The 110,971-nt window shown below is 71.6% G+C and carries 100 protein-coding genes (2 of these 100 only partly in view); 52 read left to right on the top strand and 48 right to left on the bottom strand.

Annotation, left to right across the window (positions count from 1 at the left end; all coding sequences use genetic code 11):
* The 7 genes from purH to MWM08_RS26205 form a co-directional block, all read left to right on the top strand.
* Window positions 1-1,477, top strand: the 3' portion of a protein-coding gene (purH, locus tag MWM08_RS26235; protein WP_244457412.1) for a bifunctional phosphoribosylaminoimidazolecarboxamide formyltransferase/IMP cyclohydrolase. 101 nt of this gene lie to the left of the window's left edge; the window shows 1,477 of its 1,578 coding nt (coding positions 102-1,578); its start codon lies beyond the left edge, outside the window; its stop codon occupies window positions 1,475-1,477.
* A 165-nt stretch (window positions 1,478-1,642) separates the two neighbouring features.
* Window positions 1,643-2,251 carry a carbonic anhydrase gene (locus MWM08_RS26230; protein WP_244457411.1) on the top strand — a complete coding sequence of 203 codons (609 nt, stop codon included), beginning with the start codon at window positions 1,643-1,645 and terminating at the stop codon, window positions 2,249-2,251.
* A 61-nt stretch (window positions 2,252-2,312) separates the two neighbouring features.
* Entirely contained in the window at window positions 2,313-3,836 is a 1,524-nt protein-coding gene (locus MWM08_RS26225) for a DNA recombination protein RmuC (RefSeq protein WP_244457410.1), read from the top strand.
* Entirely contained in the window at window positions 3,833-5,083 is a 1,251-nt protein-coding gene (locus MWM08_RS26220) for a NupC/NupG family nucleoside CNT transporter (RefSeq protein ID WP_244457409.1), read from the top strand. Before MWM08_RS26225 ends, MWM08_RS26220 begins: the two co-directional genes overlap by 4 nt.
* 55 nt (window positions 5,084-5,138) lie before the next feature.
* Window positions 5,139-5,720 carry a hypothetical protein gene (locus tag MWM08_RS26215; protein ID WP_244457408.1) on the top strand — a complete coding sequence of 194 codons (582 nt, stop codon included), beginning with the start codon at window positions 5,139-5,141 and terminating at the stop codon, window positions 5,718-5,720.
* A 14-nt stretch (window positions 5,721-5,734) separates the two neighbouring features.
* A complete protein-coding gene (locus MWM08_RS26210) occupies window positions 5,735-7,066 on the top strand; it encodes an aspartate aminotransferase family protein (RefSeq protein WP_244457407.1) in 1,332 nt (443 codons plus the stop codon).
* 77 nt (window positions 7,067-7,143) lie between these two features.
* The gene (locus MWM08_RS26205) at window positions 7,144-8,313 is read left to right on the top strand and encodes a M20 aminoacylase family protein (protein WP_244457406.1); all 1,170 of its coding nucleotides are present in this window, start codon (window positions 7,144-7,146) and stop codon (window positions 8,311-8,313) included.
* Between the two features lie 114 nt (window positions 8,314-8,427).
* On the opposite strand, the gene addA is transcribed toward MWM08_RS26205, so the two are convergent.
* Genes addA through tsaE form a run of 5 tightly spaced genes read right to left on the bottom strand, consistent with a single transcriptional unit; the run spans window position 8,428 to window position 17,104 of the window.
* A complete protein-coding gene (gene addA / locus MWM08_RS26200; protein WP_244457405.1) occupies window positions 8,428-11,898 on the bottom strand; it encodes a double-strand break repair helicase AddA in 3,471 nt (1,156 codons plus the stop codon).
* Window positions 11,895-14,924 (bottom strand): double-strand break repair protein AddB, encoded by a 3,030-nt coding sequence (gene addB, locus MWM08_RS26195; protein WP_244457404.1) that lies wholly within the window; start codon window positions 14,922-14,924, stop codon window positions 11,895-11,897. The genes addA and addB overlap by 4 nt, the downstream gene beginning before the upstream one ends.
* Window positions 14,925-14,934: 10 nt before the next feature.
* A complete protein-coding gene (locus MWM08_RS26190; protein WP_244457403.1) occupies window positions 14,935-15,663 on the bottom strand; it encodes a nucleotidyltransferase family protein in 729 nt (242 codons plus the stop codon).
* Window positions 15,660-16,649 carry an aminoglycoside phosphotransferase family protein gene (locus tag MWM08_RS26185; protein ID WP_244457402.1) on the bottom strand — a complete coding sequence of 330 codons (990 nt, stop codon included), beginning with the start codon at window positions 16,647-16,649 and terminating at the stop codon, window positions 15,660-15,662. Before MWM08_RS26185 ends, MWM08_RS26190 begins: the two co-directional genes overlap by 4 nt.
* Complete coding sequence (tsaE, locus tag MWM08_RS26180; RefSeq protein WP_244457401.1) at window positions 16,646-17,104, bottom strand: tRNA (adenosine(37)-N6)-threonylcarbamoyltransferase complex ATPase subunit type 1 TsaE; 459 nt, start codon at window positions 17,102-17,104, stop codon at window positions 16,646-16,648. The genes MWM08_RS26185 and tsaE overlap by 4 nt, the downstream gene beginning before the upstream one ends.
* Window positions 17,105-17,183: 79 nt before the next feature.
* On the opposite strand from tsaE, the gene MWM08_RS26175 reads away from it, so the two are divergent.
* Window positions 17,184-18,200 (top strand): NAD(P)/FAD-dependent oxidoreductase, encoded by a 1,017-nt coding sequence (locus MWM08_RS26175; protein ID WP_244457400.1) that lies wholly within the window; start codon window positions 17,184-17,186, stop codon window positions 18,198-18,200.
* A 57-nt stretch (window positions 18,201-18,257) separates the two neighbouring features.
* On the opposite strand, the gene MWM08_RS26170 is transcribed toward MWM08_RS26175, so the two are convergent.
* Window positions 18,258-19,202: a tripartite tricarboxylate transporter substrate binding protein gene (locus tag MWM08_RS26170; RefSeq protein WP_244457399.1), complete on the bottom strand. Its 945-nt coding sequence runs from the start codon at window positions 19,200-19,202 to the stop codon at window positions 18,258-18,260.
* Window positions 19,203-19,429: 227 nt separating this feature from the next.
* The gene (locus MWM08_RS26165) at window positions 19,430-19,993 is read right to left on the bottom strand and encodes a hypothetical protein (RefSeq protein WP_244457398.1); all 564 of its coding nucleotides are present in this window, start codon (window positions 19,991-19,993) and stop codon (window positions 19,430-19,432) included.
* Window positions 19,994-20,199: 206 nt separating this feature from the next.
* Between MWM08_RS26165 and MWM08_RS26160 the strand changes: the two genes are divergently transcribed.
* Window positions 20,200-21,156 carry a Bug family tripartite tricarboxylate transporter substrate binding protein gene (locus MWM08_RS26160; RefSeq protein WP_244457397.1) on the top strand — a complete coding sequence of 319 codons (957 nt, stop codon included), beginning with the start codon at window positions 20,200-20,202 and terminating at the stop codon, window positions 21,154-21,156.
* A 100-nt stretch (window positions 21,157-21,256) separates the two neighbouring features.
* On the opposite strand, the gene MWM08_RS26155 is transcribed toward MWM08_RS26160, so the two are convergent.
* From MWM08_RS26155 to MWM08_RS26145, 3 genes are all read right to left on the bottom strand, one after another.
* The gene (locus MWM08_RS26155; protein WP_244457396.1) at window positions 21,257-22,492 is read right to left on the bottom strand and encodes an argininosuccinate synthase; all 1,236 of its coding nucleotides are present in this window, start codon (window positions 22,490-22,492) and stop codon (window positions 21,257-21,259) included.
* Between the two features lie 70 nt (window positions 22,493-22,562).
* Window positions 22,563-23,288, bottom strand: coding sequence for a superoxide dismutase (locus tag MWM08_RS26150; RefSeq protein ID WP_423816002.1), 726 nt, complete (start codon window positions 23,286-23,288; stop codon window positions 22,563-22,565).
* A gap of 241 nt (window positions 23,289-23,529) precedes the next feature.
* Window positions 23,530-23,856, bottom strand: a complete 327-nt coding sequence (locus MWM08_RS26145) for a TIGR02300 family protein (RefSeq protein ID WP_244457395.1) — start codon at window positions 23,854-23,856, stop codon at window positions 23,530-23,532.
* Between the two features lie 108 nt (window positions 23,857-23,964).
* Between MWM08_RS26145 and aroA the strand changes: the two genes are divergently transcribed.
* Genes aroA through cmk form a run of 3 tightly spaced genes read left to right on the top strand, consistent with a single transcriptional unit; the run spans window position 23,965 to window position 26,136 of the window.
* Complete coding sequence (aroA, locus tag MWM08_RS26140; RefSeq protein ID WP_244457394.1) at window positions 23,965-25,311, top strand: 3-phosphoshikimate 1-carboxyvinyltransferase; 1,347 nt, start codon at window positions 23,965-23,967, stop codon at window positions 25,309-25,311.
* Between the two features lie 4 nt (window positions 25,312-25,315).
* Window positions 25,316-25,510, top strand: a complete 195-nt coding sequence (locus MWM08_RS26135) for a hypothetical protein (protein ID WP_244457393.1) — start codon at window positions 25,316-25,318, stop codon at window positions 25,508-25,510.
* The gene (gene cmk, locus MWM08_RS26130; RefSeq protein ID WP_423816001.1) at window positions 25,501-26,136 is read left to right on the top strand and encodes a (d)CMP kinase; all 636 of its coding nucleotides are present in this window, start codon (window positions 25,501-25,503) and stop codon (window positions 26,134-26,136) included. The genes MWM08_RS26135 and cmk overlap by 10 nt, the downstream gene beginning before the upstream one ends.
* Before the next feature lie 3 nt (window positions 26,137-26,139).
* Here the strand turns inward: cmk and MWM08_RS26125 are convergent, their stop codons facing one another.
* Window positions 26,140-26,700, bottom strand: a complete 561-nt coding sequence (locus tag MWM08_RS26125; protein ID WP_244457392.1) for an NADPH-dependent FMN reductase — start codon at window positions 26,698-26,700, stop codon at window positions 26,140-26,142.
* A gap of 206 nt (window positions 26,701-26,906) precedes the next feature.
* Complete coding sequence (locus tag MWM08_RS26120; RefSeq protein ID WP_244457391.1) at window positions 26,907-28,145, bottom strand: class I SAM-dependent methyltransferase; 1,239 nt, start codon at window positions 28,143-28,145, stop codon at window positions 26,907-26,909.
* Window positions 28,146-28,229: 84 nt separating this feature from the next.
* Here MWM08_RS26120 and MWM08_RS26115 point away from each other — a divergent pair, with 84 nt between their 5' ends.
* On the top strand, window positions 28,230-28,754 hold the full coding sequence (locus MWM08_RS26115) for an invasion associated locus B family protein (RefSeq protein WP_244457390.1): 525 nt from the start codon (window positions 28,230-28,232) through the stop codon (window positions 28,752-28,754).
* 23 nt (window positions 28,755-28,777) lie between these two features.
* Window positions 28,778-29,962 (top strand): dual-specificity RNA methyltransferase RlmN, encoded by a 1,185-nt coding sequence (gene rlmN / locus MWM08_RS26110; RefSeq protein WP_244460033.1) that lies wholly within the window; start codon window positions 28,778-28,780, stop codon window positions 29,960-29,962.
* Window positions 29,963-29,971: 9 nt separating this feature from the next.
* Here rlmN and MWM08_RS26105 read toward each other — a convergent pair whose 3' ends face one another.
* From MWM08_RS26105 to MWM08_RS26085, 5 genes are all read right to left on the bottom strand, one after another.
* Window positions 29,972-30,310 carry a hypothetical protein gene (locus MWM08_RS26105; RefSeq protein ID WP_244457389.1) on the bottom strand — a complete coding sequence of 113 codons (339 nt, stop codon included), beginning with the start codon at window positions 30,308-30,310 and terminating at the stop codon, window positions 29,972-29,974.
* A 63-nt stretch (window positions 30,311-30,373) separates the two neighbouring features.
* Window positions 30,374-30,754 (bottom strand): rhodanese-like domain-containing protein, encoded by a 381-nt coding sequence (locus MWM08_RS26100; RefSeq protein ID WP_244457388.1) that lies wholly within the window; start codon window positions 30,752-30,754, stop codon window positions 30,374-30,376.
* A gap of 110 nt (window positions 30,755-30,864) precedes the next feature.
* Window positions 30,865-31,251 (bottom strand): MAPEG family protein, encoded by a 387-nt coding sequence (locus tag MWM08_RS26095; RefSeq protein ID WP_244457387.1) that lies wholly within the window; start codon window positions 31,249-31,251, stop codon window positions 30,865-30,867.
* Window positions 31,251-31,724: a YbaK/EbsC family protein gene (locus MWM08_RS26090; protein WP_244457386.1), complete on the bottom strand. Its 474-nt coding sequence runs from the start codon at window positions 31,722-31,724 to the stop codon at window positions 31,251-31,253. Before MWM08_RS26090 ends, MWM08_RS26095 begins: the two co-directional genes overlap by 1 nt.
* Complete coding sequence (locus tag MWM08_RS26085) at window positions 31,721-32,113, bottom strand: MAPEG family protein (protein WP_244457385.1); 393 nt, start codon at window positions 32,111-32,113, stop codon at window positions 31,721-31,723. The genes MWM08_RS26090 and MWM08_RS26085 overlap by 4 nt, the downstream gene beginning before the upstream one ends.
* A 185-nt stretch (window positions 32,114-32,298) precedes the next feature.
* Between MWM08_RS26085 and MWM08_RS26080 the strand changes: the two genes are divergently transcribed.
* The 4 genes from MWM08_RS26080 (at window position 32,299) to hemW (ending at window position 34,773) form a co-directional block, all read left to right on the top strand.
* The gene (locus MWM08_RS26080) at window positions 32,299-32,736 is read left to right on the top strand and encodes a hypothetical protein (protein ID WP_244457384.1); all 438 of its coding nucleotides are present in this window, start codon (window positions 32,299-32,301) and stop codon (window positions 32,734-32,736) included.
* Between the two features lie 271 nt (window positions 32,737-33,007).
* Window positions 33,008-33,145: a hypothetical protein gene (locus tag MWM08_RS26075; protein ID WP_244457383.1), complete on the top strand. Its 138-nt coding sequence runs from the start codon at window positions 33,008-33,010 to the stop codon at window positions 33,143-33,145.
* On the top strand, window positions 33,139-33,570 hold the full coding sequence (locus MWM08_RS26070; RefSeq protein WP_341482874.1) for a calcium-binding protein: 432 nt from the start codon (window positions 33,139-33,141) through the stop codon (window positions 33,568-33,570). Before MWM08_RS26075 ends, MWM08_RS26070 begins: the two co-directional genes overlap by 7 nt.
* Before the next feature lie 39 nt (window positions 33,571-33,609).
* The gene (gene hemW, locus MWM08_RS26065; RefSeq protein WP_244457381.1) at window positions 33,610-34,773 is read left to right on the top strand and encodes a radical SAM family heme chaperone HemW; all 1,164 of its coding nucleotides are present in this window, start codon (window positions 33,610-33,612) and stop codon (window positions 34,771-34,773) included.
* Window positions 34,774-34,794: 21 nt separating this feature from the next.
* Here hemW and MWM08_RS26060 read toward each other — a convergent pair whose 3' ends face one another.
* Window positions 34,795-35,403, bottom strand: coding sequence for a hypothetical protein (locus tag MWM08_RS26060; RefSeq protein WP_244457380.1), 609 nt, complete (start codon window positions 35,401-35,403; stop codon window positions 34,795-34,797).
* 263 nt (window positions 35,404-35,666) lie between these two features.
* Between MWM08_RS26060 and MWM08_RS26055 the strand changes: the two genes are divergently transcribed.
* The 3 genes from MWM08_RS26055 (at window position 35,667) to MWM08_RS26045 (ending at window position 38,423) form a co-directional block, all read left to right on the top strand.
* Window positions 35,667-36,518 carry a SirB1 family protein gene (locus MWM08_RS26055; protein WP_244457379.1) on the top strand — a complete coding sequence of 284 codons (852 nt, stop codon included), beginning with the start codon at window positions 35,667-35,669 and terminating at the stop codon, window positions 36,516-36,518.
* Window positions 36,519-36,793: 275 nt separating this feature from the next.
* Complete coding sequence (locus tag MWM08_RS26050; protein ID WP_244457378.1) at window positions 36,794-37,690, top strand: (Fe-S)-binding protein; 897 nt, start codon at window positions 36,794-36,796, stop codon at window positions 37,688-37,690.
* A gap of 4 nt (window positions 37,691-37,694) precedes the next feature.
* Window positions 37,695-38,423 carry a 2OG-Fe dioxygenase family protein gene (locus tag MWM08_RS26045; RefSeq protein ID WP_244457377.1) on the top strand — a complete coding sequence of 243 codons (729 nt, stop codon included), beginning with the start codon at window positions 37,695-37,697 and terminating at the stop codon, window positions 38,421-38,423.
* A gap of 118 nt (window positions 38,424-38,541) precedes the next feature.
* On the opposite strand, the gene MWM08_RS26040 is transcribed toward MWM08_RS26045, so the two are convergent.
* Window positions 38,542-39,051, bottom strand: coding sequence for a fasciclin domain-containing protein (locus MWM08_RS26040; RefSeq protein WP_244457376.1), 510 nt, complete (start codon window positions 39,049-39,051; stop codon window positions 38,542-38,544).
* A gap of 154 nt (window positions 39,052-39,205) precedes the next feature.
* Here MWM08_RS26040 and MWM08_RS26035 point away from each other — a divergent pair, with 154 nt between their 5' ends.
* The 6 genes from MWM08_RS26035 to MWM08_RS26010 are packed head-to-tail and all read left to right on the top strand — an operon-like array spanning window position 39,206 to window position 44,038.
* Complete coding sequence (locus tag MWM08_RS26035; protein WP_244457375.1) at window positions 39,206-40,630, top strand: LutB/LldF family L-lactate oxidation iron-sulfur protein; 1,425 nt, start codon at window positions 39,206-39,208, stop codon at window positions 40,628-40,630.
* Window positions 40,631-40,634: 4 nt separating this feature from the next.
* Complete coding sequence (locus tag MWM08_RS26030) at window positions 40,635-41,444, top strand: LutC/YkgG family protein (protein WP_244457374.1); 810 nt, start codon at window positions 40,635-40,637, stop codon at window positions 41,442-41,444.
* Complete coding sequence (locus tag MWM08_RS26025) at window positions 41,441-41,968, top strand: Smr/MutS family protein (protein ID WP_244457373.1); 528 nt, start codon at window positions 41,441-41,443, stop codon at window positions 41,966-41,968. The genes MWM08_RS26030 and MWM08_RS26025 overlap by 4 nt, the downstream gene beginning before the upstream one ends.
* Window positions 41,965-42,333 carry a helix-turn-helix domain-containing protein gene (locus MWM08_RS26020; RefSeq protein ID WP_244457372.1) on the top strand — a complete coding sequence of 123 codons (369 nt, stop codon included), beginning with the start codon at window positions 41,965-41,967 and terminating at the stop codon, window positions 42,331-42,333. The genes MWM08_RS26025 and MWM08_RS26020 overlap by 4 nt, the downstream gene beginning before the upstream one ends.
* Window positions 42,333-43,466: a benzoate/H(+) symporter BenE family transporter gene (locus tag MWM08_RS26015; RefSeq protein WP_244457371.1), complete on the top strand. Its 1,134-nt coding sequence runs from the start codon at window positions 42,333-42,335 to the stop codon at window positions 43,464-43,466. Before MWM08_RS26020 ends, MWM08_RS26015 begins: the two co-directional genes overlap by 1 nt.
* Window positions 43,463-44,038, top strand: a complete 576-nt coding sequence (locus MWM08_RS26010) for a DUF2585 family protein (protein WP_244457370.1) — start codon at window positions 43,463-43,465, stop codon at window positions 44,036-44,038. The genes MWM08_RS26015 and MWM08_RS26010 overlap by 4 nt, the downstream gene beginning before the upstream one ends.
* A 279-nt stretch (window positions 44,039-44,317) precedes the next feature.
* Here MWM08_RS26010 and MWM08_RS26005 read toward each other — a convergent pair whose 3' ends face one another.
* Window positions 44,318-45,277 (bottom strand): tripartite tricarboxylate transporter substrate binding protein, encoded by a 960-nt coding sequence (locus MWM08_RS26005; protein WP_244457369.1) that lies wholly within the window; start codon window positions 45,275-45,277, stop codon window positions 44,318-44,320.
* A gap of 175 nt (window positions 45,278-45,452) precedes the next feature.
* Here MWM08_RS26005 and MWM08_RS26000 point away from each other — a divergent pair, with 175 nt between their 5' ends.
* Both MWM08_RS26000 and MWM08_RS25995 read left to right on the top strand, forming a co-directional pair.
* Window positions 45,453-46,454 carry an NAD(P)-dependent oxidoreductase gene (locus MWM08_RS26000; RefSeq protein ID WP_244457368.1) on the top strand — a complete coding sequence of 334 codons (1,002 nt, stop codon included), beginning with the start codon at window positions 45,453-45,455 and terminating at the stop codon, window positions 46,452-46,454.
* Window positions 46,455-46,459: 5 nt separating this feature from the next.
* Window positions 46,460-47,470 carry a Gfo/Idh/MocA family protein gene (locus tag MWM08_RS25995; protein ID WP_244457367.1) on the top strand — a complete coding sequence of 337 codons (1,011 nt, stop codon included), beginning with the start codon at window positions 46,460-46,462 and terminating at the stop codon, window positions 47,468-47,470.
* A 3-nt stretch (window positions 47,471-47,473) separates the two neighbouring features.
* On the opposite strand, the gene MWM08_RS25990 is transcribed toward MWM08_RS25995, so the two are convergent.
* From MWM08_RS25990 to MWM08_RS25970, 5 genes are all read right to left on the bottom strand, one after another.
* The gene (locus MWM08_RS25990; protein ID WP_244457366.1) at window positions 47,474-48,442 is read right to left on the bottom strand and encodes a Bug family tripartite tricarboxylate transporter substrate binding protein; all 969 of its coding nucleotides are present in this window, start codon (window positions 48,440-48,442) and stop codon (window positions 47,474-47,476) included.
* A gap of 50 nt (window positions 48,443-48,492) precedes the next feature.
* Window positions 48,493-49,989 (bottom strand): tripartite tricarboxylate transporter permease, encoded by a 1,497-nt coding sequence (locus MWM08_RS25985; RefSeq protein ID WP_244457365.1) that lies wholly within the window; start codon window positions 49,987-49,989, stop codon window positions 48,493-48,495.
* Window positions 49,986-50,522: a tripartite tricarboxylate transporter TctB family protein gene (locus MWM08_RS25980; RefSeq protein WP_244457364.1), complete on the bottom strand. Its 537-nt coding sequence runs from the start codon at window positions 50,520-50,522 to the stop codon at window positions 49,986-49,988. Before MWM08_RS25980 ends, MWM08_RS25985 begins: the two co-directional genes overlap by 4 nt.
* The gene (locus MWM08_RS25975) at window positions 50,519-51,538 is read right to left on the bottom strand and encodes a Bug family tripartite tricarboxylate transporter substrate binding protein (RefSeq protein ID WP_244457363.1); all 1,020 of its coding nucleotides are present in this window, start codon (window positions 51,536-51,538) and stop codon (window positions 50,519-50,521) included. Before MWM08_RS25975 ends, MWM08_RS25980 begins: the two co-directional genes overlap by 4 nt.
* Window positions 51,539-51,673: 135 nt before the next feature.
* Window positions 51,674-52,477, bottom strand: coding sequence for a GNAT family N-acetyltransferase (locus tag MWM08_RS25970; RefSeq protein WP_244457362.1), 804 nt, complete (start codon window positions 52,475-52,477; stop codon window positions 51,674-51,676).
* 119 nt (window positions 52,478-52,596) lie between these two features.
* Here MWM08_RS25970 and MWM08_RS25965 point away from each other — a divergent pair, with 119 nt between their 5' ends.
* From MWM08_RS25965 to MWM08_RS25955, 3 genes are read left to right on the top strand one after another with little or no spacing between them, the layout of a single operon-like run.
* Window positions 52,597-53,607 (top strand): Gfo/Idh/MocA family protein, encoded by a 1,011-nt coding sequence (locus MWM08_RS25965; RefSeq protein ID WP_244457361.1) that lies wholly within the window; start codon window positions 52,597-52,599, stop codon window positions 53,605-53,607.
* Window positions 53,607-54,428 carry a sugar phosphate isomerase/epimerase family protein gene (locus tag MWM08_RS25960; protein WP_244457360.1) on the top strand — a complete coding sequence of 274 codons (822 nt, stop codon included), beginning with the start codon at window positions 53,607-53,609 and terminating at the stop codon, window positions 54,426-54,428. Before MWM08_RS25965 ends, MWM08_RS25960 begins: the two co-directional genes overlap by 1 nt.
* A complete protein-coding gene (locus tag MWM08_RS25955; protein ID WP_244457359.1) occupies window positions 54,425-55,852 on the top strand; it encodes an enolase-like domain-containing protein in 1,428 nt (475 codons plus the stop codon). Before MWM08_RS25960 ends, MWM08_RS25955 begins: the two co-directional genes overlap by 4 nt.
* A 169-nt stretch (window positions 55,853-56,021) precedes the next feature.
* Here the strand turns inward: MWM08_RS25955 and lpxK are convergent, their stop codons facing one another.
* Genes lpxK through MWM08_RS25940 form a run of 3 tightly spaced genes read right to left on the bottom strand, consistent with a single transcriptional unit; the run spans window position 56,022 to window position 59,136 of the window.
* Window positions 56,022-57,014, bottom strand: coding sequence for a tetraacyldisaccharide 4'-kinase (lpxK, locus tag MWM08_RS25950; protein WP_244457358.1), 993 nt, complete (start codon window positions 57,012-57,014; stop codon window positions 56,022-56,024).
* Window positions 57,014-58,408, bottom strand: coding sequence for a 3-deoxy-D-manno-octulosonic acid transferase (locus MWM08_RS25945; RefSeq protein ID WP_244457357.1), 1,395 nt, complete (start codon window positions 58,406-58,408; stop codon window positions 57,014-57,016). Before MWM08_RS25945 ends, lpxK begins: the two co-directional genes overlap by 1 nt.
* Window positions 58,409-58,458: 50 nt before the next feature.
* Window positions 58,459-59,136: a lysophospholipid acyltransferase family protein gene (locus MWM08_RS25940; RefSeq protein ID WP_244457356.1), complete on the bottom strand. Its 678-nt coding sequence runs from the start codon at window positions 59,134-59,136 to the stop codon at window positions 58,459-58,461.
* Between the two features lie 143 nt (window positions 59,137-59,279).
* Between MWM08_RS25940 and MWM08_RS25935 the strand changes: the two genes are divergently transcribed.
* From MWM08_RS25935 to trxA, 3 genes are all read left to right on the top strand, one after another.
* Window positions 59,280-60,467, top strand: coding sequence for an efflux RND transporter periplasmic adaptor subunit (locus tag MWM08_RS25935; RefSeq protein WP_244457355.1), 1,188 nt, complete (start codon window positions 59,280-59,282; stop codon window positions 60,465-60,467).
* 4 nt (window positions 60,468-60,471) lie between these two features.
* Window positions 60,472-63,621, top strand: a complete 3,150-nt coding sequence (locus MWM08_RS25930) for an efflux RND transporter permease subunit (protein WP_244457354.1) — start codon at window positions 60,472-60,474, stop codon at window positions 63,619-63,621.
* Window positions 63,622-63,695: 74 nt separating this feature from the next.
* Complete coding sequence (trxA, locus tag MWM08_RS25925) at window positions 63,696-64,028, top strand: thioredoxin TrxA (RefSeq protein WP_198372240.1); 333 nt, start codon at window positions 63,696-63,698, stop codon at window positions 64,026-64,028.
* A gap of 47 nt (window positions 64,029-64,075) precedes the next feature.
* On the opposite strand, the gene MWM08_RS25920 is transcribed toward trxA, so the two are convergent.
* Together MWM08_RS25920 and MWM08_RS25915 are read right to left on the bottom strand one after the other, a co-directional pair.
* On the bottom strand, window positions 64,076-65,143 hold the full coding sequence (locus MWM08_RS25920; RefSeq protein WP_244457353.1) for a glycosyltransferase family 4 protein: 1,068 nt from the start codon (window positions 65,141-65,143) through the stop codon (window positions 64,076-64,078).
* Window positions 65,144-65,149: 6 nt separating this feature from the next.
* On the bottom strand, window positions 65,150-65,959 hold the full coding sequence (locus tag MWM08_RS25915; protein ID WP_244457352.1) for a UDP-2,3-diacylglucosamine diphosphatase: 810 nt from the start codon (window positions 65,957-65,959) through the stop codon (window positions 65,150-65,152).
* A gap of 122 nt (window positions 65,960-66,081) precedes the next feature.
* On the opposite strand from MWM08_RS25915, the gene MWM08_RS25910 reads away from it, so the two are divergent.
* From MWM08_RS25910 to MWM08_RS25900, 3 genes are all read left to right on the top strand, one after another.
* Window positions 66,082-67,056 (top strand): diacylglycerol/lipid kinase family protein, encoded by a 975-nt coding sequence (locus MWM08_RS25910; RefSeq protein ID WP_244457351.1) that lies wholly within the window; start codon window positions 66,082-66,084, stop codon window positions 67,054-67,056.
* 71 nt (window positions 67,057-67,127) lie between these two features.
* The gene (locus MWM08_RS25905; protein WP_244457350.1) at window positions 67,128-67,802 is read left to right on the top strand and encodes an RraA family protein; all 675 of its coding nucleotides are present in this window, start codon (window positions 67,128-67,130) and stop codon (window positions 67,800-67,802) included.
* A 17-nt stretch (window positions 67,803-67,819) separates the two neighbouring features.
* Window positions 67,820-68,737: an alpha/beta fold hydrolase gene (locus MWM08_RS25900; RefSeq protein ID WP_244457349.1), complete on the top strand. Its 918-nt coding sequence runs from the start codon at window positions 67,820-67,822 to the stop codon at window positions 68,735-68,737.
* A gap of 191 nt (window positions 68,738-68,928) precedes the next feature.
* On the opposite strand, the gene MWM08_RS25895 is transcribed toward MWM08_RS25900, so the two are convergent.
* Entirely contained in the window at window positions 68,929-69,888 is a 960-nt protein-coding gene (locus tag MWM08_RS25895; RefSeq protein WP_244457348.1) for a Tim44 domain-containing protein, read from the bottom strand.
* 156 nt (window positions 69,889-70,044) lie between these two features.
* Here MWM08_RS25895 and MWM08_RS25890 point away from each other — a divergent pair, with 156 nt between their 5' ends.
* Window positions 70,045-71,271, top strand: a complete 1,227-nt coding sequence (locus MWM08_RS25890) for a hypothetical protein (RefSeq protein ID WP_244457347.1) — start codon at window positions 70,045-70,047, stop codon at window positions 71,269-71,271.
* A complete protein-coding gene (locus MWM08_RS25885; protein ID WP_244457346.1) occupies window positions 71,268-72,449 on the top strand; it encodes a hypothetical protein in 1,182 nt (393 codons plus the stop codon). Before MWM08_RS25890 ends, MWM08_RS25885 begins: the two co-directional genes overlap by 4 nt.
* A 279-nt stretch (window positions 72,450-72,728) precedes the next feature.
* Here MWM08_RS25885 and MWM08_RS25880 read toward each other — a convergent pair whose 3' ends face one another.
* Entirely contained in the window at window positions 72,729-73,286 is a 558-nt protein-coding gene (locus MWM08_RS25880; protein ID WP_244457345.1) for a histidine phosphatase family protein, read from the bottom strand.
* A 174-nt stretch (window positions 73,287-73,460) separates the two neighbouring features.
* Between MWM08_RS25880 and MWM08_RS25875 the strand changes: the two genes are divergently transcribed.
* From MWM08_RS25875 to MWM08_RS25860, 4 genes are all read left to right on the top strand, one after another.
* A complete protein-coding gene (locus tag MWM08_RS25875; protein ID WP_244457344.1) occupies window positions 73,461-74,114 on the top strand; it encodes a Tim44/TimA family putative adaptor protein in 654 nt (217 codons plus the stop codon).
* An 80-nt stretch (window positions 74,115-74,194) separates the two neighbouring features.
* Window positions 74,195-75,514, top strand: coding sequence for a murein transglycosylase A (mltA, locus tag MWM08_RS25870; RefSeq protein ID WP_244457343.1), 1,320 nt, complete (start codon window positions 74,195-74,197; stop codon window positions 75,512-75,514).
* A gap of 81 nt (window positions 75,515-75,595) precedes the next feature.
* A complete protein-coding gene (locus tag MWM08_RS25865; RefSeq protein WP_244457342.1) occupies window positions 75,596-76,621 on the top strand; it encodes an NAD-dependent epimerase/dehydratase family protein in 1,026 nt (341 codons plus the stop codon).
* Window positions 76,621-77,265 (top strand): TetR family transcriptional regulator, encoded by a 645-nt coding sequence (locus MWM08_RS25860; protein WP_244457341.1) that lies wholly within the window; start codon window positions 76,621-76,623, stop codon window positions 77,263-77,265. The genes MWM08_RS25865 and MWM08_RS25860 overlap by 1 nt, the downstream gene beginning before the upstream one ends.
* A gap of 160 nt (window positions 77,266-77,425) precedes the next feature.
* Here MWM08_RS25860 and MWM08_RS25855 read toward each other — a convergent pair whose 3' ends face one another.
* Together MWM08_RS25855 and MWM08_RS25850 are read right to left on the bottom strand one after the other, a co-directional pair.
* Window positions 77,426-78,400: a Bug family tripartite tricarboxylate transporter substrate binding protein gene (locus MWM08_RS25855; protein WP_244457340.1), complete on the bottom strand. Its 975-nt coding sequence runs from the start codon at window positions 78,398-78,400 to the stop codon at window positions 77,426-77,428.
* Window positions 78,401-78,593: 193 nt separating this feature from the next.
* Window positions 78,594-79,178, bottom strand: a complete 585-nt coding sequence (locus tag MWM08_RS25850; RefSeq protein WP_244457339.1) for a helix-turn-helix domain-containing protein — start codon at window positions 79,176-79,178, stop codon at window positions 78,594-78,596.
* 27 nt (window positions 79,179-79,205) lie between these two features.
* Between MWM08_RS25850 and MWM08_RS25845 the strand changes: the two genes are divergently transcribed.
* Both MWM08_RS25845 and MWM08_RS25840 read left to right on the top strand, forming a co-directional pair.
* Window positions 79,206-79,427, top strand: coding sequence for a hypothetical protein (locus tag MWM08_RS25845; RefSeq protein WP_244457338.1), 222 nt, complete (start codon window positions 79,206-79,208; stop codon window positions 79,425-79,427).
* A complete protein-coding gene (locus MWM08_RS25840; protein WP_244457337.1) occupies window positions 79,424-79,879 on the top strand; it encodes a GNAT family N-acetyltransferase in 456 nt (151 codons plus the stop codon). The genes MWM08_RS25845 and MWM08_RS25840 overlap by 4 nt, the downstream gene beginning before the upstream one ends.
* Here MWM08_RS25840 and MWM08_RS25835 read toward each other — a convergent pair.
* From MWM08_RS25835 to MWM08_RS25825, 3 genes are read right to left on the bottom strand one after another with little or no spacing between them, the layout of a single operon-like run.
* The gene (locus MWM08_RS25835; RefSeq protein WP_244457336.1) at window positions 79,870-80,283 is read right to left on the bottom strand and encodes an STY0301 family protein; all 414 of its coding nucleotides are present in this window, start codon (window positions 80,281-80,283) and stop codon (window positions 79,870-79,872) included. The two genes, MWM08_RS25840 and MWM08_RS25835, sit on opposite strands and share 10 nt — an antisense overlap.
* Window positions 80,283-80,990 (bottom strand): ribonuclease activity regulator RraA, encoded by a 708-nt coding sequence (locus tag MWM08_RS25830; RefSeq protein WP_244457335.1) that lies wholly within the window; start codon window positions 80,988-80,990, stop codon window positions 80,283-80,285. The genes MWM08_RS25835 and MWM08_RS25830 overlap by 1 nt, the downstream gene beginning before the upstream one ends.
* 7 nt (window positions 80,991-80,997) lie before the next feature.
* Complete coding sequence (locus tag MWM08_RS25825; RefSeq protein ID WP_244457334.1) at window positions 80,998-82,581, bottom strand: ABC transporter substrate-binding protein; 1,584 nt, start codon at window positions 82,579-82,581, stop codon at window positions 80,998-81,000.
* A gap of 108 nt (window positions 82,582-82,689) precedes the next feature.
* Between MWM08_RS25825 and MWM08_RS25820 the strand changes: the two genes are divergently transcribed.
* Window positions 82,690-83,580 carry an LOG family protein gene (locus tag MWM08_RS25820; RefSeq protein WP_244457333.1) on the top strand — a complete coding sequence of 297 codons (891 nt, stop codon included), beginning with the start codon at window positions 82,690-82,692 and terminating at the stop codon, window positions 83,578-83,580.
* Here the strand turns inward: MWM08_RS25820 and MWM08_RS25815 are convergent.
* Both MWM08_RS25815 and rph read right to left on the bottom strand, forming a co-directional pair.
* The gene (locus MWM08_RS25815; protein ID WP_244457332.1) at window positions 83,577-84,194 is read right to left on the bottom strand and encodes a non-canonical purine NTP pyrophosphatase; all 618 of its coding nucleotides are present in this window, start codon (window positions 84,192-84,194) and stop codon (window positions 83,577-83,579) included. The genes MWM08_RS25820 and MWM08_RS25815 overlap by 4 nt on opposite strands.
* Window positions 84,191-84,907: a ribonuclease PH gene (rph, locus tag MWM08_RS25810; protein WP_244457331.1), complete on the bottom strand. Its 717-nt coding sequence runs from the start codon at window positions 84,905-84,907 to the stop codon at window positions 84,191-84,193. Before rph ends, MWM08_RS25815 begins: the two co-directional genes overlap by 4 nt.
* A 129-nt stretch (window positions 84,908-85,036) precedes the next feature.
* Here rph and hrcA point away from each other — a divergent pair, with 129 nt between their 5' ends.
* Window positions 85,037-86,110 (top strand): heat-inducible transcriptional repressor HrcA, encoded by a 1,074-nt coding sequence (hrcA, locus tag MWM08_RS25805; protein ID WP_244457330.1) that lies wholly within the window; start codon window positions 85,037-85,039, stop codon window positions 86,108-86,110.
* Window positions 86,111-86,200: 90 nt separating this feature from the next.
* Here hrcA and MWM08_RS25800 read toward each other — a convergent pair whose 3' ends face one another.
* Window positions 86,201-89,002: a [protein-PII] uridylyltransferase gene (locus MWM08_RS25800; RefSeq protein WP_423816000.1), complete on the bottom strand. Its 2,802-nt coding sequence runs from the start codon at window positions 89,000-89,002 to the stop codon at window positions 86,201-86,203.
* Window positions 89,003-89,017: 15 nt separating this feature from the next.
* Window positions 89,018-91,747 carry a DNA mismatch repair protein MutS gene (mutS, locus tag MWM08_RS25795; protein WP_244457329.1) on the bottom strand — a complete coding sequence of 910 codons (2,730 nt, stop codon included), beginning with the start codon at window positions 91,745-91,747 and terminating at the stop codon, window positions 89,018-89,020.
* A gap of 42 nt (window positions 91,748-91,789) precedes the next feature.
* Here mutS and MWM08_RS25790 point away from each other — a divergent pair, with 42 nt between their 5' ends.
* Both MWM08_RS25790 and MWM08_RS25785 read left to right on the top strand, forming a co-directional pair.
* On the top strand, window positions 91,790-92,185 hold the full coding sequence (locus tag MWM08_RS25790) for a VOC family protein (protein WP_244457328.1): 396 nt from the start codon (window positions 91,790-91,792) through the stop codon (window positions 92,183-92,185).
* Between the two features lie 188 nt (window positions 92,186-92,373).
* Window positions 92,374-93,948, top strand: a complete 1,575-nt coding sequence (locus MWM08_RS25785; protein ID WP_244457327.1) for an ABC transporter substrate-binding protein — start codon at window positions 92,374-92,376, stop codon at window positions 93,946-93,948.
* Here the strand turns inward: MWM08_RS25785 and MWM08_RS25780 are convergent, their stop codons facing one another.
* On the bottom strand, window positions 93,949-95,481 hold the full coding sequence (locus MWM08_RS25780) for a hypothetical protein (protein WP_244457326.1): 1,533 nt from the start codon (window positions 95,479-95,481) through the stop codon (window positions 93,949-93,951).
* 175 nt (window positions 95,482-95,656) lie between these two features.
* Here MWM08_RS25780 and MWM08_RS25775 point away from each other — a divergent pair, with 175 nt between their 5' ends.
* Window positions 95,657-97,954: an NADP-dependent malic enzyme gene (locus MWM08_RS25775; RefSeq protein ID WP_244457325.1), complete on the top strand. Its 2,298-nt coding sequence runs from the start codon at window positions 95,657-95,659 to the stop codon at window positions 97,952-97,954.
* A gap of 2 nt (window positions 97,955-97,956) precedes the next feature.
* A complete protein-coding gene (locus MWM08_RS25770) occupies window positions 97,957-98,409 on the top strand; it encodes a DUF488 domain-containing protein (protein WP_244457324.1) in 453 nt (150 codons plus the stop codon).
* Here MWM08_RS25770 and MWM08_RS25765 read toward each other — a convergent pair.
* From MWM08_RS25765 to MWM08_RS25740, 6 genes are all read right to left on the bottom strand, one after another.
* Complete coding sequence (locus MWM08_RS25765; protein ID WP_244457323.1) at window positions 98,390-100,132, bottom strand: O-linked N-acetylglucosamine transferase, SPINDLY family protein; 1,743 nt, start codon at window positions 100,130-100,132, stop codon at window positions 98,390-98,392. The two genes, MWM08_RS25770 and MWM08_RS25765, sit on opposite strands and share 20 nt — an antisense overlap.
* A 5-nt stretch (window positions 100,133-100,137) precedes the next feature.
* On the bottom strand, window positions 100,138-102,117 hold the full coding sequence (locus tag MWM08_RS25760; RefSeq protein WP_244457322.1) for an O-linked N-acetylglucosamine transferase, SPINDLY family protein: 1,980 nt from the start codon (window positions 102,115-102,117) through the stop codon (window positions 100,138-100,140).
* 24 nt (window positions 102,118-102,141) lie between these two features.
* The gene (locus MWM08_RS25755; RefSeq protein WP_244457321.1) at window positions 102,142-106,491 is read right to left on the bottom strand and encodes a beta strand repeat-containing protein; all 4,350 of its coding nucleotides are present in this window, start codon (window positions 106,489-106,491) and stop codon (window positions 102,142-102,144) included.
* Between the two features lie 150 nt (window positions 106,492-106,641).
* Complete coding sequence (locus MWM08_RS25750) at window positions 106,642-107,988, bottom strand: HlyD family type I secretion periplasmic adaptor subunit (RefSeq protein ID WP_244457320.1); 1,347 nt, start codon at window positions 107,986-107,988, stop codon at window positions 106,642-106,644.
* Entirely contained in the window at window positions 107,985-110,123 is a 2,139-nt protein-coding gene (locus MWM08_RS25745; protein ID WP_244457319.1) for a peptidase domain-containing ABC transporter, read from the bottom strand. Before MWM08_RS25745 ends, MWM08_RS25750 begins: the two co-directional genes overlap by 4 nt.
* 54 nt (window positions 110,124-110,177) lie before the next feature.
* Window positions 110,178-110,971: the 3' portion of an alpha/beta fold hydrolase gene (locus tag MWM08_RS25740; protein WP_244457318.1), read on the bottom strand. It continues 208 nt past the right edge of the window; only the last 794 of its 1,002 coding nucleotides appear in the window; its start codon lies beyond the right edge, outside the window; it ends in the stop codon at window positions 110,178-110,180.

Genomic DNA, 110,971 nt, shown 5'->3' with positions numbered 1-110,971 from the left:
CCTGTCCACTGGCGGCACCGCCCGCGCGCTGCGCGAGGCCGGGGTGCCGGTAAAGGACGTGTCCGAGCACACCGGCTTCCCGGAGATCCTGGACGGGCGGGTCAAGACCCTCGTGCCGCAGGTGCATGGCGGCATCCTCGGCCGACGCGACCTGGCCGAGCACCTGGCGCAGATGGCGAGCCACGGCATCGCGCCGATCGACCTGGTGGCGGTGAACCTCTATCCCTTCGAGGCGACGGTCGCGGCCGGCGCATCCTTCGACGACTGCATCGAGAACATCGATATTGGCGGCCCGGCGATGATCCGTTCCGCCGCCAAGAACCACGCGGGCGTGGCGGTGCTGACCGAACCCGCACATTTCGACGATGTGCGCGCCGAGATTGAGGCGCAGGGCGGCACCACGCTTGCCACACGCCGGCGCCTCGCGGCCGCGGCCTATGCGCGCACGGCGGCCTATGACGCGGCGATCTCGGGCTGGTTCGCGCGCCAGGAAGGCCAGGATTTCCCACCGCGCCTCGCACTGCCGGGCGTGCTGCGCCAAGGCCTGCGCTATGGCGAGAACCCGCACCAGAACGCTGCCTTCTATGTCGATGGCAGCAATCGCCCCGGCATCGCCACCGCGCGCCAGGTGCAGGGCAAGGAACTGTCCTACAACAACCTGAACGACACCGACGCCGCCTTCGAATGCGTGGCGGAATTCGACCGCCCGGCGATCGTCATCGTGAAGCACGCGAACCCCTGCGGCGTGGCGATCGCCGGCAACCTGGCGGCGGCCTGGGACAGCGCGCTGCTATGCGATCCGGTCTCGGCCTTTGGCGGGATCGTGGCGGCGAACAGCACGCTGGATGCCGCGGCGGCGGAGAAGATCACCGCGATCTTCACCGAGGTGGTGATCGCGCCCGACGCGGACGATGCGGCGCAGGCGGTCTTCGCGCGCAAGAAGAACCTGCGCCTGCTGCTGACCGGCGGGATGCCGGATGCGACGGCACCGGGGCTTGCCTTCAAGTCGGTGGCGGGCGGGTTCCTCGCGCAGTCGCGCGATGCGGGGCGCGTGGACGAAGCGGCGTTGAAGGTAGTGACGCAGCGCGCGCCGTCGCGCTCCGAAATGGCCGACCTGATCTTCGCCTTCCGCGTGTGCAAACACGTGAAGTCGAACGCCATCGTCTATGCGAAGGGGCTGGCGACGGTGGGCATCGGCGCGGGGCAGATGAACCGCGTCGAGAGCAGCCGCATTGCCGCGTGGAAATCTGAGGCGGCGGCGAAGGCCGCGGGCATCGAGCGCCCCTTGGCGGAAGGCTCGGTCGTGGCGTCCGATGCCTTCTTTCCCTTCGCCGACGGGCTTGAGACGGCGGCGGCGGCGGGTGCGACGGCGGTGATCCAGCCCGGCGGGTCGATCCGCGATGCGGAGGTGATCGCGGCGGCGGACAAGGCAGGGCTCGCGATGGTGTTCACCGGCATGCGGCATTTCCGGCACTGACTGGATTGCCCCCAAGCGCCGGGCACCGCCTCCGGCGGCTTGGTTTTTGCGCCGTGCGCTGCCGTATCGGGCGCCGTCGCGGCCAGCGCGATCCGATCGGTTCTGCCGGATCGCGCGCTTCGTGCCTCAGTCGCCGCACCCCAGCCCCCACCAGGATGACCTGCCATGGATGAGCTGATCGCCGGCTACCGTCGCTTCCGCGCCGAGACCTGGCCGCAGCAGCGAGCGCGCTTCGAGGAACTGGCCTCGGCGGGCCAGCGCCCGCACACGATGGTCGTGGCCTGCTCGGACAGCCGCGTCGATCCGCAGATGATCTTCTCCGCCGCGCCAGGTGAGCTGTTCGTGGTGCGCAACGTGGCGAATCTGGTGCCGCCCTACCTGCCCGACGCCCTGTTCCACGGGACCAGCGCAGCGGTGGAATTCGCCGTCCGCGTGCTGCAGGTGGACCGCATCGTCGTGATGGGCCATGCGCTGTGCGGCGGCATCGGCGCGCTGCTGCGCGGCGCCCCGCCCGAGGCCCGCGACTTCGTGGCGGGCTGGATGAGCATCGCGCAGCGCGCGCGCGACGTGGCGATGCGCTGCGACGTGCCTGACCAGCGCCAGGACGTGGCGGAACACGAAGCGGTGCGCATCTCGCTCGAGAACCTGATGACCTTTCCCTGGGTCGCGGAGGCCGTCGCGGCCAGGCGGCTTTCCCTGCACGGCGCGCATTTCGGCGTGGCGACCGGGCGGCTCGTTCTGGTGCCCGCGCAAGGCCCGGCCCGCCCGGCGTAAGCGGCCTCGCGCCGCCAGGCGCGGGATGCGAGACTCCCGTGGTCGAATCGGGGGACCACGCATGACAGCCGAGAACCTCGCGATCCTGGTCGGGCTGGCGGTGGTGGCCGTGCTCGTTCTCATGGTGTTGCTGCGCCGCCCATCCCCCGACCCGGTGCTCGCGCAGCGGCTGACCGACCTGCAATCGGCGCTGGATCGGCAGGGCGAGCGCATTGCGGCCCTGCCGGCGGAATTCGAGCGCGGCCTGGCGCGCGAGGCGCAGGCGATCGGCGAGCGCGTCGGTGCCGGCGCGATCGACCAGACGCGTGCGCTGGGCGAGGGCATCGGCCGCATCGCCGACAGACTCTCGACGCAGGAGAAGGCGGTGCTCGACCGCTTGGCCGCCGATGCCGCGCAGCTGGCCGACAAGCTGTCGCAGGACGCGAAGGCAACGCGCGACGCGATCGCCGACCAGCGCGCCCAGGTGGTCAAGGCACTGACCGACCACAAGGACGACACGGCACTGCTGCGCCGCGACGTGACGCAAGGCGTGGGCGAGATCCGCGTCGCGCTGGCCGAGGGCCTGGCAAAGCTGCAGGAGACCATGGTCGCGGAGAACGCCCGCGCGCGCGACCTGCTCGACGCCAGGCTGAAGGAACTGCGCGAGGGCAACGAGGCCAAGCTCGCCGAAATCCAGAAGACCGTGAACGAGCAGCTGCAGACCGCCGTCGAGAAGCAGATGAGCGAGAGCTTCGCCCGTGTCAGCGACCAGTTCACCCAGGTGCTGAAGGCCATGACCGACGTGCAGGCCGTGACCACGCAGATCGTGGACATCAAGCGCCTGTTCTCCAACGTGAAGACGCGCGGCGGCTGGGGTGAGGCGCAGGTGCGCGCCCTGCTAGACGACATCCTGCCGCCCGGATCCTACGAGACAAACAAGAAGCTGTCCGAGGACAGCAGCGAGCTGGTGGAATTCGCCATCCGCATGCCCAACGAGGGCGGACGCGACGTCTTCCTCGCCGTCGATGCGAAATTCCCGACCGAGGACTGGGACCGCCTGGTCATGGCCTCGGAAGCCGGCGACATGGACGCCGAGAAGGCCGCGCGCCGTGCTTTGGAGCTCCGCGTGCGCGCCGAGGCGGCGAAGATCGCGTCGAAATACATCCGCCCGCCGATCACCGTGGAATTCGCGGTACTCTATCTGCCGACCGAGGGGCTCTATGCCGAGATCGCGCGCATTCCTGGCGCGATCGAGGATATCGGCCGCGCCAGTCGCGTCCTGGTGCTGGGGCCATCGCTGCTGCCAGCCATGCTGCGCACCATCCAGATGGGGCACGTGACCATCGCGCTCGGCGAGAAGGCCGACATGGTCCGGGAATTGCTGGGTGCGACCAAAGCCGAGATGGGCAAGATGGACGAGGTGTTGGGCAGGTTGCGCAAGCAGGTCGCCGCCGTGGGCAATACCATCGATGCGGCGCAGGTCCGTACCCGCGCCGTGGCGCGCAAGCTGCGCGGCGTGGATGCGGTGGACGGGTCGCGCGCCGCGGCGCTGCTCGATATTGAATCTGCGGCAGATGACGCGCCGGGTGAGGGCGACGAGGCATGAGCATACTGCAACTGCAATCCGCCGGCGGCCTGCTGCTGCTGGCGGCACTCGCCTGGGCGCTGGGCGGGTTCCGGCGCGGCGTGTCCTGGCGCGTGGTGGTGGCGGGGCTGGCGCTGCAGTTGCTGCTCGCGGCCATGCTGCTGAATGTCCCGCTGGCGCGCGCGGCCTTCGCGCTGATCGGCGATGGCGTGAATGCGCTGGCCACCGCGACCAAGGCCGGCACGTCGCTGGTCTTCGGCTACCTCGGCGGCGGGCCGCTGCCCTTCCCGGAGCCCTTCCCCGGCGCGTCCTTCATCCTGTTCTTCCAGGCGCTGCCGTTGGTGTTGGTGGTCGGTGCGCTGTCGTCGGTGCTGTACCATTGGGGCGTGCTACCCGCGATCGTGCGCGTCATGGCGCGCGCGCTGGGCTGGCTGTTCGGCCTGGGTGGCGCGGCGGGCTTCGGCGTGGCCGCCAACGTCTTCGTCGGCATGGTCGAGGCGCCGCTGATGATCCGCGCCTGGCTGGCACGACTGACCCGGTCAGAGATGTTCGTGGTGATGACGGCGGGGCTCGCCACCATCAGCGGCAATACGCTCGTGGTCTACGCGCTGATCATCGCGCCCGTGGTGCCGGATGCGGCGGGGCAGCTATTGACCGCCTCGCTGGTCTCGGCCCCCGCCGCGATCCTGGTCGCGCTGCTGATGATGCCGCCGGCCCCTGGCGAGATCGCGACCGCGGGCGACGAAGGTATCCCGGAGAAGCTCTACGACAGCAGCATGGATGCGCTGGTGCGCGGCACGCAGGATGGGCTGAACCTGCTGCTCGGCATCATGGCGTCGCTGATCGTCTTCGTGGCGATCGTGGCGCTGATCAACCTGGCGGTGGAACCGCTGACCGGCTTCACGCTGCAACGCGCGATGGGTTGGGTGCTCTGGCCGGTCGCATGGGCGATGGGCGTGCCGGTGTCGGAAGCGGCGACGGTCGGCGCGTCGCTGGGCACGAAGATGATCGTGAACGAGTTCGTCTCCTACCTGGAACTGGCGCAGTCCGGCGGGGCGGGACTGTCCGAACGTTCTCGGCTGATCCTGACCTACGCGCTGTGCGGCTTCACCAACCTGGGTGCGGTGGGGATCATGGTGGGCGGCATGTCCGCGATGTGTCCGGAGCGGCGGAAGGACATCGTGAAGCTAGGGCTGCCGTCGCTGGTCTCGGGCACGATCGCGTGCTGCATGACCGGGGCGGTGGTGGGCGTGCTGACGGCGCCCTGACGCGATGCCGCGAACCACGGACCGCGACGTGCAGGCCGTTGGCGCCATACAGACCATGCTCGCACCCGGTGAACGGCTCGTCTGGCACGGGCGGCCCGAGATGTCGCGGCCACTGGCCGCGGCGCAACGCTCGACGGCCACGGTCGCGACCATTCTCGGCGCTGTGTTGCTGCTGCTGGCTTTCCTTCACCCGGACGACGCCGGCAGATTGCGGTACGCTTTGCTTGCGCCCGCCCTCGTGGCGGTCGCAACCGCCGGTATCCTGGCCGCGCTCGGCAGCAGTTGGGTGTCCAGTGTGCTGCGCGACAACGCCTACGCTGTCACCGACAGGCGCGCCATCGTGGTACGCTGCGGACGAAGCGGCCCTCGGATCACGGAATTCGGACCCGCGCATATCGCCTACGTGCATGTGTATCCGATCGCCGAGGGCGTTGCGGACGTGATCTTTCGCGAAGGGCCGAACCTCGGCGGAATGCCCGATCCGAAGCGGCGGCAGGGCCGCGAGCTCAACCCCATCGGCTTCAAGCGGATCCGAGACGCCGAAGCTGCCGCAGCGGCTCTGTGGGCGCTGCGGGAAGGCGGAACGCTTGCGAGCAGGACGTCTGCGTGGGAGCCTTCAAGCGACGGCAATTCCTGATCGGACCCGCCCCCATGACCCACATCGTCCACCGCAACCTCCGTGAGGCCCCGCCCGTCGCTGTCTCCGGCCGCGGCATCTGGCTGCGCGACGCCTCGGGCCATGAGGTCATCGACGGTTCCGGCGGTGCGGCCGTCGCCTGTCTCGGCCACGGCCACCCGCATGTCATCCAGGCCATGAAGGACCAGATCGACCGGCTCTGCTACGCGCACACCGCGCTGTTCACCGCCGGGAGTGCCGAACAGCTCGCGGACATGCTGGTCGGCCACGCGCCAGGTGGCCTGACCCACGCCTACTTCGTCTCCTCCGGCTCCGAAGGCATGGAGGCCGCGCTCAAGATCGCCCGGCAATGGGCTTTGGAATCAGGTCAGCCGCAACGGACGAAATTCATTGCGCGGCGGCAGTCGTATCACGGCAATACCCTCGGCGCGCTGGCCGCCGGCGGCAACGCCATGCGCCGCGCGCCCTATGCGCCGATCCTGTCGGACGCCTTCAGCCATGTCTCGCCCTGCTTCGCCTATCGCGACCGGCGCGACAGCGAGACCGACGCCGACTACGTGGCGCGCCTCGCCGCCGAACTCGAAGCCGAATTCCAGCGCCTCGGCCCGCAGAACGTCATCGCCTTCTGCGCCGAGACCGTGGTCGGCGCGACGCTCGGCTGCGCCACCGCGCTGCCCGGCTACTTCCCCGCCATGAAGGCGGTCTGCGAACGCCACGGCGCGCTGCTGATCCTCGATGAAGTCATGTCGGGCATGGGCCGCACCGGCACGCTGCACGCGTGGGAACAGGAGGGTGTGTCCCCGGACATCCAGGTCATCGCCAAGGGCCTCGGTGGCGGCTACCAACCTATCGGCGGCATCCTGGTGCATGGCCACGTGATCGAGGCGCTGACGCAGGGCTCCGGCACCTTCAAGCACGGCCACACTTACCAGGCGCATCCGGTCGCCTGCGCCGCCGCGCTCGCGGTGCAGGAAGTGATCCGCGACGAGAACCTGCTGGACAACGTGCAGGCGATGGGCGCGCTGCTGGAACAGGGGCTGCACGACCGCCTCGGCAACCATGCGCGCGTCGGCGACATCCGCGGCCGCGGCCTGTTCTGGGCGATCGAGCTGGTCACCGACCGTGCCGCCAAATCCACATTCGAACCTGCGCTGGCGGTGAATGAACGCGTGAAGAAGGAAGCCTTCGCCCGCGGTCTCGCCTGTTACCCGATGGGCGGCACCATCGATGGCAAGCATGGCGACCATGTCATCCTGGCCCCGCCCTACGTCACGAACGCCAACGAGATCGCCATGATCGTCGAACGCTTCGGCGATGCGGTGGATGCCGCCGTCGCGGGGCTGTGACGCGCCGCACGTAACCGCACTGGAACCATGCCGCGCGGCGGGCTACGCCACGCGCCACCATCACGGAAACACCGACCTTGCCCATCTACAACCGCATCGCCGACTTCCACCCCGAGCTCACCGCGACGCGCCGCGATATCCACGCGCATCCCGAGATGGGCTTCCAGGAACACCGCACCTCCGCGCTGGTGGCGCAGCAGCTCGAATCCTGGGGGATCGAGGTGCATCGCGGCATCGCCGGCACCGGCCTGGTCGGCGTGCTGCGCAACGGCACATCGAAGCGCAGCATCGGATTGCGTGCCGACATGGACTGCCTGCCCATGCAGGAGACCAACGATATGCCGCATCGCTCGACGGTGCCGGGCCAGATGCACGCCTGCGGCCACGATGGCCACACCACCATGCTGCTCGGCGCGGCGCGCTACCTGGCCGAGACGCGCAACTTCGACGGCACCGTCCACTTCATCTTCCAGCCGGCGGAAGAAGGCGGCGGCGGCGGCCGCGTGATGGTCGAGGAAGGCCTGTTCGACCGCTTCCCCACCGACCAGGTCTACGCCCTGCACAACGACCCCGAACTCCCGCTGGGCGAGGCGCGCATAACCCCCGGCCCGGTGCTGGCCGCGGCCGACCGCATCACCATCACCGTGCATGGCAAGGGTGGCCACGCCTCCCGTCCGCAGATCTGCATCGACCCGGTGCTGGTCGGCGCGCAGATCGTGGTGGCCGCGCAAACCATCGTCTCGCGCTCGATGGACCCGATTGACACCGCGGTGGTCAGCCTGTGCCAGTTCCATGCCGGGTCCGCCGGCAACGTGATCCCCGAAATCGCCGAGCTCAACGGCACCGTGCGCACCTTCAGGACCGAGGTGCAGGACATGGTGGAAGCGCGCCTCGGCGCCATCGTGAAGTCGATTGCGGAAGCGCATGGCGCGCGCGCGGAACTCGCCTTCACTCGCGGCTACCCGCCCACCATCAACCACGAGGCCGAGACGTTGCGGGCGCAGGCTGCCGCGGCCGCGGTGCTGGGCGACAACCGCATTCATCGCAACGCCCCGCCGCGCATGGGCGCGGAGGATTTCTCCTACATGCTGCAGAAATGCCCGGGCGCCTTCATCGGCATCGGGCAGGGCGATGGAGGGCGGCATACGGTTGGCCTGCACAACCCGCGCTTCGACTTCAACGATGATCTGATCCCGCTGGGCTCATCGGTCTTCGCCCGGCTCGTCGAGCAGGAGCTGAAGCGCTGATGTTGTTTCCCTGAGACGGCGGGGCCGGCCATCCGGCCGGCTTGCCTGCGCGCCGCGCCTTGGCGCACCCGGCGCTGCTGATGGTTTCGGCGCGATCCGCGGAGAAGCTCCGGCTCACGCGCCCGGAGCGTGCCGATCCAGCAGCGCATCCGGCAGCGCCATGACCCGTGCGCCATAGGTCCAGACCAGCGCGCATTCGACCCGCCGGCCCGGAAAGGCCGCGCGCAGCAGCGCGCGATATGCGGCCATCTGCCGCAGGTACAGCGGAGCCACCGCCGCGACATCCATCGGCGGCGGCCGGTTGGTCTTGTAGTCCAACACCAGCACGCGGTCGGCCTCCACCAGCAGCCGGTCCACCTGCCCGGCGATCAGCCGCCCACCGATGCGCCCGGCAAGGGGCGCCTCCGCCAGGCTGCCCGGCCCGAGCGCGGCCGCCACCAGCGGTGCCTCCATCAGCGCCAGCACCTCGTCCAGCACCGCCTCCTGCTCGGCTTCATCCAGCCCATGCCCCGGCCGCGAAAGAAAGCGACGTGCGACATCCGCGCGCGCGGCCGGCGCATGGTCCGGCAGGTGCTGCAGCAGCGCATGCACCAGGCGGCCGCGGCGGAAGCGCAGCCCGCGCGGATCGTCGCTCGGTCGTGGTGGCGCAGCCGGCGTCTCCTCCTCGCCCGGCAGTGCCGACGGCGCAACGGCGCCCTCCGGCGCCTCCTGCACTGCCGGAACGCGCGCCCAGGCGGGCAGGTCGGTCATCGCGGCGGGTGCGCGCGGCGGGTCCTCGATGCGCGGCGGTGCTGATTGCGCGGCCTCCAGCCGATGCACGACGGCGCCGGGCGGGAAGGCGTCCGCCGGCCCTTCGAAGGGCTGTGCGACGGCGCCGTCCAGCCGCGCGAAACCCTCCTCCACCAGCCGGTACCAGCACTGCGCCGGCACGTCCTTCTTCCCCTGCCAGCCGCACACGATCAGACGGTCCTCGGCGCGCGTCAGAGCGACATAGAGAAGGCGATGCTGCTCGCGTGCCTCGGCATCCTTGTCGGCCTGGCGCTGGTCCGAGAGCGCCGTCGCAGCGAAGCCCTCCTGCTTCGGCGCCCAGGCCGGCAGGTCGTCGTCCAGCCAGCGCAGCGCCGCGCGGTCGGGCGGCGCGCCGGTGGTGTCCGGCAGGATCACGATCGGCGCCTGCAAGCCCTTCGCACCATGGACCGTCATGATGCGCACGGCATCGCCGGCGCCTTCGGCTTCGCGCTTCACCTCCGCACCACCCTGGCGCAGCCGGTGCACGAAGCCCTGCAGGGAAGGCGGATGCCCCCGTTCGTGCTCGAGCGCGGCATTGAGGAATTCATCCATTGGGTCCGCAGCATCAGGGCCAAGCCGTGCCAGCATCCGCGCCCGCCCAGCACGCGCATCGAGCGGCCCCCGCCCGCCCAGCACATCGGCGAACAGAGCATGCGGCGTGGCGTAGTCCGCCCGCGCCATCATGCCCGCGATCCAGTCCGCCACGCGCCCGAACCGCGTCTCCGCGCCGCGATGCGCCGCCAGCGCACCCCAGAGCGATCCCGTGCGCGGCTGCGCCAGCGCGAGCACTTCGTCCTCCAGCAGCCCGACCAGCGGCGACTTCAGCAGCGCCGCCAGCGTCAGGTCGTCCTCCGGCAGCAGCAGCACGTCGGCCAGCGCCAGCAGATCCTGCACCGCGACCTGTTCGGCCAGCACCATGCGGTCCACGCCGCCCACCGGGATGCGCAAATCCTTCAGCGCGCGCACCAGCGCGGCCAGGAAACCGCCCCGCGCGCGCGACCGCAGCAGCACCAGGATATCTCCCGGGCGCACCGGTCGGCCTTCCTGTTGGTCGGCACCGCGCTCGACGCGCGCGGGGAGCGTCTCGTGGTCCAGCATGAATCGGATGCGCGCCGCGATCAGCGCGGCCAGGCGCGGTGCCGCGCCCTCGCCATCCACGGGCGCGTCCGGCGGCGCCCAGGCCGGCGGCGCCTCGGCGGCATCCACCTGCAGCAGCGGCCACAACTCAACGCTGCCCGCCTGCCCGGCGCGATCGGCGTAGTGGCGCAGCACGGCATCGCCCTCGACGACGCCCTCGCGCGCCTCGCCGCCGGCGAAGACCGCATCCACAAGCGCCAGCACCGGCGCGGTCGATCGGAACGACACGTCGAGCGGCACCGGGCGGAACTCCAGCCCCGCGCGCGTCACGACCTGCCCGTAATGCGTCCGCTCGCGCGCAAAGCCCTCGGCATCCGCGCCCTGGAAGCCGTAGATCGACTGCTTCACGTCGCCCACCGCGAAGATGGTGCGACCCTGCTCGCGCGCGCCCTCGCCGGCGAAGAACTCGCCGGTCAGCGCGCGCACGATGCCCCATTGGTCGGGGTTGGAATCCTGCGCCTCGTCCAGCAGCACGTGATCCAGGCCGCCATCCAGCTTGAACAGCACCCAGGCACTGCCCGGGTCCTGCAGCAGGCGTTCGGCACCGCGGATGAGGTCGTCGTAGTCGAGCATGCCCGCGCGCGCCTTTGCGGCTTCGTAGCGCCGCAGCACCGGCGTGCCGATCGCGAGCAGCGCCATGGTCGCGGCCAGCACGCGCGCCGCGGCGCGGGCCTGCTCGGCCCCCTGCACGCGCTCAGCCTCGGCGGTCAGCGCGTCCTGGATGAAGGGGACATCCGCGCCGGCCTTCTGCGTCGCGAAGCGTTTGCGCGGCTCGTTGTCCTTGGTCAGCAGCAGCGCGCGCCAATCCTCCCAATGCGCGGCGCGCAACGTCTCGTCCTGCGCGAGCCATGCCGCGATACTTGCACCGCGCACGCGATCGTTGTCGTTACCGCTGACGCGCAGCAAGGCGCCGGCGCGCGCCACCTCCGGAAGCACGCCGGCGCAGGCCGCGCGCAGCACCGCATCCTCGTTGGTCTCCCCGGGCGCCAGGCCCAGCGCGCGCGACAGCGCCCCCTCGAAGCCCGTCAACCCCTGGCGCGCATCGATGGCACGCAGCAGCCGCCCGCGCGTGGCAGCGAGCGTGCCGACCACCTCGGCGAAGCGCGTCGGCGGCACCAGGCGCGCCAGGCGCTCCATCGCCGCGCGGTCGGGACTGCCGGCCAGCACCGCCTCGCGCTCGCGCGCCAGCATCGCGCGCGCATCCTGGTCCTCGACCACCGCGAATTGCGGCGCGAGCCCCGCTTCCAGCGGAAACGCCCGCAGCAGTGACTGGGCGAAGGCATGGATGGTGGAAATGCGCATCCCGCCCGGCTGTTCCAGCACGCGCACGAACAGCGCGCGCGCCGCGCGGCGTTCCGCATCATCGGGGGCGCGCCCGGTCAGTGCGGCCAGCGTCGCCGCAAGCGCCGCATCCTCCGCCGTCGCCCAGCCGCCCAGCGCGCGCGCCAGGCGCGTCGCCATCTCCGCCGCCGCCGCCTTGGTGAAGGTCAGGCACAGGATGCGTCCCGGCTCAACGCCCGCCAGCAACAGCCGCAGGACGCGGTCGGTCAGCAGCTTGGTCTTGCCAGACCCGGCCGAAGCCTCCACCCAGGCCGAGGCAGCCGGGTCCGACGCACGGGACTGCGCATGTTCGGCCCGTTCGCGCGGAGACTGGCTCATGGCTCGGCCTCGCCGGCCGACCATTCCTCGATCCGCGCGAGGTGGTCGTAGTCGCCCCCCGGCGCGCTGCGCGAGGGATGCGGGCGCGACGCGAAGGGCGCATCGCCCAGCAGCCAGCGCGCCGCGAGATTCTCCAGCCGCTCCTGCGCGATCGCCGCATAGTCCTGCGCGGTCGCGTCGATGGTCTTGACCTCGCCCGGCTGCTCGCCGCCGGTCAGGCGCCAATACACCAGGGCCGTCGCGGTGCCGGGTGTGCCGCCGAAGGCGCCCTCGCTGAGCAGCCAGGCCTCGATCGGCAGTTGCGGCGCGTCGCCGGCGACCAGCGCGGCTTCCTTCGGCACCGTGCCGGTCTTGTAGTCCACCACGCGCCAGCCGCCGGCCGAGAGGTGATCCAGCCGATCGGCGCGCGCTTCGATCTCGACGTCGCCGCCCTGCAGCGGCAGCACAACCTTGCCCTTCGTCTCGACCAGGCAGGAGACCAGTCCGCCATCGCGGCGCAGAGCGGCTTCCTCGGCGATCACGAAGTCGCCGATATTTGCCAGCCGTGGCGCCCAGAACGCCAGGATGCCCGGCCGGTCCGCATGCGCGGCGAGGGCCTTCTCGCTGGCTCGTGCCCAGGCCGCGCGCGCCGCTTGCTCGCCCGGCCAGTTCATCGGAAGTGCGCGCAGGAACCCCGCCATCGCATCATGCACCAGCGTGCCGTATTCGATCGCGCCGACATCTTCCTCCAGCGCCTTGAGCGGTTGCAGCCGCAGCACGCGCTTCGCATAGAAGGCGTAGGGATCCGCAATCAGCAGCGCGGCGTCGGACACGGTCAGCCGCCGCGGCCTCAGTACTGCAGGCGGCGTGGGGGCCGGCCGTGCGCAGGGCTGCACCACCGCGGGCGCGTCCAGCGCCGCCGCCCATCCAGCGGCGGGCGAAGCCGCCAGCGCCAACCCGCCCTGGCCCGCCAGGAAGGTGTCGACGCGCACCATCCAGCGCGCCGGCACACGCGGCGCCCCGCCACGCCGCACCGCGGAGGAGAACACCGCCTCCGGCGCCGCCGCCGCCGCGTACAGGAAATCCGCCGCGACGCGACCGATGCGTGCTTCCGCCTCCGGCAGCCCGAACGCCGCGCGCATGGGCCGGCTCATCCACGGGCCTGGTTCCGTCGCCTGCGGCCAGACGCTTTCCTCGAGCGCACCCAGCACCACGCGGTCGAAGCATTGCAGCCGCGCTTCCAGCAGGCCGAGGATGGCGATGCGCGGATGCGCCGCCGCCGCGCGCCCGCGTGTCGCACGCAGGGACGGCGCGACAGGCCCGGCGAGCGCGCCCTCGAACAGGTCTGGCCAGTCGGCGGGCGAGATCGGCGGAAGATGGGGCAGCGCCGAGGCCAGCGCATCGAGGTGCCGCGCCAGCGGCTCGCCCTCCTCGCCCGCGTACAGGCGCAGCCCGCCAGGCAATTCGGGCGTGGCGGCCAGTGCCTCGGCCGCCGCCATGTGCGCGGCCAGCAGGTCGGCCGGCGGTCGTGCCGGCGCATCGGGCAGCGCGTCGAAGCCGGCCAATGCGCCCTCCAGCGCATCGAGCAGCGCAACCACCGAATCGGGCGCGTCTCCCGCCGCCGTGACCGATGCCCGCAACCCGGCCAGCCCCGCGGCCGGGCGCGGCCCGCGCAGCGCGATGCGTTCCAGCGTGCGTGCCGCCGCCAGCCATGCGTCGCGCGCCATGCCGCCGCTGCACAACGGATGCTTCAGCACGGACAGCAGCGGCACCGGCGCGAAGCCGTCGGCAAGCATGCGCGCGACCAGGCGCAGGAAGGCGGCGGCGGGTGTTTCCGCCAGCGGTTCGCCGGCGCTGTCGTCGGCCGTGATGCCGTGGCGCGCGAGTTCGGCACTCACGCGCCGCGCCAGGTCGCGATCGGGCGTGACCAGTGCAGCGCGATGGCCAGGCGTCTCCATCGCCTCGCGCAGCAGCAACGCGATGGCGGCGGCTTCCTGCTGCGCATCGGCGGCAACCAGGCGCGTCAGGCCTTTGCGCGCCGCATCCCAGCGCGGCGTGTCGCGCTGTGTCCAGGCCTCGAGCCCCTCCGCGGGTGCCAGCGCACGGCCGAGCAGCACGGCACGGTCCGCCGCCGCGCCGCGTGGCGCGGGGTCGTGCCAGGGCCGCAGGTCGGCCGATTGCGCATCCATCGCCGCCAGCAGGCGCGCATGACCGGCCAGGGGATGCGTCGGCGCCTTCCGCACCGCCTCCCACACCGCGGCGTCCATCGGTTCCGGGAGGCCCTGCAGCACCACCGCCCCCTGCGGCGCGCGCGCCAGGATCCCCAGCAGCGCGGCGGCGGCCGGGATGGTGCCACCCGCGCCGATACCGGCCGCGACGGTCGGATGCTCAGGCGGCGCGTCGCGCCACGCCGCCGCTTGCGCCGCCAGCGCCTTCACGCGCCGCACACCGATGTCGAGCAGCCCGCGATCCGCCAGCCAGTCGTTCCAGTCGGTCGCTGCGGCGCGCAGGATGGCAGTTGTGATCTCCCAGTGCCGCGCGTGCCGGTCGGGCACCAGCGCATCGAGCCGCGCGAGCCAGGCCTGCGCGAACTCCGCCGGCGGGCGCGATTCCAGCATCGCGAGGTCGGGTTCCTCGAGCGCGATCTCGTCGAACAACCGCGCCATTTCGCCAGCCAGCAGCCAAGCCTGTTCGGGCGTTGCGGGGCCGCCGGCGCGGCGCGGGATGCGCGTGGCCATCTCGGCCAGTACGGCCTGGCGCGTCAGCGGATCGACGGCAGGCGGCAGGTCGAGCAGGTCAGGCAGGGCGAGCTCGTCCGCATCCTCGGTCGACAGGCCGGCCAGGGCGCGCATGCGCGGCAGCAGCAGCGCGCGCCCGCCGGCTTCGCGCAGGAAGGCCTCTCGCAACGCACGTGCGGCGCGGCGCGTGGGCAGCAGGATGGTGGTGCGCGCCAGCGCATCCGGCGCGCCGTCGGGCAGGCGCGCCAGCACACCGGCCGCGAGCGTGTCGAGGAACGGCGCCGCGGGCGGGATGGCGTAAAGGTTCACGCCGGCGCCATCAGAACAGCGCCCTCACGAGCCCTGCGCGCAGCGTGTCCTCCGCATAGCGCAGGTCCTCGGGCGTCGAGAGGTGAAACCACACCCCGTCATGCACCAGGCCGAACAGGCGGCCGGCTTCGATCGCGCGGTCGTACAGGCGGTTCAGGCTGAAGGCGCCGGCGGGCGCGCCCTCGAACAACGCTGGCGAGAGGATCTGTACGCCGGCATAGAGGTACGGCGCGATCTCGCGTTCCTTCGGCCGGCGCATCCGCCCGAGTGGATCGAGCAGGAAATCGCCGGTCCCCACCGCGCCCTCGACCTGCGTGGTGCGCACCATCAGCAGCAGCGCGTCCATCTCCGCGGCGTCGAAGGCCGCTGCCAGGCGGTTCAGCGCCGGCGTCGGCCCGTCCAGCCAGAAGGCATCGCCGTTCACCACCGCAAAGGCCCCGCCGCCCAGCAGCGGCAGCGCGCGCGTCACGCCGCCGCCGGTCTCCAGCAAATCCTCCTCACGCTGCAGCACGACACAAGGGTGTTCGCGCAGCGCCATCGCTTCTGCGATGCGGTCCGCATGCCAATGCGCATTGACCACCGCCTGCGTGACACCCGCCGCCGCCAGCCGGTCCAGCGCATGGTCCAGCAGCGACCGCCCCGCCAGCGGCAGCATCGGCTTGGGCAATTCATCCGTCAGCGGCCGCATCCGCGTGCCGAGCCCGGCAGCGAGCACCATGGCATGGGTCAGGTTGATCATGCGGGCTCCGTCAGGGCGATGGGATTGTGGCGCAGCGCGGCGGGCACGCGTGCATCGAGGAATTCGCGCAGCGGGCGCGTCGCGGGGTGGTCGAGCGCGGCCTGCAGCAGCCGCCAGCAGCGCGGGCCGTGCACCAGGTAGCGCGGCTTGGCGTCGCGCCGTGCCAGCCGTACCCACAGGGCGGCCACGCGCAGATGCCGCTGCGCCGCGCAGGCGGCCATGGCGGCATGGAAGCGGTCGCGATCCACGCCGCCGCGCGCCTCCAGGTACCGTGCGATGGCGGCGTCGCGGATGTCGGGCGCCACGTCGCGCCGCGCATCCTCGACCAGCGAGACCAGGTCGTAGGCCGCGGATCCGTGCGCCGCGTCCTGGAAATCCAGCAGCCCGGTGCGGCGCGCCCCGTCGCGGCCGGGCAGGCGCATCAGGTTGGCCGGGAAGAAGTCGCGATGCACGAAGCCGCCATCCTGCGTGAAAGGCGCGACCATGGCGGTGATCGCCGAGTCCAGCGCGGCGCGCGTGTCAGCATCGGGCTCCGCTCGCATCGCAGCGGGCCACCACCAGTCGAGGAAGGTCGCCGCCGTTGCACGCGCCATCTCGGCGGCACCCCAGGCGGGCAGCGTCGCCGGCGGCGGCGCGGCATGCAGCGCCGCAAGCGCCTCGGCCGCCTCAAGGTAGCAGGGCAGCGCCTCCGCCCCGGCATCGAGCAGCGCGGCATGGGTCGCGTCGCCGAAATCCTCGATCAGCAGGAAGCCAGCGGCCTCGTCGGCGGCGATGATCTCGGGCGCGGACAGCCCGATGCCCGCGATGTGGCGCGCGACGGCCAGGAAGGGGCGCACATCCTCGGGCGGCGGCGCGTCCATGAGCAGTGCGGCGCGCGGGCCACCCTGCAGCCGCGCATAGCGGCGGTGCGAGGCATCGCCCGGCAGCCAGTCGACCCGCGCCGCGCCGTAGCCCGCGCCGCGCAGGAAGGATGCGGGGTCCCTCATGCGAGCAGCGCCATCAGCCGACCGTCCCAGCCCGACAGCCGCGCCCGCCGCGCGTGCTCGTCGGGCAGCGGCGCCAGCGTGATGCGCAGCGCCTCGGCCGGCGCGAAGGCGCCCAGCCGTTCCGGCCATTCGACCAGCACGATCCCCTCGCGCGCCTCGTCCCAGCCCAGCTCGTCCAGCCCCGCTGGCCCGTCCAGCCGATAGAGGTCGAAATGATGCGCCTGACCCGCCGGCAGGTCGTAGGACTGCACCAGGGTGAAGGTCGGGCTCGGCACTTCCAGCGCCGGGTCGCCGGAGGCCGCGCGCAGCACGGCGCGGGCGAATTCGCTTTTCCCCGCACCCAGCGGGCCTTCCAGCAGCACCGCGTCGCCCGCACGCAACAGGCCGGCCAGCCGCGCCGCGAGGGCATGGGTGGCGGAAAGGTCGGGCAGGTCCAATGTGACGGTCGGGGGCATGGCGGCCTGCCGGGCAGCGCCGGCTATGAACCTCGGGGCGTCCCGTCTATCACGCGGGCCAGGATTCGGGGGAGTGGCCATGTCGGCCGTGATCGAGACGGATGTCGCCATCATCGGCGCGGGGCCCGTGGGCCTTTTCGCGGTTTTCGAATGCGGCATGCTGCGCATGCGGACCGTGGTGGTCGATGCGCTGGATGCGCTGGGCGGGCAATGCACCGCGCTGTATCCGGAAAAGCCGATCTACGACATTCCCGCACATCCCGCGATCGCGGGGGCGGATTTGATCGCGCGGCTCGAGGAACAGGCGGCACCGTTCGCGGCCGCCTACCTGCTCGGCCGGCGCGTCGAACGCCTGGCGCGGGAGGGCGATGCGATCCTGCTTGGCACCTCGGCCGGCGACACCATCCGCTGCAAGGCGGTGATCATCGCCGCCGGCGCAGGCGCCTTCGGGCCGAACCGCCCGCCGCTCGATGGCCTGCCGGGCTACGAGGCGTCAGGTGCGGTGCGCTACCTGGTGGCGCGGCGCGAGGAATTCCGCGGCAAGCGCGTGGTGATCGCCGGCGGCGGCGACAGTGCGGTGGACTGGGCGCTGTCGCTCAAGGACATCGCGGCGAAGGTCACGGTGGTGCATCGCCGCCCGAAATTCCGCGCCGCCCCCGAGACCGCCGCGCAGCTCGACGCCGCCGCTGCGCGGGGCGAGGTGGAACTCGCCATCCCCTACCAGCTGCATGGGCTGAAGGGCGACGGCGGAACGCTGGAGACGGTGACGCTGGCCACGCTAAAGGGCGAGGAGCGCGACATCCCCGCCGACCACCTGCTGGCCTTCTTCGGCCTGTCGATGGAACTCGGCCCGATCGCGGATTGGGGCCTCGGCCTCGATCGCCATCACATCGCGGTCGCGCCCGCGACCTGCGCGACGAACATCGACGGCGTTTTCGCCATCGGCGATATCGCGACCTATCCGGGCAAGCTCAAGTTGATCCTGCAGGGCTTCAGCGAGGCCGCGATGGCCGCGCACGCCATTCACCCCCGGGTGTTCCCGGGGGAGGCGCTGCATTTCGAATACTCGACGACCAAGGGCGTGCCGGTGGGCTAGAGCCGGTTTCGTAAGCGCCTCACCCGATCGGATGAGTTCCTCTGATCGGGATCTGCTCTAGCGCCTGACACTTGCCCGCAGCCCGTCCAGCACGGCATCCATCGCCCCCTGGTAGCCAGGACCGTCGAGGTAGCCCTCGAAGGTGCCCGTGCGTTCGAGGAAGCCGGTCCAGGCCGGTTCCCCCAGGGCGCGGCGGAAGCGGTCGTGCAGGGACGTATAGATCTCGTCCGGCAGGCCGGCGGGAGCGTTCAGGCCCTTCATGTTCTCGACCACCACGTCGAAGCCGGATTCGCGCAGCGTGGGCACGTTGGGCAGGATCGGGATTCGTTCGGCCGAGCACACCGCAAGTGCGCGGATCTCGCCCGACTGCACCATGCCGCCGGTTTCCTCCGGTGCCAGCACGGCCAGGTCCACCGTGCCGGACAGCAGCGCCTGCAACGACGGCGCGCCGCCGCTGAAGGGCACGTGCAGCATCTCAATCCCGGCCTTGGCCGTGAACAGCACGAAGACCGCGTGGTAGATCGACCCGATGCCGGACGAGGCATGCGTGACGCGCCCCGGTTCCGCCTTCGCGGCGGCCACCACGGCGGCCATGCTGTCGAAGCGCCCGCCACGCTTGGCCACGATCAGCAGCGGCTGGCGGGTGATGCGCAGGATGGCGCGGAAGGATCGCTTTGGATCGTAGGGCAGGTCGCGGAAGGCGGCGAGCGAGGTGCTCTCGCTCCCGCCGCCGACCAGCAGGTTCAGCCCGTCCGGCGCCATGCCCGCCACCTGCTGCGCCGCGATCGCGCCACCGGCGCCAGGGCGGTTCATGACGACGATGGGGGTCGGGAAGAACCGCGACGCGGCCTCGGCCAGGGCGCGCGCCTGGAGATCGGTGCCACCGCCGGGCGGAAAGCCCACGATCAGTTGGATCGGGCGCGCCGGTTCCCAGGCGCGCGCGAGGCGGGGGGCGGCAGGCAACGCGACGGCGGCGGCCAGCAGCGTGCGGCGGTTGAGCATGACGTTGTTCTCCCTGGCGTTGGCGGGAGGCTAGGGGCTGGCGGGCCAGTGGGCCAGCCCCCCGGGGCCCCCAGCTGGGAGGCAAATGCCTCCCAGACCCTGGGTCAGATGGCAGGCTTGGGGGAGGGGCACGGCGTGCCCCTCCCCCAAGCCTGCCATTTGGTCTCCGCGGGTCCGGGGGCACGTATGCCCCCGGCGGGAGGGTTCGGGAGGGCAGAGCCCTCCCGTCAGAACCCGCGCCCCGCCGCAGCCTGCCCGATCAGCGGCGCCACCGCGTCAGCCAGGTGCGCGAACAGCGCCGCGTCGTCGGTGCCGTGGCGTTCGCAGGTGATGACCGCGGTCCAGACCACGCGGTTCTGCGCGCGGTCGCGCAGTTCCACCACGCCGCTCACGCGCAGGACCGGCACGCGGCGCCCACCGGCGCGCGGCACGTTCTGCGCCCAGGACAGGTCGTCGCTGTCGCGGAAACTGCGGCCCTGCATGGTGTCGCCGAAGCCTCCGAAGTTATCGCCCTCGGCGCTCACACCGCCGCGCCAGGACAGGATGAAGGGCGCGTCGGGAGCCACCCGCCGGCCGTTGCGCTGCAGGGCCGCCAGAACGGCCTCGCGCAGGCGCATTTCGTTCGGCGATCCGCCCCGCCGGTCGGGTACCGCGATGGCGGCGTCGCGCGGCACGGGGGCGAAGGCGTTGGCGGAAATACGCCCCGGGCAGACCGACTGCGCCAGCGCCGGCGTGGCGGCCAGCAGCAGCAGCGCCGCAAGCGCGAGCGGGAGGCGGGCTATGGCAGTCATGGCGAGTCCTCGCGGTAAAGGCCGCAGGCTACTACCACGCTGCGGAAAATCCGACCCGCGACGCGCGCACCTGTTCCCGGCATCCAAGGGCAGGGGGCGGCGAAACCAACCCACGCCCGCCATCGCGCGGGCGCGCCGCGACCCCGGTCGTTGACCCGGAGCCCTTGCTTTGGCGACGCTGCGGCAAACCGACGGAGGAACCCGCCATGCCCCAGCGTCGCCACCTGGCCGCCGTGATCGTTGCCGCACTGGCTGCCCCGAGGATTGCCGCAGCGCAGGCGCGCCCGGTGCGCGTCATCGTCCCCTTCGCCCCGGGCGGCCAGTCCGACACGGTGATGCGCCTGCTGCAGCCGAAGATGAGCGAGCACCTGGGCGTGCCCGTGGTGGTCGAGAACCGGCCGGGCGCCGGCGGCGCGGTCGGCGCGGGCGTGGTCGCGGCCGCAGCGCCCGACGGCACCACGCTGTTCTTCGACAGCTTCGGCTTCGTGGTGCAGCCCTTGGTCCAGCGCGGCCTGCCCTTCGACTACGCGACGGCCTTCGCGCCAGTCGCGCAGGTGGTGGCCGCGCCCTACGTGCTGGTGGTGAAGCGCGACTTCCCCGCCACCGACCTGGCCGGCTTCATCAACGCCGCGAAGCAGCGCCAGGGCGTGCCCTTCGGCAGCCCGGGCATCGGCACCGTGGGTCACCTGGCCGGCGCGCTGCTGGCGCATCGCGCGGGCATCACGCTGGAGCACGTGGCCTATCGTGGCGGGGCGGATGCGGCGCGCGACATCGCAGCGGGGAACCTCGATGCGGCGATCAGTACGGCGAACAGCCTGCGGCCGCTCACGCTGGAAGGCCGCGCGCGAGGCATAGCGCTCACCAGCGCGGAACGTCGTGGCACCATGGCGGATCTGCCGACGATTGCGGAGAGCGGCTTCCCGGGCTTCGACCTGACGTCGTGGAACGGGATTTTCGCACCGTCCGCCACGCCGCCCGCTGTTGTCGCGCGGCTGGAGGCGGCAGCGCACCACGCCATTGGGGACGAGACGGTGCGCCAGCGACTCACGGCGTCCGGCAACGACCCCATCGCGGGCACCTCGGCGGCCTTTGCAGAGTTGATCCGCCGCGACGGCGCGATGGTGCGGCAACTGGTGGCTGACACGGGCATGCGCCTGGACTGACGCACCGGAGGGGCGCTGCCCCTCCGGAAATCCCCGCGACATGCGTTGCAAGGCAAGGTGGATGGAGCGCGCGCCGCCCGCCCCCCTTGGACCGCGGAGGCTAGAGCGCGCCCCCGCGGCGGCCGGCCATCGCACCCAGCCGCAGCCGCAGCGCGTTGAGCTTGATGAAGCCCTGAGCGTCGAACTGGTCGTAGGCCCCCTGGTCGTCCTCGAAGGTGACGTGCTTCATCGAATACAGGCTGTGCGGCGACTGCCGGCCGGTGACGATCGTGTTGCCCTTGTACAGCTTCAGCCGGACGGTGCCGGTGACGCTCGCCTGGCTCTCGTCGATCAGCGCCTGCAGCATCCGGCGCTCGGGGGCGAACCAGAAGCCGTTGTAGATGACCTCCGCGTAGCGCGGCATCAGGCTGTCCTTCAGGTGACAGGCCTCGCGGTCCAGCGTGATCGACTCCATCGCGCGATGCGCCACGTACAGGATGGTACCGCCCGGCGTCTCGTAGCAGCCGCGGGACTTCATGCCGACGAAGCGGTTCTCCACCAGGTCGAGCCGCCCGATGCCGTTCTCGCGCCCGAGCGCGTTCAGCTTTGTGAGCAGCGTGGCGGGCGACATGCGCTCGCCATTGATGCCCACCGCGTCGCCCCGCTCGAACTCGATGGTGATCTCGGTGACCTCGTCCTTCGCATCCATGGGCGAGATCGTGCGCTGCCAGACCATCTCGTCCGGGCTGTCCCAAGGTTCCTCGAGGATCTTCCCCTCGCTCGACGAATGCAGCAGGTTCGCGTCCACGCTGAACGGCGCCTCGCCGCGCTTGTCCTTGGCGATCGGGATCTGGTGTTCCTCGGCGAACTGGATCAGGCGCGTGCGCGACGTCAGTTCCCATTCGCGCCAGGGGGCGATGATCTTGATGTCCGGCTTCAGCGCGTAATAGGACAGCTCGAAGCGGACCTGGTCGTTGCCCTTGCCGGTCGCACCATGCGCTACGGCGTCGGCACCAACCTGCTCGGCGATCTCGATCTGCCGCTGCGCGATCAGCGGCCGCGCGATCGACGTGCCCAGCAGGTACATGCCTTCGTACAGCGCGTTCGCCCGGAACATCGGGAACACGAAGTCCTTCACGAAGGTCTCGCGCAGGTCGTCCATGAAGATGTTCTCAGGCTTGATGCCCAGAAGCAGCGCCTTGTCGCGCGCCGGGCCCAGCTCCTCGCCCTGGCCGAGGTCGGCGGTGAAGGTCACCACCTCGCAGCCATAGGTGGTCTGCAGCCACTTCAGGATCACGCTGGTGTCGAGCCCGCCGGAATAGGCGAGCACGACCTTCTTCACGTCCTTCACGCGCATCGGGCGCTCCCAGTTCTCAAGACCGGGCGCGGTATGGCGCCCCGCACCCGGACAGGCAAGGGCGGGCCGGTCAGACCCTGAGCGTGCCGTCGCGCGCCGCCGCGTAGCGGGCCGCGATCTTCTCCCAGTTCAGCACGTTCCACCACGACGCCAGGTAGTCCGCGCGGCGGTTCTGGTAGCGCAGGTAATAGGCGTGTTCCCACACGTCGTTGCCGATCAGCACGCGCTGCCCGTCCATCAGCGGCGTGTCCTGCCCGGGCTTCGTCGTGATGGCCAGGGTGCCCGCCGGCGTGACCGTCACGAAGACCCAGCCGGAGCCGAACACGCGCATCCCGGCCGCGTTGAAGTCGGTGCGGAACTTGTCCATCCCGCCCAGGTCGCGGTCGATCGCCGCCTTCACGTCGCCGGTCGGCTCGCCGCCCGGGCCGCCCATGATGTCCCAGAACATCGAATGGTTGGCATGGCCGCCGCCGTTGTTGCGCACGGCGGTACGGATGTTCTCCGGCACCTGGGACAGGCGCATGAGCAGGTCATCGAGCTGCATTGCGGCGAGTTGCGGCTGGCCCTGCACGGCGGTGTTCAGCCCGGCCACCTGCCCGCCGTGGTGGCGCGCGTGGTGGATCTCCATGGTCATGGCATCGATCGCGGCCTCGTTGGCATTGGGCGCATAGGGCAGCGGGGGCAGGGTGAAGGGGCCGGCGGGCGCCTGGGCATAGGCGGGGCGGCGGGCCAGCAGCATGCCCGTGGCAAGCCCCGCGGCACCGAGGATGACGCCGCGGCGATGGATGGTGGTCATGGGTTTCTCCCTTTAGGTGCTGGGAGAATGTGCGCCCGCGCGGTGTCGCGGCAATGGGCGTCTTGCGCCGGCGCACGGACGGATCGCCCGCACCCTTGGCCAAAGGAAACGGATCGCGCAGTGATCCGGGAGCACACGGCGCGACCGCGCCCGGACCGTCAGCCGCGCCGGGTGCGCCAGGACGTGGCGCGCAAGCCAAGCCGGCGAACGCCGGCGCCCGGCGCCTGCGGGCAAAAAAGCCTTAGGTTTCCTCGTCCCGCTCGGTCTCGACCTCGATCGCCTCGTCGATGCCGTCCGCCTCGTCCTCAAGCTCCTCGGCGTCCTCGATCGCCTCGTCGCCCTCGACGTCCTCCACTTCCAGCTCCTCGCCCTCCGCCTCCGCGGTGGCGACGCGCTTCTTCAGCTTCTCATCCGCCACGGCCGAGGCCGCCGCGCGGCGCAGGCGCGGCTGCTCCGCCGGCTGCTCTGTGCCGCATTTCGGGCAGACGGCCGGGCTGCGCGCCAGGTCGTAGAATCGCGTGCCGCAGGAGACGCAGCTGCGCTTCAGGCCGAGTTCGGGCTTCGCCATGGATCACATCCGTCTCGCGCGACAGGGCCGGGCCGGCGCCCCGTCGCGGCTTTTCAAAGGGTCGGGCGCATTGCCACGCGATGCCGGGGCATGTCAAACGCGCAGGCCATGTCCCATTCCGCGCCCAGACCGCTCCGCGCCGCCGCCCCCGCCGCCCCGCTCGCCGGGCGGCTCGGCGTGCCGGGCGACAAGTCGATCAGCCACCGCGCCCTGATGTTCGGCGCCCTGGCCGTCGGAACCACCGAGATCAGCGGCCTGCTGGAGGGCGAGGACGTGCTGCGCACCGCCGCCGCCATGCGCGCCCTGGGCGCCGAGGTGACGCAGACCGGCCCCGGTTCCTGGCGCGTGGCCGGGCGTGGCGTGGGCGGCCTGGTGGAACCGGCCGACGTGCTCGACATGGGCAATTCCGGCACCGCGGCGCGGCTGCTGCTGGGGCTGCTGTCGGGGCATCCGATCTTCGCGGTGATGACCGGCGATGCCTCCCTGCGCCGCCGCCCGATGAAGCGCGTGACCGACCCGCTCTCGGCCACCGGCGCGACGTTCTGGACGCGCGAGGGCGGCCGCCTGCCGCTGGCCGTGCGCGGCGCGGCCGACCCGCTGCCGATCGACTACGTGCTGCCGGTCGCCTCCGCGCAGGTGAAGTCGGCCTGCCTCCTGGCGGGCCTGTGCGCGCCCGGCACCACCCGCGTGGTCGAACCCGAACCGACGCGCGACCACACCGAGAACATGCTGCGCCATTTCGGCGCGACGGTGTCGGTGACCGACACGCCCGATGGCCGCGTCGTCACGCTGGAAGGCCAGCCGGAACTGGTGGCGGCGCCGGTGGTGGTGCCCGGCGACCCGTCCTCCGCCGCCTTCCCGATCGTGGCCGCGCTGCTGGTGCCGGGGTCGCGCGTGGTGATCGAGAATGTCGGGCTGAACCCGCTGCGCACAGGCCTGATCGCGACTCTGCGCGAAATGGGCGCGGCGCTGCGCATCGAGAACGAACGCATCGCCGGCGGCGAGCCGGTCGGCGATATCGTGGCGGAATACACGGAGCTGTCCGGCGTGACCGTCCCGCCGCGCCGCGCGCCGTCCATGATCGACGAATACCCCGTGCTCGCGGTGGCCGCCGCCGCCGCGCGGGGTGTCACGCGCATGCAGGGCCTCGCGGAACTGCGGGTGAAGGAAAGCGACCGCCTGGCCGCCACCGCCGCGCTGCTCGCGGCCAATGGCGTGCAGGCGATGATCGAGGGAGACGACCTGGTGGTGCAGGGCACCGGCGGCGCCATCCCCGGTGGGGGGGTGGTGGAAACCCACATGGACCATCGCATCGCGATGTCGGCGCTGGTGATGGGCCTCGCCGCGCGCTCGCCCGTCGCGGTGGATGACGCCGCCTTCATCGACACCTCCTTCCCCGGCTTCGCGACGCTGATGAACGGGCTGGCCGGCGGCGCGCCGATCGGACCGGCCTGACGCCATGGCGGCCGCGCGCTTCACGCCTGCCCGTGCGGTGCTGGCGGCCGCCTGGCGCGCGCCGCTGGCCTTCGCGCGCGGTGCAGTCGTCGCGCGCACGCCCTGCGGGATCGAAACCACAGCCATCCTTGGCCTGGCCGCGGTGGCGCCGATCGGGCGCACCGTCGCGAGGCTGACGGGACCCGCGCTGTGGCGCTGAAGCCAATCGTCATCGCGGTGGATGGCCCCGCCGCGGCGGGCAAGGGCACGCTGGCGCGCCGGCTCGCGACCGTGCTCGGCCTGCCCTACCTGGATACCGGGCTGCTGTACCGTGCGGTTGGCCGGCGCGTTCTGGATGCCGGCGCCGACCCGCGCGACGCTGCCCACGCCGAGGCCGCCGCCCGCGCGCTGCAGCCTGCCGACCTCGACCGTGCTGACCTGCGCGGTCCGATGGCCGACATGGCGGCAAGCGCGGTCGCCGCGATCCCGGCCGTGCGCGCCGCGCTGCTCGACTTCCAGCGCGATTTCGGCCGCGCCCACGGTGCGGTGCTGGACGGGCGGGACATCGGGACGGTGGTCTTCCCCGACGCCGCGGTGAAGCTGTTCGTCACCGCAAGTGTCGCCGAACGCGCGCGGCGGCGCTTCCTGGAACTGACCGCGCGCGGCGTGGCAGCCGATGCGGCGCAGGTGGAATCGGAAATCCGCGACCGCGACGCGCAGGACGCCAATCGCCCCGTGGCCCCGCTGCGCCCGGCCCAGGATGCGCTGGCGCTCGATACCAGCGCGATGGATGCGGATGCCGCCTTCGCCGCCGCACTGGCGCTGGTGCGCGAAAGGCTGGGCTGACCCTCAGCCCCGCCGCGCCTCCACGAAGGCCACGAAGCCCTCCAGGTAGCCGCGCAACTGCTTTTCGACCGCCGCATCGGCCAGCGTTCCGTCCGGTCCGAACACGCCGCCCGCGCGCGACACCATCAGCCGCCCGCCGGTCCAGAGCTGCGCCCCCAGCGTGCGCAGCACGGGCAGCCAGGCATCCTGCGCCAGGATGGTGCCGAAGCCGCCTGGCGATGCGCCGACCAGCCCGACCGGCCGCCCGCCGAACACAAGTGCAATGTCCGAGGACGGCCGCGAGAGCCAGTCGATCGCGTTCTTGAACACGCCGGGCATCGAGTTGTTGTACTCCGGCGTGACCAACAGCAGACCGTCCGCCGCGGCGATCGCGTCCTTCAGCGCGGCGACGGCGGTCGGAATGCCCTCGGCGGCTTCGAGGTCGCCGTCATAGAGCGGGATGCCGTGCAGCGAATGCGGCACCAGCCGGGCCTGTGCCGGCATCAGCCCCGCCGCGGCGCGCAGCAGCGCGGTGTTGAGCGACCCGCCCCGCAGGCTGCCGGACAGGCCGATGATGTCGATCATGCGTGGGTCCCTTCGCGTGCCAGGGGCGCATCCTCGCCCGAAGCCGCGGCGCGAGGCCACAGCGCGCCGTCGCCTCGCCGCCCGCCGTCTCGCCGTGATCGTGTCGCGACCGGGGCGCCGGCGCCGCTCGCCCGGCCCTCGGAAATGCCCTGGGGACTGCCAAACTGGCCCATCGCGACCGGGCCAGGTGAGAGCAAGCCGGCGCCCTACACCGCCGCCAGCAGCAACCGGTTCACCCGCTCCAGCGCCCGGGCAAGCGCGGCGAAGTCGCGCGCGAAGGCCTCCCGCGACACCCCGTTCGCCGCCAGCGCGTCGCCGATATCCCCCACGCTGCGCCGCCCATCCACCCGCGCAATGATCGCGGCCGCCAGGCGCGGCAGCGCCACCGGCACCACCAGCCCATCCGCCGCCACGCGCAGGATGCCGTCGCCCGGAATACCGGCGGCGAACTTTTGCGAGTCCAGTTCCCGAAGCACCGGCACCGCCGCCGGATCGGACCAATCCGGCGCCACCGCCTCGCCGCGCCGGACGCAATAGGCGATGTGGATACCCATGTTGCCGGCCGCCGCCTCGGCCAGGGCGGCGCGCTGCACGGCATCCAGCCGCGCGGTGCGCTCGCGCAGCCGCGGGTCGGTGAGGAAGCAATCCGGGTCGTAGCGGAAGGGTTCCACCAGGCAGCGGATCTCGAGCCCCGCGGCATCGACCAGCGCGGTCAGGGCCGGCACGCTGAAGGCCACGTCGCGCGGGTTCAGCAGCAGGTCATAGATGCCGGCATCGCCGCCCTTCAGGTGGTCGGTGATCCAGGGGTTGCGGCGCAGCCAGGCGGTCTCGGGGGCCTGCTTCCACAGGCGCTTCGCGATGTCCACGCGCGTGGCCGGCGGCTCGTCGGCCGGCGCCACCAGCCGCAGCGCATCCTGCAGCATGTACACGCCGGTGCGCCCGTGCGGCGCATAGACCATCAGCCCGATGCCACCGCCGGGGGCCAGCACGGCCACCAGCGCCCGCAACCCCGCCAGCGGGTCGGGCAGGTGGTGCAGCACCCCGCAGCAATCGATGTAGTCGAAGGGGCCGAGCCCGCTGGTGGGCAGGTCCAGGATCGACCCTTCCGCGAACGCCACGTTGTCCAGCCCCCGCGCCGCCACCCGCGCGCCGGCCACCTTGCGCGCGGCGGCGGAACGGTCGAGCCAGGTCACCCGCCCCGCGCGCCCCGCCCAGGCCATCTGTTGCGCCAGCATCACGGTCGCATCGCCCGACCCGCCGCCGGCGACGAGCGCATGCAGCGGCACGGCGGCCGGCCGGCGGGCGCCGAAGACCCAGTGGTCGACCTCGCGCAGGTGTGACGGGCTGCCCACCACCAGGCGCCTGGCCTCCTCCCGCGGGTCGCGCTGCGGGTAGGGAAAGGCCTCGTATTGCGCGGCAAGGGCGGTGTCGGCGGCGTCGGTCATGGCGGCCTGTTACGCCGGGACGGCGCCAGGGGCCAGCGGTCCGCGCGGTTGCCCCGGGGGCGCGGTCTGACTAGAACACCGCCCATGCGTGCCGCCATCCTCGCCATCGCCCTGTCCGCCCTGGTCATCGTCCCGGCCATCGCGCAGCAGCGCGCGCCCGCGCCCGCCGGCCAGCAGCAGGGGCCGCGGCGCCTCGGCGACTTCCAGGACTGGATCGCCGCCGTCCATACCGAGGCCGGGCAGAAGGTCTGCTACGCCTTCACCCGCGCGCAGCGGTCAGACCCGGCGCGGGAGGGCGTGATCCTGACGGTGACGCACCGCACCGCATCGCGCGACCAGGTGGCGCTGTCGGCCGGATATGCCTATCCGCGCAACGCGTCGGTCACGGTCGCGGTAGGATCGCGCGAACTCGCCTTCTATACCGGTGGCAATTCCGCTTTCGCGCGGGACGGCCGGGCGGCGGTCGCGGCGTTCCGCGGCGGTGCAAACGCCGTCGCGCGCGGCCCGCGTGCCGGCGGCCGCGGCACTGCCACGGACACCTTCAGCCTGTCCGGCTTCTCGGCGGCCTACGACGCGATCAGCCAGGAATGCCCGGCGGCGCGCAGGTGACCAGCGCCGACGGTGCGGCAACGGTGAGCGCGGCCAGCGCCACCACCGACGGCCTGCTGGACGCCGAGCGCGCCCGCATCCTGGCCAAGGCCGCGATCTTCGCCCCGCCGCCTGCGACGCTGGCCGATGGCCGGCGCGACCTGGTCGGCCTGTCGCGCGAGGAGCTGACGGCCGAGATGGCCGCGATCGGCGAGAAGCCCTTCCGCGCCAAGCAGGTCTGGCACTGGATCTACCACCAGGGCGCCACCGATTTCGCGCGCATGACCACCATCGCGAAGCCGATGCAGGCGAAGCTGGCCGAACGCTTCGTGGTCGGCCGGCCCGAGGTGGCCACGCAGCAGGACAGCAACGACGGCACGCGCAAATGGGTCTTCGCCTTCCGCGACACGCAGCGGATCGAGACCGTCTACATCCCCTCGGCGGATGAAGACCGCGGCGCGGTGTGCATCAGCACGCAGGTGGGCTGCACGCTGTCCTGCACCTTCTGCCACACCGGCACGCAGAAGCTGGTGCGCAACCTGGGCGCGGCCGAGATCGTCGGCCAGTTCATGGCGGCGCGCGATTCCTACGGCGAATGGCCATCCCCGAAGGATGGCACGGCGCGGCACCTGTCCAACATCGTCGTGATGGGCATGGGCGAGCCGCTCTATAACTACGAAAACGTGGCCAAGGCGCTGCGTATCGTGATGGACCACGAGGGCATCGGCCTGTCGCGGCGGCGCATCACGCTGAGCACCTCCGGTGTCGTGCCGATGATGGATCGCTGCGGGGCGGAACTCGGCGTCGGCCTGGCGGTCTCGCTGCACGCAGTGACCAACGAACTGCGCGACGAGATCGTGCCGCTGAACCGCAAGTACCCGATCGAGGAATTGCTGGCCGCCTGCCGCCGGTACCCCGGTGCCTCGAATGCACGGCGCATCACCTTCGAATACGTCATGCTGCGCGGAGTCAATGATTCCGAGGCCGAGGCGCGCGAACTGGTGCGCCTGCTGCGCGGCATGCCCGCCAAGGTGAACCTGATCCCGTTCAACCCCTGGCCCGGCAGCGCCTACAAGACCAGCACCAGCGAGGCGATCCAGCGCTTCGCCGCCATCCTGAACGATGCGGGCTATTCAAGCCCGATCCGCCGCCCGCGCGGCCGTGACATCCTGGCCGCCTGCGGGCAGTTGAAGACCGAAAGCGAGCGCAGGAAGCGCCCGGCGGCGTGAGCCGCATCGCTATCCGTAGTTTCCTTCGAAGCCATACAGCACGAAGCGTTCCTGGTTGCGCAGCACGGCAAGGACCGGCGCGTCCTTGAGCATGTCAAGCGCGCGCGGGGCGAAGTCGGGGTCATTGTGGTTGAATGCCGTGCGGTCCTGACGATCAGCCTGAAGCCGTCCGGCGTGTCGTGCAGCTAGGCCTTGGCCCTGGTACTGGATCCCATCCAGTCCACCTTGATCATGGCGAAGTACGGCAGCTTCCACGCCAGGTCGACAGCCGCCTGGTCGCCCCTTTTCCAAGGATACGGTGCGGTGGACGTCGTGGAATCCCCTGGGCGGCGCGACGAGATTGAGCATCGCGTGGCCGGTCTTCGAGATTTTCTCGTACTTCCGCTGCGACGTGCCGGCCTCCGTCGTGTCTCAGGCCTTCTCCACCGCCCCGCCCGCATCCAGCCAGTTCTTGAACCCGCCGAGGTTGCGGACGTTGGCGTAGCCCATGTCGTGCAGCGTCTTGAGCACCAGCGCCGACCGACCGCCCGAGGCGCAATAGGCCACGATGGTCTTGGCCCGGTCGAAATTCGCGTCATGCAGGGCCGAAGCCGGGTCGGCGCGGAATTCCACCAGCCCGCGCGGGATCGCCAGCGCCCCCGGCACCTTGCCCGAGGCCGCCACTTCGTTCGGTTCCCGCACATCGAGAAACACCACGTCCTCGCGCCCGACCAGTCCCTTGGCGTCCTCGGCCGAGATCCGCGGCACCACCGCTTCCGCCGCCGCCAGCATCTGCTGCACCGTGAGTGTCATCGCGCTTCTCCCGTTCTTGCCCTGCCACGGTAGGCACCTCGTACCGGCAGGTCCAGGAGGCACTGCCTCCTGGCGGGGAGCCCGACGGGCTAGCCCCTCGGTCGCGCGCCTCAGGTCAATGCAGCGACCATCGCCGCCACCGCCGCGCAGCCGATCACCGTGAAGGTCGCCATCATGCCCCCCACGCGAAACCGGAAATCCTCGCGCTCCCGCGTGATGCCCCAGCCATGCGCGATGCGACCCGCCAGCAGCGCCGCCCCCAGCGGATGGATGATCCACACCGGTGTCCCGCCTGCTTCCGCCAGCGCCATCAGCACCAGCGCGAACGGGACGTATTCCGCAAAGTTTGCCTGCGCGCGCATCGCCCGTTCCAGCGCCGACTGCCCGCCAGTGCCGATCGCCACGCGCAGGCGCCGCCTCAGCCCGATCACGCGCATCGACAGCCACAGGCACACGGGCGCCAGCAGCGCAGCCCAGATTGCCGTCGCGTGCAGCACTATGGCGCCTCCCGCACATCCGCCACCGTCGCGCCGGTGATCCGCAGCAGATCGGCCGGGGTGGTGCGGAACACATGTTGGGGCGACCCCGCCGCTGCCCAGACCGCATCCAGCGCCATCAGGTCGGCATCGAGCAGCAGGACAGGCGGCGCGAGGTGCCCGACGGGCGATACCCCGCCGATGGCAAACCCCGTGGTGTCGCGCACCCAGGCGCCATCCGCGCGCTTCACCGGCTGGCCGATGGCGGCCGCGACCTTGCCCATGTCCACGCGGTTGGCACCGGAGGCGATCACCAGCACCGCCCGCGCGCCCGCCCGGAACACGATGGACTTGGCGATCTGCGCGACATCGCAGCCCACCGCCGCGGCGGCATCGGCCGCGCTGCGCGTGCCCTCGGGGAAGGCCCCGATGGTGTCCGGGTGGCCGGCGGCCATCAGGGCCGCGCGGACGCGTTCGATGGACGACCCGCTCATGACAGCCCCACCGCGCCCAGCAGCGCGAGCGCCGCCGCACCCGCCAGCGCCGCGAGCGTCAGCAGCATCCCGCCCGAGCGCAGCGCCACGATGTCCGGCTCCCGCGCCATGCCTGCCGCGTGCATCGCGCGCCCGGCCAGCATGGCGATGCCGGCCGCATGAACCGCCCAGGGGGCCGCGCCGCACAGCTCGGCCGCCAGCAGCGCCGCCAGGAAGACCGGAACGAACTCCCCAAAATTCGCATGCACCCGCACCGCGCGTTCCAGCAGCCGGTCCCCGCCCGTGCCCAGCACGACGCGCGTGCGGTACCGCTGCGCGAAGACACGGACGGTCAGCAGCAGAAACAGCAGGATCAGAAGCGCGGCGTAGAGCGCGGTGATGCGGGGCATGGCGATCCCTCGGGCGGCCGGCGGCTCATAGCGCCCGGTGCGCCGCGATGGAAATGTATCTGCCACCGGGAACCCCGGCTGCGGGCTGCCGGCGGAGGGTGGCCGCATCCCGGCCCGTCCGCGGCGCGACGCCGCCAGTCGCCGCCCCCTGGCCGGCGCGCCACCACCACCCCAGATGCGCCGCCATGAGCGATGCCTGGATCTCCACCCTCGCGGCGTTGGGCGGCACCTTCGTCGGCGCCTTCAGCACCTTCGCCTCGACGACGCTGACGCAGATCGTGCAGGGCCGCCAGGCGCGCGGCGTGGCCGAACACGCGGCACGGCGCGAGCTGTACGGCAAGTTCCTCGAGGAACTGGCCCAGGTGATCGGCTCCGCCATGGCGGCCGAGAAGATGGACTATGGGCGCATCGCCTCGCTCTTCGCGCTCGAGGGCCGCATCTGCCTGATCGGCCCGCCCGACGTGGTGGCCGCCGCCGACGGCGCCATCCGCTTCGCCATGGAGCTCTATGACAGTCCCGCCGTACCGCCGGCACAGGCGCGCGCCATGATGGACATGCCCGACAAGGACTGGATCAAGGTCTTCGCCCACGCCGCGCGCGCCGATCTCGACCGGCTGGCCTGAGACACCGTTTGAGAATGCCGGCACCGGCCGGCACGGCGCGCGACCGACCTTGCGCAACCGACAGGGCCCGGCCGCCAGGCCGGCGCCGCCACCACGACGGAAGGGAGTCTTGCGATGGCCTATGTCACGGGAACCGCCGCGGCGAACCGCCTCATCGGTACCGCCGGCAACGACGTGACCTAATCCTCGAAGTCCCGGACAACCGCGCGCGGGGCAGGACCGGGTAATCTCCGCGGTCAACGGGTTCGACATGGGCGGCCAGGCGGCGTTCGTGGAACGCATCGACCTGATCGGCGCGGCGCTCGCCGCGACAGGCAATGCGCTGGCCAACGTTATGCGCGGGAACATCGGGGCGAATTCGCTGTCCGGCAACGACCAGTTGTTCGGTTTCGGCGGCAACGAATCCTAGTCGGCGGGCCGGACACGATCGGCGACGCTGAGCGCGACGCCGACCGGCTGGAGGGCGGGGCCGGCGCCGACACCATGAGCGGCGGCGCGGGCAACGATGTATTCGACTTCAACGACATCCTCGACAGCGGTGTCAGTTCCGCGCTGCGGGACGTGATCCTGGACTTCACCACCGGCGCCGTCGGCTTCGTGGACCGCATCGACCTGCGCGACATCGACGCAGTGGCCAGCACCTTGACCGTCAACGAGGCCTTCGTCTTTCGCGACACGGGGGCCTTCACCGGGGCCGGCCAGGTGCGTGTCGTGCAGTCGGGCGCGGATGTGATCGTGGAGCTCAGCACCGATCTGGACATCCCGCCCGAGATGACGATCCGCCTGCTCAACCAGACCGCTACCGCGATCGAGTCGCTGGACTTCCTGTTGTAGGCCGCGGCGGGGTTCGACAGCGCCGCCCCGGCGCGCCATATGCGCGGCGTGACCGAACCCCTCGCGCTGTATCTCCACTGGCCCTTCTGCGCGGCGAAGTGCCCGTATTGCGACTTCAATTCCCACGTGCGCGAGCGCGTGGACGAAGCGCGCTTCGCGGCCGCCCTGGGCCGCGAACTGGCGCATGAGGCCGCGCGCGTCGGCCGCCGCCCGCTGTCCAGCATCTTCTTCGGCGGCGGCACGCCATCGCTGATGTCGCCCGATACCGTCGCCACCCTCATCGCCGATGCCCGCGCGCTGTTCGATGCCGCGCCCGACCTCGAGGTCACGCTGGAAGCCAACCCGACCAGCGTCGAGATCGGCCGGCTGCGCGCCTTCCGCGATGCCGGCGTCAACCGCGCGAGCCTGGGCGTGCAGTCGCTGGAGGAGGATGCACTGCGCTTCCTCGGCCGCAAGCACGATGCGCGCGAGGCGATCGCGGCACTCGAAGCCGCGCGCGCCATCTTTCCGCGCCTGTCCTTCGACCTGATCTACGCCCGCCCCGGCCAGGCCGAGGCCGCCTGGCGCGCCGAGCTGAAGCGCGCGCTGGCGCTGGCCGCCGACCATCTCTCGCTCTACCAGCTCACCATCGAGCCCGGCACGCAGTTCGCGACCCTGTATGCGCGCGGCGACTTCGCGCTGCCCGAAGGCGACGACGCTGCCCGCCTGTACCACGCCACCGCCGAGGAAGCCGCGCGCTTCGGCCTGCTGCCCTACGAGGTCAGCAACTACGCGAAGCCTGGTGCGGAGAGCCGTCACAACCTGGCCTATTGGCGCTATGGCGACTACCTCGGCATCGGCCCCGGCGCGCACCAGCGGCTGCTGCTGGACGGCACGATAGTCGCGACGCGCCGACACCGCGCGCCAGAGGAATGGGCCGCGCGGGTCGAGCGGGACGGACATGCCGCGACCGGGCAGGAGACGCTCTCCCCGCAGGACCGCGCGCGGGAGGCGCTGCTGATGGGCCTGCGCCTGGCCGAGGGCGTGGATCCCGCCCGCATCACCGCGCGCGCCGGCCTGCCGTTCGACCAGGCGATCGACCCCGCCATGTTGATGGCCCTGCTGGACGAGGATTACCTCGCCTGGACGCCCGACGGCCGGCTGCGCGCCACGGCCGAGGGGATTGTCAGGCTCGACGCGATTCTGCCCCTGCTGGTGCGGTAGCGCGGCGCGCCGCCAGGCGGATCAACGCTGCCGGCGGGGCGGTGCGGCCGCCTCCGGCTCGGGCTGCGGCGCGGCAACGCTGGCCAGGGCCTGCTGCTGCCGCAGCGCCGCCAGGTCGGCCTCCAGGTAGCCCTGCAGCACCTGCGCCGTGTCGATCGTGGCGTTGGGCGCGCGCTGGGCGCGGGCGATGGCGGCCGTGGCGGTGGCGAGCAGCGCTGCCTCGCGCTGCGCGAACCAGGCGTCGCGCGCCTCGGCCGAGGGGAAGCTTTGCGGCGGCAGCAGCACCGTCGTGTCGTTATAGCGGCGGGTACTGCCGGTGCGCACCACCACCGCGTTCTGGACGGCGCCGGTGCCGATCGGCTGGGGATGGTGGATGCCGTCGGCGAAGTCGCGCACCGGGCGCAGCGCGATGGTGGTCGCGAGATGCCCCGGCGCGGTGCAGGCAGCCTCGATGATCGCGGTGCTGCGTGGCAGCGTCACCTGGGCAGGGGTGATCACCTCGGCCACACGGCTGCCGTCGGCGGTATTGGTCAGCACGCAGCGCGCCCCGGCCGGGTCGGAGCCGAGCGTGATCCGGCCGGAATAGGGCGCGGGTCGTGCCTCGTTGCCCAGCGCTGATCCGTCAGACATGGCGCTGCCGCACCCCGCGAGTGCGAGTGCGCCGCACAGAGCGACGGCCGGCCAAGCCGCGCGGGGCTGGGTGGGCCTGGAGAGACGAATGCGACCGATCGACATGGATGTCACCCTTGGCGGCGGTGCCGGGTTCCTGAGGGGTGGCCCGTCGCGAGGCAGAGGTTAATCAATCGTGAAGCTCTCGAAAAGAGAGAATTTCCCGTGAAACGAGACATTACCAGCGCCTTGAAGTCGCCGCCCGGCCCCGCGACACTCCGCCCATGTCAAGTCTTCCCGGGGCCGAGGCCCGCGCCGCCATCGACGCCGCCGGCCAATTGCCCGATGCCGAAATCGACCTTGCCGGCACCGCGCTGCAATTCGCCCGCCTCGACGCGCCCGAGGCCGACTGGCGCGCGGCGGCCACGACCCTGACCGGCATCGCGCGCGCCGCCGTTGCCGCGGCCTCCGCCGACCCGGTGGCCGATGCCGGCGACCCCGAGGCCCGGCGCGCCTGCCTGGCCGGCGTGCTGCACCGCCTGTTTGCGCTGGCCGGCGACACCGAGACCTATGACGACCCTGCCAATGCCAACCTGATCCGGGTGCTGGACCGCCGCCGCGGCCTGCCCGTGGCGCTCGGCATCCTGTGGCTGCATGCGGCCGAGGCGGCAGGCTGGGCCGCGCATGGCGTCGATTTCCCCGGGCATTTTCTGGTCGCGCTGGAGGGACCGCGCGGCCAGGCGCTGGTCGATGTCTTCGCCGGCGGCGCGGCGCTGGAGGCCCCGGCGCTGCGCACGCTGCTGAAGCGCGTGGAAGGGGAGGCGGCGGAACTGCGCCCCGGCTTGCTGCGCCCGATGGGCAAGCGCGACGTGCTGCTGCGCCTGCAGAACAACATCAAGCTGCGCCGCCTGCGCGCCGGCACGCTGGAGACGGCGCTCGCCTGCACCGAGGACATGCTGCGGCTGGCGCCCGACGCTGCCGCGTTGTGGCGGGAGGCGGGGCTGATGAACCAGCGGCTCGACCGGATCGGCGCCGCGCTTGGCTGCCTCGACCGCTTTCTCGACCTGGTGCCGGAGGGCGAGGCGGCATCGCGCATCCGCGCCCTGACGGTCGAGCTGCGCCAGCGGTTGAATTAGAGCCCATCGCGCCGTCAGGCGCCGGGCTTGGCTTGCGCGCCCCGCACTGGTGCTTTGGTGGCAGCGGGCGGGTTGGGCGCGGTCACGCCGCGCGCTCCCGGATCGCTGCGTGATCCGACTCCTGAGGTGCCCTCAGGCGCCGGGCGCACCCCGATCGGGGCCAGGCCTGATGCGCGTGCCGGGCGGCCCGGCGGCGGGTGCGGAATGGCAGGGTGGTGCGCGGCGCACGCGGCGGGGGCTGTGCGCCCGGCGGGGGCAACCCTATTCTCCGCCACATGCCCGTGAGCAAGCCGCGCGTCGCCCTTCTCGTCACCTGCCTAGTCGACCTGTACCGGCCGAGCGTCGGCTTCGCCGCGATCCGCCTGCTGGAGGCGGCAGGCTGCGTGGTCGAGGTCCCGCCCACGCAGACCTGCTGCGGCCAACCGGCCTTCAACTCCGGCGACCGCGCAACGGCGCGCGACCTGGCGCGCAGCATCGTCGACGCCTTCGCAGGCTATGACTACGTGGTCGTACCGTCCGGATCGTGCAGCGGCATGGTGGCGCACCACCTGCCCACCCTGTTCGAGGACGACCCGCAGTACCGTGCGCGCGCCGAGGCCATCGCCGCGCGGACGCACGAACTCGTTTCCTTCCTGCGCGACGTGCGGGGGATGGCGCAGGTCGATGCGCGCTTCGACGGCGTCGTGACCTACCATGATTCCTGTGCCGGCCTGCGCGAGATGGGCGTGAAGGCGCAGCCGCGCGCGCTGCTGGCCGGCGTCGCCGGGCTCACGCTGACCGAAATGGCGGACCCCGAGATCTGCTGCGGCTTCGGCGGCACCTTCTGCGTGAAGTATCCCGACATCTCGACCCGCATGGTGACGGACAAGTGCCGCGACATCGCCGCCACGGGGGCGGGCACGCTGCTGGCCGGCGACATGGGCTGCCTGCTGAACATGGCCGGGCGGCTGCAGCGCGAAGGCAGCTCCGTGCAGGTGCGCCACGTCGCCGAGGTACTGGCCGGCATGACGCGCGATGTCGCGCCCATTGGCGCGCGGGACAACGCGACGCCCACCGGCGCGCGGCACGGCGCCGCGCCTGTCGGCGCCCGGCACGGCGCCGCGCCTGTCGGCGCGAGGGACCACACCACGCCTTCCGGCGCGAGGGACCAATCTTCACCGATCGGGGAATGATGCCGTGACACTGCCTGCCGGACCGCTGGCTGACCTCGCCGCGCGCGGCTTCGCCCGCGTGCCCGGCGCGCAGATGGCCGCACGCATGGGTGCGGGCGGCCTCACCGAGGCATTGACGCCGTTCTTCGACTCCTGGAACCGGCTCGAAACCGATGCATTCATGCGCGATGGTGGGCGCTACCGCCGCCGACGAATCGCGAACTTCGCGGCCGAACCCGGCGTGCCGGGCCATGTCCGCGGCCCGCACCGCCCGCATTTCCAGGCGGTGGTGCACAACACGCTGAACGGCGGCGTGGACCGCTGGTTCTCGCCGATGGAGGACGCGGTGGCCGCCGGCGCGCCGCTGCACGCGATGCTCGACCTGGGGCGCGCCATGGCGGATGCGCTCCACGGCGCCAACCCCTGGTTCGTGGAAGCGCACCAGTTCCGCATCGAGGCCGCCGCCGGCGCGCCGGGCTTCCCCACGCCCGAGGGCGTCCACCATGACGGAGTGGACGTGGTGCTGATCGCGATGATCGCGCGGACCAACCTCACGGGCGGCGAGACGGTGATCGAGGACGACGACGGTCGCCGCCTGGCGCAATTCGTGCTGCGCGACCCGCTCGACACCGCGATGCTCGACGATCCACGGGTGCGCCACGGCGTCACGCCGGTGGCACCCGAGGATGCCGCCCTACCGTCCTGCCGCGACGTGCTGGTGCTGACCTGGAAGCGCGGCGGCCCGCCTGGCTGAGCGCCAGGATGGCCAGACACCCGGGTGCGCGAAGCCAAGCGCGGTGGGAGGCCAGCCGCCCGCCGGTTGACGGAGGAAAACGCCCCGATCTCGGCTTTGCCGCGATCGGAAGCCGGGATCAGGCCGGGATCAGCACGCCACCGATGACGTGGATAAACCCGTTGCTGCACAGGATGTTCGGCCGGACGACCGAGGCCGAGGCCCCCGACGGTGCCGCACCCGCGCGCGCAGCCTGGATGCGCGGTTCGGTCGGCGTGCCGCCGACCACGCGGATGTCGATGCCGCTCAGCATCCGCACCCGCCCGCCGCGCGCCTGGATGTCACGCAGGCCCAGGCGTCCGCCGGCGATCAGGTTGCGCAGCGATGCCGCCCCGCCGTCCCGGAAGCTGGCCGGGGCGCCGCCCCAAGCCAGGTTGGTCGGCGCGAAGACCGTGAAGGGGCCAGGGCTGTTCAGCAGGTCGGCCAGGTCGGCGCGGCGCAGGGCGGACCGGAAATCCGACACCTCCGGCACGATCCCGAGCACGTCCATGATCGGAAAGCGGCCATCGGCCGTCACCTGCGCGGTCTCGCAGCCGGCCAGGGCCAGGGCCGAGCCGCCGGCGACGAAAAGGGAACGACGCGTGATCACCGGCGCATCTCCATGACTGGGCGCGAATCGGCCCCTCGCATGGGGCCGCGGCCTTTTCGCGCCGCGGGAGGCATAGGGCAAGCCCCGAGACGGCCCGGCCTGTCCGAACCGCGCTTTCGCGCTACATTGCGGCGCACACGCAGGATGCCCCGCCTTGGTCCAGGTCACCTCCCCCGCCTTCAAGCAGAACGCCGCGCGCGCGCTGGCCGATACCGGGCTGCAGAAGGCGCTCGGCAAGGCCAAGGGCGCCTTCCTGCAGCGCCGGGCCGAGGCCGTCTCCCGACTGCCGGAATTCGAGGCGCTGCGCGACATCGGCCGCGACATCAAGAACCACACCCTGGCGAACCTGGATTTCTACCTGGAAACCTATGCCGCGAACGTCGAACGCGCGGGTGGCACGGTGCATTGGTGCTCGACCGCCGAGGATGCCCGCGCGGCCGTGCTGCGCATCTGCCAGGCGGCCGGCGCGCGCACCGTCACCAAGGGCAAGTCGATGATCTCCGAGGAAATCGGGGTCAACGACCACCTCGAGGCGAACGGCATCGTGCCGGTCGAGACCGACCTCGGCGAATACATCATCCAACTGCGGCGTGAGCACCCGTCGCACATCATCGCCCCCGCCTTCCACCTGAACCGTGAGGATTGGGAAGCCGACTTCCGGCGGATGCACACCGACCTCGACCCCAACCGCGTGTTCAACGAACGCCGCGACATCCTGACCGAGGCGCGTACCAGGCTGCGCGACCGCTTCCTCGCCGCCGATGTCGGCATCACCGGCGCGAACTTCCTGATCGCGGAGACAGGCTCGTCGGTGATCGTGACGAACGAGGGCAATGGCGACCTGACGCAGACGCTGCCGCGCGTGCACATCGCGCTCGCGTCGATCGAGAAGGTGGTGCCCACGCTGGAGGACGCGACGTCGCTGCTGCGGCTGCTCGCGCGCTCCGCCACGGGCCAGGATTTCTCCGTCTACACTACCTTCAGCACCGGCGGGCGGCGGCCCGGCGACCTCGATGGCCCCGAGGAATACCACGTGGTGCTGATCGACAATGGCCGGTCGAACATGATCGGCAGCGAGTTCCAGGACATGCTGCGCTGCATCCGCTGCGCGGCCTGCATGAACCACTGCCCGGTCTATGGCGCGACGGGCGGGCATGCCTATGGCTGGGTCTATCCGGGACCGATGGGGTCGGTGCTGACGCCGTCGCTGGTCGGCGTGGACAAGGCGGGGCATCTGCCCAACGCCTCCACCTTCTGCGGCAAATGCGAGAGCGTCTGTCCCGTAAAGATCCCGCTGCCGAACCTGATGCGTCACTGGCGCGAACGGGAATTCGAACGGCACCTCACACCCGGCGCGATGCGGCGCGGGCTGGGGCTGTGGGCTTGGTTCGCCAAGCGGCCGCAGGCATATCGCATCGCCACGCGCACGGCGATCGGCGCGCTGAAGCTGCTCGGTCGTGGCAAGGGCGCGTTCCGCTCGCTGCCGCTGGCCGGCGGCTGGACCGCGGGGCGAGACCTGCCGGTGCCCGAGGGCGGCACCTTCATGGCGCGATACGCGCAGCAGCAGCGGAAGCGTTGATCGCATGACCAAGGACGCCATCCTCGGCGCCATCCGCCGCGGCCTGAAGCGCGGCCCGCTGCCGGCCGACCAGCGCGCCATGCTGGATGGACGGCTCGCGACCCATCCGCGCCACCTGATCCCGGCACGTTCGCGCGTGCCGCGGCCCGAACAGCTCGCGCTGTTCGTCCGCAACGTTGAGAAGGAATTCGGCACCGTCGCGCGCGTGACCGATGCCGCGGAGATTCCCGCCGCCATCGCCGATTACCTCGCGCAGCAGAACCTGGAGCCGCGCTTCGTGCTGGCACCGCATCCGGACCTGGCTGCACTCCCGTGGTCCGACCGCCCGCTGCTGCGCTTCGAGGCGCGCCGCGCCGATCCGTCCGACGCCGTCTCGGTGCAGCACGGCTACGCCGCCATCGCAGAGACCGGCACGCTGATGCTGCCCTCCGACGCCACGCGGCCCACCACGCTGAACCTGCTGGCGGAGACCGAGATCGTCGTGCTGCGCGCCAGCCGCGTGGTCGGCGCCTACGAGGAAGCCTGGGACATCCTGCGCCGCGAACGCACCGACACCACCACGGGCGGATTCATGCCGCGCAACGTCATGCTGGTGACCGGCCCGTCGCGCAGCGCGGATATCGAGCAGACGCTGGAGCTCGGCGCCCATGGCCCACGCCGGCTGCACATCGTGCTGCTGGATGACGAAGCGCAGGCGCCCGAGGGGTCGCCGCCGGAAGCGCCGGCCGAGACCCACGACGGCGCCGCAGCGAAGCCCGCCCGGCCGCGGCGCGCGAGGGGCGGTGCCGGCTCCACGACCCCGCCGGAGGCATGACCCGCCGCCGCCTCCGCGGCCTGACCGAGGCCGACCGCGCCCTCTGGCGCGCCTATGCCGCCGAGGTTGCGCCGCTGCCTGGCCGCGAACTCCCGCCCGCGCCGCCGGCCCCGCCCGTGCCGGTTGCGGTCAACCCACCGCCGCCGGCCGCGCCTACGCCCGCGCCGCGCTGGTCACCGCCCGACATCGCCGTGAACACGCCGCCCTCCGGCCTCGACGACCGCCGCTGGCGCGACCTGCGGCGCGGGCGCATCCGGCCCGAGCGCAGCATCGACCTGCACGGCCGCCGCGCGCAGGACGCGCATGCCGCCGTCCACGCCTTCCTCGCCGATGCCTACGCCGATGGTCTGCGCTGCGTGGCCGTCATCACCGGCCGCGGTTCCTCGCCCGAGGGCGGCGTGCTGCGCCGCGAATTGCCGCATTGGCTGAACGCGCCCGACCTGCGGCGCATCCTGCTGGGGGCAGCGCATCCGCACAGCGCCAACACCGGGGCGGTGCACCTGCTGCTGCGCCGGCGCAAATGACGCCCTTCGGCGCCCGCCTGCGCGAACTCCGCACCCAGCGCGGCGTCACGCTGAAGGACCTGGCGGCGGCGCTGCAGGTCTCCGCCGCCTATCTCTCGGCGCTGGAGCACGGCCGCCGCGGGCGACCCTCGGCCGGGCTGGTGCATCAGGTGAACGAGTATTTCGGCCTGATCTGGGACGATGCCGAGGACCTCAACCGCCTCGCGCGCGAATCCCACCCGCGCGCCGTGCTCGACACCGCAGGCCTGGCGCCGGAGGTCACGGAACTCGCGAACCGCCTGGCGCGCGAGATCCGCCACGTGACACCGGCCGCCGCCGCGCAGATCGCCGCCGTGCTCGACCGGCTGCCAAAGGCCAGGCGCTGATGCAGGCGGTCTCGGCCGGATTGCTCGCGGGCTTCGTGGGCTTCGCCTCCTCCTTCGCGGTGGTGCTGCAGGGGCTGGTGGCGGTGGGCGCGAACCCGTCGCAGGCGGCGTCGGGACTGATGGCGCTGTCGGTCGCGATGGGCCTCGCGGGCATGGTGTTGTCTCTAAGGCTGCGGCTGCCCATCAGCGTCGCCTGGTCCACACCGGGCGCGGCGCTGCTGGCGGCCACCGCGGCACCCGCGGGCGGCTTCTCGGAGGCGGTCGGCGCGTTCATGGTCTGTGGCGTGCTGCTGACGGTGGCGGGGCTATGGAAGCCGCTTGGGCGCGCAGTGGCAGCGATCCCGGCTCCGCTCGCGAACGCCATGCTGGCGGGCATCCTGTTCGTGCTGTGCCTGGCCCCGGTGCGCGCGGTGGCGGAACAGCCGGTGGCGGGCCTTGCGATCGTGCTGGCCTGGGCGGTCGTGGCGCGGATCAACCGGCTGCTGGCGGTCCCGGCGGCGGTGGCGGTCGCGGTCGGCGTGATCGCGGCCACCGCGCCCCTGCCCACGACGGGCTGGCTGCCGCAGCCGGAGTTCGTGCTGCCCACGCTGACCTTCAGCGCCATCACCGGCATCGCGCTGCCGCTGTTCATCGTGACCATGGCGTCGCAGAACATACCGGGCCTGGCGGTGCTATCGGCGAATGGCTACCGGCCGGAGGCCGGCCCCCTGTTCACCACCACCGGGCTGTTCAGCCTGGCCGCCGCGCCGTTCGGCAGCCATGCGGTGAACCTGGCGGCGATCACCGCCGCCTTGTGCGCCGGCGAGGGCGCCGGGCCGGACCCCGCGCGGCGCTGGGTCGCGGCGGTGGTGGCGGGCGCCGTTTATGTGGTGTTCGGCCTGCTGGCGGGTGCGGTGACGGCCTTCGTGGCCGCCGCGCCGCCGGTGCTGATCCAGGCGGTGGCGGGGCTTGCGTTGCTGGGGCCCTTCGGGGGCGCGATGCTCGGCGCTGTGCAGGCGCCGCAGGCCCGCGAGGCAGCGCTGGTATGCTTCGTAGTCAGCGCGTCCGGCGTAGCGTTCCTCGGCATCGGTGGCGCGTTCTGGGGCCTGTTGGCAGGGGGGGCGATGATGGCGCTGGCGCGGTGGCGGGCATGAGCGCGCGATGGGTGCCCTGGGCGGCGATGGCGGCGATCCTGGCCGCGGTGGCGCTGATCCAGCATGCCATCGGGCGGATCTGGATCTGCTCCTGCGGCTATGTCTCGCTGTGGCATGGCGATGTGTGGTCATCGGGAAATTCGCAGCACCTGACGGACTGGTACACACTGTCGCACATCGCGCACGGTTTCATTTTCTACGCCGCGCTGCGCTTCGTGGCGCCGCGCTGGAGTGTCGCCTGGCGCGCCGTGGCGGCGTTGCTACTGGAAGGCGCGTGGGAGGTGGTGGAGAACACGTCCCTCATCATCGACCGGTATCGCGAGGTGACGGCGTCGCTTGACTACCACGGCGACAGTATCGTGAATTCCTTCGGCGATGGCGTTTCGATGCTGGTGGGGTTCTTCCTGGCCGCGCGCCTGCCGGTGCTGGCCTCGGTGCTGATCGTGCTGGGCATGGAGGCGCTGGCGGCTTGGATGATCCGCGACAACCTGCTGATGAACGTGATCATGCTGGTCTGGCCGCTGGAGGCGCTGCGCGAGTGGCAGATGCAGGGCGCGCCGAGCGGACGATGACGCCCATCGGATCGCGGCGGGCCGCGATCCGGTAGCGCACGGCGCGACCGCACCCGGCACGTCAGTCGCGCCGGGCGCGCCATTGCACGGCGCGCAAGCCAAGCCGGCGCATGCCGGCGACCATCGTTAGAAGGCGAAAACTGCGGATCGCGGCCCCGCCGCGATCCGGGAGCGCAAGGCTCGACCGCGCCCAGACCCTCAGTCGCGCCCGGCGCACCAGTGCGTGGCGCGAAGCCAAGCCGGCGGATGCCGGCGCCCGGCGTTCGAGGGCGAAAAAAGCTACGCCCGCCAGGGCGTGCGCCGCCACAGGTCGGCGTAGGTGCCCTGCACGCGGCGCATCCGCCCTTCCCAAACCGGGCCGGGTTCGTAGTTCGGCTCGATGAACTGCGCCTCGAAAGTCGCGCGCGTCGCCGGGTCAGCGGCCGCCTCGCGCGCGGCCTCACGCATCCGTTCCAGGATGGCCGGTGGCGTGCTGGCGGGCATCACGATGCCGCGCTCGGAATACATCTCGATCTCGAGGCCCATCGATTTCATGGTCGGGGTCTCGGGCGCGAAGCGGCTGCGCTCGGCGCCGCCATGGGCGATGAAGCGCATGCCGTCCGGCGCCGGCGCGTATTCGCCGATCGACACGGTGTTCGCCTGCACCTGACCACCCATCAGCGCGGTGCGCTGCTGCGGCGCGCCGTTGAAATGCACCAGCGTGAAGCGCGCGCCGGTCTGCTGTTCCAGCATCACCATCAGCAGGTGGTCGTCGGTGCCGATGCCGGAGGTCGAGACCACGATCTGCTCGGGCCGCTCGCGACCGGCGCGGACCAGGTCCTCGAGGCTGCGGAACGGACCGTCGGCCTTCACCATCAGCCCGGTCGCGTCGGTCATGATGTTACCGACGAAGGCGAAGGAATCGAGCGTGTACTGCGCGCGGCGCTCGACCGGCACGGTCACGAAGGACGGCATGTTGGTCAGGCCGATAACATGCCCGTCCGGCCGCGCGCGCGACACATAGGTCAGCGCGATCTCCGACGACGCCCCCGGGCGGTTCACCACCGTGACCGGCTGGCCGAGCCGCGGTTCCAGGTGCCGCGCGAACAGCCGCGCCACGATGTCCGTGCCGCCGCCGGCCGCGAAACCCACCACGAATTCGACCGGCCGGTCCGGTCGCCACGGCGTCGCGATCGCCGGCGCGGCGAAGGGGGTGGCGGCCAGGGCGCCGAGCGCGGCGCGACGGGTCAGCAGCGTCATGCGGTCCTCCTCAGGAACGGGCCGCTCACATGCCGATGAATGCGCTGTTGCGGCAGGGGTAAACACGCGCGGCGCGCGTGAAGGCGTAAAGCCTTCAACCGGCGCGTGCGCGGTTCTGCAAAGACTTTACGAACACACCACGATAGGCTCCCGCGAAATCGGGGAGGACGCGACCATGCTCAAGGTGTTCCTGGCGCATACGCCGGAGATGTTCGCCGGCTACTACGGCGAACGCGCGCTCGCGGCCTTGCGCCAGCACGCGGAGGTGGTGCGCAACCCGGGCGATGCAGTGCTGTCCGGCGCCGCGCTGGCGGAGGCGGCGCGCGGCTGCCAGGCGATCGTGGCGGACCGCGCCACGCCCGGCACGGACCAGACCTTTGGCGCCGCCCCGGACCTGGTCGCCTTCCTGCGCGTCGCGGTCGACATCAGCACGATCGATGTGCCGGCCGCCAGCGCCGCCGGCGTGCTGATCACCCGTGCCACGCCAGGCTTCGTGGACAGCGTGACCGAGGTCGGGCTCGGCTTCATGGTGGACCTGGCGCGCGACCTGTCGGGCTATGCCGCCGCCTATCGGCGGGGCGAGGAACCGCAGGGTCGGATGGGCCTGCAACTCTCGGCCTCCACGCTCGGCATCGTCGGATACGGCCGCATCGGGCGGCGCCTTGCCGAGGTGGCGCTCGCACTCGGCATGCGCGTGCTGGTGAGCGACCCGCATGCGGCTGTCGAGGATCCGCGCATCACGAAGCTCGATTTCGCGGCGCTGCTGGCCGCGTCGGACATCGTCGTCTGCCTGGCCATTTCCATCCCCGAGACGCGCGACCTGTTCGACGCCACGGCTTTCGCGCGCATGAAGCGCGGCGCGCGCTTCATCAACCTCTCGCGCGGGGAGCTGGTGGACGAACGCGCGCTGGAAGCAGCCCTCGACAGTGGGCAGCTCGCCGGCGCCGCGATGGACGTAGGTCGCGCCCAGGACCAGCGGCCCTCGGCCTTCCTCGCACGCCGGCCGGACGTGCTGGCGGCGCCGCATATCGCCGGCCAAACGCCGGAGGCCATGGAGCACCAGGCAATGGACACGGTGCGCCAGGTGGCGGCGCTCGCGCGCGGCGAATTGCCCGACAACGCGGTGAACGCCGCCGCCGCCCATCGCCTCGCACGCATCGGCGTGCCCACGACATGATCGGCGTGGGCATCGTTGGCCTCGGCCTGGCGGTGAAGCCGCATGCGCTGGCGCTGCGCGACCTGGAGGCCGCGGGCCGCCTGCGTGTGGTCGGCGGCTTCGCGCCCTCGGGCGATCGCCGTGCCGCCTTCGCCGCCGCCTGGGGCTGGCCGGTCTTCGGGCGGGTCGACGCACTTCTCGCCGCGCCGGGGCTCGACCTCGTGCTGGTGCTCACCCCGCCGCGCACGCACCTGCCGCTGGCCGAACAGGCCTTCGCCGCAGGTGCCGACGTCCTGGTGGAGAAGCCTGTCGAATGGGATGCCGCGCGCGCGCAGGCGCTGGTGGAGGCCGCCGCGCGTGCCGGCCGCCGCGCCGCCGTCGTGTTCCAGCACCGCTTCCGCCCCGCCGCGCAACGCCTGAAGGCAGCGCTGGACGATGGCGCGCTGGGCGAGATCCTCTCGGCCTCCGCGTCGATCCGCTGGTGGCGCGACGATGCCTATTTCGCGACACCTGGCCGCGGCATGCTGGCGCGCGACGGCGGCGGCGTGCTGCTGACGCAAGCCATCCACAGCATCGACCTGCTGCTGCACCTGGCCGGGCCCGTCGCCAGTGTGACCGGCTTCGCGCGCACATCGGGCCTGCGCGCCATCGACACCGAGGACATCGCCGCCGCCGCGCTGCGCTTCGCGAATGGCGCGATCGGTGCGATCGACGCCACCACCGTCGCGCGCCCCGGCTTCCCGGAGCGCATCGAGATCGCAGGCACGCGCGGCAGCGCTGTGCTCGCGGCCGAACGGCTCGACCTGCACATCGTGGGTCGCGCACCGGAAGTGATCGACCACGGCAGCGCCGGCGGCGGTGGCGCCGACCCCATGGCCTTCGACCATGGCCCGCACCGCGCCATGATCGCCGAGGTGATCGACGCCATCGCGCAGCGCCGCGTGCCGGTGAACGACGCCGCCACCGGCCTGCCGGTGCAGCGGCTGATCGAGGCCTGGCTGCGCAGCGCGCAGACCGGCGTGCCGCAGTCGCCCTGACGCCTACCCCGCCGCCAGCCCCGCACGGCTGACCACGTCGCGCCAGCGCGCCGTCTCGCCCTCGATCGTCGCGGTCAGCTCGGCGCGGCTACCGGCCTCCACCGCGAAGCCCGTGGCCCCCAGGCGCTGGGCAACCTCCGGCGTGCGCAGCGCCGCCGTCACCTCGGCATGGATGCGCTCGGCCAGCGGGTCCGCCATGCCGCGCGGGGCCACGATGCTGTGCCACGACCCGGAGGTGAAATCCGCCACACCGGCCTCCATCACCGTGGGTACCTCCGGCAGCAGCGGATGCCGCGCGCGCCCGCCGATCGCGATGGCGCGCAGCCGCCCCGCCTGCACCTGCGGCAGCACCGTCGCCATGTTGAGCAGCGCCATCTGCAGCGTGCCGCCCACCAGGTCCGTCACCGCCGCACCGCCGCCCTGGTAGGGCACATGCGTCGCGCGCGTATTGGTGCGCTGGGTGAACAGCTCCATGCCCAGGTGCTCCGACGACCCGATGCCCGAACTGCCATACGACGCTCGATCGGGATTGGCGCGCAGCCAGGCGATCAATTCGGGCAGAGTGCTCGCCGGGACCGAGGGGTTCACCACCAGCAGGTTCGACGCGCTGATGGCGATGGTGACCGGCGTGAAGTCGCGCAGCGAATCATAGCCGATGCGCGGCATCATCAGCGGGTTGATGGTCAGGATGCCGCTGGCAGCCACGAACAGCGTCGCACCGTCCGGTGCCTGGCGTGCCACGTATTGTGCAGCCACCGCACCATTCGCCCCGGTGCGGTTTTCCACCACGAAGGGCTGCCCAAGCCGCGCCTGCAGTTGCTGCGCCAGCGTGCGCGCCAGGATGTCGGATGGGCCGCCGGGCACATAGGGCACGACGATGGTGGTGGGCCGCGACGGCCAGGCTTCCTGCGCGGAAGCGCGCGATGCGGCGGCGATGGCGGCGGTGGCGATCAGCAACGCGCGACGATGCATGAGGGTCTCTCCCGATATTCCGGCGGGAGGCTTTGCAATCGCCGTGCCTGTCAGGCCGCGCGCCGCCGCCGCAACAGCCCCGCCACCCCCGGGATCGACCAGGCCGCCGCCGCCAGCGTCAGCACGCACAGCCCCATGCTGATCGGTCGCGTGAAGAAGGGCGTCACATCGCCCCCGGACAGCACCAGCCCGCGCAGGAGGTTCTTGTCCAGCAGGTCGCCCAGCACGATGCCGAGCACCAGCGGCGCCATCGGGAAGCGCAATTCCCGCAGGATGAAGCCCACCAGCCCGGCGCCGAGCATGACCCAGATGTCGAAAAGGCGGGAGGTGATGGCGAAGGCACCCACCGTGCACAGCACGAAGACCACCGGCATCAGCCGCGCACGCGGGATCAGCAGGATCCACAGCAGCGGGCGCACCAGGATCAGCCCGTAGAACAGCTTCACCATGTCGGCCACCACCAGCATCGCGACGATCTGATAGATGAATTCCGGCGAGGTGATCGCGAGCATGGGCCCGGGATTCAGCCCGTGGATCATCATTGCCGCCATCAGCACCGCGGCGGGCGCGGAACCGGGCACCGCCAGCGTCAGCACCGGGATGATGGCGCCCGGCACGCAGGCGCTCTCGCCGGTCTCCGCGGCCATCAGCCCCTCGATGCTGCCGCGGCCGAATTTCTCGCGCTCCGCACTCGCGCGCTTGGCCGCGGCGTAGGAGGTCCAAGCGGCGATGTCCTCGCCCAACCCGGGCATGGCGCCGATGAAGGTGCCAAGCGCACCCGATCGCAGCACGGTCTTCCAGTACTTCGTGACGTCGCCGATGCGCGGGATGACGCTGTCGATCTTCGACGACACCGCCTTCACCGCCGGCCCGCGCATGGCCGACAGGACCTCCGCCACGCCGAACACGCCGACCAGCACCGGCAGCAACCCCAGCCCGCCGGCCAGATCGCCATTGCCATAAGCGAAGCGCGCATAGGCGTGGTTGGTCTCCTGCCCGATCGTCGCGACGAACAGGCCGAGAAAGCCCGCGATGTACCCCTTCAGCGGATCGCCGCCGGACAGCGACCCGGCGATGACGATGCCGAACATCGCCACCCAGAACATCTCGTAGGATCCGAACTGCAATGCGAATTCGCCGAAGGACGGCGCAAACAGCGCGAGGATCACCGTGCCGAACAGCGTGCCGACCCAGGACCCCGCGGTGGAGATCCCCATCGCACGCCCCGCCAGGCCCTGCCGCGCCAACGGAAAGCCATCGAGCGTGGAGGCCGCGCTCGCCGGCGTACCGGGAATGTTCAGCAGGATGGCGCTGCGCGACCCGCCATAGATCGCGCCCACATACACGCAGACCAGAACCAGCATCGCCACATTCGGCCCCATGCCGAAGGTCAGCGTGGTCAACAGCGCGACGCCCATGGTCGCGGTCAGCCCCGGCAGCGCGCCAATGACGATGCCGATCAGCACCGCCCATAGCGCATGCCAAACCGCGCCGCCGCCCAGCACGTGCGCGAAGCCGCCCAGCAGCATGTCGAAGGGGTTGGTCACGGCAGGCGCAGCAGGAACAGCTTTTCGAACACCATGGTCACCGCGACGCCGGTGCCCAGCCCGATCAGCGCGGCTTCGACCACGCGCCGCAGCCGGCGCTCCGGCCCCTGGTCCCATTCGAAGGCGGTGGTGAAGGCGAAGACGAATAGCGCCGAGGCCATCCAGAACGGCACGCGCCCGACCAGCACGCCGGCATACATCACGCCCAGCACCGCGGCCGTGAGCAGGCGCCGCCCGTCATCGGTGGCCTTGGCACGCGCCGCGCGCACCGCCCAGCCGCCGCGTCGCATGGCACGCAGGCCCAGCACGCCGGCCAGCAGCGACAGCATCGCGCCGTAGAAGCCCGGCACGATGCCCGGCGCCGTCAGCCCCGTGCCCGATTGCTCGACGAAGCGCGGCATGTTCCAGGCCTGCTGCACGATGGCGATGCCGAGCGCGAACAGCACCGCTGCCGTGACCAGGTCGGCGCGGGGCGAGGCCGGCGCCTTCTCCCCGTCGAAGGGGGACTCGGCCTCCTGCGCCGCCTCGCTCAAAGTCGCGCGATGCCCAGCGTCTCGGGACTGACCTGCGCCTTGCCGCCGTCGAAATACAGCCAGGCGGTCTGGCGCACCATCTTCCACGCCTCATCATGCGCGGCCTGGCCGGACAGCGGCGTGAACAGCGCCGCGCGGGAATTGGCGTAGTCCTTCAGGCGCTGCGAATTGGCGATGGTGTTCGTCCACAGCGTCGTCATGGTCTGCACCACATTGGCCGGCACGCCCTTGGGCGACCAGATGCCGAAGTAGTTGAGCGGCGCGGGGATGTTCGGCAGCCAGCGCCGCACGGACGGGATCTCGATCGCTGCCACATTGCCCTGCGCGGCGAGCGTGACCGGGTTCTCGGCCTGGACCGCGAGCGGCACCAGGCGCCGCGCGCGGATCATCTCGGCCGCTTCCACCAGCAGCACCGCACCCAGCTGCGTCTCGCCGGACACGGTCGCGATCATCGCGGGGTTGCCGCCATCATAGGTCGCGTGGCGGTACTGCAGCTGGGTGGCCGCGCGCAGCGCCTCCATCATGTTGTGCCCGGCCGAGGACACACCCGCGGTCGCGATGCCGATGCCCTGGCCGCGGGTCTTCAGCGCTTCCAGCGCGGCGCCGAAGTCACGGAAGCCGGATTGCGGGTTCGCCACCAGCACGTTCACATTGGCCACGGCGAAGAACAGGTTCCAATCCGCCAGCTGCGTATCCAGCAGGCCGAGCACCTTGTAGCAGCCCACATCCACCGCCGCGCCGGCGGCCCAGGTCAGGCCATCCTTCGGCGCCTCGAGCGCATTGCGCGTGCCGATCGAACCGGATGCCCCCGGCTGGTTCACCACCACCACGCGCTGGCCGAGCGGGGCTTCCAGCTCGGCCGCCACGATGCGTGCCATCTGGTCGGTAGACCCACCGGCGGCCCAGGGCACAATGAGGGTCACCGGACGCTCGGGGCGCCAGGCGGGCTGCGCGCGCAGCGCGGCGGGCACGGCGAGACCGGCGGCCGTGGCAGCGATCAGTTGCCTGCGAAGCATGTCCTGAACCCCTTCCCTTGTGCTGCGGCGCGGCATCGTGCCGGAGTAACCTTGTGGTTACCGCGATGGTGCGGCGGCGTTCGGCGCGCCGTCAAGGCGGTGCCACCAAGCCCGGCCACGACGTACCTTCGCGCGTCAGCCGAATTCCGGCCCGGCGACGGCGGCCAACAGCGTCGCGTCCCCTGGCGTCGCCGCACCCAGCGCCATGCGCGTGAAGGGCCGCTGCAGCGTGCCGCCATGCGTCGCGATCCAATCCGCGAGGCCGGCGCGCGCATCGGGCAGGTCGATCACCGCCGCTCCCGGCAATGCGGCGCGCGCGGCCGCGACCAGCGCGCACGCCGCGGCGCCGTCGCGCGCCACCACGGGACCGACCTGCGGCCCGCGGGCACCGTCGCGTGTCAGCACGAAGCCGGCCCCGCCTTCGAGTACGAAGGCCGGCGACCGCGCTGCGAAGTCGCGCAGCAGCGCCGCGCGCGGTGCACCGAAGGCGGCCGCATCCAGCGCCAGCACGGCCGGCCAATCGGCATCGCGCAGCAGGCGTGGGCCGGGTGCGAGGGGCAGCGCCGCCGGCAGCGACCAGCGCGCGAAACCCCACAGGTCCCGGAAGCCGAGCCTCGCGTAGACCTCGCGCCCCGCCGGCGTCGCGTCCAGCGCGGCGCAGCGCACACCGTCCAGGGCGCCCGTCGCCCACCGCATCAGCGCCGTGGCGTGGCCCTGGCGTCGCAGGTCGGGGCGCACCAGCACCATGGAAATCCAGGCCAGCGAGTCCCCGTAGCGGATCACCGCCGCGGTGGCGCCGAGCGCATCCCGCCCGTCATCCACCGTGCACCCCGCGCCCTCCTGCAGGAACAGCGCCCAGTCGCGCTCGACCTGGTTCCAGCCCACCAGGCGCGACAGCGCGGCAGCGCGAGGCAGGTCATCCGGTGTCAGCGTTCGCATGGCGCAATGCCACGCCGGGGGTTGCGCGCCGTCAAGCGCCCGGCGTGCGCCGTCGCGTCCCCCAAGCCCGCTTGACGCGCCGGCGCGCAACCCGCCCACTCGGCGGCATGGACCGTGCGATGCCCCGCCTCCTGCTGCTCGGCTGCGGTGCCTTCGGGCGCGTGCACGTCGCGGCGCTGCGCAGCCTGGGCGTGGCACCGACGGTGTTCGACCCCGACGTTGCCGCGGCCCGCGCCACCGGCTGCACGGTGGCCGATAGCATCGAGGCCGGCATCGCCGTCAGCGACGCCGTCATCATCGCCACGCCGGTGCCGACGCACGTGCCGCTCGCGACCGCCGTGCTGCGCGCGGGTCGCGACCTGTTCCTGGAAAAGCCCGCGACCGAGACCGCCGCCGAGTCCGCCGCACTGGCCGCGCTGGCCGAACGCGAAGGCCGCATCGCGCAGGTCGGCCTGTATTTCCGCTTCCATCCGAAGGCGCAGGCGCTGCGACGCATGGTCGCGGCGGGCGAGTTCGGCGCGCTGCATCACCTCGCAGCGCGCTTCTCCGGCGTGAAACGCGCGCGCGGCGATTCCGGCGCGCTGCTCAACGACGCAGTGCATTTCGCCGATCTGCTGCCCTGGATCGCCGGCGAAACCCCCGCGCGGGTCTTCGCGACACTGTCCGACCCGCTCGGCCGTGGGCGCGAGGACCTGGCGGTGATCCAGCTGATCTTCCCCTCCGGCCTCACGGCGCTGATCGAAGCGGGTTGCGTGCTGCCCGGCCGCTGGCCCGACGCCGTGGTGCCCGGGGCGGAGACCCGCAAGGAGGTTATCGTCGCCGGCCGCGCCGCACTGGCGGAAGTCGACTTCGCCGCCGAGACCTTCGCGCTGCGCCGCGGGTCCCACGAAGCCGCGCCGAACGGGGCTTGGCTGCCGCGCCACGCCACGCGCGAGGAATGCGCGATCCCCGCTGCCGACCCGGTGCAGGTGGTCGCCGCCGAACTCGCCGCCTTTCTCGAGGCGGTGCGCAGCCGCCGCGGACCCGAGGCCAACCTGCGCGATGGCGCGCTGGCCCCTGCGCGCATCCTGGACGCGGCGCGGCGTTCCGCGGCAGAAGCGCGCGTCGTGTCGCTCACGGAGATCGCCTGATGCGCATCAGCCTGTGCAACGAGGTCGTGCGCGACATGCCCTTCGCCGCGCAATGCGACCTGGCGGCCGCGCTCGGCTATGACGGGCTGGAAGTGGCCCCCTTCACGCTGGATGCGGAGGCGCCGCACCTGCTGCCCGCGTCGCGCCGCGCCGAGTTGCGGCGCGCGGCCAGTGACGCTGGCACGACCATCACCTCCCTGCATTGGCTGCTGGTCGCCCCTGCCGGCCTGTCCATCACGACGGCCGATTCCGCCACCCGCGCGCGCACGCTGGATGTGATGGAACGCCTGGTCGCGCTGGCAGCGGATCTCGGCGCAACGCTGCTGGTACATGGCTCTCCCGGCGCGCGCCGCGTCGCTGGCGAGGGCGATGCGGCGCGCGCGGACGACGCCATCGCCCGCGCCGGAGACTGGGCCGCGCAGCATCGCGTGACCTATTGCCTGGAACCGCTCGATGCCGGGCAAACCAACTGGTGCACCACGGTCGCGGAAGCCGCCGCCATCGTGAACCGCATCGGCAATCCCGCGCTGCGCACCATGCTCGACACCTGCTCCGCCGGGAACGGGGAGGCCGAGTCGGTCCCTGCGCTGCTCGACCACTGGATGCCCACCGGCCTGATCGCGCATATCCACCTGAACGACCGCAACAAGCGCGGCCCGGGCCAGGGCGCCGACCGCTTCGGCCCCGTCCTGCAAGCGCTGCGCGCCACGGGCTACGCCGGCTTCGCGGCGGTCGAACCCTTCGACTACATTCCCGACGGGCCGACCAGCGCCGCGCGCGCGATCGGCTACCTCCGCGCGCTGCAGGAACAACCCGCATGACCGCCCCCCGCTTCCGCCTGCTGGAGACGCAGCGCTTCGAATGGCCGTTCAAGCTGCGCATGCCCTTCCGCTTCGGCGTCATCACCGTCACCCACGGCCGCCAGGCAGTGATCCGCGCGCGGATTGCGCTGGAGGACGGCAGCGAACACTGGGGCGTGGCGGCCGAGACGCTCGCGGCCAAGTGGTTCGACAAGGATCCGCGCTGGTCCGATGCGCAGAACGAGCACCAGCTCCGCCGCGCGCTGGAACTGGCGGAACAGGCCACGCTGGCGGCCGGCGCGAACACCGCCTTCGGCCACTACGCCGATGCCTATGCCGCGCATGTCGCGGCCTGCGCGGTGGAATCGCTGAACCCGCTGGTCGCGTCCTATGGCCGCGCGCTGCTCGACCGCGCGATGCTCGATGCGCTGCTGAAGGCCAAGGGCGTATCCTTCGCGCAGGGCCTGCGCGCCAATATCGGCGGCATGACGCCGCACGGCGTGCTGCCCGACCTGCCAGGCTTCGATTTCGGCGCGATGCTCGGCTCGCTCACGCCCGCGCGGCGGATGCATGCGCGCCACACGGTCGGCCTGGTGGACCCGATTACGGCCGCCGACCAGGACAGCCGCGTCGATGACGGCCTGCCCGAGACGGTCGAGGAGGTTGCCGCCACTTATCGCCATACCTGGTGGAAGCTGAAGGTCGGCGGCAATGTCGCGGCCGATGTGGACCGGCTGTGCCGCATCGCCTCCGTGCTGGATCGCCTGCACGGCTACCAGGTCAGCCTCGATGGCAATGAACAGTACGAGGATGCCGCGGGCGTGCTCGCGCTGTGGCGCGCCATGCAGGCGGAACCGCGCCTGGCGCGGCTGAACGCGTCGATCGCCTTCATCGAGCAGCCGGTGAAGCGTGCCAAGGCGCTCGAGGGCCCAATGGCAGCGCTGGCGGCGGCGCGCCCGGTGATCGTGGACGAAAGCGACGGGCCTCTCGATGCCTTCGTGCAGGCGAAGGCGCTGGGCTACACGGGCATTTCATCGAAGGCGTGCAAGGGCGTTTGGCGGTCGTTGGTGAATCTTGCGCGCTGCCGCGCCTGGAACGCCGCCGAACCTGAACCGCGCTTCTTCATGAGTGCCGAGGACCTGACCACGCTGGCCGGTGTATGCGTGCAGCAGGACCTGGCGTTGGTCGCCGCGATGGGCATGGTGCATGTGGAGCGCAACGGCCATCACTTCGTGGATGGTTTCTCGGGCCAGTCCAGGGCCGATGCGGTGCGCTTCATGGAGGCGCATGCGGACCTCTATGCCGACACGCCGCGCGGCCCGCGCCTGTCGATCCGCGAGGGCGTGCTGGAGTTGGGTTCGGTAGTGGACGCCATCGGCCTCGGGTCTGCGCTGGATGTGAATGTCGCACCCATGCAGGCCATGCCGAAGGCAATGTGGCCCTAGCTCGCGGTCAGGGGCCGCAGCCCCCTGGTGGGGAGCCCGAGGGGCAAGGCCCTTCGGTCCCGCGCCGAGGAGCGATTCCCCTTGCCAAGGCCCGCGATAGCCCCTCCAACCACTCCCGTTTGTGCGCACCTCAGACCGATCAGATGATTCCATCTGATCGGGGCCTGCCCTAGGCCGGCATCGGAATGCTGCCCGCCAGCGGATCCAGCAGCCCCTCGATCTCCGCCGGTTCTTCCCATTCGAGGCGCACCGTCACCACCGTCACACGGTTGCGGAAGGCTGGCGGAATGCGCACGAAGTCCTTGCGCGTGGTCACCGGCGTGGCGCGCAGGCTGTCGGCTTCCGCCAGCAGGTCGCGCAGGTCCCCTTCGTCGAAGGGGTAGTGGTCGGCGTAGGATTGCTTGCCCGCGAGGAACACGCCCGCTTCCTGCAGCGTGCTGAAGAACTTGCGTGGGTTGGCGATGCCGCAGAAGGCGAAGACCGGCTGCCCGGCCAGCAGTTCCGCCTCCGGCCCCGGCCGCAGCCGCGCGCGCAGGACCGGCAGGCCGGGCGGCAACTGCGCCAGCGCATTGGTCTCGTCCGGCCCGATCAGCACCGCCGCTCGGCAGCGTGCGGCGGCGGCGTGGACCGGTTCGCGCAGCGGCCCCGCCGGGATAATGCGCCCGTTGCCGAAGCCGTAGGACCCGTCGACCACCAATAGTGACAGGTCCTTGGCCAGCGTCGGGTTCTGCAGCCCGTCATCCATCACGATGGTCTGCGCGCCGGCTGCGATCGCCGCCTGGGCGCCGGCGGCGCGGTCGGCCGCGACCCAGGTCGGGCGTTCGGCCGCCAGCAGCAGGGCTTCGTCGCCCACCGCGGTACTGTCATGGATGGCCGGGTCCACACGCGTCGCGTGCTTGATGCGCCCGCCATAGCCGCGCAGCAGGAAATGCGTGCCGATGCCGCGGTTGCTCAGGCGTCGCCCCAGGTCCAGCGCCAGGGTCGTCTTGCCCGCCCCGCCGGCGGTTGCGTTGCCGCAGCAGATGACCGGCACCGGGGCCTGCCAGCCGGCGCGCGCCATGCGTCGTGCCGTCGCGGCCGCATACAGGGCGGAGACCGGCGAAAGCAGCATGGGCGCAAGCCCCCCGCCGCTGCCGCCGCTCCAGAACTCCGGAGCGCGCATCAGGTACCGTTCACCCTTGTCCTTTCCCCCGACGCCCCGGATGTTTCCGGTGACGCCGCGCGCTGGCCGCCCGGTGCGGCCGTGACGTCGCCCGGGCCGGGCAGCAGCGGCGACAGCGCCTCCGCGATCCGGACCGGCAGCTCGGCCTGGTTGGCCGCAAACGCGGCGGCTGCGCGTGCCTGTGCGCCCCGCCCTTCAGGGTTGGTTAGCATGCCAGCCACGGCCTCGGCCAGCGCGGCCGCCGGGTCCGGTCCGGCGTCGATACGAAACAGCCCGCCGGCTGCCGCCATGCCGTCCAGGATGTCGGTGAAGTTCCAGGTGTGGGGCCCGACCAGCACCGGGCAGCCGAGGCGCGCCGGTTCCAGCGGATTCTGCCCGCCATGCGCCACCAGCGACCCGCCGACGAAGGCGAGCCGCGCCAGGCGGTACCACAGGCCGAGCTCACCCAGCGTATCGGCCACCAGCACCTGCGTGCCCGCATCCGGGTCCTGCCCCAGGCTGCGCCGCGCCAGATCGATCCCGCCGCCCAGGGCCGCGACTTCGGCCCCCCGGTCGGGATGTCGTGGCACGATGATGGTCAGCAGGTCGGGATGGTCGGCCACCAGGCGGCGATGCGCGGCGATGACCAACGCTTCCTCGCCCGGATGCGTGCTGGCGGCGACCCAGGCCGGCCGGTCGCCGACCAGCGCCGCCAGGCGCGCGAGGTCGGCCGGTTCGGCCGGCAGGGGGGCAGCGGCGAATTTCAGGTTGCCGGGGCTGGTCGCGCCGGTGGCGCCCAGGGCGCGGAGGCGGGCCGCGTCGCCCTCGGATTGCGCCAGCACCAGCGTGAAGGCCGAGAGCACCTGCCGCGCCAGCCCCGGCGCGCGGGCCCAGCGCCGGGCCGCGCGAACCGACATGCGCGCATTGACCAGCGCCATCGGTATGCGGCGGGCATGGGTAGCGGCGATCAGGTTCGGCCAGAGCTCCGATTCCACGAAGACCGCCGTATCCGGCCGCCAAGCGTCAAGGAAGCGGGCCACCCAGCGCGGCACGTCCAGCGGCACGAAGCGATGCGCCACGCGCGCGGCCAGTGCCGGCGGCAGGCGCTCCGCGAACAGCGTGGCCGAGGTGACGGTGCCTGTGGTGACCAGGACATGCAGCGCCGGGTCGCGCGCCGCCAGCGCCCCGATCAACGGCAGGACCGACATGGTCTCGCCCACGCTCGCCGCGTGCAGCCACACCAGGCGTCCCGGCGGGCGCGCCGCGCCGTGCCCGTAGCGTTCCGGCAGACGTGCCGTGACTTCCTTGCCGCGACGTGCGCGCCTCCATAGGTGCACCCGCAACGCCGGCGCCACCGCCGCCGCCGCGCCCCACCACAGCGCGGCCGCCCAGGCCCCACGCCAGGTTCCAGACAAAGGAGGGGGTTCGGGGGAGTTCCCTCCCCCGACCTTGCTGCCTGGCTGCCTCACGCGCCCACCATCGCATCCGCCCGCGCGCAGGCCGCGTCGAGCGCCGCGGCAATGGCCGGGATGGCGGCGGCGGCATCGTCGCGCGCCACCGCCACCGGCGCCCCCATCACCGCCACGCCGCGCCCGAAGGGCAGGGGGAAGCGCATCCGGTCCCACGACCGCGCGAGCCGCATGCGCGAGGAAGCGACCGCGCAGGGCAGCACCGGTACGCCGGCGAGTGCCGCCAGTTGCGCAACGCCGGGCGCCGCACTGCGTGCCGGTCCGCGCGGCCCATCGGGCGTGATCACCGCGACCCCGCCGCCGGCCAGGATCCGCGCCAGCGCCCGCAGCCCCGTCGCGCCGCCCTTGGAGGATGAGGCATGCACCACGTCGATACCGAAGGGACGCACCGCCGCCGCAATGAGCCGCCCGTCGCGGTGGCGCGAGATCAGCACCTGCGCCCTCCGCCCGCCCTGCTGCGGAACACGCCGCGCCAGCAGCCTCCACCCCAGCGCCGCCAGCGGCAGGCGTTCGTGCCAGAAGGCCAGGATCATCGGCCGATCCGCGCAGGCGCGGGCGTGCTCCTCGCCGACCAGCGTCCAGCGCGTGGTGGCCCAGACCAGCCGCAGGTACAGCGCGACGAGCCACGCCAGGGCGCCCTGCGTGGCGGGGTGGCGGATCAGGCGCTTCGCCATCGGGGCCTGTGGCACGGAACGGTCACGGTCGGGCCGTAGCACGCCGAGCGGCACCGGCGAAGCGCCACCCCCCGTAGCAGTGGTTTCGCGATGCACCATCGTCGTGGCAGGATGCGTCAGTATCGATGCGGAGATGGTGCGTGATGGCGTGGGTCCGGGGTGCCGAGGGTTCGGCCGCGCGGCGGATTCGGACGGCGCTGCTGGTGGGCGTGCTGCCCGTGCTTGTGGCCGTGGCGTGCAAGGATTCGGCCCCGACGCAGCAGCCCGCGGGCGCCCCGCCGGCGGTGGTGGTGGCGCGCGTCGAACGTGTCTCGATCAGTCCGGGCGCGGAATTCATCGGCCGGGTCGAGGCGATCGACAAGCAGGAGGTGCGCGCCCGCGTCACCGGCTTCCTCTATGCCCGGCATTTCGAGGAAGGCGCCCAGGTCAAGGCGAACGACCTGCTGTTTACCATCGAGCAGGCGCCCTTCGCCGCCGAGGTGGCGCTGCGCCAGGCCGCCGTGGAACGCGCCGAGGCCGAACTGCGCAACGCCACCCTGCAGGTCGAGCGTGGCCAGGAACTGCTGCGCACCAACGCCATCCCGCAATCCACAGTGGATGACCGCATCACGGTGCAGGCGGCATCCCAGGCGGCGCTGAATTCGGCCAAGGCCCAGCTGGAACAGGCGCAGATCCAGTACGGCTACACCACGATCCGTGCCGCCTTCGATGGCCGCGCGGGGCGGTCGCCGCTCAGCCCCGGCAACGTGGTCGGGCCGGACAGCGGCATCCTGGTGCAGGTCGTGCGCGACGACCCGATCCGCGTGACCTTTCCGGTGACGCAGCGCGAATTGCTGCGCTTCCGCCGCGCCGAGGGCCAGTCCGGCACGGATGGCGTGCAGGTGCTCGTGCGCCTGCCTGATGCCACGCTGCTGCCGACCGCGGGGCGGATCGACTTCATCGACGTCTCGGCCAACCGTTCGACCGACAGCGTGCAGGTGGTGGCCCAGGTGCCCAACGCCCAGCACCTGCTGACCGACGGCCAGGCGGTGGCGGTGGTGGTGCGCGCGACGCAGCCGCAGCAGGCCATCGTGATCCCGCAATCGGCCCTGCAGATCGACCAGCAAGGCCCCTTCGTTCTGGTGGTGGGGAACCAGAACAGGGTCGAGGTGAAGCGCGTGCGCACCACCACCGGCCCGGACGGCCAGACCGTGGTGACCGAGGGGCTCGAGCCCGGCCAGCTCATCATCATCGAGGGTTCGCAGCGCGCCCGCCCCGGCCAGCCCGTGACACCCCGCCAGCAGGAGGCGCCACCCGCCGGCGCGGTGCCCGCGAACGCGCCGGGCGGCTGAACCGATGATCAGCAAGGTCTTCGTCGACCGCCCGCGGCTCGCGGTCGTGATCGCCATCGTCATGACCATCGCGGGCATCGTCTCGCTGATGCAGATCCCGGTCGCGCAGTTCCCCGACATCGTCCCCCCGCAGGTGACGGTGACGGCGAACTACCCCGGCGCCGCGGCCGAGGTGGTGGAGGCGACGGTCGCGCAGCCGATCGAAAGCCAGGTCAATGGCGTGGACAACATGATCTACATGCGGTCCACCAGCGGCAATGATGGGTCCTATACGCTGACGGTGTCCTTCGCGGTGGGCACCGACCCCGACCAGAACACCACCAACGTGAACAACCGGGTGCAGCTGGCGCTGGCGCAGCTGCCGGACCAGGTGCAGCGGCAGGGGCTGTCGGTCCGCAAGAAATCCTCGGCGCTGCTGCAGGTCATCACGCTGCGGTCCACCACCGGCACGCAGGACACGCTGTTCCTGTCGAACTACGCCACCATCAACATCCTCGATGTGCTCAAGCGCGTGAACGGCGTGGGCGACGTCATCATGTTCGGCGCGCGCGACTATTCCATGCGCATCTGGTTCGAGACCGATCGGCTGACCGCGCTGAACCTGACGCCGAACGACATCGTCAACGCCATCCAGGCGCAGAACCAGGTCGCACCGCTCGGGCGCATCGGCGCGCAGCCGGCCAGTAACGACACGTCCTACCAGCTCAACATCCGCACCACCGGGCGGCTCGAGAGCACCGACCAGTTCGGCAACATCGTGATCCGCGCCAACCCCGACGGCTCGGTGCTGCGCGTGCGCGACGTGGCGCGTATCGAACTGGGCGCCTGGAGTCAGGACCAGAGCACCCGCGTCAACGGCCAGGACGCGATCGGCATCCAGATCTACCTCGCCCCCGGTGCGAATGCCGTGGGCACGGCGGATGCGGTGGCGCGGGCGATGAACCAGCTCGCCACCCGATTCCCGGATGGCGTGGCCTATGCGGTGAACTACGACACCACTGGCTTCGTGAAGCTGACCATCCACGAGGTGATCAAGACCCTGGTCGAGGCCTTCGTGCTGGTGGTCATCGTGGTCTTCCTGTTCCTGGGGTCGATCCGCGCAACACTGATCCCGCTGGTCGCGGTGCCGGTCAGCCTGATCGCGACCTTCGTCGTGCTGAACGCCATGGGCTATTCCGCGAACACCGTCTCGCTTCTGGCCATGGTGCTGGCGATCGGCATCGTGGTGGACGACGCCATCGTGGTGGTCGAGGCCGTCGAGGCCAAGATGGAGGAGAACCACGCGCTGTCGGTGGCCGACGCCACCAAGGCGGCGATGGAGGGCATCACCGCGCCGATCATCGCCATCACGCTGGTGCTGCTGTCGGTCTTCGTCCCGCTCGCCTTCATCCCGGGCATCTCGGGCGAGCTGTTCCGGCAATTCGCGGTGACCGTGTCGGTCGGGATGTTCTTCTCGGCGATCAACGCGCTGACCCTGTCGCCGGCGCTCTGCGCGGTGCTGCTGTCGTCCCACCACGGGCCGAAGAAGGGCATCATGGGCCGCGTCTCGCGCGGCATCGACTGGGTGCGCGACGGCTACGCCGCCATCGTCGGCAAGCTGGTCCGCCGCGCCTTCATCTCGATCATCCTGCTCGCGGTGTTCATGGCGGGCATCATCGGCGTGGGCAGCCGCACCCCCACCGGCTTCCTGCCGCAGGAAGACCAGGGCGCCTTCTTCGTCGAGATCCGCATGCCCGAAGGGGCCAGCCTGAACCGCACGCAGGACATCTCGCGCCAGGTGGAAGCGGTGGCGCGCGGCCTGCACGGCGTGCAGGACGTCATCACCATCGCCGGCTATTCCATGCTGAACGGCCTGGCACAATCCAACAGCGCCTTCCTCATCATCACGCTGAAGCCCTTCGACGAACGCACCACGCCGGCGCTGGGCGTCAACGGCATCATCGGCGCGATCGCGCAGGGCACCAACGAGATCGCGGCGCAGATCATCCCGTTCAACCTGCCGCCCATCATCGGCCTGGGCACCGCCGGCGGCTTCGAATTCCAATTGCAGAACCTGGAAGGCCGCCCGGTTGGTGAAATGGCGGCGGTGATGCGCGCGCTGGTGCTGGCGGCCAACCAGGACCCGGCGCTGACGCGGGTCTTCTCGACCTATTCGGCGAACAACCCCTCGGTGTTCCTCGAGATCGACCGTGACCGGGCGCAGGTGCTGGGCCTGTCGCTGAACGACGTCTTCTCGGCGGTCTCGGCCGCCATGGGCGGCGCCTATGTGAACGACTTCAACCTGTTCGGCCGCACCTGGAAGGTCAGCCTGCAGGCCGAGCAGGCCGACCGCATGGGCGTCCCGGACATCTACCGCGTGAACCTGCGCAACCGCGACGGGGACATGATTCCGCTGCGCGCCCTGGCCGAGGCGCGCATCGAATTCGGCCCGTCCTCCATCATCCGCTACAACAACGTCCGCAGCCTGACCATCAACGGCGAATCGGCCCCGGGGCGGTCCTCGGGCGACGGCCTCGCGGCCATGGAGCGCGTCGCGCAGGCGACGCTGCCGGCCGGCTATTCCTACGAATGGACCGGCACCGCATTCCAGGAGAAGGCGGCTTCGGGCCAGACCGGCACCATCCTGGCGCTCGCCGTGCTGTTCGCCTTCCTGTTTCTGGTCGGGCTGTACGAATCCTGGACCATCCCGGTGCCTGTGCTGCTGTCGGTCTCGGTGGGCGTGCTCGGCGCCATGGCGGCGATCGGACCGGCAGGGCTCTCGCTCGACCTCTATGCCCAGGTCGGCATCGTCGTGCTGATCGCGCTCGCGGCGAAGAACGGCATCCTCATCATCGAATTCGCCAAGGACCAGCGCGAAAACAAGGGCGTGCCGATCACCGAGGCCGCCACCCTCGGCGCCAAGCTGCGCTTCCGCGCGGTGATGATGACGTCCTTCGCCTTCATCCTTGGCCTCTATCCGCTGGTGGTGGCCGAGGGTGCGTCGGAGATCAGCCGCCGCGCCGTGGGCACGCCGGTCTTCTGGGGCATGTTGGCGGCGTCCTCGATCGGCATCTTCATGATCCCGATGCTGTATGTGGTGTTCCAGACCCTGCGCGAGCGCATCAAGGGCATGTTGTTCCGGCCCAAACCCGCCACCGAGCCCCCCCACGCTTGACCCGGACCCCGCGGCACCCGATTTCTGTCCCAACCGCGGGGACCTTCCGTCCCCGCCCCTGATGGAGACCCCCCATGGGTGACATGACCAAGCCCGTCTCCGACGACACCTTCAAGCAGGACGTCCTGGAGGCCTCGGGCCCGGTGCTGGTGGATTTCTGGGCCGAATGGTGCGGGCCCTGCCGCATGGTGGCCCCCATGCTCGACGAGATCGCGGCCGAATATGCCGGCAAGTTGACCATCGCGAAGGTCAACATCGACGACAACCCGATGACGCCGAACGAATACGCGGTGCGCGGGATACCGACCCTGATCCTGTTCAAGGACGGCAAGCCGGTCGAGACCAAGGTCGGCGCCATGCCGAAGGGCGCGCTGAAGGCTTGGATCTCGGGGGCGATCGGGGAGTAACGGGAAGGTCGGGGGAGGGAACTCCCCCGAACCCCCTCCTTTTTCTGTCAGCTGGCGACTGACGGCACAAGCGGCACCAGCGCCGAACGGAACTGGGCGGCGCAGGCATCCCACGACCAGGCTTCGGCATGCGCGCGGCAGGCGGCGCGGTCTGCCGTCAGCGCGCGCAGGCAGGCCGCGCGCAGGTCCTTGTCCAGCGCACCGACGCGCGGGTCGGCCACCACGTCCATCGGCCCCGTCACCGGAAATGCCGCGACCGGCGTGCCCGACGCCAAGGCCTCCAGCAGCACCAGCCCGAATGTGTCGGTGCGCGACGGGAACACGAACACATCGGCCCCGGCATAGGACCGCGCCAACGCGCCGTTGTCGCGATAGCCGGTGAAGTGCACGTCCGGGAACCGCGCCATCAGCCCCGCGCGCGCCGGCCCATCCCCCACCACGACTTTCGTGCCCGGCAGGTCGAGCGACAGGAAGGCCTCGATCCCTTTCTCCACCGCCATCCGCCCGGCATAGAGGAACACGGGCCGGGCCAGCCCCTCCCACGCATCGCGCGGCTCGGGTCGGAACCGCGCCAAGTCCACCCCGCGCGTCCAGGCCCGCACCTTGGTGAAGTCCCGCGCAACGAGCTCCTCCCGCAGTGACCGCGTTGCCGCGAAGGTCCCCGCGCCCGCATTATGGAAGCGCCGCATCACCGCCCAGGACCACGCAACCGGCACGCGCGTGCGCGCATGCAGGTAGTCCGGGAAGCGCGTATGGAAGGCGGTGGTGAAGGGCCAGCCGCGCTTCACGCACAACGCGCGCATCGCCCAGCCCAGCGGCCCTTCCGTCGCGATGTGCACCACGTCGGGCGCGAAGGCATCGACCAGCTTGCGGAGCCGGCGCCCCGGCGCGATCGCCAGCCTGATCTCGGCATAGCCAGGCATCGGGATGTTCAGGAAGCGGTCGGGACCGATCACCTCCACCGTGTCGCCACCGGCGCGCAGGTGGTCCACCACGATCGACATGGTGCGCACCACGCCATTCACCTGCGGGAACCAGGCATCCGAGACGATCAGGATGCGCAGCGGCGACACGCGCGTGCCGATGCTGTCCATCGCGACAGGCGCATCATCCATGGCGGGTCAGGACACCGGCACGGGCGCGGCCGCGCGCTTGGGTGCGCGCGCGTAGGACAGGCGATTCTCCTGCACCCAGTCCACCAGTTCGAACCGCCCGTCCGCGTGTTCGACCAGCGCGGTGCAGGATTCCACCCAGTCGCCATCGTTCATGTAGAGCACGCCCTGCACGGTGCGCATCTCGGCATGGTGGATATGGCCGCAGATCACGCCGTCCATGCCGCGCCGCTTCGCTTCGTTGGCCAGCGCGGTCTCGAAGCGGTCGATCGCCTTGACCGCCTCCTTCACCTGGCGCTTCAGCCATTGCGACAGCGACCAGTAGGGATATCCCAGGCGCCGCCGCGCCGCGTTGAACCAGCGGTTCAGGAACAGCGCCCAGTCGTAGGCCCAGTCGCCCAGATGCGCGATCACCTTGGCGTAGCGGATGACGCCGTCGAACTCGTCGCCATGGATCACCAGGAAGTGGCGCCCGTCGGCGGCGACGTGCTCCGCCTCGCGCAGCAGCTTCACGCCGGCGAATTCGAAGCCGAGCCAGTCGCGCAGCATCTCGTCATGGTTGCCGGGGATGTAGACCACCTCGGTGCCGTGGCGCGCCATGCGCAGGATCAGGCGGATCGCCTCGTCATGGTCGGCATCCCAGTACCAGGATCGGCGCAGCCGCCAGCCATCGACGATGTCGCCCACCAGGTACAGCCGGTCGCACTCCACCCGCTTCAGAAAATCCACCAGGAAGTCGCAGCGCGATCCCTTGGTGCCGAGATGCACGTCCGACAGGAAGATGCTGCGATAGCGGCGGCGCGCAGTGGTCTCGTGCATCCGAACATCGCTCCCGGACGGCGCCGTTGCGCGCGGGGCTCCGCGCGACTCCGGCGGCGTGCTGCAGATGCGCGGGGCGATACCGCGCGGCCGCCCGCCCGCGTGTGAATCCTGCATGAAGCATGCGGCGCAAGCGCCTGCCGCGCCGGTATGTCATCATCGCGCAACGCCGCCGTCGCCGAATCGCCACCGTCGCGCTGCCAGAAGCCCTGCCGATGCCACCGCGCATGCTCATCGTCTTCAATCCCGCCGCCGGGGCGCGCCGCCGCCGCCGGCTGCTGGCCGCGCTCGACCTGCTGCGCGGCCTGGCGTTGCGGCCCGAGGTCGCGGAGACCACGCATCGCGGCCATGCCGTCGGCCTCGCGCGCGCAGCGGCGCAGGACGGTGTCGGCGTCGTGGTCGCCGCCGGCGGGGATGGAACCATCGCCGAGGTCGCAGCCGGGCTGTCGGGATCGGACAGCGCGCTCGGCGTGCTGCCGCTTGGCACGGCCAATGTTCTGGCGCTTGAGCTCGGCCTGCCGCGCAGCCCGGCCGGCGCGGCGGCGGTGCTGGCCATGGGCCGCACCGCGCTGCTGCATCCGGGCCTGGCGCACCATGCCGACGGGCGGGAACTGCTGTTCGTGCAGATGCTGGGCGCGGGCTTCGACGCCGCCGTGGTGCACCGTCTCGCGCCGGGGCTGAAGCGTGCCATCGGCAAGGGCGCCTATGTCTGGCAGACCCTGCGCGAGATGCCGCGCTACCCCTTCGCGCCGATCCGCTGCGTGATCGACGGGCGGGACGCGCACGCCGCCAGCGTCATCGTCACCAAGGGCCGGCTCTATGCCGGTCGCTTCCTGCTCGCGCCCGGCGCCGACCCACGCGCGGAGGGCTTCCACGTCGTGCTGTTCCGCGATTCCGGCGCGCTGGCCGCGCTGCGCTACGGCGCGGCCCTGCCGCTCGGCCTGCTGTCGCGGCTGCGCAGCGTCGAAATTCGCCGCGCGACGCAGATACGGTTCGACGGCACGGGCATCCCCGCGCAGGCGGATGGCGATGCGGCGGGCTGCCTGCCGGTCACGATCGGGCCCGCGCCGAAGCCGATGCGTATCGTCGTGCCCTGAGCCGCCCCTATGCCGCGCGGCGCCGCCATGCTCGATTGCGGCACCCTTCCAGCCTCCGGGATGTCCATCGCATGACCATCGGATTCCGCATCGCCCCCGTGACGCAGCGCGTCGCCCCCGACCTGTGCGCCCGCGCGCTGAAGCTGCCAGCGGCCAATATCGGCGACGTGATGAACCGCATCCAGACGATGCGCGGTGGGATGCGCCCGTTCGGCGGCCGCAAGGTCATCGCGGGGCCGGCCTTCACCGTGAAGGCGCGTTCGGGCGACAACCTGCTGCTGCACCGCGCCTGCGACATGGCCGAACCGGGCGACATCATCGTGGGCGACGGCGCGGGTGATCTGTCCATCGCGCTGATGGGCGAACTCATGATCGGCCACGCGCAGAAACGCGGCGTGCAGGGCATCGTGCTGGATGGCGCGGTGCGCGATGTCGATGCGCTGGCCGCCATGGATATCGGCGTCTGGGCCTGTGGCGCAACACCGTCTGGCCCCTACAAGGACGGCCCCGGCGAGATCGGCCACCCGATCGCCTGCGGCGGCCAGGTGGTGATGCCGGGCGACCTGATCGTTGCCGATGCCGACGGCGTGGTGGTGGTCCCGCGCGCGCATGCCGCCGAGGTCATCGCCGCCGCCGAGGCGCACAACGCCAAGGAACAGCGCGCCCAGGCCGCGATCGATGCCGGCACATACGACCGCGCCTGGGTGCTGGAAGCGCTCCGCGCCAAGGGCTGCGAGGGCGCCTGATGCGGCGCGCCCGGCGCGTGCTCGCCTGGATTGGTGCCGGGCTTCTTCTGCTGGTGATCGGTGCGGCCATGTGGCTCTACACACCCGACGAGGACCCCGCCGTGCTGCGGGCGGCGCATGCCGGCCCGCCCTCGGACTTCGTCGATGTCGCCGGGCTGCGGCTGCACATCCGCGACACCGGACCGCGCGACGGCCCCGCGGTGCTGATGCTGCACGGCTTCGGGTCCAGCCTGCACACCTGGGACGGCTGGGCAGCGCTGCTGTCCGACCGCTTCCGCGTGCTGCGCATCGACCTGCCCGGCTTCGCGCTGACCGGCCCGGACCCGACCGGCGACTATTCCGATGCGCGCGCATCCGTGGTGCTGGCGGCGCTGCTGGACCGGCTCGGCATCGCGCAGGCCGATGTGGTGGGCAATTCCATGGGCGGGCGGATCGCGTGGAAATTCGCGCTGGCCGAACCCGCGCGTGTGCGGCGCCTGGTGCTGGTGGCCCCGGACGGCTTCGCCAGCCCTGGCCGCCCCTATGGTGCGCCGGAGCCGGTGCCGGCGGTGGTGCATCTGCTGCCCTGGATGATGCCGCGCAGCATGGTGCGCGCGACACTCGCCCCTGCCTATGCCGATGCGACCCGCATGACGGACGCCGATGTGGACCGCGCCCATGCCCTGCTGCGCGCGCCCGGCGTGCGCCCGGCCATCCTCGCGCGCATGTCCCAGCATGTGCTCGAGGACCCGCGCCCCCTGCTGCCCCGCCTGACGCAGCCAGTGCTGCTGCTGTGGGGCGAACAGGACCGGCTGATCCCGGCAAGCCACGGCCAGGACTGGCTGGCGGTGCTGTCGCGCGCGGAGCTTGTGGTGCTGCCCGGCCTCGGCCACGTGCCGCAGGAGGAAGCGCCCGAGGTCTCGCTCAGGCCGGTGCGGGCGTTCCTGGAACGCTGAGCGGCGCATCGTCGCGAAACCGGCCGACGCCGCTTCGCGTGGGTGGCGGCCCGACCGAGCCTGCGCGCATGACCGCCCGGTCCCGGCTGCGTGGCCGCGCCCGGGACCACGCGCATCGTCGGCGCCGCAACCGAAAAGGGCCCCCCGCTGCAGCGGGAGGCCCCTGTCTCGTCACGCCCTGCGCCGAAGCGTCAGGCTGCGGCGGTCTGCTGGATCGCCGAGAGCATCCAGCGCCCGCCCGGACCTTTGCGCACGAAGGTCCAGACCTCGGTCGCTTCGGTGCGCTGCGTCGTGCTGCCCTCGACCACCTTGTTGGTGGCGTTGTCGAAGGTCGCGTCCAACAGCGAGAACCGCATCGCCACGGTGGCGTAGTCCTCGCCATCCTCGTGCCAGGCCTCGGCCAGGTCGCCCTGCTCGAGGCGCACGTCGCGCGTCTCGTTGCGCCAGTTGCGCGCCTCGAGGTCGCGCATGTCCTGCGCGAAGTAGGACACCATCTCGGGCGTCGCCACGGCGCGCAGGGCCGTAAGATCGCGCTTCGACCAGGCGGCGTTCACCTCGACCAGCGTGCGCTCGAAGCCCTGGTAGTCCTCGGGGCCGATCGCGACCGGCGCGGCGGCCGGCGCGGCCTTCATGCCGCCCGCGCCGCCGAACTGCTTCGGCTCCGGCTGGCCCTGGAAGGCATAGCCCTGCGGCCCGCCGGCCATCGCCGGCTGCTGCCGGCGGCCACGCACGAGACGCACCACCAGGAAGATCAGCCCGCCGATCAGCGCGACCTGCAGCAGCATGCCCAGGATGGCGCCGAAGCCGGCACCGCCGCCGAACAGTCCGAAGCCGAGCAGGCCGCCGATCAGACCGCCCATCAGCAGCGCGCCGCCGAAGGACCCGAAGAAGCCGCGGTTGGGCGCGGCGGCGCCGGCCATGCCGGGGCGCGTCGCGGCCGCGGTGGTGGCCGGCGTGCCCGGCTGCGTTGCCGTGCGGTCCATGCGCTGGGCGGCGCCCGGCGCGGTCTGGGTGGGCGGCGGCGCGGAATAGGTGCGGCTGCCGCGGCTGCCCGAGGAACCGCCGCCGCCTGGCCGCGCCTCGGCCAGCACGGGCGTCAGGACCAGGGCCAGGGCGGCCATCGCGGTCAGCAGGAAAGCGGGTCGGCGCATCTCGGGTCACGTCTCCAGCGGGTTTTGTTCCAGGCAATATAAGATGAACTGGGCGTCATTTCGATGGGGTGAATCGCACAAACCCTTCCTTCATCCGCCGCCGCCATCCTGCGGCCTGCGCGCGGGCTGCCCGCCGCGCCCTCGCAGGATGCAGGGATGCGATCGCTGGTCTTCTCCACCGCCGATGCCGCGGCCGGGCCGCAGGCGCCTGCCGCGCTGCACGGTGCCCCGCCGGGCCCGGGCATCGAGGCCATCCGCCGTGCCCTGCGCGGCCCGCCCGGCCGGGTCGCGCTGCGCCTGCCAGCACCGCGCAACGACGCCGCGCGCCGCGTGGCGCTCGCCGTGCTCGAGGATGCCGGCCGCCCGCGCGGCGGGACTTTGCTCGAAACCGCCACCGGCGACCTGCTGCTGACCGAGGCCGACGGCCCCGACGCCGCCCGCGCCGAGGCCGCGCTGCTACGCCTGTTCGGCACCGCGCCCGAACGGCTCGACCTGCCCGGCGCCGTGCCGGTGCTGCTCGACCTGCCCGCGCCGGTGCCCGCCGCGCCGCGCCCGCCCGCCGCCCCACCGCCCGCCGGGATCGAGGCGCGCGCCAATGCCGCCCCGCTGCCCGCCCTGCTCCGGCGCGAGGGCATCCTGCATATCGCCACCGGCCATCCGCGCCGCCTCGCCTTGCTGCGCCTGCGCCTGCCCGCGGCGGCGCTGGCCCGCCATCTCGGCCCCGCCGCCGAGGATCGCGACCTGCTGCACCATGCCCTGGACCGCCTGCGGGCACGCCTGCCCGGCCTATTGGCCGAGCCTTCGGGGCGCGAGGCGCTGCTCGGCTTGGCCGCGCCGGTGCCGCTGCTGCTCGACCTGCCCGCCGCGCTGCTGCCCGACCCGGCGCCCATCGAGGGCGACCCGCCCGGCGCCCCAGCATTGATCGCAACCCTGTCGCTGCCCGAGGCCCTCACCCCGGGCCTCGCGGCGCGGCGCGCGGCGCTGCACCACGCCGGCTGGGGCCTCGCCACACGCGGGATCGATGCCGCCGCGCTGGCCCTGCTTTCGCCCGAGGCCCTGGCCACCGACCTGCTGCTACTGTCCTGGTCGCCAGCCCTGGCCGGGCGGGCCGCCAGCGCCGCGCTACGCCGCATCGACCCCGCCCGCCTGGTGCTGGAGGGCGTGGAGGGCCAGGACGCGCTGGAATGGGGCCTGTCGATCGGCGTCGCGCGTTTCGCCGGTCCCTGGATCGATGCCGTGATGGCGGCCACCCGCATGGCCGGCTGCGCCCAGGGCGGGGGGTGCACGCGCGCCGCCTGCGCCACGCGCGGCACCGCCGCCACGCCCGAGGGTCGCGCCGGCTGCGCCAACCCCGCGCTGCTCGGTGCGATGGTGCCGGCATGATGCTCGCGGACCTGCCGGTGATCGGCGCGCTCGGCGCCCCGCCCGGCGCGGCGGGCGCGGTCAGCCTGGCCGCCCTGGTGCGCGAGACCGTCGCCGCCGGCGTCGAGCGCCGCGTGCTCGTGTTCCGCCCCGCGCGGCTATCGCCGCAGCACCGGCGCCCGGCGCGCCTGGCGATGCTGCGCGAGGCCTGGGACGGGCTGCGCCGCACCTCGCGCACCCGCGTCTTCGACCTGCCGCGGGCCGGCCTGGCCGCGGTGGAGGGCGCGCCCGGCCATCACCTGGCCTCGGCGCACGAGGTCCTCGCCGGCATGCTGGACCCGCAGGAGGCAGCCGCCGCAATCGAGCTGCTTCGCTTGCCCGACCAGGCGGCGGCGGTGCTGGCGGCGGTCGAGGAGGCGCTCGGCCTCGATGCCGCCATGCGCGCGGCGCCGGCCCCGGCCAGCGGCCGCGCCCCCGATGGCGCCACGATCGGGCAGGCGGAGCGCGCGCTGCTCTCGGCCGACCTCACCTCGTTTGTCCGGCGGCGCAAGGTCTGCCGCCTGGTGCCCGGCGGCGGCGCGCCCGATCCGGTCTGGGAGGACCGGCGCGTCGCACTCGAGGATGTCTGCGCGGCGCTGCTGCCCGGCTGCGACACAGCGCGCGCGCCCTGGCTGGCGCGGCGATTCCGCCGCAGCATCGATGCACGGCTGCTGGCCGGGCTGACCCATGCCGAGGAATTGCGCGGCCTTGGCCCGCTGTCGCTCACGCTGGGCGTGGATGCGGTGACCTCGCCGGAATTCCTGCGGCTGGATGCGATGTGGCCGGCGGCGCTGCGCGGCGCGCTGACCGTCGCGATCGCCGCCGAGGAGATCGCCGCCGATCCCGCCGGCTTCGCCTTCGCGCGGGAGGTGCTGCTGCTGCGCGGCCACCGCCCCATGCTGGACGTGGCAGTGCCCGGTGCGGTGCTGGCCCTGCCGCCGGCCCGCGCCGGCACCGCCCTGCTGCGGCTGCGCTGGTCGGATGCGCTGCCGGCGCTCGGCTCACCGGGTGCAGAGGCCCTGCGCGCCGCCCTGCCTGCCGCGCCCGAATCGGTGGTGCTGGCCGGCGTGGATCGCCCGGCCGCCATCGCCTGGGGCTGGGAGATGGGGATCACGCTGTTCCAGGGCCGCCTGATCGAAAGCCGCCGACCAGGCGCGTGACGCGCGCAGTCGCGCCGCACGGCGCCCGAGGGCCATCAAGATGGATCGCATCGAGATCCGGGCGCGCAAGGCAGGCCGGCGCGTTACGCCGAAGGCGTGCCTCCGGCACGACGCGCCTGAGGGTCCAGGCAGAGGGGATCGCGCAGCGATCCGGGAGCGCACAGCGCGACCGCGCCCCACCCATCATCGGCGCCCAGGGCACCGGTGCACGGCGCGAAAGCCAAGCCGGCGCATGCCGGCGCCCGGCGCCCGGCGCCCGGCGCCTGAGGGCCCCGAAAATCAGTGATGTTTCCAGGGCACCAGGGCCGGCGCGGGCTCGGTCGGGTCCACCCGCAGGATCTGGCCGTTCGCCACGCTCAGTCCCGTCAGCGCCATCACGAAGCCCCAATGCGTGACGACCAGCGTATGCGCCCAGTCGTCCAGCGCCGCCATCTCGGCGCGGAACAGCGCGGCGCGGGCCTCGACCTGGTCGGCCGGTTCCTCCTGCGGGGGCCACCAGACCTCGTCGATGTGCGCGAGGTCGACATCGGGGAAGGTCATGCGCAGTTCGGTGGCCGGGCTGCCAATGTCGCAGGTGAAGGCATAGCGCTCGCGCACCAGCGGGGTCACGGTAAGCTTCAGGCCCAGACGCCGCGCCGCGGGCAGCGCGGTCTGGATCGCGCGTCGATAGGGGGAGACCAGGATGCGGCGGATATCCTCGGTCGCGAGCATCTTCGCCGCCTCGGCCGCCTGCTCGTGGCCAAGCGGTGTCAGCACCGGGTCGACGATGCCCGGGTCCTTCCGGGTCTGGGTGAACAGCAGGTTGAACTCGCTCTGTCCGTGGCGGAGCAGGATCATGCGGCGGGCGTCCCGGAAAGGCCGCCATCCGGGTAGCGGGCGCGGCGGCGCGCCGCAACCTCGGCGGCGGCACCGGCGCGGCACGCTTCGTGCTTTTCCCGGGCAATCGTGCGGGCTGCCATGTTGCGGCCGGGGCAACTGCGCCCTAAGTGACATGGCTGCGAGGAGTGTCCCATGACTGGCGGCTTGCCGATCGACCTGATCCTGTTTGCGATGGTTGCAGCCTTCCTGGTGCTGCGCCTGCGCAGCGTGCTCGGCCGCCGGACCGGATTCGAGCGCCCGCCCGAGGCCGTGCCTGCGCCCCAGCCGCGCGAGGCCGACGTCGTGCCCCTTCCCACCCCGGCGGGCGCCGCACGCCGTGGCCTGCCGGACCAGCGCAGCCCGGTGGGCCAGGCGCTGATGCGTATCCGTGGCGTCGACCCGGCCTTCGACCCCGCCGCCTTCCTGGGGGGCGCCGAGGGCGCCTTCCGCATGATCGTGACGGCCTTCGCCGCCGGCGACCGCGAGACGCTGCGCAACCTCCTCTCCGACGAGGCCTATGGCGGCTTCGAAGGCGCCATCACGCAGCGCGAGGCGGCCGGCGAGACGCAGCGCACGGAACTGCGGTCGATCCAGGACATGGCGATCGAAGAAGCGGAACTGCGCGGCAGCATCGCGGACATCACGGTGCGCATCGTCTCCGACCAGGTGAACCTGACCATCGCGCGCGACGGGTCGATCACCGCGGGGGCCGAGGCTGTGACCGAGATCATCGACCTCTGGACCTTCCAGCGCGACGTTGCGGGCTCCGATCCCACCTGGAAGCTGGTGGGAACCCGGTCCGCCTAAGCCCCGGACCGGGGCGTCCGCGACAATCCACCAGCCCCCGGAGAGTCGCGGCGCCGGCCGGGCTGGAGTAGCATCGGCGCATGATCAGGGTGGGATCGCCCGGCCACGGCATCAACGCCGCGGCCATCCTGTTGCTTGGCATGCTGGCCGCCACGGGCGCGCCGGCCCAGCACGGCGGCGCCACGGCCGAACCCGAGGCGCGCCCGGCCGAGGAGCCGCAGCCCCCGCCCCTTCTGCGGCGCATCACCTTCGAGGACCTGCCCGGCTGGGCGGCCGACACGCACCACGATGCGCTGCCCGCGCTGCAGGCAAGCTGTGCGGCACTGCGGCCGATGCGCCCGGACTTCGTGCTGGGCGGACAGGCCGATGCGGCGCTGCGGGCCGGCACGGCGGCGTCGTGGCAGGGACTGTGCCTCGAGTTGCGGGCGCTCGAACGGGCCTTGCCGCGCCCGCCGCGCGCGGGGTCCGGCCGCGCCCATGATCGCCGCGTGGCCGCCTGGCTGGCGGAACGCCACCAGGCGGTGCGGCAGTTCCTGGAAGCGCATTTCGAACCCTTCGCCGCCGGTACGGGCATCATGACCGGCTACTACGAACCCATCCTGCGCGGCGCCGTCGAACCCAGCGAGGTGTTCCGCACTCCGCTGCACAGCCGCCCGCCCGAGCTGGTCGAACAACCCGTGCCCGGCAACCCGCTGCGCCGCCGCTTCGGCATGATGGTCGAGGGCCGAATGGAGCCCTTCCACGACCGCGCCGCAATCGACACCGGCGCACTGGCAGGCCGAGGGCTCGAACTGGTCTGGGTGGACGACCCGGCGGACGCCTTCTTCCTGCACATCCAGGGGTCCGGGCGCGTGGTGCTGCCGGACGGCGAGGTGGTGCGCGTCGGCTACGCCGGCCACAACGGGCGCGGCTATGTCGCGATCGGCCGGCTGCTGATCGAACGGGGAGAGATCCCGCGCGAGCAGATGTCGATGCAGGCGATCCGCGCCTGGCTCGCGAACGCCGGGCATGAGCGCGCGACCGAGCTGCTGCGCGGCAACCCGTCCTACGTGTTCTTCCGGCGCGTCGAGGGGCTGACGCTGGAGCAGGGGCCGATCGGCGCCATGGGCGTGCCGCTGACGCCGCAGCGCAGCGTTGCAGTAGACCGCGCCTTCATCCCACTCGGCGCACCGATGTGGGTGATGGTGAAGGACCCGCTGGCGCGGCGCGACACGCCGCCGGTGGGGCGCCTGGTGGTGGCGCAGGATACCGGCGGGGCGATCCGCGGCCCTGCGCGCACCGACTTCTTCCAGGGCTGGGGGCCGGAGGCCGGCGAACGCGCCGGGCGCATGCGCGACGAGGCGGAGGTCTTCGTTCTGCTGCCGCGCGCCGCGCAGGAAGCAACGGCACAGGCGCAGTAGCGCCCGCGTCGCGCCGGCAGGCGCGCCACTGATGGACAGCCCCCCGCCCCAGCGCGAGGATGCGCGCGGGGAGGAAACGCCGTGCAGGATTGGCCCACCACCATCGCCGACGAGGATTCGCTGGAGGAGGTGCTGTCGCGCCCCGATCCCGCGCTGGTGACGGACCTCGCTGCCGTGCCCGGGGACATCCTGGTGCTGGGAGCGGCGGGCAAGATGGGGCCGACGCTGTGCCGCCTGGCGAAGCGCGCCGACCCGTCGCGGCGCGTCATCGCGGTGGCGCGCTGGTCCGAGGAAGGGCTGCGCGCGCGCATGAAATCCTGGGGCATCGAATGCCTGGCCGCCGACCTCACCGACCGCGCGGCGCTGGCGGCGCTGCCCGATGCGCCCAATGTCGTGTTCATGGCGGCGCGCAAATTCGGCAGCACGGGCAACGAGGCACTGACCTGGGCGATGAACGTGCTGCTGCCGGCGATGGTGGCGGAACGCTGGGCTGCCTCGCGAATCGTGTTCTTTTCCACGGGCAACGTGCTGCCGCTGGTGCCCGTGGGCTCGGGCGGCGCCACCGAGGACACGCCGCCCTCGCCGATCGGCGACTACGCGGCATCCTGCCTGGGGCGCGAAAGGGTATTCCAGCACGCTGCGGCCTCGCGCGGCACGCCGTGCTTCGGCATCCGGCTGAACTACGCGATCGACCTGCGCTATGGCGTGCTGCACGACATCGCCTGCAAGGTCCGCGACGGCGTGCCGGTGCCGGTGACGATGGGCCATGCCAACGTGATCTGGCAGGGCGATGCGAATGCCTGGACGCTGCGCGCGCTGCGTCATGCGTCGACGGACTGCCCGATCCTGAATGTGACGGGACCGGAGACGGTGAGCGTGCGGCAGGTGGCAGGCGCATTCGCGCAGCGGCTGGGGCGCGACGCGATGTTCAACGGTAGCGAGGCGCCGGACGCACTGCTGTCCAACGCCGCGCGCGCCTTCGCGCTGTTCGGCTATCCGCGCGTGCCGCTGGCACGGATGCTCGACTGGGTGGCGGGCTGGGTCGCGCAGGGCGGCCGGTCGCTTGGCAAGGCGACCAAATTCGAAGTGCGGGACGGGCGCTTCTGATGGAAGGATCGGCGCGGCGGCCGCTCTCGGCCCGCGCCGCGGCGACGCGTCAGCGCATCCTCGATGCCGCGCTGGTGGAATTCGCCGCGCACGGCCTGGCAGGCGCGCGGGTGGACGAGATCGCCGTGCGGTCGGGTGCCAACAAGCGCATGCTCTATGCCCATTTCGGGTCGAAGGAGGAGCTTTGGCTGGTCGTGCTGGAGCACGCCTATGCCGCCAAGCGCGCGGAGGAGCGCGCGCTCGAGGTCGAGCATCTGCCGCCCGAGGAGGCCATGGCGCGGCTGGTGCGCTTCAACCTGCGCTACACCGCGGCGCATCCGGAATTCGTGGCACTGCTGAACCAGGAGAACATCCATCGCGCGGCGTATCTGAAGCGAAGTGCGGAAGTGCCGGCGATGTACTCGCCGCTGTTGGACAGCCTGCGCGTGGTGCTGACGCGCGGCGAGCAAGCCGGCCGGTTCCGGCGCGGCGTGGATGCGCTGCAGCTCTATGTGACGATGCTTGGGCTCGGACATTTCTGGGTGGCGAACCGGCACACGCTGTCCACCATCTTTGACGCGGACCTGGGCACCGAGGCAGCGCTGGCGGCGCGGGAAGCGCATGTGGTGGAGGTGGTGCTGGGGTATCTGCGGGAGTCTATTTGACGCAGTCAGGCGCCGGGCGCCGGCGTCTTTGAGCGCTCTCAATCGGCGGGCGCGGCCCATCCTGGCCGTTTGCCTTCGCGCCCCGCACTCGTCCGCTGGGCGCGGCTGACAGTCTGGGCGCGGGTCGCGCTGGGATCCGTTTTGTGCGCGCCGCGGCGCGTCAGTTCAGCTGAATGTCGAGCCGCCGCAGCAGCGGGCCCCATCGCTCCGCCTCGCGCGACAGGAAGGCCTGGAAGTCGGCGGGCGTGCCGCCGGCGGCCAGGATTCCCTCATTCAGCAGGCGTTCCTGCACCGTGGCGTCGGCGGTGGCGGCGGCACCGGCGGCGTTCAGCCGCGCGATCGCGGCGGGCGGCGTGCGCGCGGGCGCCAGCAGCCCGAACCAGGTCACCGCCACCAGGCCGGGATAGGACTCCGCAAAGGTCGGCTGCTCCGGCAGGTTGGGCAGGCGCGTCTCGCCGGTCCAGCCGATGATGCGCGCGCGGCCGGACCGCGCGGCCGCGAGGCCCGTGGCACCCCCAACCAGGATGGAATCGAGCGTGCCGGCCAGCAGGTCGTTCAACTGCGGCGCATCGCCGCGATAGCCGACATCCTGCCAGTCGAGCCCGATGCGGTCGGCGATCAGCGCGCCGGCGATGTGGTTGAAGGACCCGCGCCCGTTATGCCCCCAGGTCACCTTGCCCGGATTGGCGCGCACATGCGCGACGAAGCCGGCGATGGTGTCCGGGATGCCAGGCTTCACCGCGATGCAGAAGGGCAGCGTGGCCACGTGCACGACGGGCGCGAAATCCTCCGGCTTGTAGGGTAGGTTGCGGCCGATCAGCGGGTTGATGGTCAGCGTGGTGCCGGACGACATCAGCAGCGTGTGGCCATCGGGCGCGGCGCGCGCGGCGGCCTCGGCGCCGATCACGGTCTGTGCGCCGGGCTTGTTGTCGATCACCACGTTCTGGCCGAGCAGCGGGGCCATGCGCTCGGCCACCAGGCGCGCGGTCACGTCGGTGGACCCGCCCGGCGGGAAGGGGACGATGATGGTGACCGGGCGCGCGGGGCTCCATGCGCCCTGGGCCTCGAGGGTCCGCGGCGCAGCGAGTGCGGCGAACGGCGCGGCCACGAGGGCGCGGCGGCGGATGCGGGTCATGGTTGTTCCTCCCAGTATTGGCATCAGCGTGGCATCCGGGGCTGCGGCGTGGAAGCGCGATCTGCCGGCGCGGGCGAGCGGTGCGAGAGGCGGCCCGAGGTTGCCCGACCGTGCCACGCTCGCGCGGCAGCGGGACCGGCGTTTCGGTGGACCGAACCCCACCGACCGAGTGTGTCGGCGCGCTGTCGCGGCGCTACCGCCGCGACAGCGCCACCACGTAGCGGCACGGCTTGCCGCGCGACGGGTTGCGGAATGCGTGGCCCTTCGGGGCCTCAAGGTCGAAGGCGAGGCTGTCGCCCGCCTGCAGTAGCGCTTCATCGGCGCCTTCCTCGACCGCCAGGCGCCCGGCTATCACCCAGACCACTTGGCCGCGCAGGAATGCGAAGGAGGCCGCTGGATAGGCCACGCGGGTGCCGGGCGGGAGTTCGACCTCGACCAATTCGGGCTCGGCGCCGGGGGGCGACAGGGCGCGTCGGCGGTAACCCGTGTCGGGGTCGGTCCAGAGCGGCTGGGCATCGGCGCGGGCGATGCGCGAGGGGCCGGCATCGGCCTCGGCACGGGCCAGCAGGGTGGAGACAGTGAGGTGCAGCGCGCCGGACAGCCGGCCTAACAGGGCAGCGGTAGGGCTCGCTTCCGCGCGCTCGACCTTGCTGATCATGGCGCGGGAGACGCCCGAGGCGGCGGCAAGGTCGGCGATCGACCAGCCGCGGGCCTCGCGTTCGTGACGGATGCGCTGGGCGAGGAGCATGTCGAGCGGGGCTGCTGCATTGGTGGACATGTATCCAATATAGTGGATACTCCGGTCATGACCATGCCACCCCCACGCCGCCACAATGGTGGCCCGCCGCTCGATGACGAGGATGCCGGCGCCGGCTGGCGGTCCTTCTGCTGGCGCCGCGCGCATCGCCGCGCCTGGAAGACGCCGCCGCGCGAAATCGCGCTGCGGCGCCTCGCGCGCGCCGAGGAACTGGGCATGACCTATCGCGACTACACGCTCGAGATCCTCGAACGTGGGCGGCATCTGTGAGGATCGTCGAGGGCGGGCTGGAGGATGCGCGGGTGCAGGCGCTGATCGCGCTGCACCAGCGCCTGGCGCGGGAGGCGACGGCGGAAGGCTTCGCCTTCGCGCTGGATCTGTCCGGGCTGCGCGTGCCGGAGATCCGGTTCTTCAGTGCCTGGGAGGGCGAGGACCTGCTGGGCGTCGGCGCGTTGAAGCGCATGGCACCAGACCATGGCGAGGTGAAGTCGATGCACACCGCCCAGGCCGCACGTCGGCGCGGCGTGGGGGCCGCGCTGCTGCGCCATATCGTCGACCAGGCGCGCTTGGCCGGCATGACGCGGGTCAGCCTGGAGACCGGGACCAGCGCCTATTTCCAGGCGGCGGTGGCGCTGTATCTGGCGCAGGGCTTCGTGCCCTGCGGCCCCTTCGGTGACTACGCCGCCAGCAGCGAGAACCGCTTCCTGACGCTTCAGTTGTAGGTGATGAAGGTGCGCCCATCGGCGCGGTCGTGGTTGACCCGCACATGCGGCGGGAAGGGGCCGGTGAGCTGGCGGACCAGCACATGCGCGGTGGCCGCATAGACGCAGGACATCCAGACCGGACCTTCCACGGCGGGGAGGCCGTAGCGCATGCTGACCACCGTGCCGCGCCCGCTGCCGGCGACGGGTTCCACGAAGCGCCCTTCCGCCGGCGGGCCGGCATAGAAGCGGATGTCGATCAGCCGGTGCGGCATGTCGCGCTGGAAATGCTGCCAGCCGGCGGGGGCGGCGCCCTGGGTTGCATCGGTCACGGCGATGGTCTCGGGGCAGGCGGGCAATTCCTCCTGCCCGTTGGCCGGCGCCACGATGGTCAAGGCCAGGCCGATCACCGCGAGGCGCAGCATCAACGCCCGTGCTCCTTGCGCCAGGCCTCGTAGATCGGCCGGTTCGCTGCGTCCGTCATCGGGTACAGCCCGCGGATCGTGTGGCCGGCGGCGACGCGTTCCTGCACGAAATCCTCAAAGACCGTCTGCTCGAAGGCCTCGGCGGCGACATCGTCGGCGATGTGCGCGGGGATGCAGACGATACCCTCGCCATCACCCACCATGATGTCGCCGGGATGCACGCCGACGCCGGCGCAGGCGATCGGCACGTTCAAATCCACGCAATGGTGGTGAATGAGGTTGGTCGGCGCCGAGGGCGTGGCGTGATAGGCCGGCCAGCCCATCGCGCCGATCTCCGGGCTGTCGCGGAAGCCACCATCGGTGACTGCACCCGCCACGCCGCGCGCGCGAAGTCGGGTGATGAGGATCCCGCCGGCCGAGGCCGCGCGCGCGTCGCCGCGGCTGTCGATGACGAAGACCGCGCCGGGCGGGCATTCCTCGACGCCCTTGCGCTGCGGGTGCTCGGGGTCCTTGAAGACCTCGAGGTGATCGAGGTCCTCGCGCGCCGGGATGGTCCGCAGCGTATAGGCCGGGCCGACCATGTTCGGGGCGCCGTGCCCAACCGGATGCAGCGCCAGGAACACGTTGCGGAAGCCGCGCTTGAACAGGACCGTGGTGAGCGTCGCGGTGGAGACCTCCGCCAGCCGGGCCCGTGTTTCGTCCTTCATGCCACCCTCACTGCGCCGACTTCGAGATGTTCCAATAGACCGGCACGGGCGCCTCGAGAATCCCCTGCAGCCGCGCGTTGTAGCCGCGCACCAGCGCGAACTGGCCGAGCGGGACATAGGGCACCGTCTCGGTGGCGCGCTGGTGATAGGCCTCGGCGGCCTCACGTCGCTGGGCGTCGGTGGTGGCGGCCATGAATGCGTCGCGGATGCGCTCCATCTCGGCATCACAGGGCCAGCCGGGCAGTGCGGTGCGTTCGCAGGCGGACCGCAAGGCGTTGTGGCCGGAGGGGTCCATGCCATCGAGCCCGGTCGGCGCCGAGACGAACAGCCCCCAACCATTCTGGTTCGCCGGGTTGCGCGACAGGCGGCGCTGGATCAGCGTTGCCCAGTCCATCGCCTGCACATCCACGGTCAGCCCGGCACGACGCAGCATGTCGGCCGAGACCAGCGCGAAGGTGTGGCTGATGGTGGAATCCTGCGCGTCCAGCACCACCACCGGCGTGCCGTCATAGCCGCTCTCGGCCACCGCGCGGCGTGCCGCCTCGAAGTTTGGCACCACCCAACCGGCCGAGCTCCGATACGGCGAGGTGCAGGTGTAGAACGACCGGCAATCCTGCCACAGCGCCGGGTCGGTCATGTAGGCCGGCATGGCGTGGGCGGGGTCGATCAGCAACCGCATCGCCTGCCGCAGGCGGGGGTTGTCGAAGGGTGGCACCGCCTGGTTCATGCGGAAGATGGCCTGCACGCCGACACTGTCCTGCGGTCCCATCCGCAGCGCGCGGTTGCGCTGCACGACGGGAAACAGGTCGGGCGGGAGTTCCTCGAAGATGTCGATCTCGTGCGTCACCAGCGCGTTCAGCGCGGTTTGCGCGTCAGGCAAATACACCCATTCGACGCGCGCGATGCCGGCGCGCTTGCCGCCGGCCAAACCGTCCGGCGGTTCGGCGCGCGGGACATAGGCGTCATTGCGGCGGTAGGTGACGCGGTCCCCGATGCGCCAGTCTTCCCGTCGCAGGGAGAACGGGCCCGACCCGGTCGGGTCGCTGATCGGTTGCGTCGCCGGCGTGGCGGCAACGCGCGCGGGCATGATGAAGGGCGGCTGGCCCGACGGCTTGGACAGCGCCTGGAGCATCAACCCGAAGGGTTCGCGCAGCACGATGCGGAAGGTCCGCGCATCGACAGGTTCCATTGCGGTGGCGAGTGCCACGATCTGCTGGCCGAGCCCGTCGCGGACCGCCCACCGCTGTAGCGATGCGATCACGTCCGTCGTGGTGACCGGCGCGCCATCGTGGAAGTTCAGGCCCTCGCGCAGGGTGAAGGTCCAGGTGCGGCCATCCTCGCTGGTGGTCCAGCTCTCGACCATCTGAGGGCGGATTTCGAGCCGCGCGTTCAGCGCGAACAGCGTATCGTAGACCATGTAACCGTGGTTGCGGGCCATGTATTCGGGGCTGATGAAGGGGTCGATCGACCGCAAATCGCCGAACAGCTTCACCCGCAGCGCGTTGGGGTCGCCGCGCCCCTGCGCCAGCGCGCCAGGCGCCGTGGCGCCAAGGACAAGTGCGACGCCGAGCGCCGCCGCGATCCGCTTCATCTCGTGTTTCCTTCCCCGGCCCGGTTTCCGCCGTTGGCCGCGGTCAGGCTAGGATCGGACCGGTCGCGTCGCAACCGCAACGCTGAACCGGCCAGGACTGGAAACGCCATGCCCGACAACGGCGCGCAGAAGCGCTCCCGATCCTTCCTGCTGGCCATCGAGGACCAGGAGTTCCTGTTGCGCGACGAGATGCGGCCCTTTCGCTTCGGTATGGAATACGCGAAGGCGGAATACGCGCTGCGCGACTGGGGCGTGCGGTCTACCGTTGTGGTGTTCGGGTCGGCGCGCATCCCATCCCCCGAGCAGGCCGCCGCACTGGCCGCCAGCGCACGCACCGCGGCCGAGAAGCGCGCGGCGAAGACAGCCGCCGAGCGCGCCCGGATGTACGAGGACGCCCGTGCCTTCGCGCGCATCGTCTCGTTGCGCGGTGGCGCGCTGGCGGCAGGCGGCGCGCCGCGGGACAACGTGATCGCGACCGGCGGCGGGCCGGGCATCATGGAGGCGGCGAACCGTGGCGCGCACGAAGCGGGCGCGCCGTCCATCGGTTTCAACATCACCCTGCCGCACGAACAGGACCCCAATGCCTGGTCCACCCCGGCGCTGACCTTCCGGTTCCACTACTTTGCGATGCGCAAGATGCACCTGGCGATGCGCGCCAATGCGCTGGCGGTCTTCCCCGGCGGCTTCGGCACCTTCGACGAATTGTTCGAGCTGCTGACGCTGGTGCAGACGCACAAGGCCAGTCCACGGCCGATCGTACTGGTCGGGCGCAGCTTCTGGGAGCAGGCGGTGAACCTGCCGATGCTGGTCGAGCACGGGATGATCGACGCGCGCGACCTGTCCTTGTTCGAGATCGTGGACACGCCCGAGGAAGCCTGGGCGAGCCTGGTCCGACGAGGGCTCGAGGCGACCCCGCCGCCGCCCGCACCGACACCGGTGCCCGCACCGGTGCGACGGCGGCGCAAGGCGGGGGCGGAGCAGATGAAGGCGCCGGGCTAGGCCTCCGGCAGGCACGCCGCCGACAGCAGCGCAAACGCCCGCGCCCGGTGGCTGATGCGGTGCTTCTCCGCCGGGTCCATTTCGCCGAAGGTCTCGTCGCGGCTGTCGGGGACGAACATCGGGTCGTAGCCGAAGCCGTTAACGCCGCGCGGCGGCCAGGTCCAGTGGCCCATCGCGCGGCCCTCGAAGCCCTCGATGTGTCCGTCCGGCCAGGCCAGCACCAGCGCGCAGGAGAACCAGGCCGTGCGGTCCTCGAACTCCTGCGCGGCCTCCATCACCTTGCGCATGGCGTCGGCATAATCACGCGAACCATCGGGCTGCATCGCCCAATCCGCCGTGCGCACGCCGGGCGCGCCGGCCAGCGCAGCGACCGAAAAGCCGGAATCATCCGACAGCGCGGGCAGCCCGGCGGCGCGCGCGGCCGCCAGGGCCTTGATGGCGGCGTTACCCAGGAAGCTCTCCTCCGTCTCCTCCGGCTCAGGCAGGTTCAGCGCACCGGCCGACACCGTCTCGATGCCATGGGGAGCCAGAAGTGCGGCGACTTCCAGCAACTTGCCGGCATTGTGCGTGGCGATGACGATGCGTTCGCCGCGGGCCAGGCGCCGGTGGCTCACAGCCCCGCGGCCTCGCGCTGCTTGGCGAAGAGTTCCGCGGTGCCGGCGCGCGCCAGGCCGAGCAGCGCCATCAGTTCGGCGTCGGAGAACGGCGCGCCTTCCGCGGTGCCCTGCACCTCCACGATGCCGCCCGCGCCGGTCAGCACGAAGTTCGCATCCGCATCCGCCTTGCTGTCCTCGGCATAGTCGAGGTCCAGCACCGGCACCTGCTGGAACACCCCGCAGGACACGGCGGCGACCTGATCCTTCAGCGGATTGCGCGTCATGATGTTCATGCGCCGGCAGTGCTCGAAAGCGAGGTGCAGCGCCACCCAGGCGCCGGTGATGGACGCGCAGCGCGTGCCGCCATCGGCGGTCAGCACGTCGCAGTCGATGGTGACGGTCATCTCGCCCATCGCCTTCATGTCGGTCACGGCGCGCAGGCTGCGGCCGATCAGCCGCTGGATTTCCTGCGTGCGGCCGGATTGCTTGCCGCGCGCGGCTTCGCGGTCGCCGCGCGTATGCGTCGCACGGGGCAGCATGCCGTATTCGGCGGTGACCCAGCCCTGGCCCTGGCCGCGCAGGAAGGGCGGCACGCGGCCTTCCACGCTGGCGGTGCACAGCACTTCCGTCACGCCCATGCGGATCAGGCAGGACCCCTCGGCATGGCGGGCGAAGCCGGGTTGCAGGCTGACGGGACGCAGCGCGGCGGGGTCGCGGCCGGAGGGGCGCATCGGGGGGTTTTCCTTGGGGCGTGAGGCCGCGGAAAATGGCGGTGTGGCCGGGCTGCGTCCAGTCCCGCGTTGACGGGGGTCAAACCCCTCCCTAGCGTCCCCATATACACCCCACAGATTGGCCGAGAGATGGGACCCACGCCCAAGCTCCCTCCCGGCCCGGCCGGGGCAACCCTGGCGGGCCTCGACAACCGCAGCGCGCTCATCCTCCGCGAGCTGGTGGAGACCTATGTCGCGACGGGCGAGCCCGTCGGCTCCCGCACGCTGTCGCGGCGCCTGCCGCTGGGCCTGTCGCCCGCCACCATCCGCAATGCCATGGCGGACCTCGAGGATGCCGGGCTGCTCTATGCGCCGCATACCTCGGCCGGACGGCTGCCCACCGAACGCGGGCTGCGCCTGTTCGTCGATGGCTTGCTGGAATTCGGCGCCCTGGGTGAGGAAGAACGCGACGCGATCTCCGCCCGCTGCGCGGCCTCCGGCCGGTCCTTGCAGGACACGCTGGGCGAGGCGGGGCAGATGCTGTCGGGCCTGGCCGGCGCGGCGGGGCTGGTCGTGGCGCCCACATCCGAAGGCACTCTGCGGCACATCGAGTTCGTGGCGCTCGGCCCGGGCCGCGCGCTGGTGGTGCTGGTGCATGCCGATGGCCAGGTCGAGAACCGCGTCATCGAGGTACCGCCCGGCCTGCCACCCTCCGCCCTGCAGCAGGCGTCGAACTACCTGAATGCGCGGCTGACGGGGCGCACCATCGAGGAAGCGCGCGGCGTCATCGCCGGCGAGATCGCGACGAACCGCACCGCGCTCGATGCCCTGACGCAACAGGTGATCGAGGCAGGCCTGGGCACCTGGACCGGCGGGCAGACCGGGTCGCTGATCGTGCGCGGCCAGGCGCGGCTGCTCGAGACCATCGACCAGGCGGCGCGCGTTGGCGAGATCCAGAAGCTGTTCGAACGCCTGGAACAGCAGGAGACGATGCTGCGGCTGCTCGAACTCGCGCAGCGCGGCGAGGGCGTGCAGATCTTCATTGGCGCCGAGAGCGGGCTGTTCGACAGCGCGGGGCTGTCGATGGTGGTCGCACCCTTCCGCAACGGAGCCGAACGCATCGTGGGCGCGATCGGGGTGATCGGCCCGACGCGGATCAACTACGGGCGGGTGATCCCGGTGGTGGATTACACGGCGCGGGTGATCGGGCGGTTGTTGGGGTAGGGCGGATCCCGATCAGACGGACTGCTTTGATTGGGTGAAGATGCGCGTGAAGGCAGCGACCTGGAGGCGTTGCGGGCCACTTGGGCGGCGCTAGGCAGTGACCCGCCGCGCGGCATCGCCCGGCGCATCCACCAACTCCAGCGCCTTCTCCAGCGCGCGGCGCAGCCCGACCAGCTTGCGTTCGTTCTCCACCTTCAGCCCGAAAACATCCTTCACGTAGAAGACGTCGACCGCCCGCACGCCATAGGTGGTGATGTGCGCGGAGGCGATCTGCAGCCCCTGGTCGCTGATCGCCGCCGTCACGTCGTGCAGCAGGCCGGGGCGGTCGCGGCCATTTACCTCGATGACGGTGAAGCTGTTGGACGCATGGTTGTCGATCACCACGCGCGGCGGCACGGTCACCGCGCGCAGCCGGGCCGGTTCGCGCTTCAGCTTGCGGATTTCCTCGCGCAGCTTCAGCCGGCCTGACAGCGCCTGTTCCACCAGTACCGAAAGCCGCGCCAGGCGGTGCGGCGCCTCGAAGGCGCCGCCCTGCGCGTCTTGCACCCAGAAGGTGTCCAGCGCCATGCCATCCGTCATGGTGTGGATGCGCGCGTCGACGATGGTGGCACCCGCCACCGCCAGCGCACCGGCGATCTTGCTGAACAGGCCCGGATGGTCCGTGCAGTAGACGGTCACCTCCGTCACCGCGCGGGATTCCAGCACACGGGTGCGCACCGTCAGGGGCGCCTTCTCCTCCTTCGCCTCCTGGATCATGGCGGCGTGCCGCGCATGCGTCTCGGGGTCGAAGGACAGCCAGTAGCCGGGGTAGCCGAGCTCGAGGAAGACATCGACCTCCGGCTTCGGCCGGTCGGCCAGCAGAAGTGCGGCGGCTTCCTTGGCCCGCGCCACGCGCACGTCGCGTTCGGGCACCGACAAGCCGCCGGCCAGGACCTCCGCAACGCGCCAGTACAATTCGCGCAGCAGCGTCGCCTTCCAGCCGTTCCACACCTTGGGGCCGACCGCGCGCATGTCGGCAACCGTAAGGACCAGCAGCAGGCGCAGGCGCTCGGGCGACTGCACGACCTCCGCGATGTCGAGGATCGTCTTCGGGTCCTCGATGTCGCGCTTGAACGCCGTCTGGCTGATCAGCAAATGGTGCAGCACCAGCCAGGAGACCGTCTCGGTTTCCTCCGGCGTGAGGCCCAGGAGCGGGCAGATGGTCTGCGCAAGCTGCGCGCCCAACTCGCTGTGGTCGCCGCCACGCCCCTTGGCGATGTCGTGCAGCAGCATGGCCACGTAAAGCGCGCGGCGGGATTGCAGCTGGCCGATCAGTTCCGAGGCGACCGGTGCCACCTCGTTCAATTCGCCGCGTTCCAAGGCCGCCAGCACGCCCACCGTCTCGATGGTGTGCTCGTCCACCGTGAAGACGTGATAGGTGTCGAACTGCATCAGCCCCACGATGCGCTGCCAGTCAGGCAAGAGGCGGGAGATGAGGCCGGCCTCGTTCAGCATGCGCAGCCAGGTGCCGGGATCGCGGCCCGACAGGATGTCGAGGAACTCCGCACTGGCGTCCGGCTGGCCCCGCAGGCGGGCCACGTGGCGCGCATGGCGCACGATGGCGCGGAAGGCCAGCGGATGGATGTCCAGCCCGCGGTCACGCGCCATGCGGAAGATGCGCAGCATCAGCACAGGGTCGATCGTGAAATCGTGCCCGGGCGCGGCGATGATCTTGCCGTCCGCCAATGCGAAGCCCGCTTCCGTTAGCGCCTTGTCCGAGGCCGGCACCACCGCCGGCGGACCCAGCGCCGCGCGCTCGATCGCCGGTTCCAGGATGCGCGTGAAGCGCGCCACGTCGCGCACGGTCAGGAAGAAGTGCTTCATGAACCGCTCGACCCCGTCCTGCAGGCCGTGGCGGGTATAGCCCATCCGGGCACCCACCACCGGTTGCAGGTCGAAGGTCAGGCGTTCCTCGGCGCGGCCGGTGACGATGTGCAGGTGGAAGCGCACGGTCCAGAAGAAGTCCCAGGCGCGGCGGATGGCGCGGGCTTCCTCGGGCAGCAGCAGGCCACCACCCGGGGTATGTGCGCCGACCAGCTCGGGCATGCGCTGCACGTTGAAGGCGTAGCGCGCCAGCCAGTACAGCGTCTGCAGGTCGCGCAGCCCGCCGCGGCCTTCCTTCACATGGGGTTCGACCATGAAGGGGCTCTCGCCGTAGCGGGCGTGGCGCTGCTGGCGCTCGGCGCGCTTGGCGGTCAGGAAGGGGCGCAGGCCCCATTCGGCGCGGGTCTTGCGGAAGGCGTCCTCGAAACGGCGGAACACCGCGTCCTCGCCGGCGACGTGGCGGGCATCGAGCAGCGCGGTCAGCACCGTGGCGTCGCCCTTGGCGTCCACCATGCAGTCCCCGCGCGACCGCGTGGCGTGGCCGACCTTCAGGCCGAGGTCCCACAGCAGGTACAGCATGAATTCGACCGACTGCTTCCCGCGCGAGCCCATGCCGGCATCCGTGAGGAACAGCAGGTCGATGTCGGAGAACGGGGCCAGCACGCCGCGCCCGTAGCCGCCGGTCGCGACCAGCGCCCAGGGTTTCTCCCCCGGCGCGGGCGGCAGCGTGGCTTCCGTGTAGGCGTGAATGCCGACCATGACCGTGTCGGTCAGCGCGGCCAGCCAGCGGGCGGCGGCCAAGCCCGAGAGCTCATGCGCCTCGAAGGCCTGCTGCACGCGGTTCTGCACACGGCCGAGGTGGCGGCGCAACAGGGTCACCGCCTCGTCGCGCGGCACCGGGCGGCCGCCGGGCATCAGGTCCGCGACCAGGCCGGCGAGCACGACCGGGGGTTCGCCCGCGGCAGCGGCCTGACGCGGGGCGCGCTCCAGGGGTCCGGCTTCGGCTCCGGCGTCGTCGAATGAGCTCATCGTCCGGCAGACTACCTATTCCGGGGCAGGCGCAACAGACTCCTCCAGGAGGGATTTCAGGCGGTAGAGCGCGTCGAGCGCGTCTCGCGGGCTGAGCGTATCGGCGTCCAGTTCTGCCAGTGCCGCCAAGGCAGGGTGTCCGGGCGCGGCCGGCGGCGCCGCGGCGCGGGCGAACAGCGGCAGTTCCTCGCTGAGCGGATCGAGGCCGCGCGCGCGGGCCTCCAGCGCGCGCAGCACCTCCTGTGCGCGGGCCAGGACAGGGCGGGGCACGCCGGCGAGGCGAGCGACATGCACGCCCCAGGATCGTTCCGCGGCGCCGGGGCCGACGCGGTGCTCGAACACCACCTCGCCCTTCCATTCCCGCACCTGCATGGCCGCTGGCACCAGTTCGGGCAGCTTGCCGGCGAGCGCGGTCAATTCATGGAAATGGGTGGCGAAGATGGTGCGGCAGCGGATCCGGTCGTGCAGCGCCTCGAGCACCGCCCACGCGATCGCCAGGCCATCCCAGGTCGAGGTGCCACGCCCGACCTCGTCCAGCACCACCAGGGAGCGCGCGGTGGCCTGGTTCAGGATGGCGGCGGTCTCGGCCATCTCGACCATGAAGGTGGAGCGGCCCCCGGCGATGTCGTCCGCCGCGCCGACGCGCGAGAACAGCCGATCGACCAACCCCAGCCGTGCGCTCTCGGCCGGCACGAACAGCCCCGCCTGGGCCAGAATGACCAGCAGCGCGTTCTGCCGCAGGAAGGTGGATTTGCCGGCCATGTTGGGTCCGGTGAGCAGGCACAGCCGCCGCCCGGCCGACAGGTCGGCATCATTCGGCACGAAGGCAGGGCCACGGGCGCGGGCGAGCGCGGCCTCCACCACAGGATGGCGCGCCGCGACCACGGCGAAGTCGGCGCGGTCGGTGATGTCGGGGCGGCACCAGCGGCCATCGGCGGCGAGCTCGGCCGCGGCGGCATGCACGTCGATCTCGGCCATGGCCGCGGCGGCGGCGGCGATGTCCGGGCCGGCGGCCAGACACAGCCGGCGCAGATGCTGGGCGATGAAGCGTTCGCGCTTGCCGGCCTGCTCGCCCGCTTCGGCCACGCGGCGGTCCAGTTCGGCCAACGCCGTGCAGGTGAAGCGCATGGCATTCGCCATGGTCTGGCGATGCACCGGGGCCTGCGGGCCGTCCTTCGGCGCTTCGCGCAGCAGGCGTTCGCCGGCAGCGGCGGGGACCTCGGCCAGGAAGCCGAATTGCTGGTGGTGGCGGATCTTGAGGCTGGCGACGCCCCAGGCCTGTGCCAGGTCCATCTGGAGCGCGGCGATCGCCTCCCGCGCGCCGGCGGACAGCCGCTTCAGCGCATCCAGTTCGCCATCATAGCCTGGGGCGACAAGGCCCCCATCGTCCAGCCGCGCCGGCAGCGGGTCGGCCAGGGCGCGCAGCAGTTCGGCGCGCGGGCTGCCGGGCGGGACCAGCGCGGCGCGCGCGGCCGCCAGCAGCGGCGGGATCGGCGGGATGGCCTGCGCGTCGTCGAGCGCCGCGGCCATCACCTCGGCGCGCGCCAGACCATCGCGGATAGCGCCGAGGTCGCGCGGGGCGAAGCGGTCGAGCGACAGGCGCGCCAGCGCGCGGGCCATGTCCGGCGCGCCCTTCAGCGCGGCGCGCAGGGCGCCACGCAGCGCAGCGGCGCCATGCAGGAAGCCGACCGCATCGTGGCGCGCGGTGATGGGTGCGAGGTCCGCCAGCGGTGCCGCGAGCCGCGCGGCGAGTTCGCGCGCGCCCGCCGCGGTCACGGTGCGATCCACCGCGGCCAGCAGGGAATGGCGTGCCTCGCCGCGTTCGCTGCGCAGGATCTCGAGGCTGCGACGCGTCGCGCCGTCCATCTGCAGCAGGCCCTGCCCGCCGGAGGGCACCGGCGGGGACAGGCGCGGCAACGCACCGGCCTGGGTGAGGCGTACATAGTCCACCGCCATGGCGGCGGCGGCGATTTCCTCCGGCGCGAAGGTGCCGAAGCCATCGAGGGTGGCGACGGCGAAGGCCTCGCTCACGCGGCGCAGCGCATCGCGTGGGGGTTCGACATGGGCGATGCGTTCGGCCAGCGGCGCCAGCGCGGGCGTGCGGGCAAGCGCCTCGGGCGCCAGGATTTCCGCCGGTTCCAGCCGTGCGACCAGGGCGGGAAGGTCGGCCTCGGGCAGGGACTGCGTGCCGAAGGCGCCGGTCGTCACGTCCACCCAGGCGGCGCCCAGACGGTCGCCAACCGGCGCGAGCGCCAACAACCAGGCGGGGCGCGAGGCATCCAGCAGCGAGTCCTCGGTGACCGTGCCCGGGGTGACCACGCGCACCACTTCGCGCCGGATAGTCGGGGCCTTGCGGCGCTTCGCTTCTTCCGGCGTCTCCATCTGGTCGCAGATCGCCACCCGGAAGCCCTGGCGGATCAGGCGCGCCAGATAGACCTCGTGCGCATGCGCCGGCACGCCGCACATCGGAACTTTCTCGCCGCGATGTTCGCCCCGGTAGGACAGCGCGATGTCGATGGCGGCCGACGCCGCCTCGGCATCGCCGAAGAACAATTCGTAGAAGTCGCCCATGCGGAAGAAGACCAGCGCATCCGGATGCGCGGCCTTGGCGACGAACCACTGGGCCAGCGCCGGAGTCGCGCCATCGGCAAGCGGTGTTCGGAACGCGCCTGCCCCGCGCGGGGCGTCGGGCGTGCCGGACGCGTCTGGATTCCGCTTGCTCTCCGGGGCCGGGGCGCCTGTCATGTCCTGGCTCTAGACCGGAAAACGGCAGGAAGGGAGGGTGTCATGCAACTGGACGGCCTGGATCATGCAAACCTGCGCTGCCGCCCGCAGGATCTGCCGGCGGCGCTGACGTTCTACCGCGACCTGCTGGGGCTGACGGAAGGCCCGCGCCCGGCCTTCGATTTCCCGGGGCATTGGCTCTATGCCGGCGGGCGGCCGGTGCTGCACCTGGCGGCGCGCGAGACGGTGGGGCCGCCGGAAGGCCCCGCCGCCGGCGTGTCCTTCGAACACATCGCGTTCCGCGCCCGCGGCCTGGCCGCCACGCGCGCCATGCTGGCCGAGCGCAGCATTCCCTTTGCGGAGGCACCGCTGCCCGGCTTCCCGCTGCATCAGCTCTTCCTGACCGACCCTTTCGGATTGCGGGTGGAGCTGACGTTCGACATGGCGGCCGAGGGCTGAACGCCCGTTCGGGAGGGCGCGAAACCGCTCATCCTGCGGCGCGGCGCCGGCCCGCCTCCCGCCCCCGAGCCACCCCACGAGGGGGGCGAGCGGGCCGGTGCCGACATTCACGAACGGTCCTGACGCGCCGCGTGGAAACATCCTAGCCTGCAGGCATGGCGCCACAGACGCCGCAAGGAGGAAGCCCCATGATCCAACGCCGCTCACTGCTTGCCGCCGGCGCCGCGCTGACCGCGGCCCCCGCCGTCGCGCAGAACACCCGCGCCACCACGCTGCGCTTCGTGCCGCAGGCCAACCTCAGCGTGCTCGACCCGATCTTCACCACCGCCACCGTCACCGGCAACCACGGCTACTACGTGTACGACACGCTGTATGGCGTGGATGCGCGCCTCGCGCCCAAGCCGCAGATGGTGGAAGGCCACGAGACGTCGTCCGATGGCCTGACCTGGAGGTTCCGCCTGCGCGAAGGCCTGCGCTTCCACGACGGCGCGCCGGTGCGCTCGGCGGACTGCATCGCCTCGATCAAGCGCTGGTGCGCGCGCGAGCCCTTCGGGCAGTTGCTGGCACGGGTGGTGGATGAATGGTCGGCCACCGACGACCGCAACTTCCAGGTGCGGCTGAAGCGTGCCTTCCCGCTGCTGCTCGATGCGCTGGCCAAGCCCGATTCCTCGACGCTGTTCATCATGCCCGAGCGGATCGCGGCCACCGATCCGGGCCGCGCGGTGACCGAGGTTGTCGGCTCCGGCCCCTTCCGCTTCGTCGCCGCCGAATACAATTCCGGCTCGCGCGTGGTGTACGAGAAGTTCGACGCCTATGTGCCGCGCAGCGAGGCGCCGTCCTGGACGTCGGGCGGCAAGGTCGCGCATTTCCGCCGCATCGAATGGCACATCCTGCCCGACCCCGCGACCGCCGCCGCCGCGCTGCAGAATGGCGAGGTCGATTGGTGGGAACGCCCGCACCCGGACCTGGGTCCGCTGCTGGCGCGCGCGCGCGACGTGCGGCGCGAAGTGACCGACCCGCTCGGGCGCCTCGCGGTGATGCGCATGAACTGCCTGCACCCGCCCTTCGACAACGTCGCGATCCGCCGCGCCGTGCGCCTGTCGGTGCTGCAGGAGGACTACATGCGCGCCTCCCGCGGGGATGAGCGCACCGACTGGGACATCAACCGCAGCCTCTGGCCCCGCGGCACGCCCTACAACGCCGACGAGGGCGCGGCGATGATGCCGGGCGACCTCGATCGCGCGCGGGCGGCCCTGCGCGAAGCCGGCTATGCCAACCAGCGCGCCGTCATCATCAACCCAACCGACTTCCCGGATATCGGGCCACTCGGCCAGGTCTCGGCCGACAGGCTGAAGCGCATCGGGATGAACATCGACCTGGCCGAGAGCGACTGGGGCACCGTGGTGCAACGGCGCAACAACCGCGAACCGGTGGACCGTGGCGGCTGGTCGATGCTGCATACGACCGGCGGCGCCACCGCCTGGGCCAATCCCGCGCTGTCCTTCCTGGTACGCGGCCAGGGGCTGCAGGGCTGGTTCGGCTGGTGGTCCAGCCCGCGCGCGGAGGAATTGGCGGAAGCCTGGCTGTTCTCCACCGATCCCGAACGCCAGAAGGCGCTCGCCGGCGAATTGGGCCGCCATGCGCTGGAGGACGCGGCCTTCCTGCCGCTCGGCCAGTTCCGCATCCGCACGGCGTTCCGGCGCGACCTCACGGGCATGCTGGAAGGATCCTCGCCCTATCCGTGGAACCTGCGGCGGGGGTGATCAGCGTGGTGCCGGGTGGCGCACCAGGCACCAGTGCTCCTCCTCCGGCGGGCGAGGACCGCAGCCGGGCCACCAGGCGGCGCGGCAGATGCGGTTTGCGGGCGTGAACCACTCGGCACTGGCAGTGCAGGACTGCCAGTGCCGCGGCGTGGTCGCTTGGTTCGACAGGTGCACGATGTCGAGCCAGGCCGCGCCGGCCTCCTCGAGCGTCGGCATCAGGTCGCTGAACCATTCCCAGCGCAGCGGCCGCGCGGGGCGCGCCAGTGCGATGGCGCCACGCCCGACCGCGCGGCGATAGCCCTTCAGGAAGTGCGATTCCAGCCGCACCCCGAAAGGACCGGCCTGGGCACCGATGATGAGCTCGGCAACCGTCATGTCGCATTCGTCAGGCAACACCAGCGCGGTGGGGAAGGCGAAGGGCTGGCCGAGGAAGGTGCCGCCGCGCGCGAACAGGTCGATCTCGAAAAAGTAGCCGACCGATCGCATGCGCGTCGCGACGGCCGCCAGGTGCGCGGCCTCCTGCCCCGGCGGGATGCGCGCCCAGTGCGCGGCGATGGTCGACCAGACCTGCGCGGCGGCGGCGTGGCCCGGGTCGGTCGCGGCCCAGTGGCGTTCCATCGCCGGGGAGAAGCCGCGGCCGCCGCCTTCCCGCGCACGACTGATGGCCCGCACCAGCGTCTCCTGCGCGCCGGAGGCCCCCCAGGAGACCACGTGCACCAGGCTATGCGGCGCGCCTCGCGCATCAAGCAGCGACTGCACCAAGTGCCCCACGCCCTGCGCGGAGAGCCCACCCTGGCTCTGGCCGGTGACGAAGACCTCGCCGCGCGTCGCGTAGTCCACCGCCTCGCGCACCATGCGCAGCGCGCCGTTCGAAAGCACCTGCGCGCGCCCCATGGTGAGGCCCGAGGCCCAGCCGCGCAGGTCGGTGCGTTCGAACACATGCGTGCCGGCGATGGCGTAGATGCGGTGCGGTTGCCGTGCCGCGCGCCCGCGCGCCTCCAGCACCAGTGCGGCGAAGCCGCTATGCGCGTCGGCATGCAGGCCGACCACGTCGTAATCCGCCAATACGGGGTCGGGGTCAGCCGGTTCGAGGCGCGGCGCGCCGTCGGGCCCGTCGTCGCGGATGTCGTAGGCGCGGTCTGCGGCGACCACGGTCGCGGCATCGACACGCCACAGCGCCGGGATACGCGAGCGGCGGTCCTGCAGGATGGCGGCGCCGTCGATCTCGGGCAGGTAGGTGACCGGCGGCGCGCCGTTGGGCAGCGCCAGGTCGCGGACGTCGCGCAGGTGCAGTTCGACCCGGACCTGGCGCGACGCGCCCGAGACCGTGGCGCGCACGCCATGATACGCCAGGATGTCGCGCGCATAGGGCAATGCGCGCACGACCGAAAGCCGCAGGTCGCGCACCGCTTCGCGTGCCGAGACGGCGTTGCAGCGCGCGATCTGGGCCGGGTCGGCGGGCTCGGGCTGGGCCACGGCCGGGCCGGCCAGCAGCGCCAGGGCCGCCACCAAGAGCCCGGCCGAACGCTTCATCCGCAAGGCCCTCCCGGCGCGATCCCCCGGCGCTTCAATGCGCGGCAAGCGGAACCGTGGCATGGCCTCCGCCCGGCCGGCTACCGCGCCTGCGAAGCCGGGGGGTCGCAAGGGGCGCGCTGCGGGGCCATGATGTGCGTTCGCACCAGCTGCGCCCCGGGGAAGATCTGCGACCATGGATGACGTGAAGCCACCAGCGGAAGACACGCGCACCGCCCGCGTCACCGGGGAGGAGGCGCTCGCGATGCATGCGGAAGGGCGGCCGGGCAAGCTCGAGATCCGCCTCACCAAGCCGCTGGTCACTGCGCGCGACCTGTCGCTGGCCTATTCGCCGGGCGTGGCGGAACCCTGCCTGCACATCCATCGCGACCCGAAGCTCGCGTATGACTACACGGCGAAGGGGAATTTCGTGGCCGTCATCAGCAACGGCACGGCGGTGCTGGGGCTGGGAAATCTGGGTGCGCTGGCGTCCAAGCCGGTGATGGAAGGCAAGGCGGCGCTGTTCAAGCGCTTCGCGGATGTCGATTCGATCGACCTGTGCGTCGACACCGAGGACGTGGACGCCTTCGTCAATTCCATCCGCTACCTCGGCCCGTCCTTCGGCGGCATCAACCTCGAGGACATCAAGGCGCCGGAATGCTTCGTGATCGAGCAGCGCCTGCGCGAACTGATGGACATCCCGGTCTTTCATGACGACCAGCATGGCACCGCGATCGTGGCAGCAGCGGGGCTGATCAACGCCATCCATCTGACGGGCCGCGACATCAAGACCACGCGGCTGGTCATCAATGGCGCCGGCGCGGCCTCCATCGCCTGCGCCGAGCTGGTCAAGGCCATGGGCATGCGGCCCGAGAACGTGATCCTGTGCGACACCAAGGGCGTGATCTACCGCGGCCGCACAGAGGGCATGAACCAGTGGAAGTCCGCGCATGCGACATCCACGCCCGCGCGCACCCTGATGCAGGCGCTGGATGGGGCCGACGTGTTCTTCGGGCTGTCGGTGAAGGGCGCGCTGACGCCCGAGATGCTGCGCGCCATGGCGCCGAAGCCGATCCTGTTCGCCATGGCGAATCCCGATCCCGAGATCACGCCCGATGAAGCCCGTGCCGCGCGGCCGGACTGCATCATCGCGACCGGCCGGTCGGACTATCCCAACCAGGTCAACAACGTGCTGGGCTTCCCCTTCATCTTCCGCGGGGCGCTCGATGTGCGCGCATCCACCATCAATGACGCGATGAAGATCGCAGCGGCCGAAGCGCTCGCCATGCTGGCGCGCGAGGACGTGCCCGAGGAAGTGGCCGGGGCGGGTGCCGGCCTGGCGCTGCGCTTCGGGCCCGAATACATCATCCCCAACGCCTTCGACCCGCGGCTGATCTCGCGCGTGTCGCCCGCCGTGGCGAAGGCCGCCATCGACAGCGGCGTGGCCCGCCGCCCGCTGGTGGACCTGCAGCGCTATGCGCGGGACCTGGCGACGCGGCTGGATGCCACTGCCGGCGCGATGGAAGCCATCAGCGAGAGCGTGCGGCAGAATCCACGCCGCGTGGTGTTCGCCGAGGGCGAGGAGGAAAAGGTCATCCGCGCCGCGATCGCCTACCGCAATGCCGGCTTCGGCACGCCGGTCCTGGTCGGGCGCGAGGACCGCATCGCCGCGATCACGAGCGCCATCGGGATCCCGCTGCCGGAGGGGATCGAGATCCACAACGCGCGGCTGTCGGATTCCAACCGGCGCTACGCGGAATTCCTGTATGCCAAGCGCCAGCGCGACGGCTTCCTGCTGCGCGACTGCCAGCGCCTGGTGAACCAGGACCGCAACGTCTTCGGCGCCTGCATGGTGGCGATGGGCGATGCGGACGCGATCGTGACGGGGTCTACGCGATCGTATTCGGTGGCGCTGGAGGGCATCTCCATGGCGATCGACCCGGTGCCCGGCCGCGTGGTGTTCGGCGTATCGATCGTGGTGTCGCGCCGCGCGGGCACGGTGCTGGTGGCGGATACCGCCATCCATGAACGCCCGGATGCCGAGACGCTGGCCGGCATCGCGCGCGGGTCGGCCGCGGCGGCACGCCGGCTGGGGCTGGAGCCGCGCGTGGCCTTCCTGTCCTTTTCGACCTTCGGCGATCCGCGGGGGACGATCCCGGGTTCCATCCGCGATGCCGTGCGCCTGCTGTCCGAGAAAGGCGCGGATTTCGAATTCGACGGCGAGATGTCGGCCGATGTGGCGCTCGACCCCGGCCTGCGCGCCACGCTGTATCCCTTCTGCAGGCTGACCGGGCCGGCGAATGTGCTGGTGATGCCTGGGATGCACGCGGCGCACATCCTGACCAAGGCGGTGCCGAAACTGACCGGCGCGACGGTGATCGGCCCGCTGCTGACCGGCATGACGCATTCCGCGCAGATCGTGCCGATGCAGGCGGGGGTGAACCAGATGCTGGATGTCGCGTGCCTCGCCGCGCATGCGGCGGTGAAGCGCTAGGCATGGCGGCGCCGATCAGCACGATCGGCTACGAGGGTGCGACACCCGACGCGCTGGTCGCGGCCTTGCGCGACGCAGGCATCGAGACGCTGGTGGATGTCCGCGCGCTGGCGAACAGCCGCCGGCCGGGCTTCGCCAAGCGCGCTCTCTCGGCCGCGCTGGAGCAGGCCGGCATCGGCTACCTGCACTTGCGTGCGCTGGGCACGCCCGCGGAAGGCCGCGCGGCGGTGCGCGCCGGCAAGCCCGCGGTGATGCGCCGCGTATTCGCCGCGCACCTGGCCGGCGACGAGCCGCAGGCGGCGCTGGCGAACCTGTCGGACCTGGCGCGGCGGCAGCGTGTGTGCGTGCTGTGCCTGGAAGCGGATCCCGCGACCTGCCACCGCACGCTGGTAGCCGAGGCGGTGGGGCTGCCGGTGGTGCACCTGCGGCCCGGCGTCAAAGCCGGATCGCGCTGAGCGCCGCCTCCATCCGCCGCGTGAAGGCTTCCGCATTGCCGCCACTGCGCAGCCAGGCGCCACCGGACAGCGCGGCGCGCGCGGCAGACAGCGCGGCAGGATCGCGCCCGTAGCGCAGCGCGGCCGCCACGTAGTCGTCGAGCGTGGTGGCGACACCCTCGGTCAGCCCTGCCGCGGTCAGCAGGCTGGCCGCCATGCGCGACGCGAAGGACCGCCCGGCCAGGGTGACGATCGGCAGCCCCATGCGCAGCGCATCGGACGCCACCGTGCCGGCATTGTAGGGAAAGGTATCCAGGAACACGTCGGCGCAGCCGAGCCGTGCAAGATAGCGCTGCGGGTCGCAGCGGGAGGCGAACAGGATGCGATCGGGCGCGATGCCGGCGGCCTGCGCTGCGGCGCGCAGGTTGGCGATGCCCGTCGCGTTGTCATCGGTCATCCACAGCAGCGCCTTCGGCAACCCGTGCAGGATGCGCATCCAGGCGGCGAACACATCCGGCGTGATCTTGTAGAAGTTGTTGAAGCAGGCGAGCACGAAGGCGTCGTCGGGCAGGCCTTCATCGGTGCGGCTGGCCGGCGCGGGCGGTGGCGCACTATCGTCATTCGCCTGGTACAGGCCATCGAGCGGCAGCGGGCGCGGCGCGTAGTGATCCGCCTGGTCGGCCGGCACCACCACGCTGTCGCAGATCATCCAGTCGAGTTCGGGGATCGGCACCGGGCCGACATAGCCGAGGTAGGTCGCCTGCACCGGCGCGGGCTTCCAGCGCAGCGCAGCCAGGCGCGCGCCACGCGTAAGTCCATTGAGGTCCACCAGGACGTCGATCTCGTCGGCGCGGATTCGGCGCGCGGCGGCTTCGTCGGACAGGTGGCCGATCGGAACGTGGTGGTCGAAGGCGGAGACGATGCGGCGGCGCAGGTCGGAACGGTCTTCGTCGGTCGAGCAGTAGCCGTAGATGTCGAAGCGGCTGCGGTCGTGGCGTTCGAGCAGGCCGGCGATCAGGAAGCCCATGGCGTGGCGGCAGAAATCCGACGACAGGTAGCCCACGCGGATGCGCGCGTGGCGGTAGCCCTGCACAGGGGCCAGGCGCTCCGGCGCGGCAGGCACCTTGCGGTCGATCCAGGCGGTGGCGATGCGCCGCTGCAGGGCCGGGTCATCGGTCAGCGCGAGCGCGCCGAGCGGCCCGCCCAGCAGCGCCAGCGCATCGGGCGTGAGGCCCGGTATACCGCCACCATCGAGCGGCCACATGCAGCCCTTCTGACGCAGGTGCGACCAGTGCTGCACCACATCGGGCTGCCGCGGGTCGATCAGCAGGCTGGCCCGCAGCGCGCGCTCGGCGCCGGCGTAGTCCTTGCGTGTCTCCAGCAGGCGGCCCTGGTGGTTGAGCAGGGGCAGGCGTGCCTCGTTGGGCTGCAACGCGCCAGACCACAACGCGAGCGCTTCGTCGGCGCGGCCTTCCGCTTCCAATGCCAGGCCCAGGTTCACCTGCGCCTGGTGCAGGTCGGGCTTGAGCGAAAGCGCCTGGCGATAGGCGATCATGGCCGCGGCGCGATCGCCGGACTGCGCGAGGACGACGCCAAGATTGAACCAGGCCGCGAAGCGCTGCGGGGAGGACGGGTTCTCCGCCAGCCAGGCATTGTAGGCGGCGATGGCGGCGGCCGGTGCGGCGCCCTCGATGCGCGGCAGCAGGATCTCCAGTGGTTCGCCGGTGGTGTCGAGCGGCGCCATGGCGTTCAGCCCGCGGCCGGGTGGTAGCGCGCATCGCGCGGCAGCGGTGCGTACGCATGCCGTCGCGCAACCGCTTCGCGCCAGCGGTCGTCCAGCGTGGAGTCGAAGCTGGCTTCCACGCCGTCATGGTCCATGGCCGCCCCGCATTCCAGGTAGGCATCGAGGTTGGTGAGATCCGGCTGCGGCAGGCGACCCTGCGCGAAGTCGTCCCACATGCCGCGGAACAGCGCTTCCAGGTCGCGCACCAGACGCGGCGTGTCGAACAGCAGCGCCTTACCGCGGCCTTCGACCAGCCTCGCGCGGAACGGCGCCAGCGCAGCACGGTCGCGACCGAAGGCGATGGCGCGAGCGACGTAGTCCTCCGCGCGGTCGCAGACGAAATCCGGCAGCCCGGCGGCCTGCACGAGCGAGGCACAGACCCGCGCCGCGAAGGACCGCCCCGGGACGGTCAGCACCGGAACGCCCATCCAGAGCGCATCCGACGCCGTGGTGTGCGCGCCATAGGGCAGCGTATCGAGGAACAGGTCGACCAGAGCGTAGCGCGCCAGGTGCGCGCGGTTGCCCATGATGGGCGCGAAGACGATGCGCTCGGGCGTCACACCCGCGGCCGCGGCCTGGGCGCGCAGCCGGGCCTCGACCTCGTCGCAGGATTTCAGCAACCACAGGACGCTGCCGGGTGCGCCGCGCAGGATCGCCATCCAGCGGCCGAAGACGAAGGGCGTGATCTTCTGCGTGCCGTTTAAGGAACAGAAGACCGTCGCGTCCTCGGGCAAGCCGTGTTCGGCACGGGTCGGCGCGCGGGTGTCGCCCATCGGGCGCGCGCGGTCGTTTGGCTGGTAGCAGGCCAGGCGCGCGACGCGCTCGGAATAGAACTGTTCGTGACCCAGCGGAATGATGGTGGGGTCCGCGATGATGTAGTGGTGGTAGGGGCTGCCCATGCTGCCCGGAAAGCCCAGCCAGTTGACGATGATCGGCGCGGGCCGGCGCGCCAGAAGCCGTGTGCGTGCGCTGCGCGTATGACCGTTCACGTCCACCAGGATATCCACGCCATCGGCCAGCATCAGCGCCTCGGCCGCGTCGTCGTCCATCGGCGTGATGTCACGCCAGTGTTCGACCGAATCGCGAATGCGCGCCTTGGTCGCGTCCTCCTGCGGGACGCCGCAGTAGTAGGCTAAAACCTCGACCTGCGAGCGGTCGTGAAGGGCGAACATCCCGGCCATAAGCGAACCGATGGCGTGTTCGCGCAGGTCGGACGACAGGTAGCCCACGCGCAGCCGGCGGCCCGGCACCTGGCCGATGCGGTCGGCGAAATCCGCCGTGACGCGGAAGCGATCCGGTGTGCCGTGGTCCTTCGCCACATGCGCGTGCGCGACGGCCAGTTGCATCATCGGGTCGTCGGCATGACACGCGATGGACAGCGGCGCGATCTGGCGCAGCAGCGCGGCGCGATCATGCCCCGCCAGCGGCTGCAGCAGCGGCCACTGGCATTGCCGCTGACGCAGGCTGATCCAGTGCTGCACCACGTCGCGCTGCCAGGGCATGAGCTCCGCCACCTGGCGCAGCGTGTCCTCGGCTTCCGACAGGCGGCGCGCGCCTTCCAGCATCTGCGCCATCTGCTTCAGCGCCGTGGCTTTCCACGTGATGCTGTCGCCATTCAGCGCCGCCAGGCTGCCCGTGACATGCGACCAATGCCCGAAGGCCTGCGCGCCGGCGCCCAGTCGTTCATAGGCCGCACCCAGGTTGATGTAGGGCGGCAAGAAATCCGGCTTGCGACGGATGGCGGCGGAGAAGGCCTCAACCGCGCCATGCGTATCCCCCAGGCCGGCCAACAATACGCCGCGGTTGAACTCCGCAGCGTGCAGCAGCGGGTCGTCGGGGTTCAGCGCCACCCAGTCGCGGTACAATTCCGCGGCCATGGCCACCTGCCCCCGGGTGGCCAGCGCCTGCGCGCTGCCCACCAGCTCGGCAATGCCCATTCTGGCCATGCCGTCGTCTCCCTCTGGTATGCGTCAGGCGAACAGGGCGTTCACCTGGGCGGTGGTCATCGCGCCGATCTGCGTGGTGGTGAAGCCTGCCACCTGCGTGTCGGACAGGGCGGCGATGTCGGAGGTCTCGAGCGCGCCGACCTGCGTCGTGGTGAAGGCCGCGACTTGCGTCGTGGTCAGGCCCGCCACCTGCGTCGTGGTCAGCGCCACCACGCCGGTGGTGCTGAGCGCGGCCACCTGCGTCGTGGTCAGCGCGCCGATCTGGCTCGAGGTGAGGCCCACCTGCTGCGTCGTGGTCAGCACCCCGATCGCGGTCGAGGTCAGGGCTGCGATCTGCGGCGCCGTCAGCGCATTGACCTGGGTCGAGGTCAGCGCACCCACCTGCGTCGTGTTCAGCACCGCGACATCGGTGGTCTCCAGGCCACGGACCTGCGTGACCCCCAGCCCACCGATCTGCGTGGTGGTCAGGGCCGCCACCTGCGTGGTGGTCAGCGCCGCCACCTGGGCTGAGGAGAAGCCGCGAACCTGCGTGGTGCCCAGGGCGCCGACCTGCGTCGTGGTCAACACGCCGACCTGCGTCGTGCTGAGGGCCGCCACCTGCGTGGTGGTCAGCGCTGCCAGCTGCGTCGTGGTCAGCGCGTTCACCTGCGTGGTGGTCAGCGCCTCAACCTGCAAGGCCACCAGGCCCCCAACCTGCGTGGTGGTCAGAACCGCCAGGTCGGTGGTCTCCAGCGCGCGGACCTGCGCGGTGGCCAGCGCACCGACCTGCGTGCGGGTCAGCGCGCCGATCTGCGTGGTGGTGAAGGCGGCGAGGTCGGTGGTCTCGATCCCAGGCAGCTGCGCCACCGACACTGCGCCGATCTGCGTCGTGGTCAGCGCGCCCACCTGCGTGGTGCTCAGCGCAGCGAGCTGCGCGGTGGTGAACCCGCGCACCTGCGTGGTGCCGAGCCCGGCGACCTGCGTCGTGGTCAGCGCACCCACCTGCGTGGTGGTCAGCGCCGCCACCTGGGCGGAGGTCAGGCCACCGAGCTGCGTCGTGGTGAGCGCGCCCACCTGCGTGGTGCTGAGCCCGGCCACCTGGGTGGTGTTCAGCCCGCGCAGCTGCGTGGTGGTCAAGGCAGCGAGGTCGGTCGTCTCGAGCGCCACGACCTGCGTCGTGGTCAACCCCGCGATCTGCGAACTGGCCAGGCCCGCCACCTGGGTCGTGGTCAGCGCCACGATGTCCGTGGTGTCGAGTCCGCGCAGCTGCGCGGTGGTCAGCGCGCCCACCTGGCTGGATGCGAGCGCACCAAGCTGCGTGGTGGTCAGCGCCGTGACCTGGGTCGATGACAGCCCGCCCAGCTGCGTCGTAGTGAGCGAGCCGACCTGCGTGGTGGTGAGTGCCTCGGTCTGCGTGGTGGTCAGGGCGCCGATCTGCGTGGCACCGAGCGCACGCAGCTGCGTGGTGGTGAGCACCGCGAGGTCGGTGGTCTCGACCCCGCGCAGCTGGGTGGTGGAGAGCGCCGCGACCTGCGTGGTGGTCAGCGCACCCATCTGCGTCGTGGTCAGCGCCGCCACGTCGGTCGATTCCAGCCCGCCGACCTGCGTGGCGGTCAGCGCGCCCACCTGGGTGGTGGTCAGCGCAGCGACCTGGGTTGTGGTCAGGGCGGCGATCTGTGCCGGGAGAAGGCCACGCAGCGTCGTCGTGCCGACCGCGCCCAACTGGGTCGTGGTCAGCACACCCACCTGCGTCGTGGTCAGGCCGGCCGCCTGGGTCGGCGTCAGCGCGCCGACCTGCGTGGTGGTCAGCGCGCCCACCTGCGTGGTCGTGAGCCCCGCCACCTGCGCCGAACCGAGGCCGCGCACCTGCGTCGTGGTCAGCACGGCCAGGTCGGTCGTCTCGAGTCCGCCCAGCTGCGTCGTGGTCAGGGACCCGACCTGCGTGGAGGTGAGCCCGCCCACCTGCGTGGTGGTCAGCGACGCGATGTCGGTGGTGTCGAGGCCGCGCAGCTGTGCCGTGCTGAGTGCCGCCACCTGCGTCGAGGCCAGCGCGCCGATTTGCGTGGTTGTCAGCGCACCGACCTGGGTCGAGGTCAGCCCGCCGACCTGCGTCGTGGTCAGCGCCGCGACCTGCGTGGTGGTGATGGCGCCCAACTGCGTGGTCGTCAGCGCACCGAGCTGCGTCGCGCGCAGCCCGCCCACCTGCGTTGTCGTGAGCACCGCGAGGTCGGTTGTCTCCAGACCGCGCAATTGCACGGTGCCGAGCGCGCCGATCTGGGTCGTGGTCAGCGCGCCGACCTGCGTGGTGGTGAGGGCGCCGACATCGGTGCTCTGGAGCGCCGCGACCTGCACGGTGGTCAGGCCCGCAACCTGCGTCGTCGTCAACGCCGCCACCTGCGTGGTGGTGAGCGCAGTGACCTGCGCCGCGGTCAGCCCGACCAGCTGCGTGGTGGCCAGCACCGCCAGGTCCGTGGTCTCGATCGCCGCAACCTGAGCGGTGGAGAGGCCGGCGATCTGCGCGCTGCGCAGCCCGCCCATCTGCGTGGTGGTCAGCGCACCGATATCGGTGGTGTCGAGCCCCGGCAGCTGCGCCGTGCTCAGGGCGCCCACCTGCGTGGTGGTCAGCGCGCCGAGCTGGGTGGTGGTCAGCGAACCCACCTGGGTGGAGGTGAGCCCCCCCACCTGCGTCGTGGTCAGCGCACCCACCTGCGTGGTGGTCAATGCACCGACCTGCGTCGTGGTCAGCGCCGCCAGCTGCGGCGCCGTCAGGCCGCGCAGCTGGGTTGTGGTCAGGACGGCAAGGTCGGTGGTCTCGAGAGCGCGTATCTGTGTCGTGGTCAGCGCGGCCGTCTGCGTACTGGACAGCGCGCCAACTTGCGTGGTGGTCAGCGCAGCGATGTCAGTGGTCTCGAAGCCGGCAACCTGGCTGGCGGTGAAGGCGGCAAGTTGCGTCGTGGTCAGCGCGCCAACCTGCGTGGTGGTCAGCGCACCAACCAGACTGGCGCCCAGACCGCGCACCTGCGTGGTGGTCAGCACGGCGATGTCCGTCGTCTCGAGCCCACCGACCTGCGTCGTGGTCAGGGATCCGAGCTGCGCCGCGGTCAGACCGCCCACCTGCGTGGTCGTCAGCGCGCCGATATCGGTGCTGTCGAGGCCACGCAGTTGCACGGTGGATAGGCCCGCCACCTGGGTCGAGGAGAGCGCGCCGAGCTGCGTCGTTGTCAGCGCACCCACCTGCGTGGACGTCAGCCCCGAGATTTGCGTGGTCGTCAGCCCGCCGACCTGCGTGGTCGTCAGCGCTCCGACCTGCGTCGTGGTGAGCCCGCCAACCTGCGTCGCGCCCAGGCCGCGCAGCTGCGTCGTGGTCAGCGCGGCGAGGTCGGTGGTTTCGAGCGCGCGGACCTGCGCGGTGCCGAGCGCGGCCAGCTGATTCGAGGATAGCGCGCCCACCTGGGTGGTGGTCAGGGCGGCAATGTCCGTGGTCTCGAGCGCGGAGACCTGACGCGCCACCAGCCCACCGATCTGCGTCGTCGTCAGCGCAGCGACCTGCGTCGTGCTGAGGGCGGCGACCTGCAGCGTGTTGAGACCCAGCAGCTGCGTCGTGGTCAGCACCGCGAGGTCGGTGGTCTCGATCGCGCCGATCTGCGTGGTGGTCAGCGCAGCGACCTGGCTGGACCGCAACCCACCCACCTGTGTCGTGGTCAGCGCACCGATATCGGTGGTGTCGAGCGCGCGCAGCTGCGGCTGAGTCAGCACACCGACCTGGGTCGAGCTGAGCGCGCCGAGCTGCGTGGTGGTCAGCGCACCCACCTGCGTCGAGGATAGCGCGACCACCTGTGTGGTCGTCAGGGCGCCCACCTGCGTGGTGGTCAACGCGCCCACTTGCGTGGTGGTCAGCGACGCCACCTGCGCCGAGGAGAGCGCGCGGATCTGCGTGGTGCCGATCACGGCCAGGTCGGTCGTCTCCAGGGCGCGGACCTGCGTCGTGGTCAGCGCCGCGGCCTGGGTGCTGCTGAGCGCACCCACCTGCGTGGTGGTCAGCGCCACAATGTCGCTGGTGTCGAAGCCCGCGACCTGCGCGCCGCTGAGCCCACCGATCTGCGTGGTGGTCAGCGCGCTCACCTGCGTGGTGGTCAGCGCACCGACCTGGCTCGCGCCGAGTCCGCGCAGCTGCGTGGTACTGAGCACGGCGATGTCGGTGGATTCCAGCGCGCCTACCTGCGTGGTGGTCAGCGCGGCGACCTGCGTGGTGTTCAGCACGCCCACCTGGGTGGTGGTCAGCGCGGCCAGCTGGGTCGCGGCCAGCGATCGGATCTGCGTGGTCGTCAGCCCCGCGATGGTCGTGGTGGTCAGGCCCTGGATCTGCGTGGTGTTCAGGGCGGAAATGACGGTCATCGCGTGCTCCAAGCCGGTTCTTGTCCGTGCTGGACAAAGCCGCCGACCGCGCAGGCGGCTGACGACATCGGGCACCGGCTTGGACGTTCTGTCGGCACGACGCGGTGCGCAGGATGCATCACGATCGCTTGCGCAAGCGTTAAGGTGGACTCAGGGCTCACGGAGGCTCTCGCGCGCGCCGCGTATCAGCGGCTGCAGCAGCGTGGCAAGCAGGCTGCGGGTGCCGACATGGATCTCGGCCGTCACGGTCATGCCCGGCATGGGCGTGCCACCTGCAAGGCGTGGCGCGTCCAGCACGACCTGCGCGCGATGCAGCGCGACGCCGGGTGCTGCGGGCGCACCGTCCTCGCCGCGCGAATCCTGCGCGATGGAGCGCAGCCTGCCGGCCAGCGCGCCATGGCGCTGCCAGGGAAAGGCATCGACCTTCACCACCGCCGCATCGCCGGGATGCGCCTGGCCAATATCCGCGGAGCGCAGCGCGACCTCGGCGATCAGTGGCGCTCCGGCTGGCACCAGCGTCACCAGAGGCTCGGCCTCCCGCAGGATCGACCCGGCCGATCGCCGCGCGACCTCCAGCACCGTGCCGTCGGCGGGCGCGACGATGGTGGTCAGGTCCGCCAGGCGCGTGGCCTTGCCCAAGGCTTCCTCGACCCGTGCGAGGTCACCGCGCAGCCGCGCCAGTTCCTCGAGTGACTGACGGCGCCAGTCATCCAGGAAGCCCTGGCGCTCGGCCTGCTTCTGCGCCAGCGCGTGGCGCAGCGTGTCCAGACGCGCCCTGTCCTGTTCGCGCTGCTGCTCGGCGGCGATGCGCCGTGCACGAGCATCAAGCAGCGCGAGGCGCGAGCCGATCTGTCCTTCCAGCAGACGGGCTCGCAACGCCTCGATGTCGCGGGCGATCGCCACCTGTTCGGAGGCCGTGGCGTCGGCATCCTCGAGCGCGCGGATCGCGCTGCGGTGGCCGCGCATTTCTTCCTCGAAGGCCTGCAGGCGCGTCGTGACGAAGGCGGCGCGCTGGGCGTGCAAGCCGGATTGCAGGCGGGCGTCACGGTCCTCGCCGGGCGGGGCGGGCGCGCCGGCGAGTTCGGATTCGATGCGCGCCAGCGTCGCGACCAGGCTGCGGCGCTGCGCGGCCAGCGCGGCCCGGTCGGCCTCGGCGAAGGAGGGGTCGAGCAAGGCCAGCACGTCGCCGGCGCGCACCGCATCCCCGGGGCGCACGCGGATCTCACGGATCACGGCGCGTTCCATCGGCTGGAGCACGATGGGCGGGGCATCGGGCGCGAGGCGCCCCGCGCCGGTCACCACCACATCCACCTGCGCAACGGCAGCGAGGCCGATGAGGCCCGCGAACAGCGCCGCCACCAGCCAATGCACGCCGCGCAGCAGCGCCGGCGGGGGTTCCGCCATGACCGCTTCCAGCGGGTCCTGGAAGGCCGCAGATTCCGGCGTGGGGCCGGGCGGCTTGCGACGACGACGGGGCAGGCTGACGCGGCGGGTCATCGCAGGTGCTGCGTCTGCTGCCGCCACAGATGGCGGTAGATATCGCAGCGCTGCAGCAGCACGTCGTGCGGCGCGAAATCGGCCACGCGCCCCTGTTCCAGCACCAGGATCGAATCCGCGCCGACCAGCGAGGACAGCCGGTGCGACACCACGATCATGCTGCGCCCGCGCGCGATCTCCGCCAGGTTGGCCTGGATGATCGCCTCGCTGTCCGGGTCGAGCGCGCTGGTCGCTTCGTCCAGGATGAGCAGCGGTGGACGGGTCAGCAGCGCGCGCGCGATCGCGATGCGCTGGCGCTGACCGCCAGAGAAGTTGGCAGCACCTTCCTCGACCGTCGTCTCGAGCGCGTGCGGCAGGCGCTCGATGAATTCGAGCGCGCCGGCCAGGCGGGCAGCTTCCAGCACCTCCGGAAGGGGCGCGCCGGGGCGCGCGGCGGCGATGTTGTCGCGCAGCGTGCCGCGGAACAGCAGGTTCTCCTGAAGGACCACGCCGACATTCCTGCGCAGGTGCTCAAGCTCGATGGTGCGCAGATCGGCCTCGTTGAAGCGGATCAGCCCGTCCTGCGGGGCATGGATGCCCTGGATCAAACGCGTCAGCGTGGTCTTGCCCGAGCCGGATCGACCGACCACGCCGATGACCTGGCCGTCCTCGACCCTGAAGGAGACACGATCGAGCGCGGGCATCGCCGCACCCGGATACCGGAAGGTCACGTCCTCGAATCGCAGGGCGCCGGAAATTGGTGGACGCGAAAGGCGTTCGCGCGCACGGCGTTCCGGCCTGGTGTTCATCACGGTGCCGAGCATGCGCACCGACAGCGCTGCCTCCTGCGCCTCGTTGATCAGGGTGACGATCTGCACCAGCGGCCCGGTCACGCGGCCGGACAGCATGGTGAAGGCGACCAGCGCACCAATTGTCAGGCTGCCATCGAAGACCAGCGTCGCACCGAGCCCAAGCACGGCGATCTGCATCAGCCGTTCCAGCACGGACGTGCTGACGGCACCGAGCGCCGAGATCCGCCCGACATCGGCATGGGCGCGCACGGCAGTCGCGAGTTGCCCATCCCACGCGCGCTGCCGCGCCGGTTCCAGCACCAGCGACTTCACCGCGCGCATGTTGTGCAGGGTTTCCACCAGGTGCGCCTGGCGCGCGCCCTCGGCCGCATAGAGCCCGTTCAACCGACGCCGGAAAGCCGGCACCATCGCCCCGATCACCAGCGCGATCGCCGCCGAGAAGCCCAGCACCACCAGCGTCAGCACGCCGGAATAGATCGCAAGCAGCACCAGCAGGACCGGCAGCAGCGCCGCGTCGAGCATCGTCTGGAACAGCCGCCCGGTCAGGAAGTGCCGCAGCTTTTCCGTCTGCTGCATGTGCCGCACCAGCACGCCGGCGGCATGGGTTTCGAAGAAGGACAGCGGCAGCGACAGCAGGTGCGCGAAGCTGCGCGACCCCAGCCGCGCATCCACCTTGTTCGACGCCAACAGCATCAGCCGCTGCCGCGCGTACAGGAAGAAGCCGTCGAAGGCGGCGAGCATCACGAAGACCAGCACCAGCACGGTCAGCGTCTGCCAGGCCTGGTGCGGCACCACCTTGTCGATCAGCACCTGGAACAGCAGCGGGATCGCGAAGCCGATCAGGTTCGACAGGATAGCGGCCACCGCCACGCCAGCGAAGAAGGGGCGATGGTTCGCGATCTCATTCAGGAACCAGGACAGGCCGAAGGGTCGGTCTTCCGCCGGCAGGGGCTCGGCGCGGCGGCACAGCACCAGCGTGCCGGACCAGTCGGCCAGGAAGTTCTCGCGCGGGACCAACTGCACGCCGGCCGCTTCCTGCTGCGGGTCGAGCACCGCGGCCATCGGCGTGCCGTCCGGCCCCGGCATGACATGCACCAGGATCATCCACGACCCATCGTGGCGCGTCGCCAAGGCCGGGTAGGCGGTGCCGAGAGCCGCCGCCTTGTCCCAGCCGCAGCCTGTCACGGCGCGCGCCTTCAGCCCCGCGCGCCGCATGGCGCCGAGCATCGCGGGCAGCATGTCCGGCCCCTGCGCCTCCGGCAGTTCCTCGGGCGCCAGGTGCAGCCCATGGTGCATGGCGACGAGGAACAGGCAGCGCAGGGCGGTGAGGTCTGGCGCCAACATCCTGTCCGGCCTGGGGTCCGCGATGACCCTAGGCCGGTCAGTCTTGCGGGGCGGTTAAGCGCCGAGCAGGCCGCGCACTTCGCGCGTGATGAAGGCGGCGTCGTCGGGGTTCGCCACGGGATTGCCGGCGCGATGGCCCCAGATGGACGCGATCGGCGCGAGCCGGCCGTGCTTCAGATACGGCAGTTCAGCGGCATTGTCGGCCACGCGGAAATACAGGTCGGTCTCGGATGGCATCAGCAGCACGCGCGCGGTGATGCCCCCCAGCGCGGCGGCCAGGTCGCCGCCATCGGCGATGTCTCCGGCATCCCAGGTGCGCAGCATCGCCAGCAGGTCGGCGGCGTCGCGGCGGGCGAAGCGGTCTTCCCAGTCGGTGCGATAGAAGGTCTCGAGGTCGGGGGCCTTCAGCGCGGTCAGGTGCAGGTCCGCGCGATAGAAATCCTGGCTCAGCGCCCACCCGGCATAGAGCCGCCCGAAGGCGCGCAACGCCGCGCGGGGCTGGGCCGAGAACAGCGCCCTGCCGTCGAATTCCGGCGCCGCTTCCAGCACCGCCATCATGCCAGCCAGGAACACCCGGTTGTGGGTGCTGGTGCGCGCGCTGCCGCAGTTGATCACCGCCCGCTCCACCGCATCCGGGTAGGCCGCGGCCCAGTGATAGGCCTGCTGCGCGCCCATCGACCAGCCATAGACTGCGTGCAGCCGATCCACGCCGAAGACGTCGCGCAGCAGGCGCTTCTGCGCCGCCACGTTGTCATGCGCCGTGACCAGCGCCGGCCACGGCGCGGTGTTGCTCGGCGAGGAGGACAGCCCGTTGCCGAACATGTTCGGAATGATGATGAACCAGCGCG

The organism is Roseomonas fluvialis, from assembly GCF_022846615.1.
GTDB lineage: Bacteria > Pseudomonadota > Alphaproteobacteria > Acetobacterales > Acetobacteraceae > Neoroseomonas > Neoroseomonas fluvialis.
The sequence above is the reverse complement of the archived record's forward strand: the minus strand, read 5'-3'. Positions and strand labels throughout refer to the sequence as shown.

What these genes read in the sequence shown, in the direction of transcription:
- MWM08_RS25885 (WP_244457346.1), top strand. Translation starts at nt 71,268, where the DNA reads ATGATGCTCGCGGACCTGCCGGTGATCGGCGCGCTCGGCGCCCCGCCC.
- MWM08_RS26170 (WP_244457399.1), bottom strand. Translation starts at nt 19,202, where the DNA reads ATGCTCAACCGCCGCACGCTGCTGGCCGCCGCCGTCGCGTTGCCTGCC.
- MWM08_RS25905 (WP_244457350.1), top strand. Translation starts at nt 67,128, where the DNA reads ATGACCATCGGATTCCGCATCGCCCCCGTGACGCAGCGCGTCGCCCCC.
- MWM08_RS25915 (WP_244457352.1), bottom strand. Translation starts at nt 65,959, where the DNA reads ATGCACGAGACCACTGCGCGCCGCCGCTATCGCAGCATCTTCCTGTCG.
- MWM08_RS26030 (WP_244457374.1), top strand. Translation starts at nt 40,635, where the DNA reads ATGACCAAGGACGCCATCCTCGGCGCCATCCGCCGCGGCCTGAAGCGC.
- MWM08_RS26225 (WP_244457410.1), top strand. Translation starts at nt 2,313, where the DNA reads ATGACAGCCGAGAACCTCGCGATCCTGGTCGGGCTGGCGGTGGTGGCC.
- MWM08_RS26085 (WP_244457385.1), bottom strand. Translation starts at nt 32,113, where the DNA reads ATGCCCCGCATCACCGCGCTCTACGCCGCGCTTCTGATCCTGCTGTTT.
- MWM08_RS25970 (WP_244457362.1), bottom strand. Translation starts at nt 52,477, where the DNA reads ATGCGAACGCTGACACCGGATGACCTGCCTCGCGCTGCCGCGCTGTCG.
- mutS (WP_244457329.1), bottom strand. Translation starts at nt 91,747, where the DNA reads ATGACAGGCGCCCCGGCCCCGGAGAGCAAGCGGAATCCAGACGCGTCC.
- hrcA (WP_244457330.1), top strand. Translation starts at nt 85,037, where the DNA reads ATGGGACCCACGCCCAAGCTCCCTCCCGGCCCGGCCGGGGCAACCCTG.
- MWM08_RS25780 (WP_244457326.1), bottom strand. Translation starts at nt 95,481, where the DNA reads ATGAAGCGTTCGGCCGGGCTCTTGGTGGCGGCCCTGGCGCTGCTGGCC.
- MWM08_RS25880 (WP_244457345.1), bottom strand. Translation starts at nt 73,286, where the DNA reads ATGATCCTGCTCCGCCACGGACAGAGCGAGTTCAACCTGCTGTTCACC.
- MWM08_RS26150 (WP_423816002.1), bottom strand. Translation starts at nt 23,288, where the DNA reads ATGACCACCATCCATCGCCGCGGCGTCATCCTCGGTGCCGCGGGGCTT.
- MWM08_RS26105 (WP_244457389.1), bottom strand. Translation starts at nt 30,310, where the DNA reads ATGCTCAATCTCGTCGCGCCGCCCAGGGGATTCCACGACGTCCACCGC.
- MWM08_RS25855 (WP_244457340.1), bottom strand. Translation starts at nt 78,400, where the DNA reads ATGACCCGCATCCGCCGCCGCGCCCTCGTGGCCGCGCCGTTCGCCGCA.
- MWM08_RS26120 (WP_244457391.1), bottom strand. Translation starts at nt 28,145, where the DNA reads ATGACCGACGCCGCCGACACCGCCCTTGCCGCGCAATACGAGGCCTTT.
- MWM08_RS26135 (WP_244457393.1), top strand. Translation starts at nt 25,316, where the DNA reads ATGGCGGCCGCGCGCTTCACGCCTGCCCGTGCGGTGCTGGCGGCCGCC.
- MWM08_RS25875 (WP_244457344.1), top strand. Translation starts at nt 73,461, where the DNA reads ATGACTGGCGGCTTGCCGATCGACCTGATCCTGTTTGCGATGGTTGCA.
- MWM08_RS25910 (WP_244457351.1), top strand. Translation starts at nt 66,082, where the DNA reads ATGCGGCGCAAGCGCCTGCCGCGCCGGTATGTCATCATCGCGCAACGC.
- MWM08_RS25750 (WP_244457320.1), bottom strand. Translation starts at nt 107,988, where the DNA reads ATGACCCGCCGCGTCAGCCTGCCCCGTCGTCGTCGCAAGCCGCCCGGC.
- MWM08_RS25845 (WP_244457338.1), top strand. Translation starts at nt 79,206, where the DNA reads ATGACCATGCCACCCCCACGCCGCCACAATGGTGGCCCGCCGCTCGAT.
- MWM08_RS25955 (WP_244457359.1), top strand. Translation starts at nt 54,425, where the DNA reads ATGACCGCCCCCCGCTTCCGCCTGCTGGAGACGCAGCGCTTCGAATGG.
- MWM08_RS26185 (WP_244457402.1), bottom strand. Translation starts at nt 16,649, where the DNA reads ATGAGGGACCCCGCATCCTTCCTGCGCGGCGCGGGCTACGGCGCGGCG.
- MWM08_RS25940 (WP_244457356.1), bottom strand. Translation starts at nt 59,136, where the DNA reads ATGGCGAAGCGCCTGATCCGCCACCCCGCCACGCAGGGCGCCCTGGCG.
- MWM08_RS26090 (WP_244457386.1), bottom strand. Translation starts at nt 31,724, where the DNA reads ATGAGCGGGTCGTCCATCGAACGCGTCCGCGCGGCCCTGATGGCCGCC.
- MWM08_RS25830 (WP_244457335.1), bottom strand. Translation starts at nt 80,990, where the DNA reads ATGAAGGACGAAACACGGGCCCGGCTGGCGGAGGTCTCCACCGCGACG.
- MWM08_RS26160 (WP_244457397.1), top strand. Translation starts at nt 20,200, where the DNA reads ATGCCCCAGCGTCGCCACCTGGCCGCCGTGATCGTTGCCGCACTGGCT.
- MWM08_RS26050 (WP_244457378.1), top strand. Translation starts at nt 36,794, where the DNA reads ATGCCCGTGAGCAAGCCGCGCGTCGCCCTTCTCGTCACCTGCCTAGTC.
- MWM08_RS26125 (WP_244457392.1), bottom strand. Translation starts at nt 26,700, where the DNA reads ATGATCGACATCATCGGCCTGTCCGGCAGCCTGCGGGGCGGGTCGCTC.
- MWM08_RS26025 (WP_244457373.1), top strand. Translation starts at nt 41,441, where the DNA reads ATGACCCGCCGCCGCCTCCGCGGCCTGACCGAGGCCGACCGCGCCCTC.
- trxA (WP_198372240.1), top strand. Translation starts at nt 63,696, where the DNA reads ATGGGTGACATGACCAAGCCCGTCTCCGACGACACCTTCAAGCAGGAC.
- MWM08_RS25965 (WP_244457361.1), top strand. Translation starts at nt 52,597, where the DNA reads ATGCCCCGCCTCCTGCTGCTCGGCTGCGGTGCCTTCGGGCGCGTGCAC.
- MWM08_RS25975 (WP_244457363.1), bottom strand. Translation starts at nt 51,538, where the DNA reads ATGCTTCGCAGGCAACTGATCGCTGCCACGGCCGCCGGTCTCGCCGTG.
- MWM08_RS26210 (WP_244457407.1), top strand. Translation starts at nt 5,735, where the DNA reads ATGACCCACATCGTCCACCGCAACCTCCGTGAGGCCCCGCCCGTCGCT.
- MWM08_RS25820 (WP_244457333.1), top strand. Translation starts at nt 82,690, where the DNA reads ATGCCCGACAACGGCGCGCAGAAGCGCTCCCGATCCTTCCTGCTGGCC.
- MWM08_RS25770 (WP_244457324.1), top strand. Translation starts at nt 97,957, where the DNA reads ATGGCGGCGCCGATCAGCACGATCGGCTACGAGGGTGCGACACCCGAC.
- MWM08_RS25890 (WP_244457347.1), top strand. Translation starts at nt 70,045, where the DNA reads ATGCGATCGCTGGTCTTCTCCACCGCCGATGCCGCGGCCGGGCCGCAG.
- MWM08_RS26220 (WP_244457409.1), top strand. Translation starts at nt 3,833, where the DNA reads ATGAGCATACTGCAACTGCAATCCGCCGGCGGCCTGCTGCTGCTGGCG.
- MWM08_RS25850 (WP_244457339.1), bottom strand. Translation starts at nt 79,178, where the DNA reads ATGTCCACCAATGCAGCAGCCCCGCTCGACATGCTCCTCGCCCAGCGC.
- MWM08_RS25860 (WP_244457341.1), top strand. Translation starts at nt 76,621, where the DNA reads ATGGAAGGATCGGCGCGGCGGCCGCTCTCGGCCCGCGCCGCGGCGACG.
- MWM08_RS26020 (WP_244457372.1), top strand. Translation starts at nt 41,965, where the DNA reads ATGACGCCCTTCGGCGCCCGCCTGCGCGAACTCCGCACCCAGCGCGGC.
- MWM08_RS26060 (WP_244457380.1), bottom strand. Translation starts at nt 35,403, where the DNA reads ATGTCTGACGGATCAGCGCTGGGCAACGAGGCACGACCCGCGCCCTAT.
- MWM08_RS25895 (WP_244457348.1), bottom strand. Translation starts at nt 69,888, where the DNA reads ATGCGCCGACCCGCTTTCCTGCTGACCGCGATGGCCGCCCTGGCCCTG.
- lpxK (WP_244457358.1), bottom strand. Translation starts at nt 57,014, where the DNA reads ATGCGCGCTCCGGAGTTCTGGAGCGGCGGCAGCGGCGGGGGGCTTGCG.
- MWM08_RS26015 (WP_244457371.1), top strand. Translation starts at nt 42,333, where the DNA reads ATGCAGGCGGTCTCGGCCGGATTGCTCGCGGGCTTCGTGGGCTTCGCC.
- MWM08_RS26005 (WP_244457369.1), bottom strand. Translation starts at nt 45,277, where the DNA reads ATGACGCTGCTGACCCGTCGCGCCGCGCTCGGCGCCCTGGCCGCCACC.
- MWM08_RS25930 (WP_244457354.1), top strand. Translation starts at nt 60,472, where the DNA reads ATGATCAGCAAGGTCTTCGTCGACCGCCCGCGGCTCGCGGTCGTGATC.
- addA (WP_244457405.1), bottom strand. Translation starts at nt 11,898, where the DNA reads ATGAGCCAGTCTCCGCGCGAACGGGCCGAACATGCGCAGTCCCGTGCG.
- tsaE (WP_244457401.1), bottom strand. Translation starts at nt 17,104, where the DNA reads ATGCCCCCGACCGTCACATTGGACCTGCCCGACCTTTCCGCCACCCAT.
- MWM08_RS25825 (WP_244457334.1), bottom strand. Translation starts at nt 82,581, where the DNA reads ATGAAGCGGATCGCGGCGGCGCTCGGCGTCGCACTTGTCCTTGGCGCC.
- MWM08_RS26080 (WP_244457384.1), top strand. Translation starts at nt 32,299, where the DNA reads ATGAGCGATGCCTGGATCTCCACCCTCGCGGCGTTGGGCGGCACCTTC.
- MWM08_RS26115 (WP_244457390.1), top strand. Translation starts at nt 28,230, where the DNA reads ATGCGTGCCGCCATCCTCGCCATCGCCCTGTCCGCCCTGGTCATCGTC.
- MWM08_RS26230 (WP_244457411.1), top strand. Translation starts at nt 1,643, where the DNA reads ATGGATGAGCTGATCGCCGGCTACCGTCGCTTCCGCGCCGAGACCTGG.
- hemW (WP_244457381.1), top strand. Translation starts at nt 33,610, where the DNA reads ATGCGCGGCGTGACCGAACCCCTCGCGCTGTATCTCCACTGGCCCTTC.
- MWM08_RS25775 (WP_244457325.1), top strand. Translation starts at nt 95,657, where the DNA reads ATGGATGACGTGAAGCCACCAGCGGAAGACACGCGCACCGCCCGCGTC.
- MWM08_RS26175 (WP_244457400.1), top strand. Translation starts at nt 17,184, where the DNA reads ATGTCGGCCGTGATCGAGACGGATGTCGCCATCATCGGCGCGGGGCCC.
- MWM08_RS25960 (WP_244457360.1), top strand. Translation starts at nt 53,607, where the DNA reads ATGCGCATCAGCCTGTGCAACGAGGTCGTGCGCGACATGCCCTTCGCC.
- MWM08_RS26145 (WP_244457395.1), bottom strand. Translation starts at nt 23,856, where the DNA reads ATGGCGAAGCCCGAACTCGGCCTGAAGCGCAGCTGCGTCTCCTGCGGC.
- MWM08_RS26165 (WP_244457398.1), bottom strand. Translation starts at nt 19,993, where the DNA reads ATGACTGCCATAGCCCGCCTCCCGCTCGCGCTTGCGGCGCTGCTGCTG.
- MWM08_RS26000 (WP_244457368.1), top strand. Translation starts at nt 45,453, where the DNA reads ATGCTCAAGGTGTTCCTGGCGCATACGCCGGAGATGTTCGCCGGCTAC.
- MWM08_RS25745 (WP_244457319.1), bottom strand. Translation starts at nt 110,123, where the DNA reads ATGTTGGCGCCAGACCTCACCGCCCTGCGCTGCCTGTTCCTCGTCGCC.
- MWM08_RS25760 (WP_244457322.1), bottom strand. Translation starts at nt 102,117, where the DNA reads ATGGCCAGAATGGGCATTGCCGAGCTGGTGGGCAGCGCGCAGGCGCTG.
- MWM08_RS26100 (WP_244457388.1), bottom strand. Translation starts at nt 30,754, where the DNA reads ATGACACTCACGGTGCAGCAGATGCTGGCGGCGGCGGAAGCGGTGGTG.
- MWM08_RS25835 (WP_244457336.1), bottom strand. Translation starts at nt 80,283, where the DNA reads ATGCTGCGCCTCGCGGTGATCGGCCTGGCCTTGACCATCGTGGCGCCG.
- MWM08_RS25800 (WP_423816000.1), bottom strand. Translation starts at nt 89,002, where the DNA reads ATGAGCTCATTCGACGACGCCGGAGCCGAAGCCGGACCCCTGGAGCGC.
- MWM08_RS26155 (WP_244457396.1), bottom strand. Translation starts at nt 22,492, where the DNA reads ATGCGCGTGAAGGACGTGAAGAAGGTCGTGCTCGCCTATTCCGGCGGG.
- MWM08_RS26215 (WP_244457408.1), top strand. Translation starts at nt 5,139, where the DNA reads ATGCTCGCACCCGGTGAACGGCTCGTCTGGCACGGGCGGCCCGAGATG.
- MWM08_RS25935 (WP_244457355.1), top strand. Translation starts at nt 59,280, where the DNA reads ATGGCGTGGGTCCGGGGTGCCGAGGGTTCGGCCGCGCGGCGGATTCGG.
- MWM08_RS25785 (WP_244457327.1), top strand. Translation starts at nt 92,374, where the DNA reads ATGATCCAACGCCGCTCACTGCTTGCCGCCGGCGCCGCGCTGACCGCG.
- MWM08_RS26055 (WP_244457379.1), top strand. Translation starts at nt 35,667, where the DNA reads ATGTCAAGTCTTCCCGGGGCCGAGGCCCGCGCCGCCATCGACGCCGCC.
- MWM08_RS26010 (WP_244457370.1), top strand. Translation starts at nt 43,463, where the DNA reads ATGAGCGCGCGATGGGTGCCCTGGGCGGCGATGGCGGCGATCCTGGCC.
- MWM08_RS26190 (WP_244457403.1), bottom strand. Translation starts at nt 15,663, where the DNA reads ATGATCAACCTGACCCATGCCATGGTGCTCGCTGCCGGGCTCGGCACG.
- MWM08_RS25755 (WP_244457321.1), bottom strand. Translation starts at nt 106,491, where the DNA reads ATGACCGTCATTTCCGCCCTGAACACCACGCAGATCCAGGGCCTGACC.
- MWM08_RS25765 (WP_244457323.1), bottom strand. Translation starts at nt 100,132, where the DNA reads ATGGCGCCGCTCGACACCACCGGCGAACCACTGGAGATCCTGCTGCCG.
- aroA (WP_244457394.1), top strand. Translation starts at nt 23,965, where the DNA reads ATGTCCCATTCCGCGCCCAGACCGCTCCGCGCCGCCGCCCCCGCCGCC.
- MWM08_RS25920 (WP_244457353.1), bottom strand. Translation starts at nt 65,143, where the DNA reads ATGGATGATGCGCCTGTCGCGATGGACAGCATCGGCACGCGCGTGTCG.
- MWM08_RS25790 (WP_244457328.1), top strand. Translation starts at nt 91,790, where the DNA reads ATGCAACTGGACGGCCTGGATCATGCAAACCTGCGCTGCCGCCCGCAG.
- mltA (WP_244457343.1), top strand. Translation starts at nt 74,195, where the DNA reads ATGATCAGGGTGGGATCGCCCGGCCACGGCATCAACGCCGCGGCCATC.
- rph (WP_244457331.1), bottom strand. Translation starts at nt 84,907, where the DNA reads ATGCGCCCCTCCGGCCGCGACCCCGCCGCGCTGCGTCCCGTCAGCCTG.
- MWM08_RS25990 (WP_244457366.1), bottom strand. Translation starts at nt 48,442, where the DNA reads ATGCATCGTCGCGCGTTGCTGATCGCCACCGCCGCCATCGCCGCCGCA.